We start from the raw sequence: 112797 nt of genomic DNA, 5'->3' as shown, positions 1-112797 counted from the left end.
GCGGCTTTCAAGCACCGCGAGCAGCATGCCCAGCCGACCACTGTCCCAACCGACCACGGAGCGGCGGGATGACCCGCCGGGATTGGGCGACAACAGGGCCTGTATTTCCATCAGCACCGGCCGCGTGCCCTCGAGCCCCGCGAAGACGGCAGAGCCCGCGATATTGCCGCGGCGTTCAGCCAGGAAGAGCGCGGAAGGGTTGGCGACTTCACCCAGGCCCTGCTCGGTCATCTCAAAGACGCCGATTTCATCGGTCGCGCCGAAGCGGTTCTTGACACCGCGCAGGATGCGGAACTGATGCCCGCGCTCACCTTCAAAATAGAGCACGGCATCGACCATGTGCTCCATGACGCGCGGACCCGCGAGCGCGCCGTCTTTGGTGACATGACCGACGAGGACGAGGGCAAAGCCCTCCTGCTTGGCAAGACGGATGAGTTCAAGCGCCGAGGCGCGCACCTGGGACACCGTGCCAGGCGCAGAATCCAGCGCCTCATGCGCCATGGTCTGGATGGAATCGATGACGAGAAGGGCGACCGCCTTGTCCTTGCCACGCCCGGCGCCGCTGAGCGTGGCCGCAATATCCTGAACGCCGGTCGCGGAAGCAAGTTCGACCGGAGCGCTGGAGAGACCCAACCGGCGCGCGCGCATGCGCAGCTGATCGACTGATTCTTCGCCAGAGATATAGACCACGCGGCGCCCGCGATTGGCGAGGCTGGCCGCCGCCTGCAGCATGAGCGTGGATTTGCCGATGCCCGGATCACCGCCGACCAGAATAGCGGAGGCGGGAACAAGCCCACCGCCGAGCACGCGATCAAGCTCGGGCAGGCCAAGCTCCATCCGGGGTGGGGGCGCGGCCTCGCCTTCCAGACCGACCAGGTTGATACGGCGGCCCGCAGCGGCGACCTTCGCCTGGCCCGCAGGCTGCACCTCTTCCTCGATCGTGTTCCAACCGCCACAGGCTTCGCAGCGACCACCCCATTTGGAGTAGACGGCGCCGCAGCTTTGGCAGACGTAGCGGGCAGTGGATTTCGCCATCAGCGAGACATGCCCGAGGATCGGCACCCGACGAAAGCGAAAATCGCTTCCGCCGGGTGCATAGGCCCCTGACTAATGGACGAAGGCCGGCACCATCTCATGCTCAAGGATGGCATCCCAGGCGAGTTCCTGGTTCGGCGCCACCGCCATCGGCGTGCCGTCAGCGGCATGAATGGCAAAGACCGACTCGCCGCCCATCATCACCGGTTTGATATAGGCGAGGCGCGAAACCCCGAGCTGGGCCAGTTGGGCGGTCGTAATCTGACGAATGTCGAGAACCTGGCCGACCACTTGATCCCCATTCTCAACGCTATTCTGGGTGCGCATCGTTTCATTCCTTTCCGACGGATGGCGCTATGGCCCATCCTATAACGCGCGAAACTTACGGCTCCCCTACGATGCGGGAGACTCCGATATGGGTGCCTATCTCATTACGCAGCTCGGTCACCTCTCGGATGTCACGGCGCGGACGTGCTGGCACGGACGCTGCCTTCGACATCGTATCAATCGGGATTGTCCGCACCCGGGTTTCCGGCTGAGGCCTGATAAGATCGATATGCAGCAATCCGTTATGCAGCCAGGCACCCTTGATCTCGATCCCTTCGGCCAGCACGAAGGCGCGCTGGAACTGTCGGGAGGCGATCCCACGGTAGACGAAAACGCGATTCTGGCTGTCCTCGCTTTGCCGTCCCCTGATGACCAGCTGGTTGTCCTCCTGGGTGATCTGGAGTTCTTCCATGCTGAAGCCGGCGACCGCCAGCGTAATACGGAGGCCGGACGGCCCGGTTTGCTCGATATTATAAGGTGGATAACCCTCAGACTGGGTTTTGGATGCCCGTTCCAGCATCTGCTCCAAATGGTCGAAGCCAAGAAAAAGTGGCGAGGTGAAGACACGAGTAGACATAGGCAGGGAGCCTCCTCTGCATAGAGCGAAGCACTGACGAGCCCAAAATTGGCACTCGCGCTCAACATATAGTGGTTAGATCCGCTCGCCCTTGCAAGGCCCGGAATGCAAGGCTCTCCGTTGATCCATGCGGCTCTGACAGGTAAATCCCCGCCATGACCTCCGAACCGTCTGATACCCCCGAACTTCTGCCCATCGTCATGGCCCCGGACCCGCGGCTGAAAGCCAAGACGCGCCTCGTGACCGAGACCGACCGGGAGACGCTGCGCCTGATGGTGCCGCGCATGTTCGCGACCATGTATGCCGCCCCAGGGATCGGACTTGCCGCCCCCCAGGTAGGGCTGGACCTGCGGCTGGCCGTGATTGACCTGCAGCCGGAGGACAAGCCGGCGCCGATCACGCTGATCAATCCGCGGATCGAGACGATGAGCCGCGAAGAAGCAACGCGCGAGGAAGGTTGCCTTTCCATTCCCGGGCAATATGCCGATGTCACGCGCCCGGAGCGCGTCACCGTTGTCTATCAGGATTTGGACGGCAACTCACAGACGATCGAAGCGGACGGCTTGCTGGCGACCTGCCTGCAGCATGAAATCGACCATCTGGAGGGCGTGCTCTTCGTCGATCACCTGTCAGCACTGAAGCGCAATATGATCATGCGTAAGATGGTCAAGGAAAAGCGGCTCAAGAAGAGCGGCTGAGGGAGACCGCCATGCGTCTGGTCTTCATGGGCTCCCCGGATTTCGCGGTGCCGGCGCTACGCGCCCTTGTGCAGGCCGGGCACGAGGTCGTCGCCGTGTACTGCCAGCCGCCCCGGCCGGCGGGGCGTGGCCAACAGCTACAGCCCTGCCCGGTTCATCGCGCCGCCGAGGCGCTTGGCCTGACTGTGCGTTACCCCGCCAAGCTGCGCGGCAATGCCGAGGCGCTCGCGGAGTTTCAGGCGCTGCACGCCGATGCCGCGGTCGTCGCCGCCTATGGGCTGATCCTGCCGCGCGCCTGGCTGGAGGCGCCGGCGCGCGGTTGCATCAATATCCATGCGAGCCTGCTGCCGCGCTGGCGGGGTGCCGCACCGATCCATGCCGCCATTCTGGCCGGCGATGCCGAGACGGGCGTCACCATCATGCAGATGGACGCGGGGCTGGATACCGGCCCGATGCTGCTGGAAGGCCGCGTTGCCATCGGGCCGCAGGCACGTCTGCCCGAAATCCATGACGCGCTCGCGGCGATCGGCGCCGAGCTGATCCTGAAGGTCCTGAGCGAGAATCCGTCGCCGGTGGCCCAGCCTGAGGCTGGATCGACCTATGCTCCGCGTCTGACACGCGCGGATGCGCGGATCGACTGGGGCAGAAGCGCGGCTGAAATCGAGCGGCAGATCCGGGCCTTCGACCCCTGGCCCGGCACCTTCACGACACTGGCAGCAGAACAGCTGAAGGTTCTCGATGCCGAATTGGCTGACGGCGAAGGCGAAGCCGGCACGGTTCTGGATGATGCGCTGACGATCGCCTGCGGGGACGGCGCGCTGCGCATCACCCGACTGCAGCGGGCGGGCCGCGGCCCTGTGGCGGCCGCCGATTTCCTGCGCGGCTTCGGCGTTCCGGCCGGCACCAAGCTCGGCGGATGACCACCACTTTCGCGCTTCTGCTGGAATATGACGGGCGAGGCTTCGTCGGCTGGCAGAGGCAACCCAATGGCCTGTCCATCCAGCAGGTCCTGGAGGAGGCCGCCGCCAAATTAGCGGGCGGCGCGCCGGTTGCCGCCGCCATCGCCGGACGAACCGATGCGGGGGTCCACGCCGAGGCTCAGGTCGCGATGATCACGCTCGAAAAGGACCTGACGCCCGAACGCTTGCGCGAAGCGCTCAATTTCCACATGAAACCTCATGCGGTGGTGGTGCAGGACGCGCGCGTGGCACCGGACGGCTGGCACCCGCGCTTCAATGCGCTGCGCCGGCGCTATCGCTATGTCATTCTCAATCGCCGCGCCCGCCCGGCGCTGGAACTGGGCCGCGTCTGGCATATGCCACATGCGCTGGAGGCCGCGGCCATGGCCGAAGGCGCGCGGTTTCTGCTCGGACGGCACGACTTTACCTCTTTCCGGGCCGCGAGCTGCCAGGCGAAATCGCCGCTGCGCACGCTTGACCGGCTGGATGTGCGGCGTGACGGCGAACACATCATCATCGAAGCTGAAGCGCGTAGCTTTCTGCATCATCAGGTGCGCAACATGGTCGGCACGCTCAAGCTTGTCGGCGAAGGCCTATGGCCGCCCGCCCGCATGGCCGAGGCCTTAGCCGCCTGCAGTCGCGCCGCCGCAGGCCCCACCGCCCCGCCAGACGGCCTGACCTTCATCAGCGTCGATTACGAGCCACCCATCTTTTGATGACCCGGCTTACGGCGCGACCCCGAAATAGCGGGCTTTCAAATGAGCGAGATAGCCATTCTCTTCGTCCGCGACGATTTGCACGCTAACCGGCCGCGTCAGTGCGCTGCCGCGCGGCGTCGCGAAACCGTATTTTGAAGGCCTGAAGATCGCGCCCACTTCGGTCACCGGCAGTTCAGGATGCGTGTTGTCGTAATATTCCAGCACCGAGGCATCATCGACCACGGCGGAAACCTGATCCTTGAGCATGCCCTTCACCGCCTGGGGAAGGGTCGGATAGGCCTGCAAGCTCAGCGCCGCATCCAGGCAGTAGCTTTCGCCCACGCTGCCATTCACGACCCCCACAGTCTTGCCGGGTAGATCAGCCAAACTATTGATCTGATTGGTAATCGTCGACGCCGTCATTACGCTGGTGATCGACGAGGTGATATAGGCGACGACGCCGACACCGCAGACCATCCAGAGCGCTGCCATGACGCGCCCGCCTACCCCGAACAGCGCCTTGTGGGACGAGGTCTTGCCCGAGGTTGCGACGGACATGACGTGATAGAAGCTCTCGGCCAGTCCCTTATGCCAGGCGCGGGGAAACTCCTCGTCATAGCGGCGGTCGATCAGTGTCAGGGCCGCCGTTGCCATTAGGATGATCGCTACCAGCCAGAGATAGACCCGGATATGGCCGCTTACCCATAGCTGATGGAACAGGGAGCGGATGCCGTCATGCCGGTTCTGATTGATCATCACCCGCAGCCCGGTATCGAACCAGGGCTGGGTGAAGTCCATGCGCTGCAGCCGATCCTGGGTAATGGTCAAATCCATCACCGCGATATCCACTTTGCCGGCCGCGACCGCGTCCAACAGCGCCTTGAATGTCGGCAGACGTTCGTATTGATAAGACAGACCAAGCTTGTCGGCGACGTTCTGCCAAAGATCGATCGCCATGCCGCCATAGCCCGTTGCGGTCTGCATGACGAATGGGGGCGCCAGGATGACGCCAACCTTAACCGGTGCCGCAGCCGGGGTGACCACGGCAGATAGTGTCGCATCGGCATTGCCATGCGCGACCGAGGCCAGTGAGAGAACCGCACCCAGCAGCATCAGCCGGATCAGACGAAGCATCCGTTACCACTCCAAAACCGCTTGGCGATTCGTTGTTTGAGTGATGCCGTCCATGTGGCAGATGCACAAGCGACCAAGCTGAAATATCAGCAACCGTGTCAGATGGGATCGGGCTGAGTTGGGTAGGAATACGGATACCATTCGTCCCGTGTCACCGGCAGCGTGCCTGTCGGCACCGGCTCCTGACGCGGGTCGGTCTGGCCATTCGGCTGCAATTGATCGGCTTCGGTGGTGATTGCGCGATTGTAGCCGGGGCCTTCGACGATGTCGGTCATGACCGCGACGATCACTTCACGCTCCATGCCGTTCTTCACGGCTTCCTCGACCAGCGCGTCCAGCCGCGGCTTCACCCAGTCATGAACCGGCGTCGACATGGGCGAAGCTCCTTTGAACAGGATTACGAGGTGACGAAAGCGGAAGCCGGATAGCCTTGCGCAAAAAGAAGAGCGCGGAGATTGCCGTGATCGATACGGGCGCGCGCCTCCCGTGCCACAATGGGCTTGGCATGATATGCGACGCCCAGCCCGGCGACGGCCAGCATGGCGAGATCATTGGCGCCGTCCCCCACCGCCAAGGTTGCGGCGAGTTTGAGACCGCGCTCCTCCGCCAGCCGCAGGAGAGCCTCTTTCTTGGCCGTGCGGTCGAGAATGGGTTCTGCCACCTCGCCTGTCAGCGCTGCACCATCATCGATCAGCACATTGGCATGATGACGGTCGAAACCAACAGCGTCCGCGACTTTGCCCGTGAAGAAGGTGAATCCGCCGGAGACGAGAGCGGTCAGCGCGTTATGCTTGCGCATGGTGGCGACGAGTTCGCGCGCGCCGGGCATCAGCTCAGTCTTGTCCCAGGTCTTCTCCAGGGCATCGAGCGAGAGCCCCCGCAGCATGGCGACCCGTTTACGCAAAGCCTCGGCGAAATCGATCTCTCCGTTCATACTGAGGCGTGTGATCGCCTCGATCTCCGCCTGAACACCGGCATAGGCCGCCAACTCATCAAGCGTTTCGCTGGTGACGATGGTGCTATCCATATCGGCGACCAGCAGCCCTTTGCGGCGGCCACGCGCCTTGGTGACGATCCAGTCCACCGCCGCATTGCCAAGCGCTTCCTGCAGGGCGATCGCGTCCGGCATCTGGTCGACCGGAATATCCGCGGCCTCCCCGTCAGACAGAATAACGGGCTGGTCGCCATTCACGGCTTCCCCTACCCGACGGATCATGGCAGCACTGAGGCTTGTCGATTGACGATCAGCAATGAGCGTAAGGATATGGCGCATAACGCGCGCAAACTGACCGGGCTCCGAAGATCACGCAAGCTCTGTTGCGGGAATGGGAGAATTCTTCTCACATGCCGAGCAGCACGGCGGTGACGTCGCTCGACTACGCTGAGTCTCAGACACCGACTGCGCGGCTTCCCCTTGCCCTGTTTGTGGCGGGACCCACCTGCAGCGGCAAATCCGCTCTGGCGATGATGATGGCCGACCGTCTCGGCGGCGTCGTCATCAACGCCGACTCGATGCAGATCTATCGCGAGCTGCGTGTTCTGACAGCCCGCCCCAGCCTGGACGACGAAGCCCGTGTGCCTCATGCGCTGTATGGCGTGCGCCCGGCGGCCGAGCCGGGCAATGTCGCCTGGTGGCGAGAAGCGGCATTGGGTGAGATGGCGGAAGCCCACCGGCGCGGCCTGCTGCCCATCCTGTGTGGCGGTACCGGGCTGTATTTCTCAGCCCTGCGCAATGGCCTGTCCGAAATTCCGCCGATCGACCCGGATGCACGCGCGGAAGCGCGCGCGGCCTTGGCGATACTCGGGCCGCAGGCCCTTCACAGCGAACTTGCGACGCGGGACGCTGAGACGGCTGCCCAGATCCGGCCGAGCGACAGCCAGCGCATTGCACGCGCCTATGAGGTCCTGCTCAGTACCGGCCGTGGCCTCGCCTCCTGGCGCAGCCATGTGACGCTGCCGCCCCCGCCCTGGCGCTTCCGTGCCATCCATCTGGACCCGCCGCGGGCCGAGTTGCACGCCATTGCCGCCCGCCGCTTCGATGCCATGCTGGCGGCCGGCGCCCAGGACGAGGTGCGCGCACTTTCAGAGCAAGGCCTGGACCCGGCGCTGCCCGCCATGCGTGCCCATGGCGTGCCCGAGCTTGCCGCCCATTCGCGGGGCGAGATGACATTGGACGCCGCCCGCAACCAGGCCGTGACCAACACGCATCACTATATCAAGCGCCAGACGACCTGGTTCCGACACCATGAATTAGCCGATGACGGCCATATGCATACGATCCATGCGCCAATCGCCGATCTTGCGCAACTTTCGGAAAGCGGAATAGCTGATCTGACTCGTTTTATTCGCGAAGTTGGTTGACGCGACGAGGCCCTCAGGTTCATTACCGGCTCCCAGCAATCAGGCTGCAGTCGGGGAACCGCCATGAATGCCGAAATGAACCACGCCGAAACTCCTGCCGCGGGCGCCCAGGTGCTGCTCCGCGCGCTTAAGGAGCAGGGCGTGGAGGTTATTTTCGGCTATCCGGGCGGCGCAGTCTTGCCGATTTACGATGCGCTGTTCCAGCAGAATGCCATTCGCCATATTCTGGTCCGCCATGAGCAGGCAGCCGTGCATGCAGCCGAAGGCTATGCGCGCAGCACCGGCCGCGTCGGCTGCGTGCTGGTGACGAGCGGGCCCGGCGCCACAAATGCCGTGACCGGCCTGGTCGATGCGCTGATGGATTCCATCCCGCTGGTCTGCCTGACCGGCCAGGTGCCGACGCATCTGATCGGCAATGACGCCTTCCAGGAAGCCGATACGGTCGGCATCACGCGGCCTGCGACCAAGCACAACTATCTGGTGAAGCGCTCAGAAGACCTCGCCCGCGTGGTGCATGAGGCCTTCTATGTCGCCCGCAGCGGCCGTCCCGGCCCGGTGGTGATCGACCTGCCCAAGGATATCCTGATCAAGCCGGCGCCCTATGTGGAAGCGACGAAGGCGCCGCATCGCAGCTACCGGCCGAAGACCGAGCCGGATATCGCACAGATCGACAAGGCCGTGGCGCTGATTCAGAACGCGCGGCGTCCGATCCTCTATACCGGCGGCGGCATCATCAATGCGGGGCCGGAAGCCTCTGCCTTGCTGCGCGAGTTGGTGGCGGAAACGGGCATTCCCTGCACCAATACGCTGATGGGCCTGGGCGCGCTGCCGGCCAGCGACCCACATTTCCTCGGCATGCTGGGTATGCACGGCACCTATGAAGCCAATATGGCGATGCATGACTGCGACGTGATGATCAATATCGGTGCGCGCTTCGACGACCGCGTGACCGGGCGGCTGAATGCCTTCAGCCCGAATTCCAAAAAGATCCACGCCGATATCGACGCCTCCAACATCAATAAGGTCGTGACGGTCGATGTGCCGATCCTGGGCGATGCCGGCCTCATCCTGCGCGCCCTGCTGGAGCGCATCCGCAGCCTTGACGCCCAGCCGGATCGCGTCGCCATCACCGCCTGGTGGCGCCAAATCGACAGCTGGCGCGAAAAGCGCAGCCTGGCCTATGTGCAGCCGGAAGCTCCGGGCTCGATCATCAAGCCCCAGCATGCGATCCGTCGCCTGTTTGAGCTGACGCAACAGAGCGGGCGCGATACGTACATCACCACCGAAGTGGGCCAGCATCAGATGTGGGCGGCCCAGCATTTCGGGTTCGAGCGTCCGAACCACTGGATGACCAGCGGCGGACTTGGGACGATGGGCTATGGCCTGCCCGCCGCCATGGGGGTTCAGGTAGCGAAGCCGGACGCCCTGGTCATCGACATCGCGGGCGAAGCCTCCATCCTGATGAATATCCAGGAGATGGGAACGCTGGCGCAGTATCGCTTGCCGGTGAAGGTCTTCATCCTGAACAACCAGTATATGGGCATGGTGCGCCAGTGGCAGGAGTTGCTGCACGGTAGCCGCTATTCGGAAAGCTATAGCGAGGCGCTGCCGGACTTCGTGAAGCTGGCTGAGAGTTTTCATGCCGTGGGCATGCGCGCGACGACGATCGACGACCTCGACCGCGTCATCCTCGACATGCTGAAATGCGACCGCGCGGTGATCGCCGACATTGCGGTCGATCAGGGTGAAAATGTCTATCCGATGATCCCATCCGGCGCCGCACATAACGAGATGCTGTTGGGACCGGACAAGCATCGCGACAATGCGGAAGTGACCAATGCCGGCATGGTGCTTGTGTAATGAGTGACACGACGAACGGTCAGCGCAGCGCGACCATTTCTGTGCTGGTGGACAATGAGGCGGGTGTGCTGGCACGCGTCATCGGTCTTTTTTCAGGCCGGGGCTATAATATCGACAGCCTGACGGTGGCGCCGGTGGACGCGGACCTGTCCCGCAGCCGTATCACGGTGGTAACGCGTGGCACCGATCTGGTGATCGAGCAGATCAAGGCCCAGCTCGGCCGCCTGGTGCCGATCCATCAGATCGCCGATCTGAGCGCGGACGGGCCGCATGTCGCCCGCGAGCTGGGGCTGATCAAGGTCATCGCGCGCGGCGAACCGCGCGTGGAGGCACTGCGGATTGCCGATGCGTTCCGGGCGAAGATCGTCGATACGACGATCGAAAGCTTCGTTTTCGAGCTGACGGGGGCCAGCGAAAAGATCGATGCCTTCATCGATCTGATGCGACCGCTGGGGACGACCGAGATTTCCCGCAGCGGGGTCGCGGCCATCGCGCGCGGCACCCGGACGATTGGCTAAGACGACGACGGTGGCCCGAGGGCCGCGGACGAGACTGTTTTCAATAGGAGACGAGTGAAGATGCGAGTCTATTACGATCGCGACGCCGATGTGAACCTGATCAAGGGCAAGAAGGTCGCGATCATCGGTTTCGGCAGCCAGGGCCATGCCCATGCGCTGAACCTTAAGGATAGCGGCGTGCGCGAGATGGCGATCGGCCTTCGCGCCGGTTCAACCGGCGTCGCCAAGGCCGAAGCCGCGGGCTTCACGGTCATGGACCCAACGGATGCGGCGAAATGGGCCGATGTCGTGATGGTGCTGACCCCGGATGAAGGCCAGGGCGATCTCTATCGTGAGAAGCTGCACGCCAATATGAAGGAGGGCGCCGCCCTCGCCTTCGCCCATGGCCTGAACGTGCATTTCAACCTGCTCGATCCCCGCGCCGATATCGACGTGTTCATGATTGCGCCGAAGGGCCCCGGCCATACCGTGCGCGGCGAATACCAGAAGGGCGGCGGCGTGCCCTGCCTTGTGGCCGTGGCGCAGGACAAGTCCGGCAATGCCATGGATATCGCCCTCTCCTATGCCAGCGCCGTTGGCGGCGGCCGCGCCGGCATCATCGAGACGACCTTTAAGGAAGAATGCGAGACCGATCTCTTCGGTGAGCAGGTCGTACTCTGCGGCGGTCTGGTCGAGCTGATCAAGGCTGGGTTCGAGACGCTGGTCGAAGCCGGCTACGCCCCGGAGATGGCCTATTTCGAGTGCTTGCATGAAGTGAAGCTGATCGTCGACCTCATCTACGAGGGCGGCATCGCCAATATGAACTACTCGATCAGCAACACGGCCGAATATGGCGAATACGTCACCGGCCCGCGCATCATCACTGCCGAGACCAAGGCCGAGATGAAGCGTGTTCTGGCCGATATCCAGTCCGGCCGCTTCGCGCGCGACTGGATGCTGGAGAACAAGGTCAATCAGTCGAGCTTCAAGGCGACCCGTCGCCGTCTGGCCGAACACCAGATCGAGGAAGTGGGCGAGAAGCTGCGCGGCATGATGCCGTGGATCTCCAAGAACCGCCTCGTCGATAAAGCTAAGAACTAAGCCTTCTCATCCGAACGGGTGATATGCAACGGCCACCAGCCCTTTCGGACTGGTGGCCGTTTTCATTTGCCGCCTGATCGTCATTTTTCAGCTTCGATCCAGCAATTATGCTGCCCGCCGTTTGGGGATATTGGCCTCGTTAAGGTGAGAGTGCTGTGAGCATGGATGACGTCGACCACAAGGCTATTCTGGAGAGCGTGCGCGCCGAATTTCTGGACAGCTTCGACGAGGAGCTGGAAATGGAGCTGGACGATGACCGTCTGGACCGCCTGGTGCGCGATGGCGGGGCAGAGAGCAACGGCACCGCCATCAATCGTCCGTTCTATTTCCGGGAGCTGTTCCGCCTGCAATCCGAGCTGGTGAAGCTGCAGGACTGGGTGCAGACCAATAAGCTGAAGGTCGTCGTGCTGTTCGAGGGGCGTGATGCCGCCGGCAAGGGCGGCGCGATCAAGCGCATCACCCAGCGCCTAAACCCGCGCGTTTGCCGCGTCGCCGCCTTGCCCGCGCCCAATGAGCGCGAGCGCACGCAGTGGTATTTCCAGCGCTATGTCTCCCACCTGCCGGCCGGCGGCGAAATCGTGCTGTTTGACCGCAGCTGGTACAATCGCGCCGGCGTCGAGCGGGTGATGGGCTTCTGCGACGATGCCGATGTCGACGCCTTCTTCAGGGACGTGCCAGAATTCGAGCGCATGCTAGTCCGATCGGGCATCGTCCTGATCAAATACTGGTTCTCGATCACCGATGACGAGCAGCACAGGCGCTTCCAGATGCGCATCAACGATCCCATCAAGCAGTGGAAGCTGAGCCCGATGGATCTCGAGTCCCGCCGCCGTTGGGAGCAGTACACCAAAGCCAAGGAAGCGATGCTGGAGCATACGCATATCCCGGAAGCGCCATGGTGGGTGGTGGAGGCCGTGGACAAGAAGCGCGCGCGCCTGAACTGCATCCACCACCTGCTGAGCCAGATCCCCTATGGCGAAGTGGAACATCAACCGATCGTATTGCCTGAGCGTGTCCGCAACCCGGACTATATCCGCGATCCCGTGCCGAGCGAGATGTATGTGCCCAGCGTCTACTGACGGCTAAAGCCGGACGGACTCTGTCTCCACGCTTTTGCTGGCGCGCCATCATCCATTCCTTTATCGTATCGATATGGATGGTGGCGCGGCAGTCTCTGTGAAGCGTGAGTTTGCCATTATCGGCAACGACGGCCTCTCACCCTTTCTGTATGTTACGCTTGGCCTGCTGGCCCTGACCCAGACCTGGGCGGGGCTGTCGCTCCGCGGCCTCTATGCCGATGGCAGCTACTACGCGGCGCAACTGTGGCTGGCCCAAAGCTTCGTCATCGTCGAACCTTCCCGCCTGACCGCCCAGGTCCTGATGCAAGCGCCCGTGGTACTCGCCATGCGATTCGGCATGTCCAGTCCCCGCGCTGTCGCCCTGCTCTTCAGCCTTTCCACCAATCTCATGCCCTTGCTGCTGACAGCATGTTCTCTGTTCATCCTGCCGCCGCCGCAGCAGCGGCACGCCCTTGTCCCGCTATTCGTTTTTCTGACCGGCGGCATGAGTGCGGCCTTCGCCAGCGTCGCTGACGGACCCTGTGCTGCCGCCTACTGCGCCCTGCTCTTCCTGCTCGTGACGGCAGCGCCGCTGTCGCCGGCCCGGCTTGGCCTGATCCTGCTGCTTGCTTTGGGTTGCCTGCGGCTGCACGAGGCGATGGTGTTCCTGGGGCCGCTTGTGGTCTTGGCCTGCCTGCTGCGGATGCGCGAAGCGCGCGGGTGTTGCAGCTGCGTTTTGGTCCTTGCCGCATTGCTCATTACGGTCGGCAGCCTGCAGGCGGGATTTGATCTTCTGCATCCGCGGATGCCCGGCAATCGGGCCAGCTTTGTGACCGACCTTACCGGCCTGCGCTGGCTATGGACCGTGGACGGCGCGAATATGCCGGCGATTGCCGGCCTAGCGGCCCTTCTGATGCTGCCGCTGGGAGGCCTGCCGCCGCGCCGCCAGACCGGGCTGCGCCCCGCCATAGTTATGCTGTTCACACTCCTGGCAATTGCATCATGGATGTTGCCCGCAAACCCCGCCAGCGCCTTTGCCGCTCGCGGCAATGCCTGCCTAATCGCGGCGGCGGCCCTCGGTCTTTTCCTGACGACGCGGCATTTCGGCTGGCCGGCGAACGAGATCGCGCGGCCCGCCACGCTCGTCGCCGGCGGGCTCGCCGTCTCACTTGTGATCGGCAATTGTCGCGCCGATCTGGATTGGATGCGGTATCGGGAGGCTATGCAAGTCGAATTGCGCCAAGCCGATGGCAAGATCGACTTTCCTGTGTCGCCGCCGATCGCCTTGCAACGCTGCACATGGCCTTGGACGTCCCCGCTGATGAGCCTGTGGCTAGCATCTGGCCCGCAAATCCGCAGTCTACTGCTCAACAAGCCAGGGAGCGGCTGGCAGCCTTTTGACCCGGCCGCCCTCGCGGCGGATCTGCCACTGCCCTTGGATGCTGCGCTGGCCACTGCTTTCAGGCACTGAGGGGCACAGGCGCCTGGTGGATCGCCAAAAAGCTCATGCGGCCGGGATCGAAGTTTTCGGGCCGGCGCAAGATCGGCGGCAGACTGCCAGCGTCCACGACGCCTTTGGCGCGACAGAGCTGAAACGCGAAGCGATAGGCCGCATCGAGTTCCGCATACGTCTCCGGCAATATGGGCCGATCCACCGACTGCCGCTCCTGCATCATCTCATCCAGGCGACGGGCCCAGCGCAGGATAGCAGTGAAATCGGACCAATAACGCCTCCAGGCACCGAGCGCCTGATCAATCTCGGAGTAGGCGCGAATCAGCGGATGATCATGGAGCTGCGCGAACAGCCATTGCGACCGCCCCTGGCGGATGGAGCGCATGCAGAATTCATCGAAGCTGACAGCACGGATCATGCGCGTTCGCGCCTGCGGCTCAAATACGACCGCGATGCCGCGGGCCACCTGGAGGCGCCATGCAAGTTCGATGTCCTCGCACCCGAAACGGAACGCCGGATTGAAAACCCCGACTTCGGTCAATAGCGCCCGTTTGCAGGAGGAGCGGCCACCCCAAAATTCACGAAAACTCAGGATCTGTCCGGGGGCCATCCAATCATGGCTGAAAAGCTGCCCCTTCGGCCCGGTCACATGGCGCATCAGGGGTGAAACGGCGATGGCGGGATCAAGCTCGCTCCTGGCCAGGACTGCGACATTGATGTCACGATGACGGAGATGAGCGGCCAGATGGGCCACCAAATAATCGGGGTCCGGCACGTCATCATCATCCGCGAAAACGATGATCGGCGCCCGACTGGCGAAGACGCCTAAATTCTTGGCTGCCGCGAGACCGGATGCGGCCTGGCAGAACACACGGAGCGGCAGCTGGTCACGGTAGCGTTCCAGAACAAGTGGCGTCTGATCTGACGATCCATCATCGACTGCCACAATCTCAAACCGCGTCTGCGCCAGCGTTTGACGTGCGAACCCTGCCAACGCCCGCGCAAGCAGACCCGCGCGGTTATGAGTAGTGAGGATAACCGAGATTTCAGGAGCGTCATACATAGGCTTCAAGGACGCTCAAGGCGCGGTCAGGCGGCAGATGCGGGTGCGAGGCCAGGCAGATACAATAGGCACGGGCGGCCTCCTCATGACTATAGCCGGTCACAGGCGGGCGGAGACGATGCGCGATGGGAGTTGCATCGACAATTCCCATGCGCAGACCAGCTGCTTCCACGGCTACAGGCCAAACGAAGTCTAGTCCCCAGCCCATGCCGGCATCCGGCCCAAAGGGCAGCAGAAGCGGCATTGCATCCCGCCGGATGGCCGTCAGCGGACCGATTTCTACGAAACGCGTGCGCCGCCCGGCCAGACCCGGCATCTGCATGACAATGCCGTGGTCGACATAGCTGTCCACTGTCCGGGCAGGCTGGCACAAGGCCAGATCGTAGCGCTCGGCCAGCGCCAAAAAGCTGTCGAGAAATCCTGGTGGCAGCTCGATGTCATCATCGGTGATGATCAGCCAGTCGAAACTTCCGACATCCGCCAGCAGACGATCGATCAGGATGAATTTCAGGAGCGGCTTGGTCTCGACCATGACCGTACAGGGCACGTCGCAGGCCCCCTCACCCCCGATGGCAAGGGCCGCCCAGCGCAGGGTGACCGTGTGGCGTCTGCTGGTCAGGAGTTCATAGAGAATATGGTTGGCGGAATGGGCCCGGGCGGCAAGATAGACACCGACGACCAGAACCTCAGACATGAAAGAGCGCCGCGACACGGGGGGCGACCGCCGCTTCCGACAAGGTGGCCTCGACCAACGCCCGCGCCTCTGCCTGCATCCGCGTCCAGGCGGCATCGTCGTCCAGCAGCGTCATGACCTGAGCGGCAAAGGCCGCAGGGGTCTCTGCGACGAGAAGATGCTCCCCATCCTCCGCACCCAAACCCTCCGCACCGATCGCTGTCGCCACCACCGGCAGGCCGGACATCATGCTTTGACCGACCTTGCCCTTCATCCCGGCCCCGAACCGCAAGGGCGCGACGAAGACCCGCGCGCGATCGAAAAACGGCGTCAGATCAGGCACAAAACCCAACACTTCGATACCGTCGCGGCCATCAAGCTCGCGTACCGGGTCGCTTGGATTAGAGCCCGCAATGCAGAAACGAAGGCCAGGGTTTTGCCTGCGCAAAATTGGCCATATGTCGCGGACGAACCAGAGCACCGCATCCGTGTTGGGCTTATGCCAAAAGCCACCCACGAACAGCAGACCACTGCGTGCCTCCGGCCCTGGCGGCAAACGGTGCGGGCTGACAAAGATATTAGGCATGATTTCGACGACCGCCTGCGGCATCAGGTCGAGCAGGACGGCACGTTCCGCTTCACTGATGGCAAGGGTCACATCCGCCATGGCAAGGCAGGCAAGCTCCATCTTGCGCAGACGGCTCGCTTCTTCGCGGAGATGAGGATTGCCATGCAGGTCCGCTTCACGACCCACACGGAGAAAATGGAGATCTACCGTATCGAAGACCACCCGCGCCCAAGGACAATAGGTACGGACCAGCGGGATGACGTCTGAAGCCACCGTTGGGAAGCTGACCATGGCAAAGCGAATGGAGCCACCCGACTGTTGCAGGCATGCGCGGATGCCATCCATTCCATAGGCGAAGCTGGTGACACCGACGTCCCGCAGCGCCTGCTCATATTTTGCCCTCCCCTCTGCGGTGGCAAGAACGCCCGGACCGGATTCAGACCAGTGCGAGCCAAAGATAATCGTCCAGCCAAGAGCCGCGACGAGACCGATCAAAGTCCTGAGGCGCAATCCGCCACTCTGCTGATCGAAAAGCGGCAGATGGTCAGCCACGATCAATATGCTGCCCTGGCTGCCCTTCTCAGGAAGGTTACGGGTTATGCGATCGAAGCCAGGAAAGGCGGAGAGATCGGATGATATAGCAAATGGAATACCATCCGTGGCACCCATTGCGGCTGCATCATTGGTCAGCGGCCGGCGCCGCAGCCAGCTGATCATCCATCTGAGAGGCGCAGTCACGCGCCAGGAGGTTGAGCGATAGATATCGCTGATGAGCTTGTCTTTCGCGGCGAGGCGCGCGGCGTAAACTTGCTCATGAAGCGGGGTCACGACCGTTCTGCCGCCGCCCGTCACCAATCCATGGGTTGCGAGGGTCGCGCGCAGACTGCTCCGCTCGGCGCTCAGGCGCGCGACCTCGCGCTGCAAAGACAGTTCACGCAGCGCTGCCGCACCGCCTGCGCCGGATGGCAGGGGGACCGAGAGCGGCACCTCATGGCCCGCCGATAGAAGTCGTACAGAGTCGAGCGCATCGGGCGACATGCCGCCTCCGCAAGGCTTTGTTAACGATCTCGTATCAATACGATTTCGTTTTGATTTAAGCAAGCGGAGAGGAATGCAGGCTGCGTTTCGCCGGCCACACTATCTGGGATAGGTGGGCGGTGGCGGCCGAGAGCCGGAGGCTCCTCACGACCCGAGGACCGACAGGCTCGCAGCGCTCACGCAAAGGTTGGCAAGATGACATCCGGCTGTATTGCCGAGCGCTGTATCGCGCCGCCCAGATCGTCAGCCGTGACGCCGGCCAGAATGCCCGTCGTGACCAGAATAGACCGGCACCCTTGGGCCGCCGCGCCTGCTATGTCATGTTCCAGGCTGTCCCCCACGGCCCAGATTCGGTCTCGTCGGACGTCGCATCCGGCGATGCGGCGCAATTCCGTAAATGCGGCCTCATAGAGTGCCAGATAGGGCTTACCGATCCAGGCGACCGGTCCGCCCATTGCCGCATAGAGTTCCGCGATCTGTCCCGGCGCGGGCGCCACGGCGCCGTCGCCCAGCACCATCAGGCGGTCAGGATTGCCGCAGAGACACAGAACGCAGCGTTCCGCCAATGATTTCAGCCGCGCGCGATAGGCATCCAGGCCGATACGATCGGCCTCGCTCCCCAGTAGGAGGATAAGATCGGCCTGCGACGCATCCTCGGTCCGTTCCAGATCGAGCCCCGCCAAGGCATCCTTGTCGTGGCCACGGGACAGAACGAGCACACGACGGATGCTGTGCAATGCTGGCAGCCGACGTTCAGCCAGCATCTGCCAGACCACCTCACCCGAGGTCAGGAAACCATCGTAGCTATCCCCCGGAAAGCCGAGTTTTTCCAATCTTATCCGGTTGGGCGCCGCACGTTTTCCAGAATTCGACAGGATGAGAACGCGCTTGCCGGCCGCGCGCGCGCGTTTCATGGCCGCAACCGCGCCGGGATATGGCCGCGCCCCATCATGCAGCGTGCCGAATTGATCGAGCAAAAACGCATCGGCTTCCGGGAAGATATCGTCGATCGCGCTGATGAGTGTCGGCAGGGTCATAGGCCTGCTTCTCCGCCAGCGCGCCGCCAATGGCAAGCTGCTCCGGCTACGGCGTCACGCGATCGTGGGCGTAAATCCCGTTGAACTCCCCACACGCCGCCCTCATCTCGGAAATTCCAGAAAATCGACGGTGAGGCAACGATGATCAGAAAACTATCCTTGGCTATTCCTGTGGCGGGTGCGCTGTTTGCGCTGGCGGGCTGTGCGGATATGGGCACAACCGCGAAGGAACCGGCCCCGACCTCTCCGGTCAACTCCCCTGCAACATCGGCACCGACCAACCCGGTGACGGGCACTGTGCCGGGCACGAATAGCACCGGCGCCTCGCCGACCTCCCCCGGTGGCGGCGCGGGCAGCGGTGGCGGCGGAGCTGGCAGCGGCGGCTAGGACACGACGGGCGGATGAGGTACCTTATCCGCCCGCTATCGTTCTGCGGCCTGGAAACTCAGAACTCAAACCGTAGCGCCGGATCATTCTCCGCCGCCTGCGGCGAGCGCAAGCTGTTGAGTATCCAGGACAGCCCGACACTGATCACCAGATTAGCGACCAGCGCGTACAGTGCGGCGTAGCCGGGGGCCAGAAAGCCGCCTGGCAAATGCAATGGGAAGATCGCCGATTTGAAGGCGGTTGAGGCAGCCATGGCAGTGCCGATCACCATGCCGACGGCCCAACCTGACAGCAAGGCGCCAGGCCGCAGTTTCAGCCGTGAAAGGCCGAGAAAGACCGCGGGCAGCGTCTGGATAATCCAGATGCCACCGAGAAGCTGGAACTGGATTGCGGTCGTCGCCGGCAAGACAAGGATAAAGGCCAGGGCGCCGAGCTTCACCAGCAGGGATACAAGCTTGGCGATGCGGGACTCCTGGGCATCCGAGGCCGCAGGCTTGATAAAAGCCTTGTAAATGTCACGCGTAAAGATATTGGCCGTGGCGATCGACATGATCGAGGCCGGGACCAATGCACCGATGGCGATCGCCGCGAAGGCGATACCCGCGAACCAGCCCGGAAAGGCGGTCAGAATCAGCGCAGGGACGGCAAAATTGCCCTTGTACTGTGCGAAGCCCGCGGCATAGGCCGGGTTCTTTGCAACGCCGTAAGCGATCGCCATGAAACCGAGCAGCGCCAAAAAACCGAGCACGAGCGAATAGGCAGGCAGCAGAGCCGCATTCCGCTTGATCACCCGCCCGCTACTGGCCGCAAGAATGCCCGTCATGGAATGCGGATAGAGAAAGAGCGCGAGCGCGGAACCCAAAGCGAGTGTCGCATATGCGCTATAGCTGCCAAGGCTGTTGGGTCCCGGCGCCGGCAGGGTCAGCTTGGCGGCGGGTACCGCTGCAAAGATCTTGCCCCAGCCGCCGAAATGCATCGGAATGATGATCGCCGCGGCAATTACGGTCGCATAGATCAGGAGATCCTTCACGACGGCGATGATCGCGGGCGCGCGAAGACCGCTGGTATAGGTGAAGGCTGCGAGCACGATGAACGCGACGAAGAGGGGCACGTCGGACCAGATGCCCGTCCCCTCGAGGCCGAGAGCTGCAAGCACGACCTGCATGCCCACCAGTTGCAACGCGATATAGGGCATTGTCGCGAGAATGCCCGTCAAAGCCAGGGCCAGTGATAGCGGCCTGCTGTCGAACCGGCCACGGACAAATTCAGGCGCGGTGAGATAGCCGTGGCGTTTGCACACTCGCCAGAGACGGGGGAAAACGACAAACAGGATCGGATAAATGATGATCGTATAAGGGACCGCGAAGAAGCCCACCGCGCCCGCACCGAAGACCAAGGCCGGCACGGCGACAAAGGTATAGGCTGTGTAAAGATCGCCGCCGAGCAAGAACCACGAAATGAGCGTGCCAAAGCGGCGGCCGCCCAAGCCCCATTCATGGAGCGTGTCCAGATCCCCGCGGCGCCATTTGGCACCCAGGAACCCGAGTACGGTGACGGCCAGGAAGAGGGCCAGGAAAACGGCCAGCGCCACCGGCTGTAGAGCGAGCGGCGCCATTACACGTCGTCTCCTGCGTCAGCTGCGCGTCCTTCAACCAGAAAGACGAAAGCGGCGATCACCGAGCACAGAATGACCCAAAGCATCTGATACCAGTAGAAGAACGGAAATCCCCACAGGCTTGGCGCCACCCGGTTGAAACAACCGACCGCGAGCACGGCGATAACGGGCAGGATCAGAAGAACACGCCAGACACTGGCGCGTGGGCGAGTTGGCAGGGGCATAACGTCCTCCGGTTGCGCCACGTATCGGGCGCTAGCCCTTCCCTACCAACCCGTCCTCGTACGGGCAATTGCCTGGCTGATGGGAGGACGCCCACGGCGTCCCCTATCGCCGCATACGTCGTCACTTGGTCGGCGGCACACCGGCAGTGGCCAATGCCTGGGCCTGACGTTCAGCCAGCGCGTCCATGTCGAAATCGGCGGTCACCTCACGGTAGAGGCTGCTCCAGTTCAGTTCGGCCTTTAGGCGCAGGAAGACACTGCCCAAACCGACGGCAGAGCGGTCCATCAGCACGAATTCCCGCGGCGGACGCACGCCGCCGATGCTTTTCAGGCCCGCATGGACCTCTTCGGCGACTGCACGGCCATATTGGCCATCGGCATTCTCCTGAATGCGGCGAACGCGGTCATCGAGCAAAGGCTCATACAGGAAGCGTGCCCAACCGTTCAGCACCGTCACTTTGGTCGGGTTTATGTCTGCGAAACCCCAGTTGCGATAAGCCTGGGCCGCTTTCTCGTCGTCATTGTCGCGCACGGCCTCAAACAGATCGATCACGCCGCGCACGAAACTCGGCGGAAAGACACGAATCGCGCCGAAATCCAGCAGATTGACGGCGCCGTCGGGCCGGACCTGGTAATTGCCCAGATGCGGATCGCCATGGATGACGCCGTAGCGGTAAAATGGCACATACCAGGCTCGGAACAGCGCCTCCGCCACCCGGTTGCGGGCTTCCAGCGGCGGGTCCGTGTCGATCCAGCGTTGCAAGGGTCCGCCGTCGAGCCAGGTCATCGTCAACAGACGCGCGGTCGTCAGCTCCGTGATCGGCGTCGGCACATGAACATCGGCGACATTGTCCAGCATCGCATGATAGAGCCGCATCTGCGCGGCCTCACGCAGATAGTCCAGTTCCTCACGCAACCGCTCGGCGAGTTCCTTGTAGACCTCGTCCTGCTGAATGGCATTGTCCATGCGATGATAGATGGCCATCGCGATTTTGAGCTGACGAAGATCCGCTTCCACCGTGCTTGGCATATCTGGATATTGCAGCTTGCAAGCGACCGTCTGCCCGTCCGGTAGAACAGCCTTGTGGACCTGACCCAGACTGGCCGCAGCCGCGGCCTCCTGGCTGAAACTCGTGAAGCGGGACTGCCAGTCAGGGCCCAATTCACCTGCCATGCGGCGGCGAACGAAGGGCCAGCCCATGGATGGGGCGTTGGCCTGCAGTTCGGATAGCTCGGCCGCATATTCGGGGGGCAAGGCGTCCGGGATCGTCGTCAGGATTTGCGCGACCTTCATCAGCGGGCCCTTCAGACCGCCGAGGATCTGGCGCAGGTCTTCGGCATGGGCGGCCCGATCGGTCTTGAAACCGAAGACGCGTTCCCCCGCAACACGGGCGGCGATGCCACCCACCGCGCCAGAGGTACGGGCGAACCGCCTGACGCTGCCGAAAAATGTGGCTTCGCTACGTTCCTTGTCGGCCATGCGCCTTATGCCCCGTGGCTTGAGGCATCGGGATTGCCCGCCGCCTCTAGCTCATCAATGAAACCCGCAATCACGTCCAGACCACGGGTCCAGAAAGCCGGATCAGCCGCGTTGAGGCCGAAGGGTGCCAGCAACTCCTTGTGCCGCTTGGTGCCGCCGGCACGCAGCATGTCGAGATATTTTTCCTGAAATCGCGGGTGTCCGGCCGCGAACTCAGCATACAGCGCGTTCACCAGGCAATCACCGAAGGCATAGGCATAAACATAAAAGGGCGAGTGAATGAAATGCGGAATATAAGCCCAATAGGCTGCATAGTCCGGGGTGAATTCAAAAGCCGGGCCAAGGCTCTCGGTCTGCACGCTCATCCAGATTTCGCCGAGCCGCTCCGGCAGCAACTCGCCGCTGCGGCGCTCGGCATGGACCTTCGTCTCAAACTGATAGAAGGCAATCTGGCGGACGACAGTGTTCAGCATGTCCTCGACCTTTGCCGCCAGCATGATACGGCGGCGGGCAGGATCGCTTTCCGCGTCCAGAATGGCCCGGAAGGTCAGCATCTCGCCGAACACGCTGGCGGTTTCGGCCAAGGTTAAGGGTGTGCCTGAGCGCAGGTATCCTTGCGCCTGTCCGGCCAGGACCTGATGCACGCCATGGCCGAGTTCGTGTGCCAAGGTCATCACGTCACGGGTGCGGCCGTGATAGTTCAGCAAGATATAGGGATGGGCCGACGGCACGGTCGGATGGGCGAAAGCGCCCCCCGATTTGCCCGGACGCAGCCCCGCATCAATCCAGGGATTGTCGAAGAACCTCTGCCCAACCTCGGCCAAAACCGGGCTGAAGGCACCGTAAGCCGAGAGGACGCGCGACCGGGCGTCGGCCCAGCTGATCTTGTGGTCATTATCCGCGGGCAGTGGCGCATTGCGGTCCCAATGCTGCAGCTTGGGCAGACCCAGCCACTGAGCCTTGAGGCGATAGTAGCGGTGAGAGAGGCGGCCATAATTGCTGACAACCGCCGCGACCAGCGCCTCGACAACCTCATCCTCCACCATATTGGAGCGGTTGCGATAGCTCGCGGGTGCCGGATAACGGCGCCAGCGGTCGATCGTCTCCTTGTCCTTGGCCAAGGTATTGGTGATGAGAGAGAAGAGCCGGATATTGTCGGCGAAGGTCGCGCTGATGCCGCCGGCCGCCGCCTGTCGCGTCTCCCGGTCACGATCGGAAAGCCGGTTCAGCGCATCGCTGACGGTGACAGTCTCGTCATCAATGGTAACCCGCAGCCCTGCCATCGTCTCATCGAACAGGCGACTCCAGGCGCTTGCACCCGTTACCTCCTTCTCATGCAGCAGCTTCTCCATCTCATCGGAGAGCTGATGCGGCTTGAAGATGCGCAGATCATCCAGCCAGGACTTCCAGGGGCTCAGCGCGGGGTCCGCGACTTTGACAGCCAAAGCCGCCTCATCGAGGCAGTTGAGTTCGAGCGTGAAGAAGAGCAGATCGGTCGAAATCTCGGTTACCTTCTCGCTCATCGACTGGTAGAAGCGGCTGATCTGGGCGTCCGAACTGTCACCGCTGAACAGAAGCTGGGCATAGGACATGATGCGGCCCAGCGTTTCCTCGACCGCCTCATATTGCCCAAGAGCCTCGGCCAGACCGGCGGCCGAAAGCTCTTCGAGCTTTCCCGCATAGGCCGCGCGAAAGGCGGCGGCGCGGCTTTGGCTCTCCGCAAGATTGTTGCGGAGAGCGGCGCTATCGACGCCATCGTAGAGGTCCGCCAGGTTCCATGCCGGCAGAGACTCCCGATGACCTGAAACCGCGCCGGAAGATGCGCCATCCGGCATGCAGACTACCTTATTTTGAACCATGGCGACTGATCTCCCGACTATCCTGCAGCAGTGTAGGGCAAGGGCCGGACGGCTCATAGTTTGCCCCGGCCTTAGCAGCTGCACTGCCTTTATGGTGCTGTGCTATCATTCGGCGGCAAGACGCGTCTCTGCGGCACTGCCATGCCGACGTGTCTGCGCCCGCACGAGCCGGGCCATTCTGCGCAGGTCGGCGTCGTCCAGCTTCATCGCAGCCGCGACCCAGAGATCGACCACGTCGGTCAGCTCCGCACGGGTCAGGGCATGGACGCGATGGCGAGCCTGGAGAACAGCCTGATGCGCATTGAAGCGGCGGTCGATACGGCTGAGGTATTCGCGAACCGCCACCTCTCCCTCGCCATCCTCGACCAGCATATCGACCAGCCCCATGTCATAAAGTTCAGCCGCCGAGTAGATCTTGCCGCTCAGAATGATCCGCTCCGCCCTGACCGCATCCAACCGGCGGGACAGCAGCGAGTAAGCGCCCATGCCAGGGAAAAGGTTAAACAGAACCTCTGGCAGGCCGAATGTGGCGCTGCGCTCGGCCACGATATGGTGGCAGGAGAGAGCGGCTTCAAACCCTCCGCCCAGGGCCGTGCCCTGAACCAGTGCGACCGTCGTCACCCGTTGATCATAGCCGACAGCGTTATTGTAGACGATGTCCACGCAGGCATGGGCATAGGCGCGAAGCGCCTCGCGGTCTCCGGCGCGAATTTTTGCTCCGAACAGATCGAGGTCACCGCCGAGATTGAAGGTCCCCGGCACGCGAGACCCCACGACGATATAGCGGAAGGGCTCACCGGCCGCCGTCGCCAGCTTGATGTTGCTTTGAATGCGGCTCATGTCGCGCAGCAGTTCAGGGGTATAACTGGGCCGTCCGGCGGGGCGCATGTAGCAAAACAGAGCTTTGGCTGCGGAATCCAGTTCCAGCTGGATCGTTGGGTAATAGCCGGCGGTGAGCGCCGAGAGGGCCTCGGCAGCAGCGAAAGCCGACATTTCTGACGGGGCTGTGACAAGGCCAAGAGATGGGTTGACATAGGTCATGATGAACTCCTGAGAGTGCACGTGCTGGGCACGCTGCCCGGTTGACCGGGACCATCCCAGCCTGCTCGGGCGATCTATTGTTCGCCGGTTTTGCCAGCGAGGGGCAGCAAGTTTCCTGCAGTTCGATCAAATTGTTCAGAGCTATGCCCAAGGGGGTACTCCCTTCCGGCAGGCAGCTTGGATAATCGACGCGACCTCTATAGGATCACGATCCGTTTCAGCATTCGGCCATCCTGGCCGCGACCAGCGACGGAAATCGGGGATCACATGGCTTTTGTCGTCATCGTCGATGATCGCGCGACCAACCGCAGCATCTTTTCGCGGCTGGCCAGCTTCTTGGACGATGATGTTGAAGTTGAAGCATTTTCGACGCCCGATCCGGCATTGAGAGCCATCGATGGTAAGATGCCCGACCTTGTCATCACCGATTACAAGATGCCGCAGATGACCGGGGCTGCCTTCACCCAGCAGATCCGGTCGCTACCGAACGGTATCGATGTGCCGATCATCGTCATCACGGCCTATGACGATCGTGCGTTTCGTCTGGAAGCTCTGGAAGCGGGTGCCACCGATTTCGTCCAGACGCCGATCGATCATCAGGAATTCATCACGCGCGCCCGCAATCTTTTGAAAATTGGCTCACGCCAGAAGACAATTCGCATTCGAGCCAATGCCTTGGCCGAGGAGCTTGCCGGGGCCGAACAGGAACGGCAGGAACTGCTCCGCAATAGCCGGGACCACTTGGCCCAAGTCATCGACACCGTGCCCGCCATGATCAGCGCCTATGATCGGCGCGGGACCTGTATTTTTGCCAATGCCGAGCATACCGCCATTTTCGGCGATCAAGAGGCCGGCCAAACGAGCCCCACGATTCCTGCCCGTTCACAACATCTCGATGCTCGCGTCTTGTCGACCGGCCGGCCACTGCCTGCATTTGAGGAGGAGATCATCGATCCCGCCGGCCTTCGGCGGGTCTTTCTGACCACCAAAACGCCGCTCAAATCGATCAGCCAGGATATCACCGGGGTGCTGACCACCTCGCTGGACATTACCGAACGCAAGCGCGCCGAGGATTACCTGCACTTTGTTGCCCATCACGATGGACTGACGCGGCTGCCTAATCGCCACGCGATGACGCTCAATCTGGAGGATGCGATCGATCGCAGCAGCGATACGGCGACCTTCGCATTACATTTTTTGAGCCTTGATCGTTTCAAAAGCGTGAGCCATGCCTTTGGGCATGACAATAGCGACACGCTGCTGCAAGCGGTTGCGGAAAGGATGACCGCCAGCCTGGGTACGACTGATGTCCTAGGGCGTCTTGGCGGAGATGAATTTGCGATTTTGCAAACTGGATTAGCGGTCGATGGCGCATCCCAGGCGGCGCAGACATTCGCCGAACTGGTTCTGAAGAGTTTCAGCGCCCCCTTTACTATTGCGGAACATACAATTCATACGAGCGTCAGCATAGGCACAGCTCTGTTTCCGCAGCATGGTTCATCGCCAGGTGTCCTGATGCAGCATGCAGATCTCGCCATGTACAGGGCCAAGTGTCTTGGTCGCAATTACATCTGCCGTTTTGAACCCGCATTGCAATCAGCCGTCCGCAAATCAGCGCAGCTTGAGATCGACCTGCGGGCAGGACTGATGCGCAACGAGCTGGAGATGCATTATCAGCCACAGGTCGATGCGCGCACGCGACGGATCGTGGGGGTAGAAGCGCTTCTGCGCTGGAGACCCGAGGGCCAGGCGCTGATTTACCCGGACAGTTTTCTGCCTGTGGCGGAAGAGGCCGGGTTGATGACAGAAATTAACTTATGGGTTCTCGAAGCGGCCTGCCGGCAGGCAGCCATATGGGAAAGCAAAGGCATGCCGCTTCGTGTCGGCATCAATCTTTCCGCGTCCTTGTTTGAACGTAACGACGTGGCTGCCCTGGTCCGCGCCGCGATCGCACAGGCCGGTGTGTCCCCTCGCCTGATCAACCTCGAACTCACGGAAACGACGCTGTTGGCCGACCATGAGACTGCCCGCCAGCAAATCATGGCGCTCCAGCAGCAGGGCGTGTCCTTCTGCATCGACGATTTCGGAACCGGTTATGCATCCTTCGACTATATCGAGCATCTCCATGTGGACGGACTGAAAATCGACCAGGGCTTCATACACAGCATTCCGTCCCGTCCCGAGGGCCTTGCCATTATTCGCGCCATTATCGGCCTTGGTCAGAGCCTTGGTCTGCGGGTAATCGCCGAGGGCGTTGAAACCTCGGAGCAACTCGCCGCCTTGCAGGACGAGGGCTGCGATGAGCTGCAGGGCTATCTTTTCGCCCATGCCCTGCCGCCATCCGAGCTTGAGGCATTCTATGCCTCTCATTCCAGTCGGCCTGCGGCCGACCCGAACTAGTTTGCTCTGCGACACGAGACTGGCTAGGAAAAAAAACGCGCCAGGGCACCAAACCATGGAAAGCCCGCGCGGTCTGAGTGCCCCGATATGGCCAGATTCTTGAGACGTAACTCCAGGAGCGATCGTTCGTCCGATCCGGCTATCGCACCGGAGGAGCACGACCAGCCACAGCCTGCCGTGCCTGACCGGTCGCCGATGTCGACCGCCGCACTCATTCGTCTGGGCGCGGCGGCCCTCCGACGCCGTCTGATTGCAGGAACCGGGACCGAGCACCAGATCATCAGCAACCGTCTGGTGATCGGCTTCGGCGTCTTTTTCTATCTTGTTGCGCTCCGGCTTTATGGCGTGCTCGACGCTCCCCTCATGCCATTGCTGACAAGCGGCTTCTATGCGGCTGTTGGCGTTATCTTTTTTTTGGACCTGGTGATTCGCAGCCGCCCGTCCAAAGCGCGAATTATCCTGCAACTCGCCGCAGACACAGGCACGCTATCCTTCGGTCTGCATATCGGCGGGCATATCGCCGCGCCACTCTATCCCATCTATCTCTGGGCCGTTCTTGGCTACGGCTTTCGCTTTGGCCTGACCTATTTGCGTGCCGCCATGGTCTGCGCGGCCTTCGGCTTTTCGCTTTGCATTCTGACGACAGCCTATTGGCGCCAAGATCTTTATCTGTCTGCGGGCCTATTGGTAGGGCTCGTCGCCATCCCTCTCTATGCCGGTTCGCTCATCCGCAGCCTGTCGGTCGCCAAACAGCAAGCCGAGCAAGCAAGCCGGGCAAAGAGCCAGTTTCTGGCGAGCGTGAGCCATGAGCTGCGCACGCCGCTCAACGCCGTTATCGGCATGAGCGACCTGTTGTCCGGCACCCGGCTGGACCGCGAACAGACAGAGATGGTGGGGACAACGGGTGCCGCGGCACGGTCACTCCTCAGCCTGATAGACGGAATACTCGATTTTTCCCGGATTGAGGCGGGCCAGCTCCCAGGTCAGGATCAGGCCTTCGATCTTGCGAAGCTTTTGTACGACATCGAGCGCCTCGTCGCTGTTCCGGCAGCGGCCAAGGCCATCACCTTGTCCACCTATATGGACGCCGCGACACCGACCGAGCTTATCGGCGACCCTCGCCAAGTGATGGATATTCTTCGGAATTTGGCGAGCAATGCTGTCAAATTCACGGAATACGGCGGCGTGCTGATCGCGGTCAGCGTCCTGTCCCGCAGCAAGGATACGATCACCCTCGTTTTTGAGGTCATCGATACGGGCATTGGCATCGCGGCCGAAGCCCACGAGCGCATTTTCGACAGTTTCAGCCAGGCAGACGCCACGATCCTTGATCGTTTCGGCGGCAGCGGGCTGGGCCTTGCCATCGCGCGCAGCCTGTCACGGCTGCATGGCGGCGATATCACCGTCGAAAGCGTTCTGGGCCGGGGAAGCACATTTCGCCTGTCATTGCCGCTTCGTCTCGCGGAACCGACGGCACCGTCAATGCCGCCCCTGCGTCTGGGGGTGCTCAGCGCAAGCCGGGGCGCGTCGAGCAATCTGCTGGCAACATTCGAGAGGCGGGGCGCCGCGCTGACCTACCATGCGGTCGCGCCAGATGACGCTCCATCCTTGACCGCGGCTCTGACGCAGAGCCGCGGTTATCACGCGGTGCTGCTGGACACGGCAAGCCTGCCCGGCTGCGGCCGATTCATTCGCGACCTGCCGAAACTCGTCCGGGACCCTATCCCGCCGATCATCCTGCTGAACGCAGACAAGCCTGGACCCGACGATTTTCGCCGCGATCTCCGCCGCTTTTGCCTTTCGACCCTTGGGCCAGAGGCAAACGAGGCCGAGATCGACACCGTTCTTCGCGCGATCGCAGCCCGCATTGACCCGGATACGACAGTCCTGACGGCGGTCAGGCCACGCGGGCAGCCGCAACATATTCTGATCGCCGACGACAACCGCATCAATCAGTCCGTGGTCGCCAAAATTCTCGAGCGCGGCGGCCATAGCTTCGTCATCGTCAACAATGGCGAAGAGGCGCTGGATGCCCTGGAACGGGAGGACTTCGCCCTTGTCCTCATGGACGTGAACATGCCCGTGATGAACGGCCTGGAGGCAACCAAACTGCAGCGCTTCGCCTCCATCGGCGAGCGCCACTTGCCGATTCTGGCTTTGACGGCTGATGCCACGCCGGAAATGGCGACGCGCTGCGCCGAGGCCGGCATGGATCTCTGCATCGTCAAACCGGTCGAGGCCGGGCGCCTGCTCGACATCATCGCCCAGTTTACCGGGGTAGCCGCTCCCTATACGCCCCAGGAGAAGGCGGTCTTTGCGCCCCCGGCCGCTGAGCATGCGCCCCAGACTTTAAGCCGCAGCGTGCTCAAAGAGCTGGAACAGCTGGGCGGCCTGGCCTTCACGACGGAACTCGCCCAGGAATTCATCGCGGATGCCGAGGCGCTGCTGCTTTCGCTGCGGGTCGCGGCCCGTGCCGGCGACAGTGTTCTTTTTCAGGCTGAAGCCCATGCCCTGAGCAGTGCCGCGGCCAATATCGGTGCCGAAGCGGTGTGCGCCATCTGCCGTCAGTTTCGTCGGCTTGGCCTATCCGATCAGACCCAATGCCAGCGTGAACTCCGTCATCTGGCGGATGAAGTCGACCGCGTCGCGCAAGCGCTACGGGCGGAATATGTCCGTCCCCCGGCCTGATCCTCGGATAGCGGCGAATCGCGTTGGGCCCGTCGGGCGGAACGCCACCTAACATCCTGGTGATGAAAGATAATATGTTTGCGGTTGAAACCATGTTGGTTCGGCCGCAAACGAGGCGTGCAAGAAAGCTTGGGCGGATGGTGAAGGAAAAACTGCAGCGAGAGATCCAGGAGCAGATGAAGACGCCCCGTGGCCGGGTGCTGCGGGAGACGACGCTTGCCATGATATCGGACTATATGTCGCTAAATGCAGCCGGCTGCGCCTTCTACGCCACACTCGCTTTGTTCCCGGCGGTCACCATGCTCATCTCCATCTACGGCATGGTCTTCGACCCAGTGACGGTCGAGCCGCAGCTGGCCTACCTGCGGCAAGTCATGCCGAGTGCGGCCTATCAGCTGCTATCGGATCGGGTGCATGAGCTGGTCAGCAATCATAGCGGCACGCTGAGCATCAGCCTCATCATCAGCCTCATGATTGCCTTCTGGTCTGCCACATCCGGCACTAAGTCTCTGATATGGGCGCTTAATTTTGCCTATCGCCGCAAGGAGACGCGGAGCGTATTGCAATTCCAGGCTCTCGCCATGGTCATGACCTTCGGCGCGATCTTGGCCGCCGTTCTTGGCATCGGCGTCTTGGTGGGCCTGCCGACGGCATTTTCCGCCCTCGGCCTATCCCGCTACACGGCCCAGCTGGCGCATCTATCCGGCATTGCGGGTTTGTTCGTCTTTATTCTCGGCATGCTGTCCCTTTTTTATAAAATCGGCCCGGCACCACATCCAGATGGCGTCGGGCCAGTGTTGCCCGGCGCCTTGACGGCCGCCATCCTGTGGTTGCTGATTTCGGTTCTTTTCTCTTTCTACGTCAGCAACATCGCGAGCTACAGCGCGGCGTACGGCGCTTTGGGCGCCGCGGTTGGCGTCATGATGTGGTTCTGGGTGAGCGCCTATGCCGTGCTGTTTGGTGCCGAGCTGAACGCCCAAATCGACCGGGTCCGCAGGCCCCATCGCCACCACGACCGCGATATGCGCTCCGCAGCGACCCATGACGTGCGCGCACCCGAGACCCTTCGCGCCCCGACAGAGACGGCAGAGGCGCTGGATCAAGCCTCAGTCGGCGGTCGCCACGACTTTCTTAGCTGAGCGGCCCTGCCTGACGCGGCCCGTCCCGGCAGGCGCCCGTCCTTGCAAAGTATTGCCGAGGCGCCGCTCTACCAGCCGCGGTGCCTGGGCATGGCAGGGTCCGAGCCGTAGCTTGTGATCTGCGCCATAAAGCTCCAGCAAAGGGCTATAATAGGGGTCTCCCGCGGCCAGAAACTCTTTCCAGTCTCGCCGGAAATGGGAATCGTCCTGCGGATGCTTAAGCTGCGCCTTGGCAATGCGGGTGACGGATTCGTGATGGAAAAGCACGGTGCGCCCATCATACAGCAGCTTGTAGCCGGCGCGGCCAATGCGCAGGCAAAGGTCGGTATCGTTGAAACCGACCAGGTAATGTTCATCAAAGCCGCCGACATCATCGAAGACCGACCGCCGCATCATCATGCATGCCGCCGTCACCGCTGAAAAATCCCGCACAGAGGTCAAGGACGCGTTGTAGCCCAGGGTGCGGCTGCCATCCTGCTGCCACACCGGCTCGAAGCGCAGTGCATGATCGGCCAGACCGTTGATGCCGACGATGACACCGCCATGCTGAATGCGCTTGTCGCTATACATCAGCGCAGTTCCGACCGCGCCGACATCGGCGCGGGCCGCAAGCGACCGCATCCGCTGCAGCCAACCCGGTGCCACGGCCTCGATATCATTGTTCATGAAGAGAACAAACGGTTCGTCCTGCGCACAGGTTCGGACGGCAAGATTATTCATCAGAGCGTAGTTGAAAGGCCCTTTATAGGGCATGACAACGTGGTGTTTCGCCAACTGAGCCAGATATTTCCTGGACTTCGCTTCTTTCGAGTCATGGTCGATCACGACAAGTCTGTATTCGCTGTCGGAGGTCGTCGCCGCGATGGACTGCACGCATTGACGAAGGACATCGATGCCGTCCTTGGTCGGGATGACAATGAGCACGCGCCCACCAGGGTCAGGCCAGGCAATCTCAAACTGGTTGAATTCAGCGGCGGCGGTCGCCTTGGCTCCCGTCCCCATCCGGTCAAGATGACGCTGGATGGCGCCCGTCGTCGCCACCATCACCTGATCCTGCCTGTCATGGCCCGTGCTGCCGGCATGGGTGCGCCAGCGGTAGAGCACGCGCGGCACATGGGCGATGATTCTGCTCTCCTCGATGACACGAAGGATGAAATCGACATCGGCGGAAATGGCAAGCCTGGCGTCGAAACCACCGATTCGTTGAGCAATCTCCGTCCGCACCGCGACCATATGCACGAAATAGGGATGGGACAGGTAGTAGTCGTGGGAGAAAGCCGGTCGCGCCCGCACGTCCAGCACCACGGCGCTGTCCTCCGCGGTTAATGCCTCGTCACTATAGATCAGATCGGCGCCTGACCGACGGGCCGTGGCTATAAGATGGTGTACAGCATCGGGCTCCAGGACATCATCATGATCCATCAATGCAATATAAGGATAACGGGCTGCCTGAATCCCGCGCGACGTCGCTGCGGCTATCCCTTCATTGCCCGGCGACCGGATGACACGGATACGCGCGTCAGTCTGCGCGAACCAGGCGAGCATTCCGGCCACATGCGGCGCGGTAGACGCATCATCGACGCAGATCAGTTCCCAAGCGCCGCACCACTGGGTGCAGACCGACCGCAATGCTTCCGTCAGCCAGTCATGCCGCGTATTGTAGACAGGCATGACGATAGAAATGCCCAGGCCCGCCGCCTGCCTGTTCATCCGCGCGCGCAGCCGATCCAGAACACGCAAGGGAATGCCACGGTCCGGCGTCAGATAGGACTGGATGTTAGGATTGATCTTCGGCTGGTGCGGACCACCATTGAGGATGACGCCCGAATCCTTGATACGAACCCAGATATCGCGGCCGAACAGCTCATGAAGCGGAACATTTAAAACAATCCTGAAGCCACAGCGGTCCGTGCGGAACCCTGCGTCCAGTACATCTCGTCGCAGCCCGTTGGCCAATGCCGTGCCAATGACGCGGCCATCGCAAACCGCTTCCACACTGCACGGCTCGTCCGGCCGGCTGAGGTCAATGACCCAGCCACATGCCTGGTTGCCGTCGATATCATCAAAGAGACCGCGAATATCATCAGCGTCCTGCGCACGCTGCGGGCTGTTGGTGAGATGGGTCTGTGTACCCGCCAGGACGACGGAGATGATGTCGCCGTGTTCCGTCTGTCCAAGAATAGTGCGATCAACCGTAAAACCGCATCGGGTGCCGACGCCGCGCGCAGCAAGATCCGGCCGCGGTTTGTTGGCTCTCACGGTCGCCACCTGACGGTCCCCGATCAGGATGTCGAGGCGGACGGGGCGCTGCGGCTCTGTCAGATCAGCGGCCCAACCATGGATCTCCTCCCCGCCCGCGTAATCAACGCAGCCGACGACCCCCACAACCGCCGCTGACGCCACCACCGGATGGGGCGTCCGACGCCCGCCCAAATAAAGCGACAGAGGCTTTTTCTGTTCGACGGGCAGCAGACGGAGCAGCGGCAGGATGGCCGAATAGCGCTGCCGACCGCCATCAGGCTTGGCCGCGGGCTCCAGCAAGCCACTGGCACAAATGATACCCTGGTCATCGACCAGAAAGGCGGACAGGTGCTCGACCGGATGGCCCACCAAGCTGACCGCCACGATCATCCGCGCCTTTTCGATTTCCGCGCGCTCGATTCGCAACGACAGCAGCGCGTCAAGCGCCAGGGGGCCGTCCAAGGCGCTTCGCCCGGTCGCAGGGTCAACCAGATCGATCGTGGCAGGAAGGCTGTGCGGCGGCAGGGTAAAGGACAGCGTGGCCGACGGCTGGGTGATGGATACCTGCGCGAGCGCCGTTCCGTCCAGCAGCACATTCAGCACACCGGGGCTGAAGGGCACAGGACCGGCTTTATGCAACCGGACCATCTGGCGATCGATGGTGAGCGTAACCGAAGCCGCATGCCCCGCCGACGCGGTTCCGCGGGCTGAACGAGACGTTACGGACTTTCGCACCATGGTATCGACCCCGATCTCCCTCTTTTATTGCGGCGCGGGAGGCGGCGGAGCAACCCTCGTTGCATGCATCTGGGCGCTTTTGATGGCCCCGCTTACCGGACGCCGGGGAGAGATCGCTGCCAGAGCGAACCCCGCGTTTTCGCGCGGGGGCCGGTACTTGTCACAAGATGCGCCTCGGTCGCATTAGCCGATGCGGGTGAGGCGGCCGGAGTGACGGTCCATCGAGAAGCGCGCCACGACCGAGCCATCGGCCGTCACAAAGGCGAAGGTCACTGATCCATCCACCGCGTCGGCGACGTCCGCCACTTTCCAGGTGTGGTTGCCATGGATCAACAGAATGGCTGTCGCCAGGGCCTGGACGTCACTGTCGCTGAGGTTTTTGTCCTTCTGGTCGAAGAGGAGGCCCCAGGTCTGCGCCATCTCGCGCATATGGTCCCCGGGTTCCCAGCCCATGGGGCCCGGACGCATTTTCCCGCCGGGAGCGCCGGGCAGGAAGCCTCCAGGTGGCGGGGGCGGCAGCTGGTCGGCATCAGGTGCCATCGACGGGGCGGGTGGCGGGGGCGCCGAGACATCCGCAAAAAGCGCCTCTGACGGCACCGAAGCTTGCGGCGCGGGCGCTTTCTTGTCGTCGAAGGGCAGACTGCCCGCAAAACTCTGCACAGTGGCCCCCGCCAAAGCGAGGGTAATGATGGTGGCCGTTGCGATGCGTCCCATGGAACGATCCTTTTTTGTCGAGAAGGGCAGGATGGTCACCTTCTGTGACTGGCGTCGGACCGGTTCGCGACAAAGTGCAACAGAGCCAGGAAGTATCTGCACCTTTTGCCCAGAGTCCCTTATGTTTTGATCATGGATATACGCCCTCACCTTCTCGTCATCGACGACGACCACGAGATCCGTGATCTGCTCACGCGGTTCATGGAGAAGAACGGCTTTCGCGTCACGGCCGTGCGCGATGCGCGCGATGCCCGGCGGGCCTGGACCCGAGGTGCGTTCCAGCTCGTGATTCTTGATCTCATGCTGCCGGGTGAAAGCGGTCTCGACCTCGCGCGGTGGCTGCGGGATCAGGAAGACGTGCCCATCGCCATGCTCAGCGCGATGGGCGAGGATACAGATCGGATTATCGGCCTGGAGCTGGGCGCCGACGACTACATCGCGAAGCCTTTCAACCCCCGCGAGCTGCTGGCCCGCATCCGTGCTATCATGCGGCGGGCAAACGACACGCAAGAGACGAACGGCAATAGCGAGAGAACCGCACGCCCCCTGCGTTTTGCCGAATGGACTTTGGAGCCAGCGCGACGGCGTCTGCTCAACCCCGATGGGGTGGAAGTTCCGCTCACGGGCGGCGAATACGATTTGCTTTTTGCGCTTCTGGAGCGCGCTAACCGGGTTTTAACACGCGATATGCTTCTGGATCTTCTACGTGGGCGCCAGGCAGGACCATTTGACCGCGCGATTGATGTCGCCGTTAGCCGCTTGCGGCGGAAATTGGATGACCAGGGCCGCGGCGCTCAACTGATCAAGACGGTACGGGGCGGCGGCTACGTTCTGGCCGCAACCGTCGAGCGCGCGTGAGCGCATACGGCCGCGGCGCCTCTGATGAGCCGCATGCGAAGCAGCCCCGGCTCGGCATCCGGCTATGGCCCAGAAGCCTTGCGGCGCGCACGGCTCTGGTTCTCATTCTGGGTCTGGTCGTGGTTCAGACACTTGGCCTGGGCATTCATACGCTGGACCGCAACGATCTTGTGCGCGTGGCCGCGCTCCGGGTCTTCAGCTACCGGGTTATGAGCATCTACCGGGATCTGGCAGAGGTTCCGGTGGCTCAGCAGGAGAGCCGGCTCAAAAATATCCCGCTTCCCGCGAGTTTTTCGGCCCGCTTGGTTGATCAGGTTGATCCGTTTTTTAACAATCTGCTCCCTGCGCCGCCCTCTATCCGGCATGCCATTCTTCTCAATATGGACGGCTTTCCGATACCGCCGGAATTGCGGCCAGAGCACGTTCGGTTTGGTGCTGATCCCGCAACAAGTCGTGGCTATATGGCGCTTGAACTGCCCAACAATCGCTGGTTGGTGCTTTCAAGTCACCTGCCCCGCCCCGACTCGTTCCAGGGAGCCGAGTTTCTCTTTGCCTTCATCCTGATGACGGCTCTGGCGGCTGCGCTGACCATCTGGGCCGTGCGGCGGCTGACGGCGCCGGTGCGGACCCTGGCGGCAGCTGCGGAGGCTTTGGGCCGAGACGTGAACGCGCCACCGCTGCCGGAAGACGGCCCTTCCGAAACGGCCGCGGCCGCCAAAGCCTTCAATACGATGGCGGCCCGCATCCGTCGCTTCGTCGACGACCGCACTCTACTCCTGACTGCCATTGGGCATGATCTGCGCACGCCGATCACGCGCATGCGTCTACGCGCCGAATTCATGGACGACGACGAGCAGCGCAACAAAATGCTGCAGGACCTGGACGAGATGGAAGCCATGGTCTCTGCCACCATTGCCTTCGGCCGCATCGCCAGTCCCAACGAGCCGGTATCCCCCATTGATCTCGCCGAATTGCTGCGCACGGTGCTGGACGAGGCGAGTGACGCCGCACCCGAAATTTCCGATCAGCTGTGCTACGAGGGCCCCGATCATCTGACGGCGCGCGTTCGCCCGCAGGCCTTTAAGCGGGCACTGACGAACATCATCGGCAATGCAGTGAAATATGGCGGTTCCGCCTATGTGAAGCTGGTGCCGACGCAGCCCGCGGCCCGGCAGATCAAGATCGAGGTCCTGGACAATGGCCCCGGCATCCCGCCCGAACATATGGAGCGGGTCATGCAGCCGTTCCAGCGCCTGGAGACCAGCCGAAACCGGGAGACCGGCGGTGTCGGTCTCGGCCTGCCTATCGCGCGGGACATCACCCGGGCCCATGGCGGCGATCTGACGCTGGCCAACCGCCCCGAAGGCGGCGCCCGCATTATTCTCATCCTGCCGATCTGACGTCATGACCCGCACCCTCCTGGTCTACCGCGACGTCATTCTGCCGCCCTCCGAAACGTCCTTCATGCGACGGCAGTATTGCGGGTTTTCGCAGCTGGCGCCGCTTTGGATCGGGCGGCGGATCACGCCTGTGGCTGCCGAAGCCGGCCTCACTGTCCACCGGCTGGGCGGGGACGGCTGGGCGGGTGGCATCCGTCGCGAGGCGTTCAAGGATTTGGGATTGGTCCCGGATAAGGCCGCGCTGCGCGCCCGCAGCCCTGCTGTTCTTCATGCCCAGTTCGGACGCGGTGGCGCCCTCGCACTTCCCATCGCCCGCAGCCTTGGCCTGCCGCTGGCCGTGACCTTTCATGGCGGCGACGCCCATAAGGACAAGCATTACCGGCGCGGCGTGACCCAAAGCCTCTACGCGCGCCGCCTACCGGCCCTCCTGGCCGAAGCGAAGCTGTTCATTTGCGTCTCGGAAACCGTGCGGCAGAAGCTGCTGCGGCGGGGCTTTCCGGCTGGCAAGCTGATTGTGCATGCCATCGGCACCGATATCCCGGCCGATTCGCCCCCCCCGAGAGCCGACGGGCCGATCCTGTTCGTGGGTCGCTTCGTGCCCAAGAAGGGCCTGCCGATCCTCATCGAAGCGCTGCAGATCCTGCGTCGGCAAGGCCGGGAGCCGGCCGCCAGGATTGTTGGCGATGGGCCGCTTGACCAGGCAATCCGCACCCAGGCGGCAGGCCTCACCCGGCTGACGTTCCTGGGCTGGCAAAGGCCCGATGAGGTCGCCCAGGTGATGCGCCAGGCGTCCATGCTTGTTGTGCCGAGCGTGCGCGCGCAGGACGGCGATGCCGAAGGGTTGCCGAGCGTGGCGATAGAAGCCATGGCGCTGTCGCTGCCCGTGATCGGCACGGATCAGGCCGGGCTGGACGGCGTGGTGCTGCCTGGACGAACCGGAGCGATCGTTGAAGCAGGAGACCCAGGAGCCCTAGCGCAGGCGATGGACGGTCTAATCGCCTCGCCCGATAGCCGGATGGGCATGGGCACAGCGGGCCGCGGTTTTGTGCAGGCTGAGTTCAACGCAGTGAGACAATCCCGCCGGCTGGAATCCCTGCTGCTCTCATTAACGAGCTGAGGCCCCGGCACCCGCGCATGAAAAAGGCCGCCACGTTGCCGGGACGGCCTTTTTCAAAGCGATGAGCTATGCTCAGGCGTTGGCACCGGCGGTTACATCCACCACCGCCTGGGCGACCTGAACCTGTTCCATCAGCGGCACGAGACGGTCGATCTGGCCAGCCTTGTCTGCGTCCGACAGCTCCTTCAACGCATCCTGGAGCTGACGCTCGCCGGCTGCACGATCAAGGGTCGAGGACAACTCGGCCGTGTCCGCGAGCACGGTCACGCGTTCGCCGGTAATCTCGGCGAAGCCGCCGGTCACGAAGTAACGGGCAGTCGCCCGGTCACCCTCATAGAGGATAACCTCGCCGCCACGCAGCAGAGTGATCATCGGGCTATGCTCCGGCAGAACACCGATGTCGCCTTCCGAGCCCGGGATGACAACCATATCCACGGACTGGGAGACGAGAAGCCTTTCGGGGCTGACGATCTCTAAAGAGACGGGCACCTGCTTATCCTTACCTAATAGCCGCTCAAGCCTTCGCGCGCATCGCTTCGGCCTTCTTGATGGCCTCTTCGATGGTGCCGACCATGTAGAAAGCGCCTTCCGGCAGATCGTCATACTTGCCGGCGACGATGTCCTTGAAGCCCTTGATGGTGTCGGCGACCTGCACGAAGACGCCCGGGGAGCCGGTGAAGACTTCCGCGACATGGAAAGGCTGGCTGAGGAAGCGCTGGATCTTGCGGGCACGCGCCACGACCAGTTTGTCGTCCTCAGAAAGCTCATCCATGCCGAGAATGGCGATGATGTCCTGGAGCGACTTGTAGGTCTGCAGGACCTTCTGGACATCACGCGCCACCTGATAGTGCTCCTCGCCCACGATCCGCGGGTCGAGCGAACGCGAGGTGGAGTCGAGCGGATCGACCGCCGGGTAGATGCCCTGTTCCGCGATGGAGCGGGACAGCACGGTCGTCGCGTCCAGATGGGCGAAGGAGGTGGCCGGCGCCGGATCGGTCAAGTCATCGGCCGGCACGTAAATCGCCTGCACCGAGGTGATGGACCCCTTCTTGGTGGAGGTGATGCGTTCCTGCAGCGCGCCCATGTCGGTCGCCAGCGTCGGCTGATAGCCCACGGCCGAGGGGATGCGGCCGAGAAGCGCCGATACTTCGGCGCCTGCCTGGGTGAAGCGGAAGATGTTATCCACGAAGAAGAGGACGTCCTGGCCTTCGTCATCGCGGAAATACTCGGCGACGGTCAGGCCGGACAAAGCGACGCGCATGCGGGCGCCCGGCGGCTCGTTCATCTGGCCATAGACGAGCGCCACCTTGGAGCCCTCGCCTTCGGTCTTGATGACGCCAGCGTCGATCATTTCATAATAAAGGTCGTTACCCTCACGGGTGCGCTCACCGACGCCCGCGAAGACCGAGACGCCGCCATGGGCCTTGGCGATATTGTTGATGAGTTCCTGGATGAGCACGGTCTTGCCTACGCCGGCCCCGCCGAAGAGGCCGATCTTGCCGCCCTTGAGGTAGGGGGCCAGGAGATCAACGACCTTAATGCCGGTGACGAGGATTTCGGCGTTCGCCGCCTGATCCTCAAAACCCGGCGCTTCGCGGTGGATCGGCATGCGGCGGATGGCCGTCACCGGTCCGCGCTCGTCGATCGGGTCACCGATGACGTTGAGAATGCGGCCCAGCGTGCCCGGGCCGACCGGCACGGAGATTGCCACACCCGTATCGGTCACTTCCTGGCCGCGGACGAGACCATCGGTCGTGTCCATGGCGATGGTGCGGACGGTGTGCTCGCCCAGCTCCTGCGCTACTTCCAGCACGAGTTCACGGTCACCGATCTTCGTGGTCAACGCATTATAGATATAGGGCAGTTCGCCTTCGAACTGCACGTCCACGACAGCGCCCAGAACCTGCGTGACGCGACCGACAGAATTGTTTGCCATTTTCGTATCCTGCTCTGTGCGCTGCTTAAACGGCTTCCGCGCCGGAGATGATTTCGACGAGTTCAGACGTGATGTTCGCCTGGCGCGCGCGGTTGTATTTCAAGGTCAGACGCTTGATCATGTCGCCCGCATTCCGGGTGGCGCCATCCATCGCGGTCATCTGCGCCGCGAAGAAGCCGGCCTCGTTATCAAGCATGGCGCGGAAGATCTGGATGCTGAGGGCCCGCGGTAGCAGGCGCGCCAGGATCTCGTCCTCTTCCGGCTCAAATTCATAGGAGGCCCGATCTGCATCCTGCGGCGTGACGTCAGTCTTCTCTGCCATCATCGGGACCAGGCGCAGTTCGGTCGGGACCTGGGACATCACACCACTGAAATGGCTATAGACCATGGTCACGACATCGACCTCACCCCGCGCCAGCATCTCCTGGATCACGGTGGAGACCAGCTCGGCATCGCCGAATTCCGGGCGCTTACGGCCACCCGGCATCGGGTTGTCGATCATCTGGCCAGCGAATTCGCGGCGCAGATAGTCACGCCCCTTACGGCCGATGGCGAGGATCTTGACCTGCTTACCCTCACTCAGCAGACGCCGGACGAGGTTGCGCGCCAAGCGCGCGGAGTTGACGTTAAACCCGCCCGCAAGACCGCGGTCGCCGGTGACCGTCACGACAAGCTGCTTCTGGTCGCGACCGGTACCTGCCAGAAGTGCGGGCGCGCTACCCGCCGGCTGATCCGCCATACTGGCGGCCAGCGCACGGAGCATACGCTCCATGCGGTCGGCATAGGGCTGCGCCGCCTCCGCCTGCGCCTGGGCGCGGCGAAGCTTCGACGCCGCGACCATTTTCATGGCGCTGGTGATCTTCTGCGTCGATTTGACGCTGTTGATCCGGTTACGAAGTGGCTTCAGGCTCGGCATGATCTATGTTTTCCGCCGCCTCAGGCCACGAATTCGTCGACAAGCTTCTTGATGAACGCCGTCAGCTGCTCCTCGACATCCTTCTTGATCTCACGATTGGCGCGGATCGAGTCGAGGATGCCAGGCTCACGGCTTTTCAGATCGTTCACGAAGCGACGCTCGAAATCGACGATCTGGTTCACCGGCACGCGGTCCAGCAGGCCACGCACACCACCGAAAATCACAACCACCTGCTCTTCCACCGCGAGCGGGTGGAACTGCGGCTGCTTCAGAAGCTCGGTCAGACGCGCGCCACGGGCCAGCAGCTGCTGTGTCGAGGGGTCGAGGTCGGAGGCGAACTGGCTGAAAGCCTGCATTTCGCGGAACTGGGCAAGGTCGAGCTTAATTTTGCCCGCAACCTGTTTCATCGCCTTGATCTGCGCGGCGGACCCAACGCGGGAGACGCTGATGCCGACGTTCACGGCCGGGCGGATGCCTTTGAAGAAAAGCTCCGTCTCCAGGAAGATCTGGCCGTCCGTGATCGAGATCACGTTGGTCGGAATATAGGCCGAAACGTCACCCGCCTGGGTTTCGATCACCGGCAGCGCCGTCAGGCTGCCGGCGCCCATGGCGTCGGACATCTTGGCGGCACGTTCCAGAAGGCGGGAATGCAGGTAGAAGACGTCGCCCGGAAAGGCTTCGCGGCCCGGCGGGCGGCGCAGCAGCAGCGACATCTGACGGTACGCCACCGCCTGCTTGGACAGATCGTCATAGGCGATCAGCGCATGCATGCCGTTATCGCGGAAATACTCGCCCATGGCGCAGGCGGTATAGGGCGCGAGGAACTGCATCGGCGCCGGGTCGGACGCGGTCGCGGCGACGACGATGGAATATTCCATCGCGCCGTATTCTTCGAGTGTGCGCACGAGCTGGGCGACGGTCGAGCGCTTCTGGCCGATGGCCACATAGATGCAATAGAGCTTGCGGCTCTCATCGTCACCCGCGTTGGCCGCCTTCTGGTTGAGGAAGGTGTCAATGATGACAGCGGTCTTGCCGGTCTGACGGTCACCGATGATCAGCTCGCGCTGGCCACGGCCGATCGGGATCAGAGCGTCGATCGCCTTGATGCCGGTCTGCATCGGCTCATGCACGGACTTTCGCGGAATGATGCCCGGGGCCTTCACTTCGGCCAGACGACGCTCGGTGGTGCCCAGCGGGCCCTTGCCATCGATCGGGTTGCCGAGACCATCGACCACGCGGCCAAGGAGCTGCTCGCCGACGGGCACGTCCACGATGTCGCCGGTGCGGACAACGGTATCGCCTTCACGAATGCGGCTATCGTCACCGAAGATGACAACGCCGACGCTGTCGGCGGCGAGGTTCAGCGCCATGCCTTTGAGGCCGGCGCCGGGAAACTCGACCAGTTCACCAGCCATGACGTTCTGCAGCCCAAAAATCTGGGCAATGCCGTCACCGACGCTCAATACCTGACCGGTCTCGGTCACATTGGCATCGGAGTCGAAGCTGGCGATCTGCTTCTTCAGGATCTCCGAGATCTCTGCCGGGCGGATCTCCATATCAGGCTGCTCCCTTCATGGCGTATTGCAGTCGCTGGAGGCGCGACTTGAGGCTGGTGTCGTAAAGACGGGCGCCGAGCTTGACGATCAGACCGCCGAGGATGGACGGATCGACCTTCTCCTGGATCTGAACACGGCCGTAGCCGAGTTCCGTCAGGCGCGCACGCAATTGGGTGGATTGCAGATCGGTCAGCGGATGGGCGGACACCACATCCGCGCGGACGAGGCCGCGCTTTTTGTCCACCAAGGCCGCAAAGGCGGTGACGATCGTACGCAGGAAAAACAACCGCCGATTGTGGGAAATGACCCCCGCAAAGTCCTGCACAATGCTGCCGAAGCCCTGAGCTTGCAGCACAGCACGGACAGCTTTGGTGCCTTCAACGACATCGACCAGGGGATTGGCGAGAAAAGCGCGAAAATCAGCGCTTTCGTCGATCAGCCTGCCCAGCGCGTCCATCTCCTCGATGACGCGATCAAGCCAACCCATCCCCTCAGCATAGTCATAAAGCGCGGTTGCATAGCGACCGCCAAGGATCTGATTCGAAGATTGAGTGCCGGCGCCCGAGGCCACGTGTCCTACCCGTCATCTGTTGTCGAGACGTCCCCGCGACGTTTGTCCGAGAAACGGTTCCCGAGACGCCTACGCACAATGTCATCGATGGGGCGGAACTATCATAGGGGTTTGAGCGAAGCAACGGAGGTTGGGGACCTTTCCGTCAAGGATTGCGTCGCAGCGCCGTTATTTTTCGCGGGCCTTGCCCACAGTTTCAAAGGAAGCTGACTGGATCGACATCGACATCAACACGGACATTTCGCGAAATCACAACGTCCGACAGCCATTTTTTTAGGATCGGCTGCACCGCGATATCCTTCCGCGTGCGGAGCAGCAAGCGGCGCCGATGGCGGCCTCTCAGCATCGCGAGCGGTGCCGGTGCCGGACCCAGCACTTCGATCCCTGCAGCATGCGGCGCACAACGGCCGAGTTCGTTCGATACCCGGTCGGTCTCCACCATATCCTCCCCGGAGACAATCAGGGCCGCGAGCCGCCCGAAAGGCGGCCAGTGCCCCGGGCGGCGTCCCTCAGCCTCAGCCTCCATGAAGGCTGCGGTATTGCCGCTGATCAGAGCCTGGATGACCGGATGCTCCGGGGCGTAGCTTTGCAGGAGAACCCGCCCCGGCGCTTCGGCGCGGCCGGCGCGGCCGGCGACCTGATGCAGAAGCTGCAAAGTCCGCTCGCCGGCGCGCAAATCTCCGCCGGCGAGGCCGAGATCAGCATCGACCACCCCGACCAGGGTCAGATGCGGGAAATGCCAGCCTTTGGCGACGATCTGCGTGCCGATGATCAAATCGATGGCCCGATCCGTGATCTGCTGGGCAGCGCGCGCCGCGCCATCCGGCCCCCCGATCGTGTCGCTGGCCATGACCAGCCGGCGGGCATCGGGAAAAAGGAGTGCGATCTCCTCCGTCACGCGTTCCACACCCGGTCCGACGGGCGTCAGGCTGTCGGTCGCGTCGCAGGCGGGGCAGGTCTGGGGCATCACTTCGGAATAGCCGCAGTGGTGGCATTGCAGGATGCGGCGCTGGCGATGCTCGACCAGCCAGGCCGTGCAATGCGGGCAGGCGAAGCGATGGCCGCAATGCCGGCAGAGGGTCAACGGCGCATAGCCGCGACGATTGAGGAAGAGCATCGCCTGCTCCCCCCGCTCCAGCGTATCGGTGATCGCCTGGATCAAGGGCGGGGCGAGGAAGCGCCCCCGTTCGGGCGGCGTCGCGCGCAGGTCGATCGCCACGACCTCCGGCAGGCTCGCACCACCATGACGGGACTCGAGCGACAGACGCCGGTAACGTCCGGCCTCGACATTGGCCAGCGTCTCCAGGCTTGGCGTAGCGGAGACGAGGGCGATGGGCACGGCTTCGATCCGCGCCCGCACCACCGCCATGTCACGGGCGTGGTAGATGACGCCTTCTTCTTGTTTGAAGGCCGATTCGTGCTCTTCATCGACGATGATGAGGCCGAGATCGGCGAAAGGCAGAAATAGCGCCGAGCGGGCGCCGACAACGACCAGCGCCTGACCCTCGGCCACCGCACGCCAGGTGCGCCGCCGCGTGACCGGGGAAAGATCGGAATGCCAGACGGCGGGCGGCACGCCGAAACGGCGGGCGAAACGCTCCAGCCACTGCGCCGAGAGCGCGATTTCCGGCAATAGAATCAGGCTTTGGCGGCCCAGGCGGATGGCCTCGGCCACCGCCTCCAGATAGGTTTCCGTCTTGCCGGAACCGGTGACGCCATCCAGCAAGGTGACCGAGAACACCCGCGCGGTGACGCTCTGGGCCAAGGCCGACGCGGCCTCCTGCTGTTGGCCGGACAGGATTGCCGCACCGGGATGAGCCGGATCGGGCAGAGCAAAAGCCGGTGCCTTGACGCCCTCGATCGCCGTCAGCCAGCCGCGCTCGGCCATGCCACGAATGACGGCCGCACCGACCCCGGCGTCCCGCACCAGATCGGGCAGGCTCTGCTGCTCGCGACGTGCCAGAATGTCCAGTACCCGCTTCCGCGCGGGCGTGAGCTGCGTGCCATCGGGCAGGTTCGGCCCCGTGCTCCAGAGCGTGACAGTCCGGTCGGGCAAGGGTGCCAGAAGCGGCGCCCGTATCGCCATGGCCAGAACCTCGCCGGGCGCGGAGAGGGTGTAGCTGGCGACCCAGTCGATGAAACGGCGGAGTGCGGGGGCCAATTGCGGCAGTCCGGGTACGGCGGCGGCGCGTTTCAGGCGGGACAGCGGAAAACCGGGATCGGGCTCACTATCCCAGACCACGCCATGCAGCGTGCGGCCATGGACGGGGGCCAGAACGATTGTACCCGGCTCGGCGTCTTCGCCCTCCGGCAGCCGGTAATCCAGCGGACGACCAAGCGGCAGGGGCAACAGAACGGAGACGCGCCGTGCGCCCGGTCGCCCCGCCCCGCCGTCCAGATCCAGCTCGATACCATCCATGCTTCGCCCCTCGCACAGCTGGGGCAGGACCGCTAGAGGATAAGCCACGACGGAGCAGACGATCGGGCACGCGATGCTGGCAGAAAACCTCCGACAGGAATGGCTTGTCTGGCTGGGCTCCGAGCGCCGGTCGGCGGCCCTTACGCTTGAGACCTATGGCCGCGACATGGCGAGCTTCCTGGGCTTCCTCACCCGGCATCTGGGCGGCGAGCCGGATCTTGCGGCACTTGCAGCGCTGACAGGGGCCGATTTCCGCGCCTGGCTGGCGGAAGAGGCGGCGGCAGCGCGCGGTAACGCCACGCGGGCCAAGAAATTGTCAGCGGTCCGATCCTTTCTACGCTTCGTCGAACGCGAGAAAGGGGTCGCCAATGCCGCGATCGGCCTGGTCGCGACGCCCCGCGCCAAGAAGCCGCTGCCCCGCGCCTTGACGGTTTTGGATGCGCAAAGCGTCGCCCGAGAGATCGGCGAGGTCTCCGACACCGCCGCCATGCAGGCGCGGGATACCGCCTTGTTCACGCTGCTTTATGGCTGCGGATTGCGGATTTCAGAAGCGTTGAGCCTGAACCGGTCCGACGCCCCCGTACCGGGCAGCGACGCGCCTTTGCGGGTCACCGGCAAAGGCGGTAAGACCCGAATCGTGCCCGTGCTGGGGATTGTCCGAGAGATGACCGCGCGGTGGCTGGCCCTGCATTGGCAAATGGTGCCCGATGCGCCGCTCTTCCTGGGGGCGCGTGGCAAGCGGATGGACCCTGCCATCGCCCAAAAGGCGCTGCGGGATTTCCGACGGCTGAACGGACTGCCCGAACATGCCACACCGCACGCCCTGCGGCATTCCTTTGCCACCCACCTCCTGGCCCAGGGCGCCGATCTGCGGTCCATCCAGGAATTGTTGGGACATGCCAGCCTCTCCACCACCCAACGCTACACGGCCGTCGATACGGCGCAGCTGATGGCGACCTGGCGCCGCGCCCATCCGCGCGCCTGAATCCCCTTCCCGCTTGACAGCACCCCCCGGCTTGGCATCTCGACCCTTATGAGCATTCAGATCATTGACGCCGATAGTCCGATCCCACGTGAAGCCCGCGGGGCGACGGTCGCCTTGGGCAATTTCGATGGGGTTCATCTGGGACATGCCGCCGTCCTACGGACCGCTCATGCGGCGCGCCCCGGCGCGCCCTTGGGCGTTGTGACCTTCGAGCCGCATCCCCGCGAATTCTTCCGACCCGGCGACCCGCCGTTCCGCCTGACCTTGCTCACGGAAAAAGGCGCCGCGCTGGAAGCGCTGCATGTCCAATTCCTGTTCGTGCAGCGCTTCGACCATGCCTTCAGCCAGCAGCCGGCCGAGCATTTCGTGAACCACATCCTGCATGAGCGGATTGGGGCGAGCCATCTCGTCTGCGGGCCCGATTTCGCCTTTGGCCATCGCCGCGGCGGCAATGTGCCCTTCCTGACGGCGCGCGCGGAAACGCTGGGTATCGGGCTCTCGGCGGCGCAGATCCTGAGCGATGCCGAAGGGCCGATTTCTTCCACCCGCATTCGGCGCCTGCTGCAGGACGGCTATCCTGAGCGGGCGAATACACTGCTCGGCCGTGCCTGGACCATCCGTGCCGTAGTGGCGCACGGCGACAAGCGTGGCCGGACCATCGGCTTTCCGACGGCCAATCTGCCGCTCGGCCGCCATCTGGAACCCGCCCGCGGCGTTTATGCCGTGACAGTCTGCCTGCCCGACGGCAAGACGCGCCGGGGCGTCGCCAATATCGGCCTGCGCCCGACGGTCGCCGATGGCATGGAGAGCCGTCTTGAGGTCAATATCTTCGACTTCGACGGGGATCTCTATGGGCAAGAGATCGGGATCGCGCTGCACAGCTATCTGCGGGCGGAGCAGAAATTCGCGAGCTTCGACGCGCTCCGGCAGCAGATTGTAACGGATGCTGCCGAAGCGGAGCGGCTTCTTCTGAGCCGAAACCTGTAGGCGGGCGATCAGGCTTTACTGAACTGTAGCGCTAGAGGGTACCAAAGCCGCACCTCGCCCTGAAAGGCGTCCACCGCGTTGAGCGGTGAGGCCGCGATGTCTTGCAGGAAATAGCGCGTCAGCGGCGAAACAACGGTGGAGAGCGTGGCGGTGGTCAGCTGGTTGTCCATGAGCTTGCTTTTCTCATGAAACTCAAGCGTGCAGACGAAGCGCTCGCCGTGAAATGCCGTCTCAACCGCTTTGAAAATACCCAATTGCTGCTCTGCGGAGGCGTGTTCGAGCACCGAAACGCAGGAGATATGGGTCGGGCGATGGGCCTGCAGGACCTCTGTCAGGGTCGCGAAATCCGCCAATCCGAGAATAAGCGTGACATTGGCCGGAACCTGGGGCGCATCGCCGAAATTCGTATCCAGCACGATAACCCTGACATCGCAGGCGGCCAGAAGACGCGGAAAGAAGCTCAGCCCGGTCGCCGGTGAACCACCGCCGATATCAAGAACCACCGCCCCTTCGTACAATTCCAGATACTCAATAGCCTGGAAATACTCCCACCATCTTTGGCTGATTTTGCCACCACCATAGACCCGACCATCCCATTCGGCGGGATAGTCGGCAGATCCAAATCTTTCCCACAGCAATTTTTTGAGCTTGTTCGTCAGAGACGCCATCGACCGCTCTCGTCCTTCGCCAGCATTTTGTCTGTCAGGCTACGACTAGGATGAAGCCCTATTCAGGCAAAGCGCGTGCAATTGCTCTGCGACCCGCTGCAGTACCGGGGCCCATTCCAGCAGCCGGCCCTGGTTGAAAATCGTCATTGTGGGATACCAGGGGGAGCGCTGCGCCTTTGAGCCCCAGCGCCACTCCCCCGTCGCGCGGTTCAACAGCCAGACAGGTTTGCCCAAAGCGCCGGCCAGATGGGCGAGCGAGGTATCAACGCTGATGACAAGATCAAGATCACGCACGACATGCGCCGTATCGAGATAATCAAACGATGCCAGCAAAGGGGCCGCGACATCGTATTGCTGCAGAAGGGCGCGTTCCTCGGGCGTGTGATCGCCATGCTGAAGGCTGACCCAGCGCAGCTGCGGCAGCGATTTGAACAGAGGCTCCCAAAGTTGAAGTGCGGTTGACCGGATGAAATCGCTGGCGAGGTGAGGCTGACCGCGCCAGACGATGCCGACCTTTGGCAGGTCCGCAGCGCGCCCCGGTTTTTCGACGCCGATATGCAGATAGGGACCTTCACTACCCAAATTGCTGCCATTGGCTTTGAAGCGGAACGGCATGCTGCCGAAGGCGATGACGCAATCGGCGAGGCCAGCCTCGCCCAGGCGATCGATCACGACCCGATCGCCGCCTGGCAGGGCTTGGAGAGACCGAGCAAACAAGCGTTTCAGCCCAGGCCTGACGTCAAGAATGACGCGGTGAGGTCCAAGCGCCAGAATTTTATTAACAAATCGAAAATTTTGGATCTGATCGCCATGTCCGTCCTCACCGAGGATCGCAATCACCTTGCCCGCCAAACTCTCACCCTGCCATTCAGGAATACCCGGCGGCGAAGGCTTCAGATAACCATTGGCAGTCGGCTGGGTGTACCGCTTTTCGTAGACACCCCAGCCTTCCTCCCAATGACCGAATTGAACCAGCGCCAAACCCAGGCAGAAAGCGCTGTATCGGTCATCCGGGTTAAGTTCGACGCTACGGCGCAAATGCCCGATGGCCAGCGGCTCCAGTCCAAGCGCCTGCATCGCTTGGCCGAAGTGGCGATGAGCCAGCGCATTATCCGGGGCGACGGCGATACAGCGATAGCTCCACTGCGCCTGGGCCGCCGGCGTCGACCATTGCGTATTTCTCGCATAAAATTCCGACATCGTAAGCAAGACAGCCGGGTTCGCAGGGGCCAGCGTGACCGCCCTATCAAGCACGGCCTCTGCTTCATTCAGCCGGCGGGCGTCACAGAGTGACTTCGCCGTCTCAAGCAAAAGATCAATGTCAGCCTCTGCGTCGGCGGGCGCCAAGGGAACAGAGACGGCTGCGGTGAACTGAGCCTGTGCCTGATCCATTGCAATCTTCTCACCGGCGATCAGCGGGTTGAGCGCTTACCGAAAAACGGGTTCGTCAAAGGCTCGCAGTTTGCGCGAGTGCAGAGAATGAAGCTGGCCGCGTAGAAGATCAACGGTTTCAAGCCCGATGGCGAGATGCTCCCCCACCGCGCGCTGGTAGAAGGCCGAGGCGGCGCCTGGAAGCTTGATCTCCCCATGCAGGGGCTTGTCCGACACACAGAGAAGAGTACCGTAGGGCACGCGGAGCCGGTAACCTTGGGCCGCGAGCGTGCCGCTTTCCATATCCACCGCAATCGCACGGCTGAGATTGATGCGCAGGCGTTCCTGCGACCAGCGCAGTTCCCAATTGCGATCGTCATAGGTCACGACCGTGCCCGTCCGCAGCCGCCGCTTCAAAGCGTCGCCCCGATCGCCCGTGACGCGCGCCGCCGCTTCCTGAAGCGCCAACTGCACTTCCGCCAGGGCCGGAACCGGCACTTCCGGGGGAAGCAGATCATCGAGAATCCGGTCCCGGCGCAGGTAGCCATGCGCGAGGACATAATCGCCGATTACCTGACTGTGCCGAAGACCGCCGCAATGGCCGATCATCAGCCAGCAATTGGGTCGCAGCACCGCCAAGTGGTCTGTGATGTTCTTTGCGTTGGACGGGCCTACGCCGATATTGACGATCGTCGTGCCGCCCTGCCCGTCACTACGCGCCAGACTATAGGCGGGCATCTGGAAGCTTTGCCAGGGCGCACGCGCGACGATGGCGGCAGCCTCCTCGGCAGTCGTTTCACGTGTGACCGTCGCCCCGCCGGGCAGGTGCAGCGCGACATAGGGTGAGCCGGGCCGCGCCAGCTCCTCTAATCCGTAGCGGATGAAGCCATCGACATAGCGCTGGTAATTGGTGAGAAGAATCCAGGGCTGCAGGGTGCTCCAGTGGGTGCCCGTATAGTGCTGCAAGCGCTTGAGCGAAAAATCCGTGCGGACGGCATCGAACAGCGCCAGCGGGCGGGGCTTGTCTGGATCGAAGATCCACAACCCGTCCGCCACCTCGTCACCCACTGTCGAAAGACGCGGCGTGGGGAAGATGCGGGCGAGTTCCGCCACCTGAACGCCGCCATGGGCGAATTCATCGCCACCTTCGGTCACGTACGGATAGGGAATCTCCAGATCGCTGATGCTAACGGAGAGGCTGGCGCCGAATTCCGCGACCAGCGGCTCCAGCTGCTCCAGCAGATAGGAGCGGAAGAAGGTTGGCTGCGTGATGGTGGTCGAGTAGACGCCCGGGTTTTGCAACTTGGCCCAGGCGCGGCTGGTGTAGCGAATGGCCCCCGTGGGACGCCAGGTGACGTCCAGCCGGGGATAGCGGAAATGCCGCCGCTCTGCGGCGGTCGGCGCCACGCCGGTTCTGACGTAGCGCAGCAAAGCGTCCCGCAGGCTGGAACAAGCGTGGTTATAGGCAAATTCCAGGCGAGCGACGGCCTGCTCGGGCGTCAGTTCCTGCATCGAGGTTACATCATCCATCACCAAAGCCTCCCCCGAACGGATCTCATCATAGGGCGTTAGCGGGTCTTGGGCCGCCATGCCACCCCAGGCCGGTCACGCAGCCCAGGATTGTCTGCGACGATAGAACCAGAAATGCGCATCGACGCGCGCCCACGCTCATGATCTGGTGCCGCGCACTGATATAGAAACGAGGGTCTCGTGATGAAACGCGCTTACGGCTACCCGCAGCGCCTTTACCGGGCGGGGCTTTGGCCGCTCGCCGCTGTGGGACTGCTTACCCTCGCCGGGTGCGCGACCCACGTGCAGAATACCGGCCATTACGCAGCACCGGCCGGCTATGCGGCGGCGATGCGACCCCAGATCGTGCTGGTCTATCCCTTTGCTGTCGACCCTGCTGAGGTTCGGCTTGCATCCGGCGTCCTCGCGAAGCTCAGTTCAAACGGCGAAGATCCAGACACCAAACGGGCCGAGATCGCCAGAGGTGTCCAGGACGAGATTACCAACACGCTGGTCGATGCCTTCTCCCGCATGGGGCTGCCCAGCCGGGCCGCCTATCCGGGTGAGGCACCGCCCCCCGGCGCCATTGTCATCCAGGGGCAGATCCTCAAGATCAATGCCGGCAATGCGGCGCGACGCGCCGTGATCGGCTTCGGCGCCGGGCAAAGCCAGGTAACAGCCAATATCGGCGTTCTGCGTGTGCTGCCGGGTGGCCGTCTGCGGCCTCTGGAGAGCTATCATGCGGAGGCCACCAGCGGCCGGACGCCGGGCCTCGCTTTGGGCGCCGCGGGGGCTGCCGCCGGACATGTGGCGATCGCGGCCGCGGGGGCAGCCGCGGGAACGGTCAAGCGCAGCCATACCGGTCTGGACCAGGAAGCTGAGAATCTGGGCAAGGAAGTCGCCTCAGACGTCGGACAGTTTTTTGCCTCAGAAGGGTGGATTGCGCCGAATTGAGGCCATCTGCAGACAGACCGGGGCATGTGGATGTAAGCGACCATGGATGAGTGGATGGAGTTTCTGACGCGGGTCAAACCCCATGTCGAGCTCTCGATTGGATTTGTGATTGCGGTCGCGGTGACGGTTCATGTCTTGCTGACCAAGCGGGATACGGCAGCTGCCGCGGCCTGGATCGGCCTGGCCTGGTTCTCGCCCTTTTTTGGCGGTGCGACCTATTTCGTGCTCGGCATCAACCGGGTACGGCGGCGCGCTATCCGGCTGCGCGCACCCTCCGGCGCACGCGTGCGCCGCCATCGGACCCAGGGCGACGCATCGAACGAGGACCATCGTCTGGCACCTCTACAACTCGGCATCGGGCGGATTACCGGCCGGCCGATTGAAAACGGCAATCAGGTCGATATCCTCCATGACGGCGATGAAGCCTATCCGGCGATGCTTGCGGCCATTGCAGCGGCGCACCATAGCATCGGCCTTTCTTCCTATATTTTTCGCGCCGATGGCATCGGCCACCGTTTCATCGCGGCCTTGGCGGAAGCGCAGAAACGTGGCGTCGCTGTAAGGGTGATCGTCGATGGTATCGGCAGCGGCTGGCTGCTCTCACCCGCCTATCGCGCCCTTCGCCGTGCCGGGATTCCGGCCGGGCGCTTCATGCATTCCTCGATGCCCTGGCGCATGTCCTTCCTCAACCTGCGCTCTCACAAGAAGATCCTGGTAGTCGACGGGCAGATTGGCTTCACCGGTGGCGTCAATGTCGCCGACCAGAACCTGCTCGCCCAAAATCCGCCCGAACCCATTCAGGACACGCATTTCCGGCTGGAAGGTCCGATTGTCGCGCAGCTTACCTATGCCTTCGTGCGGGACTGGGCCTTCGTCGCCCATGAGGAGCTGGAGGGTGACGCCTGGTATCCAGAACTTCGTCGCCACGGCGAAACTGTTGCCCGCGTGGTGACCGCGGGGCCGGACGAAGACCTGGAAAAGATCGAACAGGCCGTTCTGCAGGCGATCGCCTGCAGCCGCCGCAGCATTGCGGTCATGACACCGTATTTCCTGCCGGATCAGCGCATTATCACGGCGCTCGGCCTTGCCGCTATGCGCGGCGTCGCCGTCGATATCGTCGTTCCGCAGAAGGGGGTCCATCGCCTGCTGGACTGGGCCATGCGCGCCAATGTCGGCCCTCTGCTGGAAAACGGCGTCCGTATCTGGCGCTGCGCACCGCCCTTCCGCCATTCCAAGCTGATGGTGATCGAAGACGAATGGGCGCTGATCGGCAGCAGCAATTGGGATATGCGAAGCTTTCGCTTGAATTTCGAGCTGTGCGTCGAGGCTTATGACAAAACCTTGGCGACGACGCTGGGACAGGTGATGCGGGACAACCACTGTCACGCCCTGACGCTCGACGAACTGCGCGCCCGCTCCTTCCTGATCAAGATGCGTGACGCGGGCGCGAGGCTGCTGCTGCCCTATCTGTGAAGGTTCCGGCATCAGAGCCGGACAGATGATTTCGGGTTTGACCGACGAAATGTAAAAGGCCGCCCGGTTTCCCGTGCGGCCTTTTTTACTGGAATAGGGGTGCTGGCGATCAGGCCGCGCGGCGCGAGAAGGCCACTGGCACGTCCGCGATGGCGTGATCGACGAGCGCCGCGTCCTGCGCGGAGGAGAGACCGGTGCGCAGCGCGTCGACCGTCGCCGCGATGGCCACTTCGATCGCCGTATTACGCACTTCGGCGACCGCAGAGGCCTGCGCGGCTTCAATCCGCTCATGCACCATACGCTCGCGCGCCTTGGCACGCTGTTCGGCCTCAGCCGTCAGCTCTGCCGCCGTACGGGCGGCCTCCTCCTTGGCGCGTTCCAGGATGTCCTTCGCTTCGGCGATAGCTTCCGCACGCTTTTTGCGGGCATCGGCCAGGAGCGCTTCCGCTTCCACCTTGAGGCGAGAGGCTTCCTCGAGCGACTGACGCACTGTCACCGCCCGCTGGTCGAGCGCACCCAGCACGGGCACCAGGATTTTGCGGCCGAACAGAATGGCGAAGATGACGACAGCGATGAAGACCCAGAAAGTCCCGTGGGACCAAGGGATCGACATCAGGGATTCGTATTGCATCCTGCGATTTCCTGGTTAGGCGAGCCCGCGGGCGGCGAGCGCATCCTGAATGCCCTGGTTGAGTTTGCCCTCATCCAGAGCCTGCCCCGTCAGCCGCGCCATGAGCAGCGCCGCCGTCTCGCTTGCGATCGGGCGGATAGCCGTCATGGCCTGGGTGCGGGCCGCCGCTATCTCAGCCTCAGCCTTTTGCAGCTGGACATCGAGCTTGGCGGAAAGCTCGGCCGCCTGCGCGGCCGCTGCGGCTTTCGCTGCTTCGGTGGCCCGGGCGACTTCAGCATTGGCCTCGTCACGGGCAGATTTGATGGCCGCATGCAATTCGGCCACCGCGGCATCCGCCTCGACCTTCGCGGCATGAGCCGCATCCAGATCGCGCTGGATGCGCTGGCTGCGGTCCGCGAGAACCGCGCCGACACCAGGAAGCGCCCAGCGCGACAGGATCAGGTAGAGGACGACCAGGATGATAAGCAGCCACACCACCTGACTGCCGTTCAGCGGATTGCTGAAATCCATCTGGGGCATGTTCGACGCCGCATGTGCGACGCCGGCCTGGGCAAGAAGCCCAAGCGCTACTCCGCTTGTAAGCGAAGTCGTGGTGAAAAGGCGGCTCATGGTCGGTTTCGACGTCCGTCGTATCAGGTGAAGAGGATGACGAGAGCGATAACCAGCGCGTAGAGCGCGACCGCTTCCGTCAGCGCGAAGCCCAGCAGAACGTCGCGGAACATCCGGTCACGCGCAGCCGGGTTACGGCCGACGGCGGAAACGAAGCTGCCGAAGAGATTGCCGATACCGACACCGGCACCCGCAACGCCGATGGTGGCCAAGCCCGCGCCGATGTCCTTGGCGAGAAGCGGAGCAGTGATATCCATAATCCTTTGTCCTTTCAGGATTTTAGTTCAGTGCATATGCACGGCGTCGTGCAGATACAAACAGGTCAGAATGGCGAACACGTAAGCCTGCAGGCACGCCACCAGCAATTCGAGGGCTATGAGCGCGATATTCAGCCCAAGCGGGATGATGGAGGCAACGACGCCAAACACACCCAGGCTCGCCGTCAGCAGGATCATGAAACCCGCAAATACTTCCAGCATCACATGGCCCGCGGTCATATTCGCGAAAAGTCGAACCGACAGGGACACGGGACGAGAGAGGTAGGAGATGATCTCGATCGGCACCAGCATGGGCAGCATCCAGCCTGGCACGCCCGCCGGCACGAAGAACTTCAGAAACCGGAAACCGTGAATGTAGAAGCCGACGGCCGTCGAGAACAGAAATACGAAGAGCGCCATGCTGAGCGTCACGACGATGCCGCTCGTATAGGCGAAGAAATAGGGAAACAGCCCGAGCAGATTGCCGAGCAGGATGAAGATGAACAGCGTGAACACGAGCGGAAAAAATTTCCGACCCTCTTCGCCGATCGTATCGACGCACATCCCGTGAACGAACTCATAGAGCGTCTCAACCAGGGACTGCATGCGGCCGGGAACCAGCGCGCGCGTGCGCAGCGTGATGCCGAAGGCAACGACGATGAGGCCGACCGACAGCAGCATCATCTCGTTGGAATTGGTAAAATTGACAGCGTGCCCGATCGGCCCAAGGCCGGTGGTCAGCCTGAATTGGCCAAGCGCGTCAATCGAAGGACCAGCCATGAACGTTTCCCAGTAGCAAGACTAGCTGTTGCTTCCCGGACCCATGGCCCGAAAAACGTTACGTAACCCCGCCGCCGCGCCGATCGGCACGAAGGCGATCATAATCCACGGTCGCGTATGGAAAAGTCGGTCGAGACCCCAACCGATCACCACAGCGATAACGAGCGCCGACACCATTTCAACCCCGAGACGCATGGCGATCCGTATCGCGTTAACATCGGTTGCTTTCTCAGGCGGTCCTGTGCGGACCGGCCGATCGAGCCCCGCGCTGTCACGCGCTTTCGCCAGACGCTCCTCGAAAGAATTTCTTTCGTGGTCGTCGCTCATTCCCTGCCCCCAAACCATCACTGGGCCCGTGCAAACACTTGCCGCCCCGGGGCAACCGTCTGCTACCGACCCCCCCCTGTGGTGTCAAGAAAGCAACGGCCCATTAACGCGTGTTCTTTTTATTCTTTTACGGCAGGGCTTGGAAATGGCTGCTACCCGCCAGCCCCGATTGCCGCTTTTAGTGGCTGGCTCTGGAGCACGAGACCCCAATTGGTGCCAGCAGCCGCGACCGTACCGACATCACCTCGCCGTCCCGGCCCCTTATCCGCCCCGATAGGTGGAATAGCCGAAGGGCGAGAGAATCAGCGGGATATGATAATGCCCGCCCGCGCTCTGCATGCGGAAGCGGAGGGCGATCCTGTCATAAAAACTGTCCCGCCCGAGAGCGGCCTGGTAGGCGCCAGCCTCGAATATCAGTTCATAGAGGCCCGGGCTGAGCATAGCCGGCTGGTCGAACGACCAGCGGCCACCCTCATTCGTCACGGCATCGGCAAGCGGTATCCGGGCTTCATCCGCCGCGATACAGGTAAGGGTGAAGGCAAGACCTGCTCCGGCAGTCCCAGCAGCCGTATCCAGTACATGAAGGCTGAGGCTGAGCGGTCGCCCGACAGGCTCATCCTCCGCGATCAGGCCATCGAGACGGAAGCCCGCGATCTTGACGACCTCGGCAAGCGCCCGATCACGCTCTGCCTCTGGCGGCGAGTCGAACCGCTGTCGCAAGGTGGCAAGGATCGCCAGACGATCACGCTGACCGCGCACGGCAATGATGAAAGGGTAGCCGAACCGTTCCAGATAGGCCTGATTGAGCTGCGCGAAAGCCTCCTCCTCCTCACCCTGCATCCGGTCGAGGCCAAGACCGGCCTGTTCGGCCTTGGAATGCTCGGTCACCTCCCCGCGTTTGGCGGCTTGGCCGCCAAGAACCGGGTGCGCTTGCAGCAAGGCGAGTTTTTGCGCGGGCTCGGACCCCGCCAATGCGTCCGCCATTGACTGCAAAAGAGCCTGCTTAGAGGCAAAAGGACGCCGCATCACCACGGCCGCCGGTATCCAGGGTGTTTTCTCGAAGACGCCGGAAAAATAGTCGCAAAAAGCGACATTCGGCATCCGATTGACCTCGAACATCCGAATCTTTGCCTCGGCCGGCCCCTTCATCATTTGTCCTCTTTCTATACTTTTGTCGAAATAGCTTGAAGTTCTTAAATTTCGGCTCGAACCGGTCTAATAGACCCTTCGCCATAGGTCTGACCATTGACACTACAAAAGCGCATGTTCCACATAGGCGGGCGCGCATCTGCACGGTGCGAGTGTGCCGCGGACCAAGCCACGACACCACAATAACGATGAACGGACGCCTGGGGTCAGCTTCAGGCGATCTTGTTTGGGGAGCCTTCCATGAGTGAAGAACAGGACCGCCCTGCGGTTACGTCCAACGACATCTCCGCCCCTTCAACCGCCGCCCTCCGGCGCCGCGGCCTGCTGACCGGCGCCACCGCCGGCGCGGCCGCCACGATGCTGGCCGGCCTTGCCTCCAAGGCGAGTGCGGCCTCCTCTGCCTTCCCAGAGCATCCGCGCTGGAAATTCGTCTTTATCAATCATGTCACGACGAACCCCTTCTTCGTGCCGACGCAATACGGCATCGCTGACGCCTGCAAGCTGCTCGGCTGCAGCTATCAGTGGACCGGCTCCGAGACGAGCGACGCCGCGCAGATGGTGAATTCCTTCAATGCCGCGATCGCTTCCAAGGCCGACGGCATCGCCTGCTGCCTCGTCGACCCCAAGGCCTTCGACCAGCCGACCGAGCGCGCCCTCGAGGCCGGCATCCCGGTCTTCGCCTATAATGCGGACGTTCCCCTCGGCAGCCCCAACAAGCGCCTCGCCTATATCGGCCAGGATTTGTACAAGGCCGGCTACCAGATGGGCCTGCGCATTGCCGACGAAGTGGCGTCCGGCCATGTCGCGCTCTTCATCGCGACGCCCGGCCAGCTCAACATCCAGCCGCGCTTCGATGGCGCCAAGGATGCCATCGCCAAATCCGGCAAGCCGATCACGGTCGACGAAGTGGCCAGCGGCCCGACGCTGAACGAGGAAATCGCTAAGGTGCAGGCCTATTACCTGGGGCACCAGGACGTAAAGGGCATGTATGCGGTTGATGGCGGCACCACCATGGGCGTGACCGCGGCCATGAAGCAGTACAACCTGCCGGCCAAGGGCATCCATGGCGGCGGTTTCGATCTGCTGCCCAAGACGCTCGAAAATATCAAAGAAGGCTTCGGCGATTTCACCATCGATCAGCAGCCCTATCTGCAGGGCTTCTACACGGTGCTGGAGATGTTCCTGTTCAAGGCCTCGGGCGGCCTTGTCGGTCCGGCCGATATCAATACCGGCCTGAAATTCGTGACGAAGGAGACGGTCGATCCGTACCTCGCCACGAAGACCCGCTATGAAGGCAATTCCGGCGCGCCGCAGATCGTGCCGTCCAAAGGCTCCATCGGCTAAACAGACTTGTTCCATGGCGGGTGCCCTTGGGGCACCCGCCATTTTCGGCTTAGGCCATCCCTTCAGTGACTGGAACACCAGTGAGCGCACATATTCAGAAGCCAGCGCAGGCCGAAGCAGGTGCAAAAGCGCGCCCGCATATCGGCACGCGCAGCCTGCACGGTTTCCTCCGAATCCGCGAAGCCAGCATCCTCGTCGTCGCGATTCTTCTCATCATCTATTTCGAGAGTTCAAACAGCAACTTCCTCACTCACGCCAATCTGCAGACGCTGTCGCAGTTCATATCAGCGCCCGTGATCATCGCCTGCGGCGAAATCATGCTGCTGATTTGTGGGGAGATCGACCTCTCTGCCGGCATGGTTTTCGCGCTCGCGCCCTTTCTCATGTATTTCGCCCATGACGCTGGCATCCCGCTTTCCATCGCCTTTATCCTGGCTTTGATCGGTTGCGGCGCCATTGGTCTTTTCAATGGTTTTGTCTCTGTCAAGCTGAAGGTGCCGTCTTTCGTCACCACGCTCGGCACGATGTTCCTCATCAATGGCTTCACGCTGACGATCTCGGCCGGTTTCCCGGTTGATACGCCGACGGACAGCTTTTTTACCACCGTCATGGGCAATAGCGGCTTTCAGGAAATCACCTGGGCCATCATCATCGTCCTGGTCATGCATGGCATGCTGCGCAACACGCGCTGGGGCCTGCATACGATCGCAGTAGGCGGAAATCTGATCGGATCGGCCGAATCCGGCATTAACGTCACGCGGATCAAGATCGGCAATTTTGTCATCACCGGCGCCCTGGCGGGCCTGGCGGGCATTCTCGAGGCATCGCGTATCGGATCGACCGACCCGCTCGCCGGCGGGTCCCCCATGATGTTCCTGGCCGTTGCCGCTGCCGTCATCGGCGGCACCTCGCTGATGGGCGGCTCGGGCACCATTATCGGCGGCCTTTTCGGCGGCCTCGTGCTGGGCGTGCTGCAGGATGGGTTTACCATCGACGGCATCAATGCCTTCACCTTCAACATCATCATCGGCGCCGCGATCCTGCTCGCAATGGTCTTCAACATCCACTTCGCGCGGCTGCGCACGACGAGGAAGCGCATATGAGCCAAGTTCAAGCGGCCCCTCTCCCGGCGGCCACGACAGGCGCGCCGGAAGCGATGCGCGCGACCAATATCGTCAAGCGTTTCGGCGCGGTGACGGCCCTGAACGGCGTCTCCCTCCATCTCAACAGGGGCGAGATGCTGGGGATTCTGGGCGATAACGGTGCCGGCAAATCGACGCTGATCAAGATCCTGACCGGCTATCAGGCGCCGACCAGCGGCACGCTTGCGGTGAATGGCCAGGAAGTCGCCCTGAAATCCGTCGATCATGCGCGCGCGCTCGGCATTGAATGCGTCTATCAGGATCTGGCGCTCGTTCCCGGCCTGTCAATTTACCATAATATGTTTCTCAACCGGGAACCGCTGCGGGGAGGTCCTTTCCGCTTGCTCGACAATGGCGCCATGCGCCGTCGGGCCGCTGAAGCGCTGGAAGATATCGGCGTCAACATTCCGAACGTGAACGAGGAAGTGGCGATGCTGTCCGGCGGCCAGCGGCAGGCTGTCGCAATCGCCCGAGCGGTCTATTCCAAGGCGAAAATCCTGCTTCTGGATGAGCCGTTGGCTGCCATGGGTGCCCGTGAATCTGGCCTGATCCTGGATCTGATCGACCGGCTGAAGAAGCGGGCCGATCTCTCCCTCATCATGATCGCGCATAACTACGCCCAAACGCTTGAAGTCTGCGACCGGGTGATGATGTTCCAGCACGGCGAAGTGACCTTTGAGCGTGCCGCTGCCGAAACCTCGGTTCCCGAGTTGCTCGAAATCGTCAAGCAGAACTACCGGGTGGTGCGCGGCGGCGCCTAAGCCGGCCGCCCCTCGCCCTATTTTTTGAGCCTTTGCGCCGTGCTGGCCCCAGAAATGGCCAGCGCGGCTTTTTTTGATTTTTTAGCAGCCTGATGCGAACCGCCACGCCAGACGCAACCCTGGGCTGGATCGCTCGCAAGTTACAGGACTGATTGTGTGCTGTATAAGAGACGGGTATTTACCAAAGCAGGCTCAGGCGCATGTTCATCGAGACCGAAGGCACCCCGAACCCCGCAACCCTGAAATTTCTGCCCGGCCGTGAGGTGATGGGCAGCAATACGGCCGATTTTGCGTCGGCCGAAGCCGCCGGCCGAAGCCCGCTGGCGACCGCGCTTTTCTCCCTTCCCGGGGTATCCCGGGTGTTTCTGGGTAACGATTTCATCACCGTCACCAAGACTGAGGATGAAGCCTGGCAAGGGCTGAAGCCTCAGGTTCTCGGCACGCTGATGGAACATTTCGTTGCCGGCCGTCCGATCATCGAAGCCGCAGGCGATGTGATCGCAGAGGAAGACGTCTCCCCCGAGGACCAGGAAATCGTCGATCAAATCAAAGAGCTGCTGGATACGCGCGTGCGTCCCGCAGTGGCCAGTGATGGCGGCGATATCGTGTTCCATGGCTACCGCGACGGCATCGTGAAGCTGCACATGCAGGGCGCTTGCAGCGGCTGCCCCTCGTCCCGCGCGACGCTCAAGCACGGCATCGAGAATATGCTGCGCCATTATGTTCCTGAAGTCGTTGCCGTCGAGCAGGTCGAGTTCTGATCTTCGGTCTCTGACCAAACAAAAAGGGCGCCCCGGTCAGGGCGCCCTTTTTGTTACTGAAGCGCCAGCATATCGCAGCTTGCTGCGACAGAGGTCTCAACCTTGTGGCCCTTGCTCTTGACATTCACCCGGCAATCTTCGGCCGAGGCGAGCAGCGGCAGATGCGACGGCGCAGGCGGATGATCATAAAGCTTCATGGTGATCAGATCGCCCACCTGGACGGAGGCCACGGCTGAACCAAGGGGCTGGATGATGCGGTGGAAATTCGGGATGGGCGTGCGATCCGCCTGGCCCACCCGCCCGAACATGACCCAGACCCTGCCGCCATTATCCAGATGCTTGGCGGCCTTGAAAACGTCATTCGTCCAGTTTTCAGCCGGGATGACATCGCCATGCCGGCTGAGAAAGAAATTCATCATGTAGACGGGCAGTTCGTCGGAGGCGAGGATGATGTCCCCCGGTTTCATCTCCTTCTTCAGCTCAGCGGCCGCCAGATCCCACCGCGGCTTGGTCTCAACATGATAATAGGGCGCGAGATTGACCGCCGCGAGCAGCACGATGGCCGCCACCGCCGCATTCTGCCACTTGCGCGGCAGCTGGTTGACGCCCAAGCCAACGAAAACCAAAAACGGCACCGAACTCCACAGCAAGTAGCGTGGCATCCAAAGCGGCTTCACGATTGAGATTGCCAGGATCACGAGGGGCGGAATCGCCGCAATGAGCAGCAGCGCAGGGGTCAGACCTTGCGGACCGGCGCTATTCCGCCGACGGCTGAGATAGACGAAGCCCAGCACGGCCAAGGCCACGACCATGAGGCCAAAACCGGGAGCAGCGGCCGGAAATAGGTGAAAATTGATCAGCCGCGACACGCGCATGAGATAGAGGGAACTGAGCACTGACCAGAAACTGTGCAGCGTCATGCGCGGCACCCAGTTGGTGGCATTCGTCATCTGTCCATGGGTGACGACGTCCATTGCACCGAACCAGGGCAATGTTCCCGCAAGGACCACGACCTGCGCGACCAGCCAACGCCAGACAAACCGCCGCTTATCAATCCCCCGCTCGCGCAGCAGGATCGCAAGGACCCCGATATTAGCGGAGATGAACCAGAAAAAGCCCGTGCTGAGCACGTTTAAGGCACCCAGGGTCCCAAGCGTGTAGATTACCCATGGGGCATAAGACGCACCCGGAGAACCGAACGGTCGGCTGGCTGCCTGGGGATCTCGCGCTAGCTGCACAAAGCCCAGCAGCCCAATGGCCATCATGAGGATCGCAAAGGTATAAGAGCGTGCTTCCTGGCCATATTGCACCTGCAGGGGTGACAGCGCGAGAAGCAGGCCGGCGACCAGACCGGCACGCCAACCGCCCAAAGCACGCCCGATCAGAAACAGCACGCCACACGAAACTGCGCCAAAGAACGCCGATGGCAGGCGCAGCACCAATTCGCTGGTTCCATAGTGACCGAACAGCGATGCGAGCGCGAAATAGGATGGCAGATGGTGCGCGGAGAGCGAGTCATGCACCATGTCCCAGAAGGGCAGGCTTGACCGATTGACGGTGGTCACTTCGTCCAGCCAGAAGGGCATATTGTCGATGCGGTAGAAGCGGGCCAGGAAGCCCACCAGACTAATCGCTATGAAGAGAGCGACTGTGACACGCGCTTGCGGCTGCGCGACAAGCCAATCGGCAGCCCTGCGCTGCAGGGTTATGCTAGTCTTAGCAGACCTGGGCGATACGGCAGACATGGTCTCTCCGCAGCATAAATTTCACTACCGTGACATTGATCGCCGATAGCGGCGGATTTGGGGCGCGGTGGTAAGGTAATTGTAATTTTCTGCCTTTTAAGAGACCCAGGAGGGGATACTTTGCCTCCTGGCTCCCTGGGCAAAGGCGAAAGCCTGGACGCAGGCTAGGCTCGCCCGTTCAGATCGCCCAGGAAGCGATCGCGCCAAGCGGACAAGCTATTGCGCCGAAGGACCGCCATCATCTCGGCATGACGCTCGCGTCTTTCGAGCAGTGGCATCGACAGCGCCTGCTCCAGCGCGGCGGCAATCTCATCGGGATCGTGCGGATTGACCAGCAGGGCCGTTTTCAGCTCGCAGGCAGCGCCCGCGAATTGTGACAGCACCAGCACACCGGGATCGATCGGATTCTGGGCGGCGACGAATTCTTTGGCGACCAAGTTCATGCCATCGCGCATAGGAGTCACCAGGCCGATATCCGCGCGTGCGTACATAGGCATCAGCATCTGCCGCGCGAAACCCTTGTTCAAATAGCGTAGTGGCGTCCAGTCCAACTCAGCAAAGCGTCCGTTGATACGCCCAGCCTCACGCTCCAGCTCCTGCCGGATCTCCCGGTAGGTGTCGACATCGCTGCGGGAGGGCGGCGCGATCTGCAGAAAGGTGACACCACCGCGGCGGCTTTCATTCTGCTCAAGGAAGCGTTCATAGGCGAGGAAGCGCTCATTCAGCCCCTTGGAATAATCCAGCCGATCGACGCTGATAATGAGCTTGCTCTCACCGATCGAGCGGTGCAGCCGCGCCATCTGCGGGCAATCACCGGGCGGTTCGGCCTGTGCGCGGATTTCGTCGGTCTGAACACCGATAGGGTAGACGCCAGTGCGCACGACGCGGCCGAAAGCCATGAGGGCGCGACCGGGCAAAAGATGACCGTCCGCCTCGCGCAGCACGTAATCCTCGAAGGCGCGGCGATCTGCCTCGGTCTGGAAACCGATAAGGTCATATTGGCATAGCGCGCGGGCGAGATCGGCATGAACCGGGATGGTCATGAACACCGGCGCGGCCGGAAACGGCGTGTGCAGAAAGATGCCCAGGCGGTTGGTGATGCCTTTTTCGCGCAGAGCGGCGGCGAGGCTGAGGAGATGATAGTCATGCGCCCAGACCACGTCCTGCGGGGCCAAGGCATCGGCGACTGCGCTCGCAAACAGCTCGTTCACCCGCCGGTAGCCGGCGTAGTCGCTGCGGGAAAAGCGGGCCAGCGCGGAGCGGTAGTGCAATACCGGCCATAGCGCCGAGTTCGCAAAGCCGCGGTAATATTGAGCGTAGTCGGCCTCTGCGAGATCCAAAGTCTGCAGACGGATATGGCCCTTCTGCCGCTCCGGCAGGATGCGGCTGCCCTCCGTTGAAATCTCTCCGCTCCAGCCGATCCAGAGGCCACCCATGTCCTGCAGTGCGTCGAGCACACCTGCGGCAAGACCGCCGGCCGTGGGCTGTCCCTCCTCGATCGGAGCGACGCGGTTGGAGACCACGATCAGCCGCCCGGAGTCGGCCGGGGCGACCGTGCCAGCCGCGACATCCCTCAGATCCGTCAGAGCCCGGCCAAAAATGGTCTCATCCATCGCTAACGATTCCTTGGATCAAGCGGTCGGAGCGGAGAAGGCCATCAGGATCAGGCGGCCCGGGGCATCGGGATCACGTTCTGCCGGGTCAGCAGATCGCGATAAGGACCCGGACGGCCCGCGAGTTCGGTCGGTGAACCGTCATCCACAACCTCACCATCCGCCATGACCACGATGCGATCGAAGTTGCGCAGGGTGGACAGACGGTGGGCGATGGCCACGACCGTGCGACCTTCCATCAGCGTATCGAGCGCGCTTTGGATTGCCTGTTCGGATTCGGTATCGAGCGCGGAGGTCGCCTCGTCCAGCAGCAGCAGCGGCGCGTTCTTCAGGATCGCACGGGCGATCGCGATGCGCTGACGCTGGCCGCCCGACAGCTTCGTGCCCCGGTCGCCGACGATCGTATCAAACCCTTCCGGCAGCGCCTCGATGAAGTCACGGCAGCGGGCGAGTTCAGAGGCCTGGAGGACCTCGGCCGTCGTCGCAGAGGGACGCGCGTAGCGGATGTTTTCCAGCACCGAGCGATGGAAGAGAGAGATATCCTGCGGCACCACGGCCATGCCCTGGCGCAGGCTTTCCTGAGTCACCCGGCTGATATCCTGGCCATCGATCAGGATGCGGCCCTCGCTCGGGTCATAGAAGCGCTGCATGAGGCTGAGAATGGTGGACTTGCCGGCGCCTGAGGACCCGACCAGACCGACGCGCTGGCCGGGCTGGATGTTCAGCGCCACGCCTTTCAGGACTTCCGGCCGTCCCGGATAAGAGAATCGGACATCATCGAAGGAAACGCCACCGGCGGTCAGCAGCAGCGGACGGGCCTGCGGCGCGTCCGGCAAGGCATGCGGCAGGAGCAAGGTTGCGGTCGCTTCTTCCAGACGGGCGACATGCTGAGTGAGATCGACCAAGGCCACCGCGAGATCACGGGTGCCGTGCAGGATGGTGAAGCAGAGCGAGCCGACCAGCACGATGTCACCGGGGGAGGCCTGACCGCGGCCCCACAGAACGACCACCCAAGCCATGACGGCCGCGGAAAAGAGGGCCGTCACCACGGCATGAAGAAGACGCAGTTTTTCTAGATATTTCAGGCTGTTGTGCCGGGCGGACATCTCCTCGCCCACCGTCTCGGCAATGCGCTTGCTTTCCCGAAAAGTCGCACCGAACGCACGCACCACCGCGATATTGCCGATGACATCCACCAACTCGCCGTCCACGCGCGCGGCCGAACCGGCATAGGAGCGATGGAGCGGACCGCCCTTGCGCGCGAGGAAGAAGATGATGGCGGCAAGGCCGGCGCTGATGGAGGCCATGGCGAAAGCCATAAGCGGATTGACCGAGGTCACCAGCGCAATGGAGAAGATCACGGCCACGACCGGCGGCAGAATGTTCCAGGCCAGCGTATTCTCAGTGGTGAAGACAGCATTGGAGGTCGCCGTCACACGGCCAGCCAGGGTGCCCGGCAGACGATCAGCGAAATAGCTGGGCGAGTGACCGGCAAGATGGTTGAAGAGGTCGCGACGGACATCGCCCGTCACCTGCACGAAAAGCTTGGCCGCGATCCAGCCGCCGACGCGCCACATCAGATTGTCGGCCGCGATCAGCACGGCAAGCACGCCAAAGGCAATCCAAACGCCATGGACCGCCGCAGCGCTGTGGCCATGGGAGACGGCGTCGACCAGGTTCTTCAAACCATACTGGGTCAGAACCGAGCACAAAACGGCGACGAGCACGGAGGCAAGGACACCTGCATGCGCCAGAGGATGACGCGCGACGAAATGCAGCAGGAAGCGGATCGGCTTCGCGCGCAGCCCCAGGAGCGTGGCCGTCTGGCGCGGCGAGGTTGTGCCCGAGAAGTCAGCATTGCCCTGCGTGGAATGGTCTGAAGAACGCGCGAAACCCTGCATAGCCGTCACCTTCATTTCAGCAGACTGGTCAACTTTCTGAGAAAAGTCGCTGAGCAGTCCGCGTGATCTCGTCAGGAGCCCTTAGCTTGCCCAAATGGGATGCAGCGTACTGAGATGCGCATCACATCGGGTTGAGAGGCAGACTAGACATAGATCGTAGCGGAAATAGGGCGCGTTTCGCGTGATTGCCTATATTTCAAAGCTTTAGCGCCGAGATTTCGCCACATTCGGTGCTGATGCTTCAGGGTGAAGGTCACGGCCTGAACTAGAGTACTAAGTTTTACTGCTATCCCATTAGAAGCTAACGAATGTCGCCGCATCAACCCTTTGAGCCATCGATGATGCCGGCCTTCAGGAGAGTTTGACGATGCGTATTGCCCAGGTCTCCCCTCTCTACGAAGCCGTGCCGCCGCGTCTGTATGGCGGAACGGAACGCGTGGTTTCCTTTCTGACGGAAGAGCTGGTGGCCATGGGCCATGAGGTGACGCTGTTCGCGAGCGGCGACAGCCGGACCGCGGCCAAGCTGGAGCCGATGTGCGAGGAGGCCCTCCGCCTCGACCCGAATATCCGGGACCGGATGGCGCCACATATGAAGATGATGGAAGCTATTCGGGACCGGGTGGACGAATTCGACGTCATCCACTTTCACAATGACTATCTGCCCTTTTCGCTTTTCTCGCGCCAGGCGACACCTTTCGTGACCACCATTCATGGTCGCCTCGATTTGCCTGAATTCGTCGATATCTACGGCGCCTTCCCGAAGGTTCCGCTGGTGTCGATCTCCGACAGCCAGCGTGCGCCCGTGCCGAACCTGAACTGGGTGCGGACGGTGCATCACGGCCTGCCCACGAACATCCTGACGCCGCGCAACGTCCCCCAGGACTATCTGGCGGTCCTGGGACGGGTCTCACCCGAAAAGGGTGTCGACAAGGCTATTCACATCGCGGGCAAGGCCGGGCTGCGCATCAAGATTGCGGCTAAGGTCGATGCCGCGGATCAGGAGTATTTCGAGGCCGTGATCAAGCCGCTGCTGAAGCAGCCGCATGTCGAGTTCATCGGCGAGATCAACGAAATGCAGAAGCCTGACTTCCTGTCGGCCGCCCATGCGCTGATCTTCCCGATCGACTGGCCGGAGCCCTTCGGCCTGGTGATGATCGAAGCCATGGCTTGCGGCACCCCGGTGATCACCTATGAACGCGGTTCCGTGCCGGAAGTGATCGAAGACGGGTTGACCGGCTTCATCACCCGTGACGAAGCGGATGCCGTGAGGGCCGTGCATCGCCTGGGTGAACTGGATCGCGCCCAGGTTCGGGCGCGCTTCGAGGAGCGCTTCTCCGCCCGCCGGATGGCTGAAGACTATGTGTCGGTTTACGAGGAAATGGCTGCTCGCCCGCGTGCGCAACTGCGCGTCGTCAGCTAAGAGAGAATTCCCGGCAGCGCTTTCGCGGCCGACGCGCTAGAAAAAGGGACGCCGGAACCAGCCGGCGTCCCTTTTCATTTGAGACCACATTTTAAAACCGGCATGGCGCGCATCCCCATCACCCCGTCCTTCTCCATCGACGAAGACGATCTTTCCTTCCGTTTCGTCCATGCCTCGGGCCCGGGCGGACAGAATGTGAACAAGGTCGCAACCGCCGTTGAGCTGCGCTTCGACACGACACGGACCGCAGAGCCGTCGCCTGGCTTCAGGCACCGTCTGGAAACTGCGGCGGGACAGCGCATGACGCAGGACGGCGTGATCGTGATTTTCGCGCAGGCGCATCGCAGTCAGATTCGCAACCGGGAAGATGCTCTGGCCCGCCTGGTCACCCTGCTCGCCAAGGCGGCGGAAGTGCAGCGCAAGCGCCGGCCCACGAAACCCACCCGCGGCAGCCAGGAACGACGCCTGGACGGCAAGGCGCTGCGCAGCGGCGTCAAGCGTATGCGCGGGAAACCTGCCGATATGTGACGATCCGTCGGCTGGTTTGGCAAGACCATTGCCTTATCTCCGCCGGCGGCGGAATGTCCTGCCAAAGAGAGCCTGGAGTTCTGTCTATGTCCCCCGCCTTTGCCGTTGGCCTCGCTATCGTCGCGGTCGTTGCGCTGATCGTTCTCATCGCGCGGTTCAAGCTCAATCCTTTCATCGTCATTTTCGTCATCTCCTTGGCCATGGCGCTGATTGCAGGCATGCCGGCTGACAAGGTTGTCAAGTCGTTTGAGACGGGTGTGGGCAACGCACTGGGTCATATCGCGATCATCATCGCGCTGGGCACAATGCTGGGTAAGATGCTGGCGGAATCGGGCGGCGCAGCACAAATCGCGAAGACGCTGATACGCTGGTTCGGGCCCAACAATATCCCCTGGGCGATGCTCGCGATCGGCGTCATCGTAGGCCTGCCCGTGTTCTTTGAAGTCGGCTTCGTGCTGTTGATCCCGATCGCCTTCAACGTCGCGAAAGATACCGGCCGGCCGCTTCTGATCGTCGCCCTTCCCCTTATTACCGGCCTCTCTGTCGTCCATGCTTTGATGCCGCCGCATCCGGCCGCGATGCTGGCGCTGCAAGCCTTTCACGCCGATATCGGCACGACGATCCTGCTGGCGCTGGTGGCCGGTATTCCGGCCGCGATCATCGCCGGTCCGGTCTGGGCCATGATCATTGGTCCGCGCACGCAACTGCCCGCCGAGAACCCGTTGGCAGCCCAGTTTCTCAATGAAATGCCGGCGGAGAAGCTGCCGCCTTTCGGCATCACCGTGCTGACACTGCTGCTGCCCGTGATCCTGATGCTTCTGGGCAGCTTCGCGGACGTATTCACGCCGCGCGGGTCGACCCTCTACCTCGTGCTGGTTTTTATCGGCAACGCCGATATTTCCCTGCTTTTGGCGGTTATTCTGAGCTTCTATACGCTGGGTCTGGCGCGCGGCATGTCCCGCGAGACCATCCTCAAGTTCACCAACGATTGCCTGGCACCGACGGCCATGATCACGCTTCTGATCGGTGCTGGCGGCGGTTTCGGCCGCGTTCTCATCGACAGCGGCGTGTCCCATGCCATCGTCACCGTCGCACTGGGCGCCCATGTCTCGCTTCTGCTTCTCGCCTGGCTGCTGGCTGCCGTGGTGCGGCTAGCCGTCGGCTCCTCGACCGTGGCCATGATCACCTCTGCCGGGATCGTGGCGCCCATCGCTGCCCACACGCCCGGTGCGCAGCTTGCGCTTCTCGTGCTGGCGACGGGCGGTGGCTCGATCATCTTCAGCCACGTCAATGACGGCGGCTTTTGGCTTGTGAAGCAGTATCTCAATATGAGCGTGAGCCAGACACTCAAAAGCTGGTCGGTGCTGGAAACCATACTATCGGTGGGAACGCTGGCGATGGTGATGATCATGTCGGCCGTGCTTCCGGTCTGACAGAAGGGGGCGCGGGCGGGCATTGCCTGCCCGCGCCCGCCTTTTCCGCGGCAGCGCCAGTTCAGGCAGCGGACCAATCACCTTCAAGCCAAGTGCCCAGCGGTTGCAGGCCCGCTGACAACAGCACCAGATCAGCCCGCAGGCCCGGCGCGATCCGTCCACGATCAGTCAAGCGCATCAGATCCGCCGGATAGGTCGCGGCCATACGCAATGCCCGCTCCACCGAACAGCCCAATAGCCCCACCGTATTCCTCACGGCCGCCGCCATATCGAGATCGGCGCCCGCCAAGGTGCCGTCCTCTCGTTCCAGCCGGCCATTGCGGCGGAGAATGCGCTGACCATAGAGGTCGAAGCCGTCGGCATCAGTGCCCAGAACGCTCATTGCATCCGTGACCAGCAGCATCCGGTCGGCCGGACGCGCGGCCAGCGCAGCCGCGAGCGAGACGGGATGGACATGCACGGCATCGACAATCAATTCGCACCAGGCGGACTGATCAATCAAAGCGGCGCCAACAGGGCCTGGCTCGCGCCCGGCGAGCGGCGGCATGGCGTTGAAGAGATGCGTGAAACAACGGAGGCCGAATCCGATCGCCTGCGATATCCGTTCGGCAGAGGCCGCGGTATGTCCGGCACTGAGTATGATACCAGACGATGCAAGCCGCCTGAGTTGATCGTCCGCCACTTCTTCCGGCGCCACGGTGAGGAGCAGCGGCAAGCCCGCTGCCTGGCCTGCCAACCAGTCCGCGTCCGCTGCATCCATAGTCCTGATCAGCGCCGGATCATGAACGCCCGGGCGACGCGGGCTGATGAAGGGGCCTTCCAGATGGATGCCGGCAATGCCGCTTTTGGGGAGGCGCATCGCCGCGCGTGCCGCTGCTGTCCCCGCGCGCATCACCTCCGGCCGATCCGTGATGACGGTTGGCAGCAGCGAGGTCGTACCGAAGCGGCGATGCGCAGCGGCGATAGCCAAAGCGCCAGCGACAGTCGGCGACTCATTGAAAAGCACGCCGCCGCCGCCATTGACCTGAACATCGATGAAGCCTGGGGCGAGGATACTGCCCTCGGGCAATCTGCGGATCGTGGCGTCAGCCGCGGCGGCTTCCGGCAGGATGTCGAGAATCGTGCCGTTTTCGATCAGAACGCTCAGCCCGGAGACCAGTCCGTCTTTCGTCAAGACCTGGCTGCCGGTGAGGCATTGCCGCACGCTCATAGGCCTAATCTATCCTTCATCCGGCCCCAGGCAAGGCGGCCCTGGACCGCGAGCGGCCAAAAGGCGTGGAAGGGGATGGGCTTGAGGTCGGTGAAGGGCATGTCCAGCGCGTCCGCCACTTCCCCACCGATGCGCCGGGCGACGAGGCCGCCCATCGCCGTTGCCATGGCAACGCCGCGGCCGTTGTAGCCAAGGGCGATCAGCACATCAGGCTCTGGTTCGTGCAGATGCGGGTAATGATCGGCCGTCATGCCCAGCTGGCCGTTCCAACCATGACCCCAGCGAATGCCACGCAGGGCGGGCCACAGTTTCTCAGCATAGCGCTGCAGGTAGCCGAAACCGGCCGGTCCGCCCATCTCGCGCAATTTGCTCCGCCCGCCCATGAGCAGCCGGTTCGTGGCATCGACACGGTAGTAGACAGTGATCGAGCCAAGTTCGTACAGCACGCCGCCACCGGGCATGACCTGCCTGAGCTGGGCCTCGGACAAGGGTTCCGTCGCGGTGATGCCCGACCAGACCGGCACAATGGACTGACGTAAACCCGGCCATAGATCATCGGTATAGCCATTGGTGCCGATCACGATGCGATCGGCCACGACAGCGCCCGAGGGCGTCACCACGCGCCAGCCGCCACCTGTTTGGCGCTCCAGCTTTATGGCCGGGCTATTGGCGTGAATACGCGCGCCGGCCGCGATCGCTGCTCTGGCCAGTCCCCGAGAATAACCGAGCGGATTGACCGATCCACCGCTGGGGTCGCGAAGGATACCGTGATACCGCGGCGTGCCTGTGGCTATCACGGATTCTTGGCGATCCAGCAGCCTGGCGGTCAGGCCACGCGATTGATATTGGGCAGAAAGCCTCTGCAGGCCAGCCAGCGTCGCGGCAGTCGTGGCAGCCCGCAAGGTGCCACCTTGCTGCGCTTCGCAACGGATCTGGTGGCGCTCAACGAGACGGAAGAGGGCTTCCGGGGCGGCATAGGAAAACTGCACCATCCGGTGGCCGAGTGCGCCGAAATCGCTCTCGACATCGTCGGGATCAGGCTTGAGGCCGGGATTGACATGCCCGCCATTGCGGCCCGAGGCGCCGAAGCCAGGCTGCTGCGCTTCCAGCAGCAGAACATTGATGCCGCGCTCGGCCAGATGCAGTGCCGAGGAGAGGCCGGTGATGCCGCCGCCGATGACCACGACCGAGGCCCGTGTCTCCTCCTCAAGCCGCGGCAAATCCAGCGGGGGAATGGCCGTTTCCGCGTAGAGACTCGGTGGCAGCGGCTTTTCGGAATGTGCAGACATAAGGCCCATCGGATGCGCGTTAAGGCACTACCCTAACGCCCGATTCGCCAAGGGCGATAGAGGGACATAACGCGTTATGCCAACCCTATGCCTGAAAGATCTCTCCTGCCCCAAAACACAAAACGCCCGCAACGAGGTTGCGGGCGTTTTGGAATAAAGACCGGCCCGGTGAACCGGGCCGGCTGTCGTCGAGATTAGAAGATTTTGTGGTCGACGTTGGTCAGAGTGATGGTGGTGCCATCGTTGAGGGTGATGACATCATTGCCACCTGTGACGGTCTCAGTCGGCACATTGGTGGCAGAGTAGCCGTAGCCACCGAAAGCGAGGGTATCGGTCGACTTGAACCCGATGATGACTTCGCTTCCGCCCGCATGACCCTTGACGAAGCCGAACACGTCGCTGCCGGAGCCCGCCGTGATCGTAGAGGCACCGCCACCGCCGATGACCGAGTCGGCACCGCTGCCGAGCGTCGCGACCAGAGTCGCATTGCCGCCGTTCGGGTTGGTGGCAATCGTATTCGGACCAGTGGACTTGGACATATCAATGGTGGTCGTCCCGGACGATCCAGCCACCGCCAGATTGTTGGAGCCGGTCACGGTCAGGGTGCTGCTGCCAGAACCACCGATCAGCGTGCTGTTGGTGCCGGACACGGTGCCTGTGATCGACCCAGTGCCGCCAACAACCGAAGACCCGCTGCCGCCAAGTGTGAAGGTGGTGGTGCCCGAACCAGCGCCGAACAGGGTCGTGGAACCCGTGGCTGCCGTCACCGTGTCATTCGGCGCCGCGAAGACAGCGGTGTTGCTCGTGGTGGTGATGCTGTTACCGCCGGACGACGTGTCGGCGACCGCAGTTGCACCCGAGACGGTGACCGCAGTGCCGGAGGTACCAACGACGGCTGCACCCGAAGTGGTGGTAGCCCCGCTGGACACGACCGTCACTGAAGTCGAAGAATTGAAGTAGTTGGAAAATGCTGACCCGCTGCCGCCCGTATAGTTATTCGGAACTGAACCGCCGCTGACCGTACTCGTACCGCTCATAGTCGTCATCCCCGCAAAAAATGACCCGACCTGAACCGGGTGGCACTGACCGTGCCTCTATCTCTAAACCAGACATTAACCTTAAGAGAGGTGTAGCCGGGCAAATGGTGCACAGCAACAGGGTTTTGCAGGACTTTTCCCGCAACGCGGAAAACTCTCACATCTGTGATCTTTGCGACACAGACATTGGTGCCGAGGCAGGCAAGCAGAGCTAGACTTTCGCTGCATTGCAAAATTGTGACGCTTGCTCGGGCGCGTGGGGCCGAAATACCGACATGCCCGGAATACGCCTCCCCCACCCGACGCGGTTCTGTTATCGGCTGACCACGTCAAACAAAGCGCCGTTGGGGGAACGCCATGTATCTCGGGATTGATCTCGGCACGTCAGGACTCAAGGTGGTTATCGTCGATGAGACCGATGCGGTCCTGGCAAGCCACACCGAGTCGCTTGAGGTTTCCCGCCCAAGACCCGGATGGAGCGAACAGAATCCAGAAGACTGGTGGCAGGCGGCCCTCCGCGCGCTCGACCGGCTCGCCCAAACCCACCCCACCGAAATGGCGGCGGTCCGCGGCATAGGGCTTTCCGGCCAGATGCATGGCGCTGTGCTGCTAAATGAGGCCAACCAACCGCTGCGTCCGGCCATCCTTTGGAACGACACGCGGTGCGAGGCGGAATGCGTTAAACTGGAGGACGCCTTTCCCGCCCTGCGGCAGGTGACCGGCAATCCGGCGATGCCGGGCTTCACCGCCCCTAAGCTGCTTTGGGTGCGTACGCACGAGCCTGAGATTTTCAGTCAGCTGCACACCGTGCTTTTGCCGAAAGCCTATCTTCGCTATCGCCTGACGGGCGACATGATCGAGGAAATGTCCGACGCCGCCGGGACTCTGTGGCTGGATGTCGGCGCCCGCGCCTGGTCTGAAGCAGCGCTTGCTGCCACGGGACTGTCCCTCTCCGCCATGCCGCGCCTCGTAGAGGGAAGCGCGCCCGCCGGAATTCTGACGGAAGACCTTCGTGCACGCTGGGGCATGAAGACGGCGCCGGTTCTGGCGGGCGGCGCGGGCGACAATGCGGCAGGCGCCGTCGGACTTGGTGCCATTCGCCCTGGCAGCGCGTTTCTGTCGCTCGGAACCTCTGGCGTCCTGTGGGTCACGACCGACCGTTTCCGACCGAATCCAGAAGAGACGGTACATGCTTTTTGCCACGCCTTGCCGGGGCTATGGCACCAGATGGGCGTAACGCTGTCGGCGGCAGCCTGCCTTGCCTGGTGGAGTAGCGTTGCGGAAGAAAAGGAGGCCGTGCTGCTTGAGGCGCTGCCGGAAACGCCCGCGGCACCGTCCGAGGTGACCTTCCTGCCTTATCTGTCGGGAGAGCGGACACCGCATAATGATGGCGGCATCCGTGGCGCTTTCGTCGGTCTGTCGCAGGACACCACGCGCGCCGCTTTGACCCAGGCCGTGCTGGAAGGCGTTGCCTTCTCGTTCCGCGATTGTCTGGACGCTTTACGGGCTGCTGGCACGGTCGTGACGGAGGCCGATGTCATCGGCGGCGGCTCGCGCAGCGTGACCTGGATCAAGATTCTTGCCTCGGTTCTGGGCATCACGCTGCATCGTCTCGCCGATGGTGAGCACGGCGCTGCTTTTGGCGCCGCACGCCTTGGCCGGCTGGCCGCAACGGGTGAGGCACCAGAGGCGCTTTGCACGCCGCCACGCCGACTGGCCGCAATCACCCCCGACCCCAATCTGCAGGCGGCGTATGAAAAACGCCTGCCACTGTATCGTGCGCTCTATCCCGCGATCAAACAGGCGCAGCGCGCACAGCTGTGACATTGGCGCAACTACACGCCTAATCATTAGGTCGCCGATCGAACAAACCGGCTCACTCCCTTGAAGATGAGCCGGTCGCACCCTTTTTGAGGTCGATCGCCAAACCCTTAAACAGGGTTTGGCCCGAAACAGGGGACCACAATGTCAATTATCGGCTGGATCATACTCGGCCTCATCGCCGGCTTTATCGCGAGCAAGATCGTCAATCGCTCCGGTGAAGGCTTCTTTATGGATATCGTCCTGGGCATCGTCGGAGCCCTGGTTGGCGGATTTATTTTCAACGCCTTTGGCGCCGCCGGCGTTACCGGCTTCAACCTCTACAGCATGGTCGTCGCCGTGATCGGCGCTATCGTCCTGCTCGTGCTCTATCATGCCTTGTTTGGCCGCCGCCGCGCTTACTAAAGCCCCTCTCTGAACAGGCCGCGGCTCTGCAAAGGGCCGCGGCTTTTTCATGTACGATCCACACGAGGACGTGACGGCTGGCACGCGGCTCAGACCTTCATTCTCGGAATCCTGGCACTATGTCCCGTAACACAGGGCACAGAATCCAAAGTGCTCGTAAACCGAAAGGGATGTCGCAGATGGATAAGGATCGCACCGCCGGTATCGGCCATCAGATCAAGGGCGGCGTTAAAGAAGCGGCCGGCAAGGTTACTGGTGACAAGAAGCTGGAGGCTGAAGGAAAGGTCGAGAAGACCGCCGGCAAGGTCCAAAACGCCGTCGGTGGCGCCAAAGACAGTGTTCGCGACGCTGTGAAATAAGCCGCCCACAACAAAGTCTGCTATCGCAAGCCGGCCGGGATGACGTCCCGGCCGGCTTTTTTTGCGCAAACTCAGTTCATTCACGCCACGGCAGGCTGATCTTCAGGTAGCCGGCCCTGCACGAGGCGATGGATGAAATCCATCTTCTGGATCACCGCGGCGCTAAGGATGAAGGGATAGAGATCGCTTATCCCCATGCTCCGATTGAGGCTGTTGACCGCGAAGGTGAGTGGCAGCCAGTCATCGATCAGCCCTTCGACAGGTCCCTCGCCATAGGGGTTAAGCGTGATATCGGCGTGCAGATCGGGCGCTTTTGCCTTCATCGGGTGGATCGCAATACCGAAGGCCTTCGCCGTCTCAAGCGTATCCAGGATATGCAGATAATGCGCCCAGGTCTCGGCAAAATCCTCCCAGGCATGGGTCGTCGCGTAATGCGAGATGAAATCGTTTTGCCAGCCGGGAGGTGGACCCTCCTGATAGTGTCGCTGCAAGGCCTGGCCGTAATCCTGCTCGTCGTCGCCGAAGACGGCACGGCATTGTTCCAGCCGATGACCGTCCCGGACCAGCAGATCCCAGTAGAAATGACCAATCTCATGACGAAAATGGCCAAGCAGCGTGCGGTAGGGCTCACCCATCTGCGTGCGTAGCGCCTCTCGGGCGACGTCGTCTGCTTCGGCAAGATTGAGGGTGATAAGCCCGTCGTCGTGGCCGGTGAGTACACGGGGACCACCCGCTGCCGGGGGATCGGCCAGGAAGTCGAAGGCAAGGCCGTGCGCCGGGTCCTCGGCCAGCGTCGGAAGCGGCAGGTTCAGCTTGATCAGCTGATAGAAAAGCCGGTGCTTTGCGGCTTCAAGCTTTTGCCATCGCTGGAGATTGGCCCCCTCGTTGAGAGCCGGGATGGTGCGGTTGTGGCGACAGGCCGCGCAGTAGGTCTCTGGACTATCTGCCGCGATGAGCCAGTTACAGGCACCATACTGGGCATTGTCGCAAAAGCGGTACTGGGTCTCGCCACCAGTGGAAGGCCGCCAGATATCGCCATCTTGCACCACGACCTCGAGCTGGGACGTGCCCGCATCATACCCGAGACTCGACCCGCAGCTTTCGCAGCGCGTATTTTCAAAAAAGAGCAGCTGGCTGCAAACTTGGCATTGAAACAGTTGCACCGCGTCCATCCCCCAATCGTGCGACGACCGAAACGGCCCAGATTTGGGCATGTATCGGGCGCATAAAAGCCTGCACCCAACACAATTTTTCATCTACACGGGGACATGACCCAATAGGGGGGCTTGGTGCGAGAGGGGGGATTCGAACCCCCATGACTTGCGCCGGTCGATTTTGAGTCGACTGCGTCTACCGTTCCGCCACTCTCGCGACACAAGCCCTCTAGCACGGTGCTGTGCAGAGGTGAAGGCAGCATAGATGCGGGAGGGAGGTCTGCTTTTCACACAGAAAAAGCAGCGTCGGCTGGCGTTGCAAGGTCGTGACACCTCCGCTATAGGGTGCCCGCCCGCTGTTCCCGGATAGCTCAGTTGGTAGAGCAAGCGACTGTTAATCGCTCGGTCGTAGGTTCGAGTCCTACTCCGGGAGCCAGGGCACCTTTTTCATTATATCTGACGGCTTGCGCCCCACTAGAAATCCAGGGATTTCCGGTGATACGGTAGGCTACCGTTCTTCTCCGTTTGCCACGCAGCGCCGAAAAGGCCGAGTATGTCACCGGGCATCGGAATTCGGCGACCGGGCGCTCTTTGCCTGCGCCGGGACGTCCTTTTCTCTCAGGAATCTGGTCTCTGGCGAACGTGTGAGCCGCGCTGATCTGCCCGGCGCCGCAAATGCGACCCTTTTGTTGCAATCCCCCCTCTTGCCGCCCTCGCCGTTCCGCCCGACCGCGGCGAGGTGGTAAGCCATTGCGGACAAGTTGCACTGGAGGACGAGACCGTGAAACGCACCCTGCTTCTGAGCGCCGTCGCCTTCGGCCTACTGGCTCCGCTGACGGCGGAGGCACAGTCCGCGGGCAATCTTGCGGTGCTGCGTGGGCTGGCGCCGGTTTCCGCTTTGATGAACACGCCGGAAGGGCGCGCCGCCCTTGCATCCGACTATACGGTGACGGCGGGAATCCAGAGCGGGGCCGTTCGGCAGCAGACGCTTCTGCCCTTCGGCATGCAGCAGCAACTGTCCCTACGCGACGTCTACATAACCGATGGCAATCTGGCACAGCTGGCTGACGGCCTTGGCACGACTCTGGGCGATGCCTATCAGGCGCATGCGCATTACATCGCACGCAAGACCTTCACGAACCTATCGCCCGCCGTCGCGCAACTCATCGCCTATACGAATAGCATCACCGGCTCCGACTCAAATTCCGGCAAGTATTTCTTCGCCAACGGCACGACCGACGGAACGACCCCCGTGTCAGCCGATGCGGCAGCGATTTTCAAAACGATAGACGGCACGACCGATATCTTTGGCAAAGCCTACAATCTTCCGGCCGGAAGCGCGGACGCCGACAAGTACGGCGATTCCCGTCCCTTTCAGACCATCAAAAATATCCGTCCGATCGTAGGACCGGACTACTTCAACGCTCCGGCGGACAACACGGTCTATAATCGTGGCCCGTTGATGAACCTGACCAATAGCCCATCCTTCCCAAGCGGCCACACGACTTACGGCTATATGGGCGCGATTCTCCTCGCCGAGCTGGTGCCGGAACGCTTCCAGCAGATGATCGTGCGTGGGGCGGAATACGGCAACGACCGCATCATCGTCGGCGCGCATTATGCGATGGATGTTCTGGGCGGGCGCACGCTTGCGACCTATGACCTCGCCCATCTTTTGGCAAACGACCCTGCCTATCTCGACCAGGCCGTGAAGCACGGTACCCCGATCAAGGACTATCAGGCCGCGGTGAAGGCGGCCCGCGCCGATATGGTCAAGGCGCTGGAAACGGCCTGTGGCAATAGCTTGGCCGAATGCGCCCAGGAGGATATCGGCCGCTTCAGCGATGCCGGCAATGACGCGGCCTTCTACGCAGGAACTCAGACCTATGGCCTTCCTGCGGTCTTCCCCAAAAATATTGGTGAGGTTGAAGACGTCGCCAAGCTGGCGCCGGAAGCGGGCTATTTGCTGACCGCCGCCTTCCCCAGCCTCAGCCTGCAGGAAGCGGATCAGATTCTGACCGTCACCGAGGGTCCAGGTGGCGGATTTCTGGATAACGGCTCTGCCTTCGGGGTCTATTCCCGGCTGAACCTCTATGCCGCCGGTGGCGAAGCCGCGGCTCTCGCCGCACAGAAAACCGCTGTGTCGCATTGAGATGGAAAGGGAGGGCGGGCTGAATCATTACCGCCCCGCCCGCCCCTGCCGTTTGACGTGGGAAATTTGCCCACCTATCCTGTTCGTATGATGCGTCTCGCCTTCGCACCCTTCTGGTTGACGGTTGTCCTGCTGCTCGCTGCCTGCGCCGAGGGCTCACCCGGCACGCCCGGGACGGCAACCGCCCATATCGATGGGTCTGCGACGTTCTTTGCCGGCGTCGGCGGCAGCCATTGACTATGCCAGATCAGGATAGCGCGGCGCGGAGATCCTGTTTCGGCGGGCCGCGGTGCAGCCAAAGCCCGAAGCCAGTTCATCTCGACTTCACAGCTCGATGACCTGATTGGCCAGGCCCATAAGCAACGCGATATCGGCATGCTGAGCGCCTGAATTCGGCAGTGTGAGGCGCGGCTTCCAGCCGGACCCGGGCAGGTCCGAAGCGGCGGATTCGGCCGGGAATGACCGGACAGCGAAAGTTCCGGGCGAGGGCTGCCAGAGCCGTGGCTGTCACCGATGGGACGAGGCGAGCGGACGTCAAGCCTGCCAACACACCGGCTCACTGCATGCGACCTCTTCGCTTGCATCGGTACGAAGCGGCCATATCTGCGCGGTCATAGAGGACTATGAGGAGGTCATTTCCATGCTGACACGCAGAACGCTGTTTCCGGCAGCCGCCGCCCTGGGGCTACTGGCCTCGGCTGGCATGAGCCTGCCTGCACGCGCCGATAGCGGGCCGCAGGATACTGTCAATCACGCGCTGGGAACCTTGCAGGATCTGCGCGGCGACAAGGAATTCGGCAATGCGCTGCAACTCATGCACCGTGCCCGCGCCGTCCTGATCGCGCCGCGCATCTTCAAGGCCGGCTTCTTTGTCGGTGGCGAAGGCGGCAGAGCTGTTTTGATGGCGCGCGGCATCGATGGCCGCTGGAGCTATCCTGCCTTCTATACCATTGCCTCAGCCAGTTTCGGACTTCAGATCGGCGCTCAGGAATCAGAGATGATCATGTTCGTGATGAGCGAACGCGCTCTGAACGCGCTGCTGCAGAATAAGTTCCAGTTCGGTGCCAATGCCGGCATTGCGGTTGCAACCCTCGGCTCGACGGTCGCCGGTGCGACGACCACCAATGGCGGGCCGGACATTATCGTCTGGGCTTCGTCATCCGGCGCATATGCTGGCATCAGCCTGGACGGCACGCTCGTGCAGCCCCAGAGCGATGCCGATGCGAGCTATTATGGCCGCCCACTCACCAGCCAGGAGATTATCCTGAGCCATGTCGGCAGCAACCCCAGTGCGACACCGCTGGTGCGGACGATGAACCACTTCTAAGCGACCAGGCGGAGCGCGGTCGCACGACCGCTCTCCGCTGCTTTCAAAGCAGCCAATGTCGCCGCATTGAGCATGCCGTCGGGTGCCAGCCCATGGCGTGTCTGGAAGGCCGTGAGGGCTGCGACTGTCATCGGTCCCCAGGCGCCATCGACGGTCAACGGCGGTTCCTGACCGAGATCGTTGAGCAAGGCCTGAACCCAAATTGTGCCGCCTTCGGCGCCCGCCTCTGTCGCCAGGGCTGATTTCCAGCGCGCGAGCCAGGCGACGCGGCCGGCCAAGCCGATGAACCCTCCGTTGAGGTGGTAGGTGACGCCGCGCACGTCGTCATGGGCCGCGAAGGGCAGGCAGCCGCAAAGCACAAAATCTGCTACGGCGCAGGCCAGAAAATGCTCCGCGCTATTGACCAGTGCTGGATGGTTCGTGAGATCGAGCCCCGTCTTCAGTCCCAGTTTCTGGTAATTCGCTCGGCCCGTCACCTGTGCGCCACCGCGACCGCGGAAATTCCATCCGTCATTGCTGCCTGGCTGGTTGCCGAGCCGGCCGTCATAGACCTCATTCGCGATCCTTTCCGGCTGATGCGCAAAGACGGCTGCCTTCACCGCGTCAAAGCGGGAGGGCCAGGTCGTGATTAAAGCCTGAGCGGCGTAGTTCAGATTCTCCTCGATCTCTGTTCCGGCGGCGCATTCGTGACTGAACTGCGCCATGGCGTGGGCGATCAGCAGATCGCTGGTCAGGCCATAGGCGGCGAAGACAGCAGGCGCGGCGGTGACGATCGCCGCCCGCAGACCGGGGATTTTGCTGTCGCCCAGGGGCCAAAGGGCATTCAAAACCGCCGCGCTCAGCATAAAATCCCCTCCCGTCAATCCTTATTATTTCGATAACAAAATATTAAGGCATTTGCCAGGGATTTTAGCGCGGCAGCCCGGGTTACCCTTGCCAGCAAGACGGGCTAACCTGCCTTCTCGCATGTCGTGAAGCGATGATGACCTTGTCTGCCGCCCCTGTTCTGTCCCTCTTCCCCGGCCCAATCCATGGGCGCTGACACCGTTTTCACGGGTGGCCGCATCGTGCTGGCCGATGAAGTGCTACGCGGCAGCCTGTCAATCGTGGGATCAGAGATCGCAGCGGTCGATATGGCTCCAAGCCGCTTGGCCGGTGCGGTAGACCTTGAAGGCGACTTGCTGATCCCGGGCCTGATCGATTTGCATACCGACAATCTGGAGCGCCAGGTGCTGCCGCGGGCCACCGCGCGCTGGCCCTCCCGCTCCGCCATGATCGCGCATGACGCGCAATGTGCCGTGGCCGGCGTCACCACGGTGTTCGATTCCTTCTGCGTCGGCGACCTGGGCTTTCAGGAGGAGCGGACTCGCACCTTCGTCGACGGTGTCGCCGATATGGACGAATTGAGCGAGGCCGGATTGCTTAAATCCGAGCACCGTCTGCATCTGCGCTGCGAACTGCCTGCGCCGGATATGGAGGCGCTGTTTCTGCCCTATGCGAATCATCCCCGTCTCACTCTCGTGAGTCTGATGGATCATTCCCCCGGCGTCGGCCAATGGGGCGATGTCGAGAAATATCGCGACCTGCTCCGCCGCGACGGCCTGACAGAGGAAGAGATCGAGACGAAACTGGCCCAGCAGCGCGACTCGCGCACCCGCTGGCGGAACCATAATCGGCATGTCGTTCTCAGCACAATGCAGGGCCGGGCCGTCACCCTTGCCAGCCATGACGATCGCACGCTGGAAGACGTGGCCGAGAATGCCGCCGATGGCATTCGCATCGCGGAATTTCCCGTGACCATGGCGGCGGCTCAGGCCGCCCAAAGCTATGGCATGCAGACCATCGCTGGCGCCCCCAATGTCGTGCGCGGCGGCTCCCATTCCGGCAATGTTGCGGCGGCCGACCTGTTACGGGCCGGTGCGGTTGATGCGTTCGCCTCCGACTATGTGCCGGCCGCCATGCTCGAAGCGGCCATCATGGCGACCAGAATCGCTGAGCTACCACTCCCCACGGCGATTGGCCTGGTAACAGACCATCCGGCGCGGATGGCGGGCCTGTCCGATCGCGGACGCATCGCCCCCGGACGGCGCGCAGATCTGGTGCGCGTGAGGATTTTTGACGGGGTGCCGATCGTTCGGGGCGTGTGGCGACAGGGCGTGCGCGTCGCATGAGTATCGCATCTGGATTTCGCGTTGCCGTCTATTATGCGCCGGATGGCGACGATCCGCTTTGGCGTGCAGGCTGCCGCTGGCTTGGGCGAGACCCCGAAACGGGTGAGCGTTTTGATCTGCCCGCGGCGGTGACGCAGCCCGATCTGATCAGCGATCCTTCGGGCTACGGCTTTCATGGCACCCTGAAACCACCCATGCGCCTAGCCGAGGGAATGACCTATGAGGCGTTCGTGGCTGCGGTGGAAGAATTAGCCCAGGGATTGAAACCCTTCGCGATGCCGCGACTGACCGTCCAGAATCTGCACGGCTTTCTGGCCGTGCGCGAAGCCGAACCAAGCCCTGAATTGCACGCAACCGCAGACGTCGCGGTCGCCAGCCTCGATCATTGCCGTGCCTTGCCGAGCGAAGCGGAACTCGTGAAGCGCCGGAAAGCGGGACTGTCAGTCGCGGAGGAGGCGATGCTAACGCGCTGGGGCTACCCGTATGTCTTCCAGCTTTGGCGCTTCCACCTCACCCTGTCCCGGCGGTTGGAAGCATCGGAGATGGCGCGGCTATTGCCCCAAGCCGAAGCCTGGTTCGCCGAAGCTTTGGAAAGACCCCGTATTTTCAATAGTCTGGCTATCTACACGCAAGCAGAAAGCGGTGCGCCCTTCGCGCTTTCCACGCGCGTCCCGCTTGGCAGCAGGTAGCTCGTCGCTAACCCGCCTGTGCCACCAGCTTCTGGAGATCGTCCAGGCTGATCGCGCCTGGCACCAGCTGGGTGCCGACGACAATGGCCGGCGTACCGGTAATGCCAAGCTGCTGCGCGAGGGTTGTATTCGCGGCCAAACGCTGCGCGATCACGGGATCGCCCATGTCGTGAATTAGCTTGTTGCCGTCCAGGCCAAGCTGAGATGCCAGGCTGCGCAGGCGGCTTTCGGTCGGGGGCGCCGGCTCCGTCATCAGAGCGGCCTGCATCTTCTCGTAGCCACCCTGACGCTGCGCAGCGAGGAGCGCGCGCGCTTCCGTGACACTGTTCTGCCCCAGGATGGGAATATCTTTAAAAACCACGCGCACATTGGGGTTCTGCTGCACCAGGCTGGCAAATTCCGGCCGCATCACGCGGCAATATGGGCAGCGCGTGTCATAGAATTCCACGACGGTCACCGGCGCTGCAGGATTGCCGATCGCGGGGTCGGCTGCATCATGCGCCAGTTCCGCCTGTGCCGCAGCGATTGCCTTGCCCTGAGCCGCTGCCTGTGACGCCTGGTCCTGAGCCTGCAAGGCGCCGATCGCTTCCCGCAGAATGGACGGGTCCTGGACCAGTTCCTGCCGGATGAGCGCCATCACCTCTGCACGCTGAGCAGGGCTCAGCGCCGTACTATCAGCGGCTGACGTGCTTTGCTGAGCGAAAACAGGGCCAGCCCAGGACGCCATGGTCAGAAGCAGCCCTACGGCCGTAAAAATCGAGCGATAAGACATGCGGGTCACTTCCACAGCATCACGAGCTTAGATAAGCACGCCCAAAGCGCGCCCTTGCGGTTGCCGCCGCATATGAAGCCGTTTATGGCACCGTTCCATAGCTTGGGCCAACCCGGCCCCCGACCCCAACTGGAGTGGCGCGCCTATCGCGCGAAGATGATGATGGCAACTTCCCTCGCCTCGCCCATGCAGTTTTCAAAGAAGACATCCCTCTTCCGGTCTACCGCGGCATTGGCATCGCTCGCCGTCACCCTCAGCGGGTGCGGCATGTTCCACCATCGCTTGCCGGGCGCCGGGCCGAATCCAAACGAAGCGCCAGTGCCGGGCGTTGTGAAGTCCGACTGGTCCGGCGTCGTCATCGCCGACGAGCCTGTGGCTGCTGAAGCCGGACGCGCGGTGCTGGCGACTGGCGGCACGGCCGCCGACGCCGCGACCGCCGTCGCCCTGACGCTGATGGTAACCTTGCCCTCGCGCGCCTCGCTGGGCGGCGGCGGCGGTTGTGTCGCCTATTCCCCCTTCGTGAAGACGAACGGAGTCGCAACGCCGCAGGCCTTTGTCTTCACCTCGCCATCTGGCTCGACAGCGGGCAGCCGCCCGGCTGCCGTGCCGATGACGGCGCGTGGCCTGCTGCTGATGCAGGCGATTTATGGCTATACGCCGATCCAGCAGCTCATGGGACCGGCGCAGCGCATGGCCGCCCTTGGCGTGCCGGTGTCCAAGGCGCTCGCCAATGATCTCTCGGTCGTAGCGGGACCGCTTCTGGCAGACCCAGCCGCGCGTGCCGTCTTTGCCAATGCCCAAGGACAGCCCTTGCAGGCCGGACAGACGATGGTGCAGCCGGATCTGGCCAATACGCTGGATGTTCTGCGCACACGGGGCATTGCCAACCTGTATCAGGGCGATCTCGCCCAAGCCTTCTCCCAGGCATCGGCCCAGGCCGGCGGCCCGATTTCCATGGCCGATCTCGACCATGCGATACCGCTGGAGGAGACGCCTTTGGCACTGCACGACGGCGGCAATGTGCTGAATTTCCTACCGACTGACGGCGGCTTGGCGGCCGCAGCCGCTTTCCAGCAGCTGCGCAAAGACCCCGCCAATGTCGCCGGCGCCAATGATGCGGCCCTCGCGGTCGCCACGGCCTATCGCAATGGAACTGATCAGGCTGATCCGCAGGCGCTGCTGAAAGACGCCAATCTCCCGGCCGGACATCTGCCGCCGCTGGCGGCTTCGACCAGCTTTGTCACTCTGGACGGATCGGGGGCGGCCGTCGCCTGCAGCCTGACCATGAACAACCTCTTCGGCACCGGCCGCATCGCGCCTGGTACGGGTATCCTGCTTGCGGCCGCACCCGACCATGGCCGCGCGCCGCTGCTCGCCCCCGTCGTGATCTGGAATAGGCCGACAAACTCCTTCCGTGCCGCCATCGGCGGAACCGGTCAGGAGGGGGCGCCCCTGGCGGCAGGTATCGCCGCCCATGAAGCATTGTCCGACCGTGGACGCGCCTTTGGCACGACCGTGCCCGAGCCCGGACGCCTGAACGGCGTGAACTGCCCGGACCGAGTGCCGGGTAGCTTCAAGAGCTGCGTGTGGGTCACCGATCCGCGTGGCGAGGGTTTGGCGATTGGTCATATCGGTGCCAAGTCGAACTGACGGGCAATCGCTGCCATGGGCCTGAAAGTTGGGCGGGGCAGCGCTATCCCGCCCTTCCGGGTGATGGAGGTCATTGCCGCCGCTAATGCGCATGCGGCACGGCGCGGTCCCCATGACCCACGCGTCATTCGCATGGAGGTCGGCCAGCCTGCCCTTGGCGCGCCGCAGCAGGCGGTGGAGGTCGCGATCGCAACCCTCCGTCGGGGTCATGCGCTCGGCTATACGGAAGCCTTCGGGCTGAGCAGCCTGCGGCATCGTATCGCCCGGCACTATCAGGACTGGTACGATACCCGGGTCGATCCGTCGCGGGTCGCAGTGACGACGGGTGCATCCGGCGCCTTTCCGCTCGCCTTTCTCTCCGCCTTCGACGCTGGCGACAGCATCGCACTCGCCGCCCCCTACTACCCGCCTTATGTGAATATCCTGACGGCGCTCGGCATGACGCCCGTGATCCTGGAGACAGGCGCCGATACCCGGTTTCAGCCGACGGTCGCGATGCTGGATCGGCTAGACCCCCTACCGGCTGGGCTGATCCTGGCGAGCCCCTGCAACCCGGCCGGGACGATGCTGCACCGGGACGAACTGTCGGCAATCGCCCAGTGGTGCCATGCGCATGGCGTGCGACTCGTGAGTGACGAAATCTATCACGGCTTGCATTACGACAGCCCGATTGCGACCGCTGCTGCCTTCAGCCCCTCTGCTATCGTCATCAACAGCTTCTCGAAATACTTCTCCATGACCGGCTGGCGCGTCGGCTGGATGGTTCTGCCGGAGGATCTGTGCCGCCCGGTGGAAAGACTGGCCCAAAACATGTTCATTAGCGCGCCCCATATCGCGCAGCTCACAGCCGAGGCTGCGTTTGACTGCGGCGCGGAATTGGATGCGCGCCGCGCCGGCTACCGGCGGTCGCGCGACCTGCTGCTGGACGCCCTGCCGCGTGCCGGCTACCCGAAGTTGAGCGCGGCCGAAGGTGCTTTCTACCTCTACGCCGACATCAGCGACCGCGGCGAGGCCAGCACAGATTTCTGTGCCCGGATGCTGGAAGACATCAGCATCGCCGCGACGCCCGGCATCGATTTCGATGCGAGACAGGGCGAGCATTTCGTCCGCTTCAGCTACTGCGGCGGCGAGGCCGAGATGGCGGAAGCCGCAGAGCGGCTGCTGCGCTGGTAACTGCCGACAGGGACCAAACAAAAAGGGCGGCCCTCAGGAGCCGCCCTTTTTCATCCCAGCACGGTCCCAGCAATCAGGCCGCGCGGACACGCAGGATGGCGCGGGCTGCGAGGTTGATGGCGAGAACGGTCATCATCACCAGCAATGCCGCTGCAAAAGCCAGCGCATGGGCCGAGGCGAAGGGCTGGTTGATGAAGCTCCAGATCACATAAGTCAGATAGCCGATGGGCTGATGCACGATCTGCCCGTTCCACAGGTAGTTGGACCAACCGGCTGTGTAGATCAGCGGGGCCGTCTCTCCGACGGAAATGGCGAGCGACAGCAGTACGGCGGTCAGGATACCCGGAAGCGCGACCGGCAGCAGCACGCGGAGGACGACCTTGCCGTCATTCGCACCCAGCGCATAGGCGGCTTCGCGCATGGGAATGGGGATCTGACGAAGAACAAGCTCCGTCATCTTGGCCATATAGGGCAGGATCATGATGGCAAGTGTGATGGAGGCGGCCAGGACAGAGAACTGCCATCCCAGCCAATTCACCATGGTGACGTAGGAGAAGTAGCCGAGCACAATCGATGGCACGCCCGTCAATACATCCGCGAGAAAGCGAACGGTTGAACCAAATCGGCCATTGCCGAATTCCGCGAGATAGATACCAGCACCGACCCCGATGGGAACGCCGAAGAGCAGCGCCCCGATCGAGAGGACGACGGTGCCTTCGATCGCGTTGAGCAGACCGCCGCTGACCCCCTGCGTGACCTGAGTCAGAAGCTGGATGGATAGGGCAGAGAAGCCGCGCACCAGAACCAGCAGGATGATGTCGATTAGCGGTGCGGCGACCAGTAGGAAGCAAATAGCGCAGAAAGCCCAGCCGAGGCCGCTGCGCAGCTTGCGGCCGCCAACGGCGCGCAGCCTGGAGGTGCTGCGATGAAAGCTGGGGGCTATGGCCGCGTCACTCATTGTGTCTGTCCCAGAATTCCAAAGACCAAGCACGACCGATCGCTGCCGCAGGCTCTGCCCGCATCGAGGCCCGTCATCTGACGCTCAGCGTGTGGCACTGGCGCCGCTCCTGACGAGAAGCCGGGCGACGATATTCACCAGCACTGTGATCACGAAGAGCACGATGGCGATCTCGGCAAGCGACTGCACGGCAAGACCGGACTGGTCCTGCTCCGCGCTGTCGAGCTGTGACAGGATGAAGGACGCCATGGTGCTGATGGGACTCATCAGCGTCGTCGGCATGTAGTTCAGCGCACCGCCGGAGACCATGAGAACGGCCATCGTCTCACCAAGCGCGCGGCCTAGACCCAGAATGATCGCACCGATAATGGCGGGCCGAATCATCGGCAGCATGGTGAAGAAGACCATCTCGAACTTAGTCGTGCCCAGAGCGTAGGCGGCCTCTTTTGCTTCCTTCGGAATGCGGCTGAGCGCGTCATAGACGGTGATGGTGATGACGGGAATGACCATCAGTGCCAGCACAAGGGAGGAAGACAGGAGGCCGAAACCGCTGCCGCCGGCCTGGGCGAGAAAGGGAATGAAGGGGAAGATCGTGGCCAGGACCGGCGCGATGATATGAGCCGCGATCGGCACCAGGACGATGATCCCCCAGAGGCCGTAGACGACGCTGGGCACCACCGCCAGCAGCTCGACAACAATGGCGAAGGGTGTTCGGAGCTGACGCTTGACGCCTTCGGCGAGGAACACAGAGATGCCCAGGCTGACGGGAACTGCCACCAGGAGTGCCAGAAAGGAACTCGCTAGCGTTCCGGCGACGAACACCAAACACCCGTAGGTCGCGCCGATCGGCGCCAGAACGCCATGATGCTCGACCGGATCGGCATAGAGATTGCCGAGATCCCAGGTCTTGGTCAGTAGAAAGTCAATCCCATTGAACTGGATAGCGGGCCAGGCATAGACGACGAGGAAAAGCATAACAGCTGCGATCACGACCGGGATGACCCCGGCCAGACCGATCAGCGTCAAGCGGAAGGGGCCAGTTGGCCGCCGCCGCCTTTTTGCCTTCGCAGGCGGACGGGCAAGCCCGCCCGCTGCGCTATCCATCTGTGCCTGGCTCATGCGATCAGGAAGCGATCGTCGCGATGCGGGTATGGCTCTGCAGACGGATCTTGTCCGGGAGGGCCACGAAATGCACTTTGGAGAGATAGTCGCCAGAGCTGCCGCCGTTGGGATCGATCGCCCAGGTCAGCAGACCCTTGATGGCCTTGGCGAGCGCCGCGTTCGGCTGCTTCGAGTTCACGATGGCATATTCATAGTTGATGATCGGGTAGGCCATCTCGCCATCCGCAAAGATCAGGCTGATGCGCTGATCCGGCGGGGTTGAGTCGATAAGGCCGGAAGCGGCGGCGACAATGGTCTGCGGATTGGGCAGGACAAACTTGCCGGCCTTGTTCTGCAGGAGGGCGACGCCGAGACCAGCGGCCTGAACCTGCGCCAGGAAGCTGACGCCGACATAGGCGATCGAATAGGGGTTCTGACCCGTCGTCTGCACCATGCCAGGATTGCCGATAGCGCCGATGCCACCCGGAACTGCCGGCCAGCTGACCGTGGTGCCGTAAGCGACGCTGCTCGCCCACGCCGGGGTCGATTTCGTCAGATACTGCGTGAAGATGAAGGTATCGCCGCTGCCATCGGTGCGGTGGATCGGGAGAATTGTATGCTTCGGAAGCGGCACGCCAGGGTTGATCGCGGCGATCGCGGCGTCATCCCAGGACGTGATCTTGCCGCTGTAGATTCCGGCGAGAACCGGGCCGCTCAGGTTGAGCTGGCTGCCGTTCAGGCCGGGCAGATTGTAGATGACGTTCTGCGCGGAGATCGCCAGGGGGATGTTGAGCATGTCGGGGTGCTTCTTGACCTGCGGACCCGCCATATAGGCGTCGGACGCGCCGATCTGCGCGATACCGGCGATCGCCTGGGCGATACCGGTGCCGCTGCCCGTGCTCTGCGTCGTAACGCGAAGGCTCGGGTCGATCTTATTGTAGCCCTGCACCCACAGGTTGAAGAGCGGATAGAGCAGGCTGGAGCCGGTCTCGAGGATCGTCACGTCGGCGGCCTGCGCTGCGCCAACGACGCCGGGAAGCGCGAGGCCGACAGCCGCCAGGCTCACGGATTTAAGAAATTGAGCGCGCGTTAAGCGCGGGACCAGATTGCCGTCCGACATGATTCTCTCCAAAGCCTGATTAACTGCGATCCGATCGACCGCGGTGCGAGGCGTTTACGAGGGGATAGCCGGGAGTGAGATGACAGTCCCGTTGCAGTTTTGTGACATCGCCTTCGAGCGGTCATCGGCAGTTTTCCGTCCACTCCGCGACCGTAGGAAGAAACGCGTGGCCTTATCGCCATCAGCAGGATAATCTTGCGTCGAGTGTCATGTGGACAGTGTCTATGTCATCCTTCGGATGCACGACCTTTCCTCAAGGCAGCAGCGAAGAGTGTCTATTGCCGGGACGGCACGACGTCGGCTGGGGGCGCGGATGCGCAACAAAGCCGTGCCGTCGCATGAATCCGACCCGAGCCACAGGATAGGGGGAGCTTTGATGCAGCCCGATGTTATGCCGCTTGCGATCACCGAGCTTTTGCATCAGCCCGAACTAAGAATTCTCTTCTCCGATCTAGATATCCGCGTCGATGATTCGTTGGCTCAGCCGTTTCTGCTGCTGGACCAAAGCCAGATCCTGATCGGCAGCCCCCTGCTCGCGGCATCGGCGGAAAGCCTGTTTCATATGCGCCACGCGATGGAGCTGGCCTGGCTGAGCAAGATGGCGGACCCCGCGCTTTCCGGGCTTGCCGCTGCCCGCTGCGCGGCTTTGGCCGTGGCGCTGGAGACCTACGGCTCGGCCGGGGCCACTTTGCCCGGATGGATTGCGCCACTGACGGGCTATGCGGCACCCGACCTGAGCACGGCCAGGCGGCTATGGGCAAAGCTTGCCGTCTATCAAGAGAGAGGCGTCGGCCAGGACCTCAGCGCCGCGTCCCATGCCAAACTCGTCGATTGCTGGTCGATCCTCGCTCCGAGCGAGTGGCTGATGGAACAGGGCGGCGATGCCAGGCTGGGCGTTGATCCGTTTACCGGCCTGAACGGGTATGGGTGCAGCCATAGGCCGCGCCCTTGGGCTGTGACCTTCGCTTCCTCCACCGCCTCCTCCGTCTCAGAACGCGGCTATCTGGGTGCGGAAGCCGCACGGCGGCGCATGATCGCCTCGGGCTTCGCCGGGTCGGCTGCCGCGGCAGTTTTTGAGGAAGCGGACCGTGTGCGGGCGGCGCTGGCCTACCACTTCAACCTGAGCCGTGGGACGGGGGTGATTCTGGCGCCGTCCGGGACGGATGCGGAGCTTATCTCTCTCGCTCTGGCCAGCGCTGCGGAGGACCGCCCCATCACCAATATTCTTCTGGCCCCGGAAGAGACCGGAAGCGGCGTACCCTTGGCTGCCCGCGGCCAGCATTTCGCGATCGATACCGCGCTTGGCGTCGCTGTGACGAAGGGCGATGCTGTGGACGGATTCCGCCGTGATACCGCCCTGATCTCCATCGCCGTGCGAGACGAGCAGGGCCATGTCCGCCCGCCGAGCGCGATCGAGGCCGATTGCGTTCAAGCCGTCACACAAGCCATCGCCGCCGGCCGGAGGCCTGTGCTCCATATACTGGACGTCTCCAAAACCGGCTTGCGGGCACCGGGCATCGATTGCGTCATGAGCCTTTGGCAGAGCCATGGGCAGGCTATGGATGTCATCGTCGATGCTTGCCAGACGCGACTTCATCCCGGCACGATTCGCGACTATCTGGCTCGCGGCTGGATGGTGTTGATCACAGGGTCGAAATTCTTTACCGGCCCCCCCTTTTCTGGCGCGCTGCTGGCGCCGGCTGCTGTCACCAGCCGGCTTGCCGAGAGCGCTTTGCCCGGCGGATTGGCGCTCTATACAGGCCGCGCTGAATGGCCGCGGGAACAGACCGGTGTGGACTGCCTGGAACACGGGCCGAGTCCACTCGGTGGCAATTATGGACTGGTGATGCGCTGGCAGGCGGCCCTTGCTGAAATGCAGGCTTTTGCTGAAGTGCCCGGAGAGCGGCGACGCGAGATACTGCATCGCTTCGTAGGTCACGTAGAGCGCTGTATCGCCGCGACGCCGGGCCTGACCTCCGTCAACGAGAATCCGGCCGGGGAAAGTGCCGCGGACTGGGATTTGACCGAGACCATTCGCTGCTTCGTCCTCAGCCTGCCTACAGGCCGCGGAGCAGAAGGGATGACGAGCGCCGTCGCGGGGCAGCAGACCCGCTTCCTGGATCTCGCCGCCGCCCGCAAAGCCTATATCTGGCTCAATGCCGATTTGACCAGCACGCTGACCGATTTCGTCTCAGCTTCCGACCAGGCTATTTTGCGGCGTCGCTGCCATATTGGCCAACCGGTTGCAGTCACCTTTAATGGAGACGCGGCGGCCGCGTTGCGGGTGTCGGCTGGGGCACGGCTTATCTCGGGTGAGCCGTCATTGTCGCATCTCGCACCCGATGAGCGTTTGGAGCGGGAGTTGGCTGACGTCACCATCCTTTTCCGCAAAATCGCGCTCATCCTCGAGCATTTTGACCGGCTATCGGCGTGCAACCCCGCGCCGAGCTACGATTGATAGAGCCACAAAATCGGCAAGGCCAAAAACTGCATTCCAAAGTTTTTGGCCTTGCGCTGACATATTCAGAAGAGCTTGTGGTCGAAGCCGGCGAGCGTGATGGTGGTGCCGTCACTCAGCGTTATGACGTCACCTATAGGGCCCACATGCTCAGCTGGTAGATTGGCGGCCGTATAACCATAGCCGGCAAAGCCAAAGTTGTCGGATGCCGTGAAGCCGATGATGACCTCGGAGCCCCCGGCATGGCCCTTGACGAACAAGAAGGCATCATGACCCGAACCCGCGGTGATGGTCGAGGCACCCCCGCCGCCAATGACGCTGTCAGCGCCGCTGCCGAGAATGGCAACGAGCGTGCCGGAATTACCCAGCGGATTTGTCGCGATGGTTTCCGCACCAGTACTTTTTGACTCATCGATGCCTGTAATGCCGGCAGAACCGGCAACAGCCAGCGAATTGGTACCCGTGACATGATAGATACTGGTCCCTGTGCCGCCAACGAGCGTGCTGTTCGCGCCTGATGCCGTCCCGACGAAGCCGCCACTACCACCTGTAACGGAGCTGCCGGAACCGGTCAGAGAAAAACTCGTCACGCCACTATTTGCGCCCAACAGAGTCGTCGCGGCGGCCGAGGATACCGTATCGTTCGGCGCGGCGTAGACGGAGGTGGCGGTTTGCGTTGTGATGGCATTACCGCCAGCGCTCGTATCGGCGACAGCACTGGCCCCGGACAGCGTGACGGCCGTGTTTGCCGAAGCCAAAACGACAGGACCGGTTACCGTCGTCACCCCGCTACCCGAGAAGACGGTATAAGTCGTCGACCCATTCAAAAAATTGGTGAAACTCGCCTGAGATCCCCCTCCGCTGAATTGTGAGGGAGTCGATCCGCCACTTGTCGTTACCGACTGGCTCATACTCGTCATATCTCCTGTCTGAAGCTATGCCCGCCGCATGATGCCGCAGTGGCGAGCCCCGCCAGCCAATTACGCCAAGAAAATCAACGAGAGCCTAACGGCGTGAGCTAAACTGCTTACTTTGCGCAAGATTTTTCAAGCCGCACACGCGATAGCGACCATCGATTCATTATTGCAATACAACGTCCACTTTCCCTGGCGGGCAGATCAGAATAGCCACTCTTGTTTCTTATGAGAAACATGTTGATCGATAAGGGTATCACTTTTACGTGATAAAACCGCGAGGATCGACATTAACCCCGCAGGATCATCGCAGCACGGTCATCGATCGGACAGATCGATCAGATTCCAGATCTAGCGAACCGCCAGACCATGCGCCAAGCGCAAGAGTTCCGCGCGCTGATCTTCCCTCAAGGAACGATAAAGATTGAGAAGCGCCCGCTCATCCGCGCCCTCTGCCGTCAAAAATGCCTGATTTTGGTCCCCTGCAAGGAGATAGCCGGCGGAAACACCCAGGACAGCCGCGACGCGGGTGAGGTTGGCTCGTACTTGCCCCGTCCGATCCGTTTCCCACTGCGCAACCGCGCTCCGTGAGACCCCTATACGCCGCGCAAGCTCCTCCTGCGTAAGCCCTAAAGCCTGACGGCTTTGGCGGATGCGCGATGCGACACTGACATCTTCTCCCGCCGCATCAGTCTGCCCAAGCCCGGCATGCTCGGCACTCGGACGGTCCTCCACTTTTCGTTTCAATTTACTCTTGCCCAAAATTGTTAGTTAATCTAACGTTATGATTATGAAACCAGTATTCTAGGCCATATTGCTCGATGCTCTTACCGCAGCAACCCTGGCCGAGCCTCGGCCGCCCCCTCAGACCTGCAGTGTCACCGAAAGCAAATTTTATGCCAGCCCTCCACCATCGCCATAGAGCGTTTGCGGCCAGGCTTCCCCCATGCAAGGACCCGTACATGCAGACACGCCAGCAGATGTCCCAACGCCGCATTGCAGATCGCCGGATTTCCCGCCCGCAACCAAGCGACTCGCCCGAATTTCAAGGTTTGGTCGCGTGCTTGGAAGAAGCAGGTTCCACGCTTCTCGCCATGCCGCCGGCCGGCTTCTCCCCACGGCTGCGGACCACAACCCTGCCTGTCCTTAGAGAGGCAGCCGAGGCCTATGGCTGGTCCATGGCCGAGCTTCGGGCGCCCTTGCCTTCCGCAAGCCGGATCAGCCGTATGGACAAGGCCATGGGCTATCTCGCGCTCATCCCGCAGGACCGATATCTTCTGCGCCGAATCGTCGGATGCCGCGCTCTTGTCCACCCGGTCAGCGGACGCCATCTTTTTTCCTGGCGACGCCTCGGCGAACTGATGAACGCCGATCATAAGGCGGTTCAACGCTGGCATGGCGACGGCATCCGCATCATTCTGGATGCTTTGCGGCGCCAAGCTGCAGATATCGGCCAAAATCAAATGACTGTACGGACCAGAGAATGACCGCCATGCCAGGGCGGACACCACCTGCGCTTGACCGCCTATGAGCGGACCGCTACCCCGCGCAGGTGCGTAAGGAAAACTCTCGACCGTGACAATCGCCTCCTCAGCCTTGTCTTTCGCTGATCGTATGTCACGGGTGACCGGGCTTGGACGCCGCCCCCTCAGCGCGGAGGCCATGATAGAGGCAGCTCTGGCCGGTGCTCCCGCAACTGCCTTTGGGCCGGAATTCGGCTTGAGCCAGTTTGCCGAAGGCCTGGCCGTGCTGGTGAGCGCTCTCGAGCAAGAGGCCAATCTGTCGGTTTTCGGACGCTTCGCCGTGCGCTGGGATACGATCCGCTGCCTGCAAAACCTGATGCGCATGTGGCAAGAGGAAAGCACGGCACCTTCGATCGCCGAGACGCCGATCCACCACCCTATGATCATCACCGGACTGCCTCGCAGCGGCACGACCTTCATGCACCGTCTGCTGGATTGCGATCCCATGACCCGCAGCCCGAGCTGTTGGCAAACCATGGCACCCTATCCCCCTGCCAAGGGCCCCGACAAACGGATTGCACAGACGGATCGCGACCTCCGCTATTTTTCCTATATCGCGCCAGGCTTTCGGGACGTGCATCCGCTGACGGCCCGCATGCCCCAGGAATGCACCGAAATCACAGCACAGGTCTTTCAGTCGCTGCGATTCGATACGACCTTTCGTATTCCAAGTTATCTCGACTGGCTGGATGGACAGGGGCATCATCTGGCCTATCGCTTTCACAAGCGCTTCCTCCAACATCTTCAGCACCAAAGCAGCGACCTGCCTGACGCCGTACAATGGGTCCTGAAATGCCCAGACCATGTCTTCGCTCTGGATGCCTTGCGCAGTGTCTATCCAGACGCCCGCGTGGTCTTTGTCCATCGTGATCCGCTGAAGGTCCTGCCCTCCGTCGCTAAACTGACCGAGATTTTGCGCCAGCCTTTTACAGGGGCCCCGAACAAGACGGAGATCGGCGATCAGGTGACTGGACGCTGGCACCAGGGCGTGGAGGCGATGATGCGCGCCGCTGACAGTCATGACTCGGCTCACAGTAACGAGCCTGGCATCTGCCATGTGCAGTATCGCGAGTTGACGGCCGATCCCATCAACACCATCGGCCGCCTCTATGGTCATTTTGGCATGGTGCTCAGTCCCGAGGCTCGGGCTTCGATGGAAATCGAGATGAACCGCGAAAAACGGGGCGGCTATGGCCGCAATGTCTACCAATTTTCAGAACATGGTCTTGATGCCAAGCGGGAGCGGGGTTTCTTCGGCGGCTACATGCAACGCTTTGGAATTGCCGAAGAGGTTCTGGTCTAGATTTTTTATTTTGTTACCGTAAATTTTTTCTGGACAAACACCCCAGAATTCCTTATATAAATACTCATGATGGTTTCTTGCGTCGTTGACGTCAGCATGTCTTTCGGAAATTGATTTAACGACCAATTTCAACTCCAGCCATTCAAATCATAGTCTTGATCAGAAAGGCCCCGCTTCCCGGATGGATTTGGGGCTACCGGCTTGGGCTGAACATGTTCTGGCACCGTGGGATCAGAGCCCGGCGCGTCATCATCGCCTCCTCATGGACGCGTTGGAAGCGGTCGGCCGCGGCGAGACCGACCGGCTCATGGTCTTGATGCCGCCGGGATCAGCCAAATCAACCTATGTCTCGATCCTGTTTCCTGCCTGGTACCTTTCCTGCCATCCACGCGCCGCATTGATCACTTGCTGTCATACGGACAGTCTTGCCAGCCATTTCGGCCGTCGCACACGAAGCCTGGTGCAAGAGCAGGCAGGCATTCTTGGCTACGGCATTGCCGGCGACGAGCGCGCCGCGCATCGCTGGCGCACCAGCTGCGGCGGAGAATATTTCGCAACCGGCTTGCGCGGCCCTATCACAGGTCGGCGCGCCGATCTTGTTATCATCGATGACCCCGTCAAATCCTGGGCAGAAGCGGATTCGCCGCTTGCGCGCGAATATACCTGGAACTGGTACAGATCCGATTTGGTACCGCGCCTGAAGCCGCGCGGCCGCATCATTCTTGTCATGACACGCTGGCACCAGGACGACCTGGGAGGCCGCATCCAGGAGATGGAGACCGGCTGGAGCGTCCTCAGATTGCCAGCCCTGGCGGTGCCGCCCGATCCGCTTGGACGCAGCCCGGGCGAGGCACTATGGCCGGACTGGGAAGATGCCGAGGCGCTGCTGCGCAAGAAGACGGCCATGGGCGAGCGCGCCTTTGCGGCGCTGTTCCAGCAAGACCCGCGGCCGCCTGCAGGCGGGCTGTTCCTTACCGAAAGACTGAGAGTGACCGACGCTGGCCAATTTGACAGCATGGCCGCTGTCCGCGCCTGGGATCTGGCCGCTGCCGTGCCCGCGCCGGGACGCGATCCAGATTGGACAGTCGGGCTGAGGCTGGAACGCGACCAGCATGACGGCTTCATCGTGCAGGATATTCGACGCCTGCGGGGCACCCCGGGCGAGGTGGAGGCCGCCATCATCTCGGCCGCCAGCCAGGACGGTGCGGCCGTCGTGATCGCTTTGCCACAAGACCCCGGCCAGGCCGGCCAGGCTCAGATTGCCTATCTGACCCGAAAATTGGCTGGATATATTGTCCGGTCATCGCCCGAGACCGGGTCCAAGCTCACCCGCGCCAGCCCCGTTGCGGCACAGATTGAGGCCGGTAATGTCAGTCTCATACAAGCGCCCTGGAATCGGACTTTTGTCGAAGAGCTGCGTGACTTCCCTCATGGCGCCAAAGACGACCAGGTCGATGCCCTATCTCGTGCTTTCATGACGCTGGTGGCACCCGCCAAGCCCGCGCGCCGTATGCATATTTCGCTGCTGGCGCGCTGAGGACGTCAATCGCTTCCTACGACACGGACACCCATGTTCGACACACTGCGTGCCCTGCTGCCGCGCGATACGGATTATCCGGCGCGCGTCGCGGAGCTTAACCTGCTGCAACGCGTCCTGAACGGCACGCTGTATGATGTCTTGCCCTATCAGTTCCATGAGGAGCGCGGCGCCGGCGGCGAGTATATTCCCATTCGCCAGCGGCGTCCGTCCATCCGCTATGCCCTGTGCCGCACGGTGGTCGAGGATAGCGTCGCACTCCTGTTCAGCGAAGGGCATTTTCCCCGCGTTCTCTGCGATGATCCTGAACTACGCGCCTTTTTAGCCGATCTGGTCCAGGATTGCGGCCTGAATGCTGTCATGACGGACGCGGCCTTGCGCGGTTCTGTAGGGTCGGTCGCTCTGCTGCTGTGCATTCTGAAGGGCCGCGTCTATCTCTCAGCGCTCGACAGCATCTTTTTGACCCCCGTCTGGCGGAAGGATGCCCCCGGCACGCTGCAAAAAGTGACCGAGCAATACAAGGTTCGTGGCACTGCGCTGCAGGCGCAAGGCTACGACGTATCCGACGCATACACCGATTATTGGTTCTGCCGTGAGTGGGATAGCGAAAGCGAGACCTGGTATCAGCCGTGGCCCGTCGGTGTCCCTCCGCCGGGTGGCCCCATCGTCGATGAAGACCGCTCGATCCATCATCGGCTCGGATTCGTACCGCTGGTCTGGGTCCGCAATCTTCCCGGCGGCGACAGCACCGATGGCGGCTGCACGTTCCGCGCTGCGATCGAGACCAGCATCGAAATCGATTACCAGCTCTCTCAGGCAGGCCGCGGCCTGACCTATAGTTCCGACCCCACCCTGCTGATCAAGGAACCGGCCACGACAGACCGGGACATCATCAAAGGTGCCGGCAACGCCCTGCTGGTAAGCAAGGATGGTGACGCGAAGCTTCTTGAAATCGGCGGTACCGCGGCCAATGCGGTCATCGACTATGTCCGCGTGTTGCGGGAACTGGCGCTTGAGAGCGTGCACGGCAATCGGTCGTCTGCGGATCGTATCGCGGCCGCACAATCGGGGCGTGCCCTTGAATTGATGAACCAAGGACTGATCTGGCTCGCCGATAATCTGCGCATCTCCTACGGGACGAACGGTATTCTGCCGCTGCTGCGGATGATTTTACGGGCCGCGGACCGCTATCCGATCACGGTTCTTGGACGACACGCGCCGAAAGCTGCGGCCGACACCCGTCTCACGCTGGACTGGCCGCGCTGGTATCCGCCTTCGGCTACCGATCAGCTGGCCGAAGCTCAAACCCTCTCGACCCTCGCGGCATCAGGACAGATCAGCCGCGAAACCGCGGTCCGCACCATCGCGGATGCCTATGGCATCACCGATGTCGCGGCGGAACTGGACCGGATTGCAAAGGACAACCCGCATGACGACAGCTGACGTGCCCTCGCCGGCAGAAGAACCCGAAAGCATAGAAGCCCTGCGGGCACATGCTGCATCCCTGGAAGAGAAGATACGATCACTGTCCGAACAGGCGCGGACCAGCCAGCTGATGGCAGAGCTGAAAGCTGAAGCCATCCGCGCCGGAATGGTCGATCTGGACGGGCTCAAACTGCTCGATACCACCTCGCTGACGATCAGCGATCAGGGCGAAGTCGCCGGCACTGCCACGCTGATGGACCGTTTCCGGCGCCAGAAGCCTTGGCTGTTCGGTCATACCTCAACCAGCACGACCACTGTGCCGCCGCCGCAGCAGCCACCCCGCGCCAAACAGGCGACCGACATGACGCCAGACGAATACCGCACGGCCCGCGCCGCGATTCTGCGTCGCATCTGACCTTTATTTCTGACAATCAGCATTGAGAGGATCGCCATGGGCATCCAGAATTTTCCGGCAGCCTTGCAGCCGATCATCCAGCAGGGCTTCCTGGAGCGGGAGTTTCAGCAGGCTCTGCGGTCACGGCTGGGCTACCGCGCCGTCGCGGACCGGGAGGAGATCGCGGTCGGCATCGGCGAAACCCTCACCAAAACGCGGACTGGGTTGAAGCCGAGCGTGACCATCCCGCTATCCCCTGCCCTGAATACCAACCTCGACAATGGGCTCACCCCAGGCAGCTGGGGCATTGAGCAATATACGCTGACGCTGAATTTTTATGCCGCGACCGCCGACCTCAATATGGTCACAAGCCGGGTCGGCATTGCCAGCCAGTTTCTGCAGAATGCCTATACAAACGGCGAACAGGCCGCACGCAGCCTGGATGAATTGGCAAGGAACGCATTGTTCAGTGCCTATTTCGGCGGCAACACCCGCGTATCCGAGACACTCACCAGCGCCGGTCCGACGATCTCGGTCGACGATATTCGCGGCTTTCAAAACGCTTTCGTCAACGGGGTTCAAGCCAGCGTCTCCGCTTCCAATCCGCTGACCGTGACCGTGGGCAGCGATATCTACACGCTGATCGGCACCGTGGCCGACGCTACGAATATATCGACCACGCCTTACGGCATCTCTGGCGAGCTGACCTTCGGCAGCAATGTCACGGTAGCAGATGGCACGACCGGCAATTCGGTGCGAGCGGCGACGGCCAGCGCCATTCTACGGCCAGGCGGACGCACCAATACCACGCAGCTGCAGGCAACTGACACTTTGGCAATGGGTAATCTGCTCGATGCCGTGGCGACTTTGCGCAAAAATGCCGTGCCTGAGATTGACGGCGTCTACAACTGCTATCTGGACCCCGTCTCATCCCGACAGCTGTTTGCGGACCCCGATTTCAAGACCTTGTTCACGGGTGCGACTTCCAGCAACGCTGTCTTTCAGGATGGGCTGGTGAACGACTTCCTCGGGCTGCGCTTCATCCCGACCACGGAGGCTTTCGTGCAGCCGCATCCGACGCTCACGAATCTCTATGTCCGCCGGCCGATCATCTGTGGCCAGGGTGCGTTGATCGAAGGCGACTTTGCCGGCATTGGCGCCGACGATGTGGCACCGAAGGACTCAATCGTCACGATCGTGGACAACGTCGCCATGGTCACGCGGGAGCCGATCGACAGGCTGCAGCAGATCATCGCGCAAAGCTGGTATTGGATCGGCGGCTTCTGCGCGCCATCGGACACCACGACGACGCCTCTGACCGTTCCAACCGCGACCAATGCCGCCTTCAAGCGCGCGGTGATGGTCGAGCATGTGGGGTAAGGGCCATGGCCAGCGGCAGCATCGCCGCCTTCAGCCCGGAAGCCACCGTCAGCGTCGCCGCCGGCACCAGTAGCAATGCCGTGGCGCTGGGCGGCAGCGGCCCCTCCCTGCTTGTCTTCAACACCACAAGCAGCATCGCCTTCCTCAACCTCGGTGCCAGCACAAGCGTGATCGCCACGACCAGCAGTCTGCCGGTGCCCGCAGGCGCGCAGCTTCTGCTGACCGTGGGCGCCACGGTGGCAGCGGCGGCCGTCATTCTCGCGAGCGGCAGCGGCACCGTCTATCTCACCCGCGGGTCCGGCTCCGCATATTGAGCGAGCAACGATATGGCCTTCACCGACGCTGAGAAGACCGATATACGGCGCTTTTGCGGCTATCCTGCCTATGGTGCCGGGGCCAGCGGCTTTCAGGGTTGGCGCTTCTTTCAGGCCTATGGCCTGCTCGAATTCAGGCTGAACAACCTCTCCAGTGCCGAGGAAACGGTCTGCCGCACCTATCTCGGCACGCTGCGCGGGCTGGAAGCGGCGGTGCCGCAATCCGGCCAGGGGCTTGATACGGACCAGGCTGCGGTCTGGACCCGCAACAAGGATGAATTGCGCGATCGCCTGTCCCTGCTGGACGAATGGCGCCGGCGCTTGTGCAGTTTTCTGGGCTTGCCGCCGGGCCCAAGCTTTGCCGATCCTGGCGTAACACTGGTGGTATGATGGATCCCAAACGGATGCAGGACCGGGTCGCGCGCGGCCTGGGACAGGCCGCACAGCGCATTGGGGACGCCTATGATGTCTTCCGCCCCAAAGGCGCCATGGCGCCGCTTGCACCACGCAATCGCCTGCTGCGGCTGCCAGTCGCGATCCACGGCGAAGACAAGGACTGGCATCGCAGCGCGCGCTATGGGCAGCCCTTGTGGTTTGCGGTTCATGACACAGGCTATACTGAGCCGGGCGATTATCTGGTTGGCGCGGGCGGCACCTTTTTCATCGCCGCCCAGCCGCCCTTGCTGCCGTCCGTCTGTGTGCGAACCAACTCCACGATCTCCATCAGCCGTGCCTCTGGCGCCAATTCTGTTGGGATCAATGCCTATGGCGGTGTTGAACCGCCGCGCCAGGTGCCGGTTCTGGATACATGGCCGGCAAGCATGCTGGTGCAGTCGGGCGGCAGCCGCAGCGCAGGCGCTTTGCCCGGGGAGCCCGGGCCGGCCAGCTGGACCATTCTGCTGCCAGCCTTGCCCAGGTCAAACGTGACCGATCTGCGTGCCAACGATCTCATGCGCGATGAGACCGGGTTGACCGCGGTCATCACCGCCGTTGAACGCAGCGACCTTGGCTGGCGCCTGACGGCCGCCCAGGCGGTGACTTGACATGGCCGATCAAGCCGATGTCGAGACCGCCCTTGTCGCCGCGATTGCGGCCGCGATCTATCCGAATGGCGCGACGGCGGCATCCGTTCTCGGCCAGAGCGCTGCCACCTGCCGCATCTATCGCGGCTGGCCGGCCACGGCCTCGCTCAACGCCGATCTGGCTGACGGAATAGTCAACGTCAGCGTCTTCCCGTCGGGACCGCCGCGCAATACCACGCGCTACCCCGCGCAATGGACTGTGACAGCCGCAGTCGCACCTACACTGAGCATTGTCGTGCGGCACAATATAGTGACCTTCACCGGAACTCCGGCCGCCGGACAGATGGCGGGCGTCGCGGTTGACGGCACGACTTTTGTCTATCTCGTGCAACCTGGCGATACGGCCGCTTTGATTGCGGCCTCGCTCGCGGCGCAGATAACGGCCGCCGGTTACTTCGTGCAGAATTCCAATGCAATTTTGGCAGTCCCGGGGGCTGCATCGCTGCTTGCGCGGATTGAGCAGGCGCAATCCGCCTTTCGTGAAACGCGGCGCCAGATGCAACCCTTTAGAGTTAGCTGCTGGTGCCCTGACCCCTATCTGCGTGATCTGACGGCCCGCACGATCGACGGTGCCATGGCCAATACCAGTTTCCTGAGTCTGGCCGACGGGACATCCGCCCGCATCACCCTCGAAGGCGGCGCGACGATCGACCAGATGGAAAATGCCCATCTTTACCGCCGCGACCTGATCTACAGCGCGGATTACGCCACCATCCTCACCGCCGCGCAGCCGGCGATGGTTTTCGGCACAGGAACATTGGCCACGCCTGCCGGCACCATCGCGCCGCTTCTCGGCTAGTTCCAAGGAAGTCCCATGCCCATCGTGCAACAGGGCGCCATCAATACGACGGCGCTGGTGGTGCCTGATCTTTACGTGCAGATCGTGCCGCCACAGACGCTGCTCCTGAACGGCGTGCCCACGGATGTTCTCGGCCTTGTCGGCAGCGCCAGCTGGGGGCCGGTGGGCCAGCCGGTCACGATCGGCAGCATGGCGCAATATGCCGCGGCCTTCGGTCCCGTCATGCCCAGGCTGTTCGACATGGGCACGCAGCTTGCGACCGCTGTGCAGCAGGGTGCGCAGAATTTTCGCTGCGTGCGTGTCACCGACGGCACCGACACCGCGGCAACGCTGACCCTGCAGAACGCGATCACGCTGACGGCCATCAACACCGGCAGTTACGGCAACGGGATCAGCGTATCACTCTCCGCCGGGTCTCAGGCCGGAAGCACGCGCATCACCATCGCTTTGCCGGCCAACACACCCGAGGTCTTCGACAATATCACGGGTACCGGCGCCGCCCTGTGGCAGGCGATGGTGCTGGCCATCAATACAGGCAATGGCCCTTTGCGTGGCGCCTCTCAGGTTGTGACCGCCGCCTATGCCGGCGGCACGGCAGCGCCGGTTGCGGGCACTTTCAGCTTCTCAGCCGGCACGCCAGGAACCGATGGCGCAGCCAATGTGACCGCCAGCAGTCTCGTCGGCAGCGATGCCGTGCCGCGGAGGGGCATGTATGCGCTCCGCGGCCAGGGCTGTTCCGTGGCCCTGCTGGCGGATGCCAGCGACAGTACCCAATATACGACGCAGGCGGCTTTCGGTCTGTCCGAAGGGATCTACATGATCCTGACCGGCCCTTCAGACGACACGACCGCCAATGCCGTCAGCACCAAGGCGGCAGCCGGATTGGATAGCTATGCCGCCAAGCTGATGTTTGGCGACTGGATCTACTGGAACGATCAGGTGAATGCGCAGCTTCGCCTGGTCTCTCCCCAGGGCTTCGCCGCGGGCAGGCTGGTAAACCTCTCGCCCGAGCAGTCCAGTCTCAACAAGCCGCTGTTCAGCATCGCCGGCAGCCAACGCAGCGGCACTATCAGTTCCGGGCAGACCAGCACTTATTCCACAGCCGAACTGCAGCTTCTGTTCCAGAACGGCATCGACGTCATCTGCAACCCACAGCCGGGTGGCAGCTACTGGGGTGTGCGCTGCGGCCACAACTCCTCCTCGAATGCTGCGGTTAACGGAGACAATTACACGCGGCTGACGAATTATATTGCCGCGACCCTCTCCGCCGGGATGGGGCTGTATGTCGGCCAGGTCATCAACAGCACGCTGTTCCAGAATATCCGTGCGACGCTGCTGTCCTATCTGCAGGCCATGCTGACGGAAGGATTGCTCGGCAGCACGAACGGCACGCAACCCTTCTCCGTCATCTGCGACATTTCAAACAATCCCGGCAGCCGGACCGCACTGGGCTATGTGCAGGCAGACGTTCAAGTCCAATACCAGGGCATCAACGAGAAGTTCATCGTCAATGTCGAAGGCGGACAGACGGTGCAAATTACCAGTCAGACCCTGGCCAGCAGCCCCCATTCGTAGTGGAGCATAAGCACCATGGCGTTCAATAGCTTCTCCACCGGCAAGGATTGCCAAGTTGTCGTGCTCGGTCCTTTCGGCCGCGTCGACCTCGAGCATGTTACAGGCTTTGAAAGCCGGCAGATGACGGCCTCCGTCCGCGTCGATCGCATGGACGGCACCATGCTGGGCGCCGAGCTGCCAAAGGGATGGGAGGGCGCGTTCGACCTTGAACGCGGCTCCTCGGCCGCCGACGACATGCTGGCACAGATCGAGCAGGCATACATGGCCGGCACGACGCCGGCGGCCGGCACGCTCTATCAATATATCGATGAAGTGGATGGCTCTACATCCACGTATCAATTCAGCAGTGTTGTCTTCAAGCTTGCCTCGTCTGGCCTTTACAAGGGTGACGCAAGCGTCAAGCAGCGCTTGGAATTCTATGCGACGAGCCGGAGCCGGGTATCGTGACCGGACCTGCGGCTTCTCTGCTGCAGGGAACCGAGGCCGTCGAAACGATCGACAATGCCGGCCGCGTGCTGACGGTGCGCCCGCCGCATGCCCTAGACCAGTTACGGCTTTTCAAGGCCGTGGGGCCAGTTCTGGCGCAGAACCAGCCCTATCTCGGCATGGCTATGGTCGCGTGTTCCGTCACTGCGATCGACGGTGTGCCTGTACCGCTGCCCGGCAACGAGCATCAGATCGAGGCCCTTGTGCAGCGCCTGGGCGATGCCGGTCTGCAAGCTGCCAGTGCCGTTCTGGAACCCCCATCGAGCGAGGATGAGGTTCGAGACCAAGCGGGAAACTCAGCCGGCACCCCGATCTGATCGAGTGTCTTTTTCTTGTGAAGAACGGGGTGCCATTCGATACCGCCTTTGCGCTGCCGCTGGTCGAGCGGCGCGCCTTCGCCGTCGCGCTCGGGGAGATGGACGGCGCCCATTATGACTGGGACAGGCTGAGCTGGGAGGCTTGAATGATGAAAGACCTTCAGCGCCTTCTTCGGCTCGACTGGGACGAGATCGGCCACACGCTTTTGCAGTCAGCCGCAGAGCAAATGGCGGAGATTGCGCATCTGCGGGCAGATCAACCGCCCGAGGCCATTGCCATCGAGGCGATCGCGGCCGGGCATATACGCCTGTCAGTCAGATCGCCCGACCTGGTGCGACGTGAGCAGGGCGATAGCAAGACCGCGCCCCAGGCCTTTCTGGCGCCAGGGGGACAGGAGCGGGCGGCTATCCGCGACAGCCTGATCACGCAGCTCAGAAAGGTCATAGCGTGAGCGATATCGAGAGCATTGGCATTTCTTTAGTGCTGGAGAACGGTGTCGCGGAAGGGCTACGCCGGCTGGAGCGCGATCTTGCCCTATTCGATCGTGAGACCGAGCAACGGGCAGCAAAAATGCAATCCCTCGCGCAGGCTCATCTGCCGCGTTTTGCGGCCGCGCCCACAACCCAGATCCATTCGACGGCGGCCATGGCCTCCCCGCGTGTTGTGATTGCAAAACCGATCGAGGCGTCTGCAGCCGAAAAGCCGGTAGCCTGGCTACCACAAGCGATCCCGCGCATCCAGCAAGCCCCGCTGCCGCGTCTCACGCCATCCGTTCAGCGTCCTGGCCAATTGCAGCTGAGAGAACGCGGGCGTGACAAAAAGCCAGCGCCAGCAGTGTCGGTTCCTGCGCCACCGACTCCCAAGGCGAACCTGGGGCAGGCAAGACTAGCTCCGAAAGCCGTTGCCGTTACCCCACCGGCTAAAGCGAATACGCCGCCGACACTGGCGATAGGGGCGGTAGACAAGGCGGCCAAGCCCAGAATTGCGATTACGACTTCCCCACGCCCCACACCGCCCAAGATGCCGCCTGCCGATCACCCGCCTCGCATACCAGCTGTAGCGAGACGGGTGACGGCTGCGCCGCCGCCGCCGCCGCAGTCGCAGGCACGTGCGGCTCTGAAGTGTCCTGAGACCCCCATCAAACCGCGTCCATCGGGCGCACCGTCCGTAACGGTCAGCCTCTCGTCGAACGAGGCCGATCGGCCCATACCGCCGGCCCCGTCCCGCCTCGCTATCGCAAGCCCGGCCATGCCACGGCCGGAGCGGCCCAGGCCGGCGGCACCGACGCAAGCTGTGACAACACCCACGCCAAAGCCGCTGGCTACGCCGGTCGTATCCACCGCGTCACTGCCGCCGGCAACGGCGCCTGGTTCCGTTTCGCCGGCACATCCCGTCTTGCCACAGGTTTTAAACCGCACCGGGCCGCCGCCACCAGCGCCTTACTCGGCCAACCCGATCCCGGCCTCCCGCGACATGGCGCCGTCAGCACCATCTCCAGCCCCAGACAATAGTCCGCTGCAGGGCGAGCTTTCCATCGACGGCGCACAAATCGGCCGCTGGCTGGCTGAGACGGTGGCACGACAGGCCGCGCGACCGCCGACAGCGGCCAGACGCTTCAATAGCCGCATGATGCCGAACTGGCCGGGCTTTACCAACTGAGTGACCGAGAAAGTTGGCCATGACAACCACCGTTTCACTCGGTCCCTATACATTGGAATCCTTCGAGATCCCGACGGCAATCCGCTATGGCGGCCGTCAGCGCCTGGCCGTGCATGACTTGCCAGGTGGTGGACGGGTCACCGATGTGCTCGGCGGTTCTGACGCCGACATCGTCTTTGGCGGCATCATCTCAGGTAATGATGCTGATTCCAAAGCGCAGTTGCTGGATGCGCTCCGTATCTCCGGCCTGACGGTACCCCTGTTCTGGTCTGAGCAATATTTCATCGTCATTCTGGCCGAAGCGCAGTTCGACTATCGCAAACCCTGGTGGATTCCCTATCAGCTGCGATGCAGCGTGCAGAGCAACCTGGTTTACGGAACCGCGGCGACAGTACTTTCGGCCGCCACCAGTATCGCAACCGATCTTGCGAGCGCGGCCGGCTTGCTTACTGCAGTGCCTGCCGGTCTGAGTTCTGCCCAAACTGCCATATCCGCAATCGGTGGCACCACACTCGGCACCAGCGCCTACAGACAGAGCATTGCTGCAATGACGACTGCACAAACCGACCTTGGCAGCCAAGTGACTAGCACCGGTGCAGGCTTGCCCGCCATGGATTTGAGCCTGCAATCCGCTGAGCCCGCGGGCGCTGCCGCTGCCCTTACGTCCGTCACCACTGCCGCCGGGCAATTGGCATCCTTGAGCGCGGCACAAGGCTTTGTCGGCCGCAGCCTGACCATGCTCAAGACGATGGAAAGTTGAGAATCATGGCGACGATCACGGTTGTCGGCGGCGATCTCTTTCATATCGCAGCGGCTCGGTTGGGCGATGCAACCCAGTGGGTGCGCATCGCCCAGTTGAATGGACTTAAGGACCCGGTGCTGAGCGGCGTCACTACCTTGATACTGCCGCCGATCGACCCTTCTGCTGGAGGTGGCATTGCCATTCAGTAGCCTTGGTCAATCACGCAACGTCTACCTGCAACTGATCGTGGATGGTGAGGACGTTTCAGGCGCGCTGGAAGCTGACGTTTGTACCAGCAACCACCAGATTGCCGGCTGGTTCCGACTGCTTCTGGCCCTGGGGGGTGACCAGCGCTTTTCGGCCGCGGCCCTCAGTATGCTGACGGATGCGACGGCCGAGATCCGCGTCGGCATTTCACTTGCGGGCCTTCCCCGCGCAGCGGCGACGTGGCAAAGCCTGATCACAGGGCCCATCGATGAAATTACGATCGATATGGTGGCCGGCACCGTGCAAATCACGGGCCGTGATTTCTCTGCCCTTTTGATCGATTCCCTGACAGCAGAGAGCTTTCCCAACCAGACCGCCAGCGAGATCGCGCAGACCCTGGCTATTCGGCACGGACTGACACCCGCCATAACACCGACCTCGACGCCTGCCGGCCGCTATTACCAGGACGGACATACCGTTTTTTCCCTCTACCAATCGAGCGGCACGATCACGGAATGGGATCTTCTCTGCGCGCTGGCCGAAGCCGAGAGCTATGACCTCTTTGTTCAGGACCGAAGCCTGATCTTCGCGCCACCGCTGTCAGACGCGCAGCCCGCCACTTGGCAATGGATGCCCGGCGGATTAGGGGTTACGACGATGACCAGCCTGCGGCTGGAACGGAGCCTGGCACTCGCGCGCGACATTGCGGTGACCGTGCAGAGCTGGAATAGCCGGCAGCAGACGATGATCACGCAGACTGTTCACGCGTCTGCAGCTGGCACCGTCAGCAATGACACAGCCCGCAGGAAAACAGCGACATCAAACTATGTTTTGCTGCGGCCGAACTTGACAGGCGAGCAGGCCATGGCCCTTGCCACCCAGACTCTGGCCGATCTCAGCCGCCATGAGAGGGTGATCATCGCCTCCATGCCCGGCGAGTTTTTGCTCGCCCCGCGCAGCCCCGTGTCCTTGCAGGGCACGCAGACGGATTTCGACCAGACCTATGTGGTGGATGAAATCCTGCGCCGTGTCTCACCCCAGGACGGCTTTGTGCAGACGGTGCGCGCCGTGAATACACCTTTGGTTGCAACATCATGATGGAGGCCTGGACCAATGCGATCCGCGCGCAGGCGAATGCCATCAGCGGGGCAGCCGGGCAATTACGCTGCGGCCTTGTCCAATCGGTCGACCCGGCCAGCTACTGCGTCAAAGTTACGCTGCAGCCGGAGGGCGTTCTCAGCGGCTGGCTGCCAGTTGCCAGCCTTTGGACCGGGAGCGGCTGGGGTCTGGTTGCCCTCCCATCGCCCGGGCAGCAGGTTATCGTCCTGGCACAGGAAGGACGTGCCGAGCACGGCATTATTCTTGGCAGCCTTTATTCGCTGCAGGCTGCGCCGCCGAGTGCGCCGGTAGGCGAGCTGTGGCTGGTTCATGCCTCCGGCGCCTGCCTGAAGCTGCATAATGACGGCAGCATCGAGGGGAAGGCGACGGTCTGGAATTTGTCTGGTACGATCGCGCTTGAGGGTAATCTCATCGTTAGCGGTGACATCACCGACCAAGGTGGCACCCATGGGTCACTGCAGCAACTTCGCCAAATTTATGACGAGCATGTCCATCCGGGCGTGCAGACCGGCAGCGGCGATACCGGCCTGCCGATTCCCCAGGCATAAATCTCGCAGGCATCATCATGTCGGACCTCAATCATGTCTTCGGGAGCGATCTCACGGTCGCAGCGCATGGTGATCTCGCGGTGCTTGCCGGCAGCGCCTTGGGTCAACAACGCGTACTTCGCAGGCTTCTGACCAACGCTGGCGACTATATCTGGCAACTGAACTATGGCGCGGGTCTGCCGGCGATGATCGGCACGCCGGCTCAGGGCGCCAGTATTGCCGGCCTCGTCAAAAGCCAGATCTTTCTCGAAAGCAACGTCGCGCGCAGCCCTGCCCCGGCTGTTACGGTGAATGCAGCCGGCAGCATCGTGTCCCTCTCCATCAGCTATAGCGACGCTGCAGACACGACCATGCAGGCGATCGGCATCACGATATCGACCTGAAGGCTTTGTCGCCTCCTGTTCTGCGAAAGACGCAATCATGCAGATGTCGCTTCAGAATTTCACGACGCTTGTCGCTCAGGCGGCAGCGTCCGTACAGGCCAGTGCCTCCGAGCTTCTGGATTTCACGGCGGGCTCCGTCCTGCGGGCTCTGTTGGAGGCGAACGCATCCCTGGCTCTCTGGCTGCAGTGGCTCATTCTTCTGACCCTGCAGACAACACGGCTGGCGACGAGCAATGGTGCCGACGCCGACAGTTTCGGCGCCGACTTCGGCTTTAGCCGCCTTGCCGCGGTGCCAGCCCAGGGCAGTGTCACGTTCAGCCGCTATAGCGCTGGCATCACCGCTCTTATTCCGGCTGGGTTGATCGTTACAACCACAGACGGAACCTCTCAGTTTGCGGTTGTGGGTGATACAACCAACAGCGCTTGGTCAACGGCCCAGTCCGGCTATGGCTTGGGTGCCGGCGTCACCTCGGTAACTGTGCCTGTGGCTGCAACCGTCGCGGGTGCGGCCGGCAATATTCTGCCCGGCACAATCGCGCTGATTGCAAGTGCACTACCAGGCGTGGACACCGTGACCAACCCCAATGGGTTGACGGGTGGTTTGGATGCCGAAACCGACGCCGCCTTCCGCCAGCGCTTTCAAAGCTTCATCGACAGCCGCACGCGCGCCACCATCCAGGCCGTGACCTATGCCGCATACAGTGTAAAGCAAGGACTTTCCTGCACCGTTCGTGAGAACGCAGATATCAATGGCAACTATCTGCCGGGGCATTTCGTCGTCACCGTGGACGACGGTTCAGGCAACCCGTCAACCCCGCTGCTGAGTGCTGTCCAGACCGCTGTGGACGCCGTCCGCCCCCTCGGCTCGACCTTTGCCATTCAGCCGCCCAGCGTCATATCCGCCAATATCGCCCTAACCTTGACGATAGCCAGTGGCGCGGACAATGCGGCCGTTATAGCGGCGGTCAATGCGACGATCGCAAGCTATGTCAACACACTTGCGGTCGGCGGTACGCTTCCTTACACGCGTCTCGCGCAGCTTGCCTATGATGCAAGCCCGAATGTGGTCAATGTTAGCGGATTGACCCTGCAAAGCAGTAATGCCGACCTGACGGCGACACCCAGCTCCGTCATCAAACTTGGCACGCTTGCCGTCGGCTGAAAGCACAGACAATGACGGGTGATCAGGCTGATATGGTAGCGCGGCTACGGGCGGCGCTACCCCAAGGCTGGTTTGCCGATGACGCGCCCGTTCTGTCCGCAGTACTTTCTGGCTTCGCCAGCGTGTGGGCCTGGCTGTTCACACTGCTGACTTATGTTCAGCAACAGACACGCATCACGACCGCATCCGGTGGGTGGCTTGATTTGATTGCGCGTGATTACGGCGGCACGAGTTGGGCACGCGAAAGCGGCGAGACCGATACTGCATTCAGAGCGCGCATTACCCATAATCTACAGCGGCTGCGCGGCACGAGAAGTGCTTTGATCGCGAACGTGACCGCATTGACCGGCCGTCCTCCGCTTGTCTTTGAGCCTGCGAATCCCCGCGATACCGGCGGCTTCAGCACGCCCACCCTCGGCTGGAACAGCCTGGGCGGCTGGGGCTCCCTCACCCTGCCTTATCAGTGCTTCACGGTCGCCTATCGGCCAAAGGGCGGCGGGATCGCGAATGTCGGCGGTTGGGGCTCGGCCCCTGTCACTTTCGCTTTGGGCGGCTGGAACAGCGCTGCTCTGGCATGGGGCGACACCAGTCTCATCAGCGGCTCGGTCACGGACGCACAGATCCTGGCAGCCGTCGCAGAGTCCATGCCGGCTGCGACCATCGCCTGGACAGCACTTTCCAATTAAGGACCGCATATGGACCGGCAAATCGTCTATCCCGCGTCGATTCCGCTGGATACGGATTTTCTGTCGCTCAACCGGAATACAATGACAGCGATCGGCAGCGCATTGCAGGCCGCGCTGGGCACGAGCACCATCGTGGATGGCCTGGCCTGTCAGCCGACAGTGCCAGCCTCCCTGTCGGTCTCGGTGGGGGCGGGATCGATCACCCAATTCGGCATTCTGGACACGTTGAGCTATGGCTCGCTTGCAGCCGATACGACAGACCAGATTGTCAAAATGGGAATCAATCTCGCGGCAACGAGCTTTGCCATTACCCCGCCCGCCACATCCGGCCAGAGCATCATTTATTTGATCGAGGCCAGCTTCTCAGAAAGCGACACAACACCCGTCGTATTGCCTTATGTGAATGCTGCCAATCCGTCACAGCCCTATTCCGGGCCAGCCAACTCCGGTACAGCCCAAAATACGCAGCGCATTCAACGCGTGCAGCTGCAGTTGAAGGCCGGAGTTGCCGCGAATACGGGGACGCAAACGGCGCCGGCAGTCGATGCCGGATGGTCCGGCCTCTATCTGATCACAGTCAATAACGGGCAGAGCACGATCACCGCCGCCAA

At 62.3% G+C, this 112797-nt stretch carries 107 protein-coding genes and 2 tRNA genes (2 of these 109 running past the window's edge); 62 read left to right on the top strand and 47 right to left on the bottom strand.

Annotated elements, in window-relative coordinates:
* From radA to AC3G7M_RS08200, 3 genes are all read right to left on the bottom strand, one after another.
* On the bottom strand, positions 1-1035 hold the 5' portion of the coding sequence (gene radA, locus AC3G7M_RS08210; RefSeq protein ID WP_489215511.1) for a DNA repair protein RadA. Its footprint begins 426 nt before the window's first position; 1035 of the gene's 1461 nt are visible here — the first part of the coding sequence; it begins with the start codon at positions 1033-1035; its stop codon lies off the left edge, out of view.
* Between the two features lie 72 nt (positions 1036-1107).
* Positions 1108-1362 (bottom strand): DUF1150 family protein, encoded by a 255-nt coding sequence (locus AC3G7M_RS08205; RefSeq protein ID WP_489215509.1) that lies wholly within the window; start codon positions 1360-1362, stop codon positions 1108-1110.
* A gap of 55 nt (positions 1363-1417) precedes the next feature.
* Positions 1418-1939: an Hsp20 family protein gene (locus AC3G7M_RS08200; protein ID WP_489215507.1), complete on the bottom strand. Its 522-nt coding sequence runs from the start codon at positions 1937-1939 to the stop codon at positions 1418-1420.
* 155 nt (positions 1940-2094) lie between these two features.
* Between AC3G7M_RS08200 and def the strand changes: the two genes are divergently transcribed.
* Genes def through truA form a run of 3 tightly spaced genes read left to right on the top strand, consistent with a single transcriptional unit; the run spans position 2095 to position 4312 of the window.
* Entirely contained in the window at positions 2095-2637 is a 543-nt protein-coding gene (def, locus tag AC3G7M_RS08195; protein ID WP_489215506.1) for a peptide deformylase, read from the top strand.
* 11 nt (positions 2638-2648) lie between these two features.
* A complete protein-coding gene (gene fmt, locus AC3G7M_RS08190) occupies positions 2649-3557 on the top strand; it encodes a methionyl-tRNA formyltransferase (protein ID WP_489215504.1) in 909 nt (302 codons plus the stop codon).
* Entirely contained in the window at positions 3554-4312 is a 759-nt protein-coding gene (gene truA, locus AC3G7M_RS08185) for a tRNA pseudouridine(38-40) synthase TruA (RefSeq protein WP_489215503.1), read from the top strand. The genes fmt and truA overlap by 4 nt, the downstream gene beginning before the upstream one ends.
* Before the next feature lie 9 nt (positions 4313-4321).
* Here the strand turns inward: truA and AC3G7M_RS08180 are convergent, their stop codons facing one another.
* The 3 genes from AC3G7M_RS08180 to serB all read right to left on the bottom strand — a co-directional run bounded on the left by AC3G7M_RS08180 (position 4322) and on the right by serB (position 6701).
* Positions 4322-5428, bottom strand: coding sequence for a transporter substrate-binding domain-containing protein (locus AC3G7M_RS08180; protein WP_489215501.1), 1107 nt, complete (start codon positions 5426-5428; stop codon positions 4322-4324).
* Between the two features lie 98 nt (positions 5429-5526).
* On the bottom strand, positions 5527-5802 hold the full coding sequence (locus AC3G7M_RS08175) for a hypothetical protein (protein WP_489215499.1): 276 nt from the start codon (positions 5800-5802) through the stop codon (positions 5527-5529).
* Positions 5803-5825: 23 nt separating this feature from the next.
* A complete protein-coding gene (gene serB / locus AC3G7M_RS08170; RefSeq protein ID WP_489215497.1) occupies positions 5826-6701 on the bottom strand; it encodes a phosphoserine phosphatase SerB in 876 nt (291 codons plus the stop codon).
* Between the two features lie 71 nt (positions 6702-6772).
* On the opposite strand from serB, the gene miaA reads away from it, so the two are divergent.
* From miaA to AC3G7M_RS08140, 6 genes are all read left to right on the top strand, one after another.
* Entirely contained in the window at positions 6773-7789 is a 1017-nt protein-coding gene (miaA, locus tag AC3G7M_RS08165; protein WP_489215496.1) for a tRNA (adenosine(37)-N6)-dimethylallyltransferase MiaA, read from the top strand.
* Positions 7790-7852: 63 nt separating this feature from the next.
* Positions 7853-9649 carry an acetolactate synthase 3 large subunit gene (locus AC3G7M_RS08160; RefSeq protein WP_489215494.1) on the top strand — a complete coding sequence of 599 codons (1797 nt, stop codon included), beginning with the start codon at positions 7853-7855 and terminating at the stop codon, positions 9647-9649.
* The gene (ilvN, locus tag AC3G7M_RS08155) at positions 9649-10167 is read left to right on the top strand and encodes an acetolactate synthase small subunit (RefSeq protein WP_489215492.1); all 519 of its coding nucleotides are present in this window, start codon (positions 9649-9651) and stop codon (positions 10165-10167) included. The genes AC3G7M_RS08160 and ilvN overlap by 1 nt, the downstream gene beginning before the upstream one ends.
* 60 nt (positions 10168-10227) lie before the next feature.
* Positions 10228-11247, top strand: coding sequence for a ketol-acid reductoisomerase (ilvC, locus tag AC3G7M_RS08150; protein ID WP_489216007.1), 1020 nt, complete (start codon positions 10228-10230; stop codon positions 11245-11247).
* 161 nt (positions 11248-11408) lie between these two features.
* A complete protein-coding gene (gene ppk2, locus AC3G7M_RS08145) occupies positions 11409-12326 on the top strand; it encodes a polyphosphate kinase 2 (protein WP_489216005.1) in 918 nt (305 codons plus the stop codon).
* A gap of 97 nt (positions 12327-12423) precedes the next feature.
* The gene (locus AC3G7M_RS08140; protein ID WP_489215491.1) at positions 12424-13776 is read left to right on the top strand and encodes a hypothetical protein; all 1353 of its coding nucleotides are present in this window, start codon (positions 12424-12426) and stop codon (positions 13774-13776) included.
* Here the strand turns inward: AC3G7M_RS08140 and AC3G7M_RS08135 are convergent.
* The 4 genes from AC3G7M_RS08135 to AC3G7M_RS08120 form a co-directional block, all read right to left on the bottom strand.
* Entirely contained in the window at positions 13766-14821 is a 1056-nt protein-coding gene (locus AC3G7M_RS08135; protein WP_489215489.1) for a glycosyltransferase family 2 protein, read from the bottom strand. The genes AC3G7M_RS08140 and AC3G7M_RS08135 overlap by 11 nt on opposite strands.
* Positions 14814-15515 carry a hypothetical protein gene (locus AC3G7M_RS08130; RefSeq protein ID WP_489215487.1) on the bottom strand — a complete coding sequence of 234 codons (702 nt, stop codon included), beginning with the start codon at positions 15513-15515 and terminating at the stop codon, positions 14814-14816. The genes AC3G7M_RS08135 and AC3G7M_RS08130 overlap by 8 nt, the downstream gene beginning before the upstream one ends.
* The gene (locus AC3G7M_RS08125; protein ID WP_489215486.1) at positions 15508-17100 is read right to left on the bottom strand and encodes a glycosyltransferase; all 1593 of its coding nucleotides are present in this window, start codon (positions 17098-17100) and stop codon (positions 15508-15510) included. Before AC3G7M_RS08125 ends, AC3G7M_RS08130 begins: the two co-directional genes overlap by 8 nt.
* A 176-nt stretch (positions 17101-17276) precedes the next feature.
* The gene (locus AC3G7M_RS08120) at positions 17277-18137 is read right to left on the bottom strand and encodes a TIGR01459 family HAD-type hydrolase (RefSeq protein WP_489215484.1); all 861 of its coding nucleotides are present in this window, start codon (positions 18135-18137) and stop codon (positions 17277-17279) included.
* A gap of 141 nt (positions 18138-18278) precedes the next feature.
* Here AC3G7M_RS08120 and AC3G7M_RS08115 point away from each other — a divergent pair, with 141 nt between their 5' ends.
* Positions 18279-18524, top strand: coding sequence for a hypothetical protein (locus AC3G7M_RS08115; protein WP_489215482.1), 246 nt, complete (start codon positions 18279-18281; stop codon positions 18522-18524).
* Positions 18525-18582: 58 nt separating this feature from the next.
* Here the strand turns inward: AC3G7M_RS08115 and mctP are convergent, their stop codons facing one another.
* The 5 genes from mctP to AC3G7M_RS08090 form a co-directional block, all read right to left on the bottom strand.
* A complete protein-coding gene (gene mctP, locus AC3G7M_RS08110) occupies positions 18583-20139 on the bottom strand; it encodes a monocarboxylate uptake permease MctP (RefSeq protein WP_489215481.1) in 1557 nt (518 codons plus the stop codon).
* Entirely contained in the window at positions 20139-20363 is a 225-nt protein-coding gene (locus tag AC3G7M_RS08105; RefSeq protein ID WP_489215479.1) for a DUF3311 domain-containing protein, read from the bottom strand. Before AC3G7M_RS08105 ends, mctP begins: the two co-directional genes overlap by 1 nt.
* A 121-nt stretch (positions 20364-20484) precedes the next feature.
* Positions 20485-21843 (bottom strand): ABC1 kinase family protein, encoded by a 1359-nt coding sequence (locus AC3G7M_RS08100; protein ID WP_489215477.1) that lies wholly within the window; start codon positions 21841-21843, stop codon positions 20485-20487.
* Between the two features lie 5 nt (positions 21844-21848).
* Positions 21849-23678: a M3 family oligoendopeptidase gene (locus AC3G7M_RS08095; RefSeq protein ID WP_489215475.1), complete on the bottom strand. Its 1830-nt coding sequence runs from the start codon at positions 23676-23678 to the stop codon at positions 21849-21851.
* 129 nt (positions 23679-23807) lie between these two features.
* On the bottom strand, positions 23808-24743 hold the full coding sequence (locus AC3G7M_RS08090) for a crotonase/enoyl-CoA hydratase family protein (RefSeq protein ID WP_489215473.1): 936 nt from the start codon (positions 24741-24743) through the stop codon (positions 23808-23810).
* Between the two features lie 267 nt (positions 24744-25010).
* Here AC3G7M_RS08090 and AC3G7M_RS08085 point away from each other — a divergent pair, with 267 nt between their 5' ends.
* The 3 genes from AC3G7M_RS08085 to AC3G7M_RS08075 all read left to right on the top strand — a co-directional run bounded on the left by AC3G7M_RS08085 (position 25011) and on the right by AC3G7M_RS08075 (position 30970).
* Positions 25011-27143, top strand: coding sequence for a GGDEF/EAL domain-containing response regulator (locus AC3G7M_RS08085; RefSeq protein WP_489215471.1), 2133 nt, complete (start codon positions 25011-25013; stop codon positions 27141-27143).
* Between the two features lie 195 nt (positions 27144-27338).
* Positions 27339-29831, top strand: a complete 2493-nt coding sequence (locus AC3G7M_RS08080) for a sensor histidine kinase (RefSeq protein WP_489215469.1) — start codon at positions 27339-27341, stop codon at positions 29829-29831.
* Positions 29832-30007: 176 nt separating this feature from the next.
* Entirely contained in the window at positions 30008-30970 is a 963-nt protein-coding gene (locus AC3G7M_RS08075) for a YihY/virulence factor BrkB family protein (protein WP_489215467.1), read from the top strand.
* Here AC3G7M_RS08075 and AC3G7M_RS08070 read toward each other — a convergent pair.
* Both AC3G7M_RS08070 and AC3G7M_RS08065 read right to left on the bottom strand, forming a co-directional pair.
* Complete coding sequence (locus tag AC3G7M_RS08070; protein WP_489215465.1) at positions 30938-33859, bottom strand: glycosyltransferase family 2 protein; 2922 nt, start codon at positions 33857-33859, stop codon at positions 30938-30940. The genes AC3G7M_RS08075 and AC3G7M_RS08070 overlap by 33 nt on opposite strands.
* Before the next feature lie 273 nt (positions 33860-34132).
* Entirely contained in the window at positions 34133-34663 is a 531-nt protein-coding gene (locus AC3G7M_RS08065; protein ID WP_489215463.1) for a hypothetical protein, read from the bottom strand.
* Between the two features lie 132 nt (positions 34664-34795).
* On the opposite strand from AC3G7M_RS08065, the gene AC3G7M_RS08060 reads away from it, so the two are divergent.
* From AC3G7M_RS08060 to AC3G7M_RS08050, 3 genes are read left to right on the top strand one after another with little or no spacing between them, the layout of a single operon-like run.
* A complete protein-coding gene (locus tag AC3G7M_RS08060) occupies positions 34796-35521 on the top strand; it encodes a response regulator (protein WP_489216003.1) in 726 nt (241 codons plus the stop codon).
* Entirely contained in the window at positions 35518-36921 is a 1404-nt protein-coding gene (locus AC3G7M_RS08055) for an ATP-binding protein (protein ID WP_489215462.1), read from the top strand. Before AC3G7M_RS08060 ends, AC3G7M_RS08055 begins: the two co-directional genes overlap by 4 nt.
* Before the next feature lie 4 nt (positions 36922-36925).
* The gene (locus tag AC3G7M_RS08050) at positions 36926-38038 is read left to right on the top strand and encodes a glycosyltransferase (protein ID WP_489215460.1); all 1113 of its coding nucleotides are present in this window, start codon (positions 36926-36928) and stop codon (positions 38036-38038) included.
* Between the two features lie 72 nt (positions 38039-38110).
* Here AC3G7M_RS08050 and atpC read toward each other — a convergent pair whose 3' ends face one another.
* The 6 genes from atpC to AC3G7M_RS08020 form a co-directional block, all read right to left on the bottom strand.
* Complete coding sequence (gene atpC, locus AC3G7M_RS08045; protein ID WP_489215458.1) at positions 38111-38527, bottom strand: ATP synthase F1 subunit epsilon; 417 nt, start codon at positions 38525-38527, stop codon at positions 38111-38113.
* Positions 38528-38552: 25 nt separating this feature from the next.
* On the bottom strand, positions 38553-39974 hold the full coding sequence (atpD, locus tag AC3G7M_RS08040; RefSeq protein ID WP_489215456.1) for a F0F1 ATP synthase subunit beta: 1422 nt from the start codon (positions 39972-39974) through the stop codon (positions 38553-38555).
* 25 nt (positions 39975-39999) lie between these two features.
* On the bottom strand, positions 40000-40890 hold the full coding sequence (locus AC3G7M_RS08035) for a F0F1 ATP synthase subunit gamma (RefSeq protein ID WP_489215455.1): 891 nt from the start codon (positions 40888-40890) through the stop codon (positions 40000-40002).
* A gap of 20 nt (positions 40891-40910) precedes the next feature.
* Positions 40911-42446, bottom strand: coding sequence for a F0F1 ATP synthase subunit alpha (atpA, locus tag AC3G7M_RS08030; protein WP_489215453.1), 1536 nt, complete (start codon positions 42444-42446; stop codon positions 40911-40913).
* A 1-nt stretch (position 42447) separates the two neighbouring features.
* Entirely contained in the window at positions 42448-42933 is a 486-nt protein-coding gene (gene atpH, locus AC3G7M_RS08025) for an ATP synthase F1 subunit delta (RefSeq protein ID WP_489215451.1), read from the bottom strand.
* A gap of 280 nt (positions 42934-43213) precedes the next feature.
* The gene (locus AC3G7M_RS08020) at positions 43214-45436 is read right to left on the bottom strand and encodes a primosomal protein N' (protein ID WP_489215449.1); all 2223 of its coding nucleotides are present in this window, start codon (positions 45434-45436) and stop codon (positions 43214-43216) included.
* Positions 45437-45509: 73 nt separating this feature from the next.
* Here AC3G7M_RS08020 and AC3G7M_RS08015 point away from each other — a divergent pair, with 73 nt between their 5' ends.
* Positions 45510-46421, top strand: a complete 912-nt coding sequence (locus AC3G7M_RS08015; protein WP_489215447.1) for a tyrosine recombinase XerC — start codon at positions 45510-45512, stop codon at positions 46419-46421.
* 48 nt (positions 46422-46469) lie between these two features.
* Complete coding sequence (locus AC3G7M_RS08010; RefSeq protein ID WP_489215446.1) at positions 46470-47408, top strand: bifunctional riboflavin kinase/FAD synthetase; 939 nt, start codon at positions 46470-46472, stop codon at positions 47406-47408.
* Between the two features lie 8 nt (positions 47409-47416).
* Here the strand turns inward: AC3G7M_RS08010 and AC3G7M_RS08005 are convergent, their stop codons facing one another.
* Genes AC3G7M_RS08005 through AC3G7M_RS07995 form a run of 3 tightly spaced genes read right to left on the bottom strand, consistent with a single transcriptional unit; the run spans position 47417 to position 50977 of the window.
* Positions 47417-48076 carry a class I SAM-dependent methyltransferase gene (locus tag AC3G7M_RS08005; RefSeq protein WP_489215444.1) on the bottom strand — a complete coding sequence of 220 codons (660 nt, stop codon included), beginning with the start codon at positions 48074-48076 and terminating at the stop codon, positions 47417-47419.
* Between the two features lie 45 nt (positions 48077-48121).
* Positions 48122-49468 carry a glycosyltransferase family 9 protein gene (locus tag AC3G7M_RS08000; protein ID WP_489215442.1) on the bottom strand — a complete coding sequence of 449 codons (1347 nt, stop codon included), beginning with the start codon at positions 49466-49468 and terminating at the stop codon, positions 48122-48124.
* Between the two features lie 36 nt (positions 49469-49504).
* On the bottom strand, positions 49505-50977 hold the full coding sequence (locus AC3G7M_RS07995) for an AMP nucleosidase (RefSeq protein WP_489215440.1): 1473 nt from the start codon (positions 50975-50977) through the stop codon (positions 49505-49507).
* A gap of 183 nt (positions 50978-51160) precedes the next feature.
* Between AC3G7M_RS07995 and AC3G7M_RS07990 the strand changes: the two genes are divergently transcribed.
* Both AC3G7M_RS07990 and cls read left to right on the top strand, forming a co-directional pair.
* Positions 51161-51910: a DUF4410 domain-containing protein gene (locus AC3G7M_RS07990; protein ID WP_489215439.1), complete on the top strand. Its 750-nt coding sequence runs from the start codon at positions 51161-51163 to the stop codon at positions 51908-51910.
* Positions 51911-51964: 54 nt separating this feature from the next.
* On the top strand, positions 51965-53383 hold the full coding sequence (cls, locus tag AC3G7M_RS07985) for a cardiolipin synthase (RefSeq protein WP_489215437.1): 1419 nt from the start codon (positions 51965-51967) through the stop codon (positions 53381-53383).
* 109 nt (positions 53384-53492) lie between these two features.
* On the opposite strand, the gene AC3G7M_RS07980 is transcribed toward cls, so the two are convergent.
* The 6 genes from AC3G7M_RS07980 to uraD all read right to left on the bottom strand — a co-directional run bounded on the left by AC3G7M_RS07980 (position 53493) and on the right by uraD (position 57139).
* A complete protein-coding gene (locus AC3G7M_RS07980; protein ID WP_489215435.1) occupies positions 53493-54014 on the bottom strand; it encodes a F0F1 ATP synthase subunit B in 522 nt (173 codons plus the stop codon).
* Positions 54015-54029: 15 nt separating this feature from the next.
* The gene (locus AC3G7M_RS07975) at positions 54030-54623 is read right to left on the bottom strand and encodes a F0F1 ATP synthase subunit B (RefSeq protein WP_489215433.1); all 594 of its coding nucleotides are present in this window, start codon (positions 54621-54623) and stop codon (positions 54030-54032) included.
* Positions 54624-54646: 23 nt separating this feature from the next.
* Entirely contained in the window at positions 54647-54880 is a 234-nt protein-coding gene (locus tag AC3G7M_RS07970; RefSeq protein WP_325354058.1) for an ATP synthase subunit C family protein, read from the bottom strand.
* Positions 54881-54907: 27 nt separating this feature from the next.
* The gene (locus tag AC3G7M_RS07965; RefSeq protein WP_489215431.1) at positions 54908-55660 is read right to left on the bottom strand and encodes a F0F1 ATP synthase subunit A; all 753 of its coding nucleotides are present in this window, start codon (positions 55658-55660) and stop codon (positions 54908-54910) included.
* A 21-nt stretch (positions 55661-55681) separates the two neighbouring features.
* Complete coding sequence (locus tag AC3G7M_RS07960) at positions 55682-55987, bottom strand: AtpZ/AtpI family protein (RefSeq protein WP_489215429.1); 306 nt, start codon at positions 55985-55987, stop codon at positions 55682-55684.
* A gap of 261 nt (positions 55988-56248) precedes the next feature.
* Positions 56249-57139 (bottom strand): 2-oxo-4-hydroxy-4-carboxy-5-ureidoimidazoline decarboxylase, encoded by an 891-nt coding sequence (uraD, locus tag AC3G7M_RS07955; RefSeq protein WP_489215427.1) that lies wholly within the window; start codon positions 57137-57139, stop codon positions 56249-56251.
* Positions 57140-57376: 237 nt separating this feature from the next.
* On the opposite strand from uraD, the gene AC3G7M_RS07950 reads away from it, so the two are divergent.
* The 4 genes from AC3G7M_RS07950 to AC3G7M_RS07935 all read left to right on the top strand — a co-directional run bounded on the left by AC3G7M_RS07950 (position 57377) and on the right by AC3G7M_RS07935 (position 61144).
* Positions 57377-58480, top strand: coding sequence for a sugar ABC transporter substrate-binding protein (locus tag AC3G7M_RS07950; RefSeq protein WP_489215425.1), 1104 nt, complete (start codon positions 57377-57379; stop codon positions 58478-58480).
* An 80-nt stretch (positions 58481-58560) separates the two neighbouring features.
* Positions 58561-59583 carry an ABC transporter permease gene (locus AC3G7M_RS07945; RefSeq protein WP_489215423.1) on the top strand — a complete coding sequence of 341 codons (1023 nt, stop codon included), beginning with the start codon at positions 58561-58563 and terminating at the stop codon, positions 59581-59583.
* On the top strand, positions 59580-60383 hold the full coding sequence (locus tag AC3G7M_RS07940; protein ID WP_489215421.1) for an ATP-binding cassette domain-containing protein: 804 nt from the start codon (positions 59580-59582) through the stop codon (positions 60381-60383). Before AC3G7M_RS07945 ends, AC3G7M_RS07940 begins: the two co-directional genes overlap by 4 nt.
* A gap of 200 nt (positions 60384-60583) precedes the next feature.
* Positions 60584-61144, top strand: a complete 561-nt coding sequence (locus AC3G7M_RS07935) for a NifU family protein (RefSeq protein WP_489215419.1) — start codon at positions 60584-60586, stop codon at positions 61142-61144.
* Between the two features lie 53 nt (positions 61145-61197).
* On the opposite strand, the gene AC3G7M_RS07930 is transcribed toward AC3G7M_RS07935, so the two are convergent.
* From AC3G7M_RS07930 to AC3G7M_RS07920, 3 genes are all read right to left on the bottom strand, one after another.
* A complete protein-coding gene (locus tag AC3G7M_RS07930; protein WP_489215417.1) occupies positions 61198-62766 on the bottom strand; it encodes a glycosyltransferase family 39 protein in 1569 nt (522 codons plus the stop codon).
* Between the two features lie 287 nt (positions 62767-63053).
* Positions 63054-64502 carry an alpha,alpha-trehalose-phosphate synthase (UDP-forming) gene (locus AC3G7M_RS07925; protein ID WP_489215415.1) on the bottom strand — a complete coding sequence of 483 codons (1449 nt, stop codon included), beginning with the start codon at positions 64500-64502 and terminating at the stop codon, positions 63054-63056.
* A gap of 50 nt (positions 64503-64552) precedes the next feature.
* Positions 64553-66403 carry an ABC transporter ATP-binding protein gene (locus tag AC3G7M_RS07920; RefSeq protein WP_489215413.1) on the bottom strand — a complete coding sequence of 617 codons (1851 nt, stop codon included), beginning with the start codon at positions 66401-66403 and terminating at the stop codon, positions 64553-64555.
* Between the two features lie 367 nt (positions 66404-66770).
* Between AC3G7M_RS07920 and AC3G7M_RS07915 the strand changes: the two genes are divergently transcribed.
* From AC3G7M_RS07915 to AC3G7M_RS07905, 3 genes are all read left to right on the top strand, one after another.
* Positions 66771-67823: a glycosyltransferase family 4 protein gene (locus AC3G7M_RS07915; protein WP_489215411.1), complete on the top strand. Its 1053-nt coding sequence runs from the start codon at positions 66771-66773 to the stop codon at positions 67821-67823.
* 102 nt (positions 67824-67925) lie between these two features.
* Positions 67926-68351, top strand: coding sequence for an alternative ribosome rescue aminoacyl-tRNA hydrolase ArfB (arfB, locus tag AC3G7M_RS07910; protein ID WP_489215409.1), 426 nt, complete (start codon positions 67926-67928; stop codon positions 68349-68351).
* A gap of 86 nt (positions 68352-68437) precedes the next feature.
* Positions 68438-69784, top strand: a complete 1347-nt coding sequence (locus tag AC3G7M_RS07905) for a GntT/GntP/DsdX family permease (RefSeq protein ID WP_489215407.1) — start codon at positions 68438-68440, stop codon at positions 69782-69784.
* 61 nt (positions 69785-69845) lie between these two features.
* Here the strand turns inward: AC3G7M_RS07905 and nagA are convergent, their stop codons facing one another.
* From nagA to AC3G7M_RS07890, 3 genes are all read right to left on the bottom strand, one after another.
* Entirely contained in the window at positions 69846-70994 is a 1149-nt protein-coding gene (gene nagA, locus AC3G7M_RS07900) for an N-acetylglucosamine-6-phosphate deacetylase (RefSeq protein WP_489215405.1), read from the bottom strand.
* Complete coding sequence (locus AC3G7M_RS07895) at positions 70991-72283, bottom strand: NAD(P)/FAD-dependent oxidoreductase (RefSeq protein WP_489215404.1); 1293 nt, start codon at positions 72281-72283, stop codon at positions 70991-70993. Before AC3G7M_RS07895 ends, nagA begins: the two co-directional genes overlap by 4 nt.
* A gap of 194 nt (positions 72284-72477) precedes the next feature.
* Positions 72478-73320, bottom strand: coding sequence for a hypothetical protein (locus AC3G7M_RS07890; protein WP_489215402.1), 843 nt, complete (start codon positions 73318-73320; stop codon positions 72478-72480).
* Between the two features lie 357 nt (positions 73321-73677).
* Here AC3G7M_RS07890 and xylB point away from each other — a divergent pair, with 357 nt between their 5' ends.
* The 3 genes from xylB (at position 73678) to AC3G7M_RS07875 (ending at position 75905) form a co-directional block, all read left to right on the top strand.
* Positions 73678-75144 (top strand): xylulokinase, encoded by a 1467-nt coding sequence (xylB, locus tag AC3G7M_RS07885; RefSeq protein ID WP_489215400.1) that lies wholly within the window; start codon positions 73678-73680, stop codon positions 75142-75144.
* 141 nt (positions 75145-75285) lie between these two features.
* Positions 75286-75546, top strand: coding sequence for a GlsB/YeaQ/YmgE family stress response membrane protein (locus AC3G7M_RS07880; RefSeq protein ID WP_489215398.1), 261 nt, complete (start codon positions 75286-75288; stop codon positions 75544-75546).
* Between the two features lie 179 nt (positions 75547-75725).
* Positions 75726-75905 carry a CsbD family protein gene (locus AC3G7M_RS07875; RefSeq protein WP_489215396.1) on the top strand — a complete coding sequence of 60 codons (180 nt, stop codon included), beginning with the start codon at positions 75726-75728 and terminating at the stop codon, positions 75903-75905.
* 80 nt (positions 75906-75985) lie between these two features.
* Here the strand turns inward: AC3G7M_RS07875 and AC3G7M_RS07870 are convergent, their stop codons facing one another.
* Together AC3G7M_RS07870 and AC3G7M_RS07865 are read right to left on the bottom strand one after the other, a co-directional pair.
* On the bottom strand, positions 75986-77068 hold the full coding sequence (locus tag AC3G7M_RS07870) for a zinc-binding metallopeptidase family protein (RefSeq protein ID WP_489216001.1): 1083 nt from the start codon (positions 77066-77068) through the stop codon (positions 75986-75988).
* 124 nt (positions 77069-77192) lie between these two features.
* Positions 77193-77276 (bottom strand) — tRNA-Leu (locus tag AC3G7M_RS07865).
* Positions 77277-77419: 143 nt separating this feature from the next.
* Between AC3G7M_RS07865 and AC3G7M_RS07860 the strand changes: the two genes are divergently transcribed.
* From AC3G7M_RS07860 to AC3G7M_RS07845, 4 genes are all read left to right on the top strand, one after another.
* A tRNA-Asn gene (locus AC3G7M_RS07860) sits at positions 77420-77495 on the top strand.
* A gap of 345 nt (positions 77496-77840) precedes the next feature.
* A complete protein-coding gene (locus tag AC3G7M_RS07855; RefSeq protein WP_489215395.1) occupies positions 77841-79211 on the top strand; it encodes a phosphatase PAP2 family protein in 1371 nt (456 codons plus the stop codon).
* Between the two features lie 87 nt (positions 79212-79298).
* A complete protein-coding gene (locus AC3G7M_RS07850) occupies positions 79299-79448 on the top strand; it encodes a hypothetical protein (RefSeq protein WP_489215393.1) in 150 nt (49 codons plus the stop codon).
* A gap of 403 nt (positions 79449-79851) precedes the next feature.
* Positions 79852-80538 carry a lipid-binding SYLF domain-containing protein gene (locus AC3G7M_RS07845; RefSeq protein WP_489215392.1) on the top strand — a complete coding sequence of 229 codons (687 nt, stop codon included), beginning with the start codon at positions 79852-79854 and terminating at the stop codon, positions 80536-80538.
* Here the strand turns inward: AC3G7M_RS07845 and AC3G7M_RS07840 are convergent.
* On the bottom strand, positions 80535-81383 hold the full coding sequence (locus AC3G7M_RS07840) for a peptidoglycan-binding protein (protein ID WP_489215390.1): 849 nt from the start codon (positions 81381-81383) through the stop codon (positions 80535-80537). The genes AC3G7M_RS07845 and AC3G7M_RS07840 overlap by 4 nt on opposite strands.
* A gap of 186 nt (positions 81384-81569) precedes the next feature.
* Between AC3G7M_RS07840 and AC3G7M_RS07835 the strand changes: the two genes are divergently transcribed.
* Positions 81570-82709 carry an alpha-D-ribose 1-methylphosphonate 5-triphosphate diphosphatase gene (locus AC3G7M_RS07835; RefSeq protein ID WP_489215389.1) on the top strand — a complete coding sequence of 380 codons (1140 nt, stop codon included), beginning with the start codon at positions 81570-81572 and terminating at the stop codon, positions 82707-82709.
* Positions 82706-83398: a DUF1045 domain-containing protein gene (locus AC3G7M_RS07830; RefSeq protein ID WP_489215388.1), complete on the top strand. Its 693-nt coding sequence runs from the start codon at positions 82706-82708 to the stop codon at positions 83396-83398. The genes AC3G7M_RS07835 and AC3G7M_RS07830 overlap by 4 nt, the downstream gene beginning before the upstream one ends.
* A 7-nt stretch (positions 83399-83405) precedes the next feature.
* Here AC3G7M_RS07830 and AC3G7M_RS07825 read toward each other — a convergent pair whose 3' ends face one another.
* Positions 83406-84170: a DsbA family protein gene (locus tag AC3G7M_RS07825; RefSeq protein ID WP_489215387.1), complete on the bottom strand. Its 765-nt coding sequence runs from the start codon at positions 84168-84170 to the stop codon at positions 83406-83408.
* Between the two features lie 156 nt (positions 84171-84326).
* Between AC3G7M_RS07825 and AC3G7M_RS07820 the strand changes: the two genes are divergently transcribed.
* Both AC3G7M_RS07820 and AC3G7M_RS07815 read left to right on the top strand, forming a co-directional pair.
* Positions 84327-85820, top strand: a complete 1494-nt coding sequence (locus tag AC3G7M_RS07820; RefSeq protein WP_489215385.1) for a gamma-glutamyltransferase — start codon at positions 84327-84329, stop codon at positions 85818-85820.
* Positions 85821-85835: 15 nt separating this feature from the next.
* A complete protein-coding gene (locus AC3G7M_RS07815) occupies positions 85836-86993 on the top strand; it encodes a pyridoxal phosphate-dependent aminotransferase (RefSeq protein ID WP_489215384.1) in 1158 nt (385 codons plus the stop codon).
* A 73-nt stretch (positions 86994-87066) separates the two neighbouring features.
* On the opposite strand, the gene pstA is transcribed toward AC3G7M_RS07815, so the two are convergent.
* The 3 genes from pstA to pstS all read right to left on the bottom strand — a co-directional run bounded on the left by pstA (position 87067) and on the right by pstS (position 90172).
* Positions 87067-87951, bottom strand: a complete 885-nt coding sequence (gene pstA / locus AC3G7M_RS07810; protein WP_489215382.1) for a phosphate ABC transporter permease PstA — start codon at positions 87949-87951, stop codon at positions 87067-87069.
* Positions 87952-88035: 84 nt separating this feature from the next.
* Positions 88036-89055 carry a phosphate ABC transporter permease subunit PstC gene (gene pstC / locus AC3G7M_RS07805; protein ID WP_489215380.1) on the bottom strand — a complete coding sequence of 340 codons (1020 nt, stop codon included), beginning with the start codon at positions 89053-89055 and terminating at the stop codon, positions 88036-88038.
* 19 nt (positions 89056-89074) lie between these two features.
* On the bottom strand, positions 89075-90172 hold the full coding sequence (gene pstS / locus AC3G7M_RS07800; protein WP_489215378.1) for a phosphate ABC transporter substrate-binding protein PstS: 1098 nt from the start codon (positions 90170-90172) through the stop codon (positions 89075-89077).
* A 376-nt stretch (positions 90173-90548) separates the two neighbouring features.
* Here pstS and AC3G7M_RS07795 point away from each other — a divergent pair, with 376 nt between their 5' ends.
* Positions 90549-92630, top strand: a complete 2082-nt coding sequence (locus tag AC3G7M_RS07795; protein ID WP_489215376.1) for a hypothetical protein — start codon at positions 90549-90551, stop codon at positions 92628-92630.
* Between the two features lie 65 nt (positions 92631-92695).
* Here the strand turns inward: AC3G7M_RS07795 and AC3G7M_RS07790 are convergent, their stop codons facing one another.
* On the bottom strand, positions 92696-93541 hold the full coding sequence (locus AC3G7M_RS07790; protein ID WP_489215374.1) for a hypothetical protein: 846 nt from the start codon (positions 93539-93541) through the stop codon (positions 92696-92698).
* A 354-nt stretch (positions 93542-93895) separates the two neighbouring features.
* Positions 93896-94279 carry a helix-turn-helix domain-containing protein gene (locus AC3G7M_RS07785; protein WP_489215999.1) on the bottom strand — a complete coding sequence of 128 codons (384 nt, stop codon included), beginning with the start codon at positions 94277-94279 and terminating at the stop codon, positions 93896-93898.
* A 227-nt stretch (positions 94280-94506) separates the two neighbouring features.
* Here AC3G7M_RS07785 and AC3G7M_RS07780 point away from each other — a divergent pair, with 227 nt between their 5' ends.
* The 23 genes from AC3G7M_RS07780 to AC3G7M_RS07670 form a co-directional block, all read left to right on the top strand.
* Positions 94507-95031, top strand: coding sequence for a DUF6362 family protein (locus tag AC3G7M_RS07780; RefSeq protein ID WP_489215372.1), 525 nt, complete (start codon positions 94507-94509; stop codon positions 95029-95031).
* A 232-nt stretch (positions 95032-95263) separates the two neighbouring features.
* Complete coding sequence (locus tag AC3G7M_RS07775) at positions 95264-96370, top strand: sulfotransferase family protein (RefSeq protein WP_489215370.1); 1107 nt, start codon at positions 95264-95266, stop codon at positions 96368-96370.
* Positions 96371-96632: 262 nt separating this feature from the next.
* Positions 96633-97907, top strand: coding sequence for a phage terminase large subunit (gene terL, locus AC3G7M_RS07770; protein ID WP_489215368.1), 1275 nt, complete (start codon positions 96633-96635; stop codon positions 97905-97907).
* Positions 97908-97940: 33 nt separating this feature from the next.
* Positions 97941-99350 (top strand): phage portal protein, encoded by a 1410-nt coding sequence (locus AC3G7M_RS07765; RefSeq protein WP_489215366.1) that lies wholly within the window; start codon positions 97941-97943, stop codon positions 99348-99350.
* On the top strand, positions 99337-99747 hold the full coding sequence (locus AC3G7M_RS07760) for a phage scaffolding protein (RefSeq protein ID WP_489215365.1): 411 nt from the start codon (positions 99337-99339) through the stop codon (positions 99745-99747). The genes AC3G7M_RS07765 and AC3G7M_RS07760 overlap by 14 nt, the downstream gene beginning before the upstream one ends.
* A 36-nt stretch (positions 99748-99783) precedes the next feature.
* Complete coding sequence (locus AC3G7M_RS07755; RefSeq protein ID WP_489215363.1) at positions 99784-101106, top strand: DUF4043 domain-containing protein; 1323 nt, start codon at positions 99784-99786, stop codon at positions 101104-101106.
* Between the two features lie 5 nt (positions 101107-101111).
* Entirely contained in the window at positions 101112-101420 is a 309-nt protein-coding gene (locus tag AC3G7M_RS07750; RefSeq protein WP_489215361.1) for a hypothetical protein, read from the top strand.
* 12 nt (positions 101421-101432) lie between these two features.
* A complete protein-coding gene (locus AC3G7M_RS07745) occupies positions 101433-101810 on the top strand; it encodes a hypothetical protein (protein ID WP_489215359.1) in 378 nt (125 codons plus the stop codon).
* A gap of 14 nt (positions 101811-101824) precedes the next feature.
* A complete protein-coding gene (locus AC3G7M_RS07740; RefSeq protein WP_489215357.1) occupies positions 101825-102463 on the top strand; it encodes a hypothetical protein in 639 nt (212 codons plus the stop codon).
* Between the two features lies 1 nt (position 102464).
* Positions 102465-103301 carry a hypothetical protein gene (locus AC3G7M_RS07735; protein WP_489215355.1) on the top strand — a complete coding sequence of 279 codons (837 nt, stop codon included), beginning with the start codon at positions 102465-102467 and terminating at the stop codon, positions 103299-103301.
* A 15-nt stretch (positions 103302-103316) separates the two neighbouring features.
* Positions 103317-104876, top strand: coding sequence for a phage tail protein (locus AC3G7M_RS07730; RefSeq protein WP_489215353.1), 1560 nt, complete (start codon positions 103317-103319; stop codon positions 104874-104876).
* A 15-nt stretch (positions 104877-104891) separates the two neighbouring features.
* The gene (locus tag AC3G7M_RS07725) at positions 104892-105323 is read left to right on the top strand and encodes a hypothetical protein (RefSeq protein WP_489215351.1); all 432 of its coding nucleotides are present in this window, start codon (positions 104892-104894) and stop codon (positions 105321-105323) included.
* Positions 105320-105679 (top strand): hypothetical protein, encoded by a 360-nt coding sequence (locus AC3G7M_RS07720; protein ID WP_489215349.1) that lies wholly within the window; start codon positions 105320-105322, stop codon positions 105677-105679. The genes AC3G7M_RS07725 and AC3G7M_RS07720 overlap by 4 nt, the downstream gene beginning before the upstream one ends.
* Before the next feature lie 146 nt (positions 105680-105825).
* On the top strand, positions 105826-106131 hold the full coding sequence (locus AC3G7M_RS07715; RefSeq protein ID WP_489215347.1) for a hypothetical protein: 306 nt from the start codon (positions 105826-105828) through the stop codon (positions 106129-106131).
* Positions 106132-107075: 944 nt separating this feature from the next.
* Positions 107076-107339, top strand: coding sequence for a hypothetical protein (locus AC3G7M_RS07710; RefSeq protein WP_489215345.1), 264 nt, complete (start codon positions 107076-107078; stop codon positions 107337-107339).
* A gap of 13 nt (positions 107340-107352) precedes the next feature.
* The gene (locus AC3G7M_RS07705) at positions 107353-108099 is read left to right on the top strand and encodes a hypothetical protein (RefSeq protein ID WP_489215344.1); all 747 of its coding nucleotides are present in this window, start codon (positions 107353-107355) and stop codon (positions 108097-108099) included.
* Positions 108100-108104: 5 nt separating this feature from the next.
* On the top strand, positions 108105-108290 hold the full coding sequence (locus AC3G7M_RS07700) for a hypothetical protein (RefSeq protein ID WP_489215342.1): 186 nt from the start codon (positions 108105-108107) through the stop codon (positions 108288-108290).
* Positions 108277-109386 (top strand): hypothetical protein, encoded by a 1110-nt coding sequence (locus AC3G7M_RS07695; protein WP_489215340.1) that lies wholly within the window; start codon positions 108277-108279, stop codon positions 109384-109386. Before AC3G7M_RS07700 ends, AC3G7M_RS07695 begins: the two co-directional genes overlap by 14 nt.
* On the top strand, positions 109383-109955 hold the full coding sequence (locus AC3G7M_RS07690; RefSeq protein WP_489215339.1) for a phage baseplate assembly protein V: 573 nt from the start codon (positions 109383-109385) through the stop codon (positions 109953-109955). Before AC3G7M_RS07695 ends, AC3G7M_RS07690 begins: the two co-directional genes overlap by 4 nt.
* 17 nt (positions 109956-109972) lie before the next feature.
* Positions 109973-110338, top strand: coding sequence for a hypothetical protein (locus tag AC3G7M_RS07685; RefSeq protein WP_489215337.1), 366 nt, complete (start codon positions 109973-109975; stop codon positions 110336-110338).
* Positions 110339-110375: 37 nt separating this feature from the next.
* On the top strand, positions 110376-111500 hold the full coding sequence (locus AC3G7M_RS07680; RefSeq protein ID WP_489215335.1) for a baseplate J/gp47 family protein: 1125 nt from the start codon (positions 110376-110378) through the stop codon (positions 111498-111500).
* Positions 111501-111511: 11 nt separating this feature from the next.
* Positions 111512-112186 carry a hypothetical protein gene (locus tag AC3G7M_RS07675; RefSeq protein WP_489215333.1) on the top strand — a complete coding sequence of 225 codons (675 nt, stop codon included), beginning with the start codon at positions 111512-111514 and terminating at the stop codon, positions 112184-112186.
* Positions 112187-112195: 9 nt separating this feature from the next.
* A protein-coding gene (locus AC3G7M_RS07670; protein ID WP_489215332.1) for a glycine-rich domain-containing protein crosses the window boundary here: on the top strand, positions 112196-112797 show its start. 640 nt of this gene lie beyond the right edge of the window; only the first 602 of its 1242 coding nucleotides appear in the window; the start codon lies at positions 112196-112198; its stop codon lies off the right edge, out of view.

The organism is Acidisoma sibiricum (assembly GCF_057837225.1).
Note: the sequence above shows the minus strand (reverse complement) of the source record. Positions and strands in the feature narration are given on the sequence as shown.

What these genes read in the sequence shown, in the direction of transcription:
- pstA (WP_489215382.1), bottom strand. Translation starts at nt 87,951, where the DNA reads ATGAGTGACGCGGCCATAGCCCCCAGCTTTCATCGCAGCACCTCCAGG.
- AC3G7M_RS07715 (WP_489215347.1), top strand. Translation starts at nt 105,826, where the DNA reads ATGATGAAAGACCTTCAGCGCCTTCTTCGGCTCGACTGGGACGAGATC.
- AC3G7M_RS07700 (WP_489215342.1), top strand. Translation starts at nt 108,105, where the DNA reads ATGGCGACGATCACGGTTGTCGGCGGCGATCTCTTTCATATCGCAGCG.
- AC3G7M_RS08095 (WP_489215475.1), bottom strand. Translation starts at nt 23,678, where the DNA reads ATGCCGGATGGCGCATCTTCCGGCGCGGTTTCAGGTCATCGGGAGTCT.
- AC3G7M_RS08130 (WP_489215487.1), bottom strand. Translation starts at nt 15,515, where the DNA reads ATGTCTGAGGTTCTGGTCGTCGGTGTCTATCTTGCCGCCCGGGCCCAT.
- AC3G7M_RS07790 (WP_489215374.1), bottom strand. Translation starts at nt 93,541, where the DNA reads ATGAGCCAGTCGGTAACGACAAGTGGCGGATCGACTCCCTCACAATTC.
- AC3G7M_RS07970 (WP_325354058.1), bottom strand. Translation starts at nt 54,880, where the DNA reads ATGGATATCACTGCTCCGCTTCTCGCCAAGGACATCGGCGCGGGCTTG.
- ilvN (WP_489215492.1), top strand. Translation starts at nt 9,649, where the DNA reads ATGAGTGACACGACGAACGGTCAGCGCAGCGCGACCATTTCTGTGCTG.
- miaA (WP_489215496.1), top strand. Translation starts at nt 6,773, where the DNA reads ATGCCGAGCAGCACGGCGGTGACGTCGCTCGACTACGCTGAGTCTCAG.
- AC3G7M_RS08135 (WP_489215489.1), bottom strand. Translation starts at nt 14,821, where the DNA reads ATGTATGACGCTCCTGAAATCTCGGTTATCCTCACTACTCATAACCGC.
- AC3G7M_RS07880 (WP_489215398.1), top strand. Translation starts at nt 75,286, where the DNA reads ATGTCAATTATCGGCTGGATCATACTCGGCCTCATCGCCGGCTTTATC.
- AC3G7M_RS07820 (WP_489215385.1), top strand. Translation starts at nt 84,327, where the DNA reads ATGATGATGGCAACTTCCCTCGCCTCGCCCATGCAGTTTTCAAAGAAG.
- cls (WP_489215437.1), top strand. Translation starts at nt 51,965, where the DNA reads ATGGAGTTTCTGACGCGGGTCAAACCCCATGTCGAGCTCTCGATTGGA.
- mctP (WP_489215481.1), bottom strand. Translation starts at nt 20,139, where the DNA reads ATGGCGCCGCTCGCTCTACAGCCGGTGGCGCTGGCCGTTTTCCTGGCC.
- AC3G7M_RS08105 (WP_489215479.1), bottom strand. Translation starts at nt 20,363, where the DNA reads ATGCCCCTGCCAACTCGCCCACGCGCCAGTGTCTGGCGTGTTCTTCTG.
- xylB (WP_489215400.1), top strand. Translation starts at nt 73,678, where the DNA reads ATGTATCTCGGGATTGATCTCGGCACGTCAGGACTCAAGGTGGTTATC.
- AC3G7M_RS07680 (WP_489215335.1), top strand. Translation starts at nt 110,376, where the DNA reads ATGCAGATGTCGCTTCAGAATTTCACGACGCTTGTCGCTCAGGCGGCA.
- AC3G7M_RS07685 (WP_489215337.1), top strand. Translation starts at nt 109,973, where the DNA reads ATGTCGGACCTCAATCATGTCTTCGGGAGCGATCTCACGGTCGCAGCG.
- AC3G7M_RS07675 (WP_489215333.1), top strand. Translation starts at nt 111,512, where the DNA reads ATGACGGGTGATCAGGCTGATATGGTAGCGCGGCTACGGGCGGCGCTA.
- AC3G7M_RS08205 (WP_489215509.1), bottom strand. Translation starts at nt 1,362, where the DNA reads ATGCGCACCCAGAATAGCGTTGAGAATGGGGATCAAGTGGTCGGCCAG.
- AC3G7M_RS07925 (WP_489215415.1), bottom strand. Translation starts at nt 64,502, where the DNA reads ATGGATGAGACCATTTTTGGCCGGGCTCTGACGGATCTGAGGGATGTC.
- AC3G7M_RS07845 (WP_489215392.1), top strand. Translation starts at nt 79,852, where the DNA reads ATGCTGACACGCAGAACGCTGTTTCCGGCAGCCGCCGCCCTGGGGCTA.
- AC3G7M_RS08010 (WP_489215446.1), top strand. Translation starts at nt 46,470, where the DNA reads ATGAGCATTCAGATCATTGACGCCGATAGTCCGATCCCACGTGAAGCC.
- atpD (WP_489215456.1), bottom strand. Translation starts at nt 39,974, where the DNA reads ATGGCAAACAATTCTGTCGGTCGCGTCACGCAGGTTCTGGGCGCTGTC.
- AC3G7M_RS07935 (WP_489215419.1), top strand. Translation starts at nt 60,584, where the DNA reads ATGTTCATCGAGACCGAAGGCACCCCGAACCCCGCAACCCTGAAATTT.
- AC3G7M_RS08120 (WP_489215484.1), bottom strand. Translation starts at nt 18,137, where the DNA reads ATGACCCTGCCGACACTCATCAGCGCGATCGACGATATCTTCCCGGAA.
- AC3G7M_RS07740 (WP_489215357.1), top strand. Translation starts at nt 101,825, where the DNA reads ATGCAGGACCGGGTCGCGCGCGGCCTGGGACAGGCCGCACAGCGCATT.
- AC3G7M_RS08075 (WP_489215467.1), top strand. Translation starts at nt 30,008, where the DNA reads ATGAAGACGCCCCGTGGCCGGGTGCTGCGGGAGACGACGCTTGCCATG.
- AC3G7M_RS07980 (WP_489215435.1), bottom strand. Translation starts at nt 54,014, where the DNA reads ATGCAATACGAATCCCTGATGTCGATCCCTTGGTCCCACGGGACTTTC.
- def (WP_489215506.1), top strand. Translation starts at nt 2,095, where the DNA reads ATGACCTCCGAACCGTCTGATACCCCCGAACTTCTGCCCATCGTCATG.
- serB (WP_489215497.1), bottom strand. Translation starts at nt 6,701, where the DNA reads ATGCGCCATATCCTTACGCTCATTGCTGATCGTCAATCGACAAGCCTC.
- arfB (WP_489215409.1), top strand. Translation starts at nt 67,926, where the DNA reads ATGGCGCGCATCCCCATCACCCCGTCCTTCTCCATCGACGAAGACGAT.
- AC3G7M_RS07975 (WP_489215433.1), bottom strand. Translation starts at nt 54,623, where the DNA reads ATGAGCCGCCTTTTCACCACGACTTCGCTTACAAGCGGAGTAGCGCTT.
- AC3G7M_RS07960 (WP_489215429.1), bottom strand. Translation starts at nt 55,987, where the DNA reads ATGAGCGACGACCACGAAAGAAATTCTTTCGAGGAGCGTCTGGCGAAA.
- AC3G7M_RS08015 (WP_489215447.1), top strand. Translation starts at nt 45,510, where the DNA reads ATGCTGGCAGAAAACCTCCGACAGGAATGGCTTGTCTGGCTGGGCTCC.
- AC3G7M_RS08070 (WP_489215465.1), bottom strand. Translation starts at nt 33,859, where the DNA reads ATGGTCCGGTTGCATAAAGCCGGTCCTGTGCCCTTCAGCCCCGGTGTG.
- AC3G7M_RS08125 (WP_489215486.1), bottom strand. Translation starts at nt 17,100, where the DNA reads ATGTCGCCCGATGCGCTCGACTCTGTACGACTTCTATCGGCGGGCCAT.
- AC3G7M_RS08005 (WP_489215444.1), bottom strand. Translation starts at nt 48,076, where the DNA reads ATGGCGTCTCTGACGAACAAGCTCAAAAAATTGCTGTGGGAAAGATTT.
- AC3G7M_RS08200 (WP_489215507.1), bottom strand. Translation starts at nt 1,939, where the DNA reads ATGTCTACTCGTGTCTTCACCTCGCCACTTTTTCTTGGCTTCGACCAT.
- AC3G7M_RS07835 (WP_489215389.1), top strand. Translation starts at nt 81,570, where the DNA reads ATGGGCGCTGACACCGTTTTCACGGGTGGCCGCATCGTGCTGGCCGAT.
- AC3G7M_RS07950 (WP_489215425.1), top strand. Translation starts at nt 57,377, where the DNA reads ATGAGTGAAGAACAGGACCGCCCTGCGGTTACGTCCAACGACATCTCC.
- AC3G7M_RS07875 (WP_489215396.1), top strand. Translation starts at nt 75,726, where the DNA reads ATGGATAAGGATCGCACCGCCGGTATCGGCCATCAGATCAAGGGCGGC.
- AC3G7M_RS07920 (WP_489215413.1), bottom strand. Translation starts at nt 66,403, where the DNA reads ATGCAGGGTTTCGCGCGTTCTTCAGACCATTCCACGCAGGGCAATGCT.
- uraD (WP_489215427.1), bottom strand. Translation starts at nt 57,139, where the DNA reads ATGATGAAGGGGCCGGCCGAGGCAAAGATTCGGATGTTCGAGGTCAAT.
- AC3G7M_RS08090 (WP_489215473.1), bottom strand. Translation starts at nt 24,743, where the DNA reads ATGACCTATGTCAACCCATCTCTTGGCCTTGTCACAGCCCCGTCAGAA.
- AC3G7M_RS07895 (WP_489215404.1), bottom strand. Translation starts at nt 72,283, where the DNA reads ATGTCTGCACATTCCGAAAAGCCGCTGCCACCGAGTCTCTACGCGGAA.
- AC3G7M_RS07890 (WP_489215402.1), bottom strand. Translation starts at nt 73,320, where the DNA reads ATGAGCGGTACGAGTACGGTCAGCGGCGGTTCAGTTCCGAATAACTAT.
- AC3G7M_RS07905 (WP_489215407.1), top strand. Translation starts at nt 68,438, where the DNA reads ATGTCCCCCGCCTTTGCCGTTGGCCTCGCTATCGTCGCGGTCGTTGCG.
- AC3G7M_RS07755 (WP_489215363.1), top strand. Translation starts at nt 99,784, where the DNA reads ATGGGCATCCAGAATTTTCCGGCAGCCTTGCAGCCGATCATCCAGCAG.
- AC3G7M_RS08060 (WP_489216003.1), top strand. Translation starts at nt 34,796, where the DNA reads ATGGATATACGCCCTCACCTTCTCGTCATCGACGACGACCACGAGATC.
- AC3G7M_RS07825 (WP_489215387.1), bottom strand. Translation starts at nt 84,170, where the DNA reads ATGTCTTATCGCTCGATTTTTACGGCCGTAGGGCTGCTTCTGACCATG.
- AC3G7M_RS07735 (WP_489215355.1), top strand. Translation starts at nt 102,465, where the DNA reads ATGGCCGATCAAGCCGATGTCGAGACCGCCCTTGTCGCCGCGATTGCG.
- AC3G7M_RS07940 (WP_489215421.1), top strand. Translation starts at nt 59,580, where the DNA reads ATGAGCCAAGTTCAAGCGGCCCCTCTCCCGGCGGCCACGACAGGCGCG.
- terL (WP_489215368.1), top strand. Translation starts at nt 96,633, where the DNA reads ATGGACGCGTTGGAAGCGGTCGGCCGCGGCGAGACCGACCGGCTCATG.
- AC3G7M_RS07760 (WP_489215365.1), top strand. Translation starts at nt 99,337, where the DNA reads ATGACGACAGCTGACGTGCCCTCGCCGGCAGAAGAACCCGAAAGCATA.
- pstC (WP_489215380.1), bottom strand. Translation starts at nt 89,055, where the DNA reads ATGGATAGCGCAGCGGGCGGGCTTGCCCGTCCGCCTGCGAAGGCAAAA.
- AC3G7M_RS08100 (WP_489215477.1), bottom strand. Translation starts at nt 21,843, where the DNA reads ATGGCCGACAAGGAACGTAGCGAAGCCACATTTTTCGGCAGCGTCAGG.
- AC3G7M_RS08115 (WP_489215482.1), top strand. Translation starts at nt 18,279, where the DNA reads ATGATCAGAAAACTATCCTTGGCTATTCCTGTGGCGGGTGCGCTGTTT.
- atpA (WP_489215453.1), bottom strand. Translation starts at nt 42,446, where the DNA reads ATGGAGATCCGCCCGGCAGAGATCTCGGAGATCCTGAAGAAGCAGATC.
- AC3G7M_RS08000 (WP_489215442.1), bottom strand. Translation starts at nt 49,468, where the DNA reads ATGGATCAGGCACAGGCTCAGTTCACCGCAGCCGTCTCTGTTCCCTTG.
- AC3G7M_RS08020 (WP_489215449.1), bottom strand. Translation starts at nt 45,436, where the DNA reads ATGGATGGTATCGAGCTGGATCTGGACGGCGGGGCGGGGCGACCGGGC.
- AC3G7M_RS08035 (WP_489215455.1), bottom strand. Translation starts at nt 40,890, where the DNA reads ATGCCGAGCCTGAAGCCACTTCGTAACCGGATCAACAGCGTCAAATCG.
- AC3G7M_RS07780 (WP_489215372.1), top strand. Translation starts at nt 94,507, where the DNA reads ATGCAGACACGCCAGCAGATGTCCCAACGCCGCATTGCAGATCGCCGG.
- AC3G7M_RS08180 (WP_489215501.1), bottom strand. Translation starts at nt 5,428, where the DNA reads ATGCTTCGTCTGATCCGGCTGATGCTGCTGGGTGCGGTTCTCTCACTG.
- AC3G7M_RS08050 (WP_489215460.1), top strand. Translation starts at nt 36,926, where the DNA reads ATGACCCGCACCCTCCTGGTCTACCGCGACGTCATTCTGCCGCCCTCC.
- fmt (WP_489215504.1), top strand. Translation starts at nt 2,649, where the DNA reads ATGCGTCTGGTCTTCATGGGCTCCCCGGATTTCGCGGTGCCGGCGCTA.
- AC3G7M_RS07830 (WP_489215388.1), top strand. Translation starts at nt 82,706, where the DNA reads ATGAGTATCGCATCTGGATTTCGCGTTGCCGTCTATTATGCGCCGGAT.
- AC3G7M_RS07730 (WP_489215353.1), top strand. Translation starts at nt 103,317, where the DNA reads ATGCCCATCGTGCAACAGGGCGCCATCAATACGACGGCGCTGGTGGTG.
- AC3G7M_RS08160 (WP_489215494.1), top strand. Translation starts at nt 7,853, where the DNA reads ATGAATGCCGAAATGAACCACGCCGAAACTCCTGCCGCGGGCGCCCAG.
- AC3G7M_RS08175 (WP_489215499.1), bottom strand. Translation starts at nt 5,802, where the DNA reads ATGTCGACGCCGGTTCATGACTGGGTGAAGCCGCGGCTGGACGCGCTG.
- AC3G7M_RS07745 (WP_489215359.1), top strand. Translation starts at nt 101,433, where the DNA reads ATGGCCTTCACCGACGCTGAGAAGACCGATATACGGCGCTTTTGCGGC.
- ilvC (WP_489216007.1), top strand. Translation starts at nt 10,228, where the DNA reads ATGCGAGTCTATTACGATCGCGACGCCGATGTGAACCTGATCAAGGGC.
- ppk2 (WP_489216005.1), top strand. Translation starts at nt 11,409, where the DNA reads ATGGATGACGTCGACCACAAGGCTATTCTGGAGAGCGTGCGCGCCGAA.
- truA (WP_489215503.1), top strand. Translation starts at nt 3,554, where the DNA reads ATGACCACCACTTTCGCGCTTCTGCTGGAATATGACGGGCGAGGCTTC.
- AC3G7M_RS07795 (WP_489215376.1), top strand. Translation starts at nt 90,549, where the DNA reads ATGCAGCCCGATGTTATGCCGCTTGCGATCACCGAGCTTTTGCATCAG.
- AC3G7M_RS07840 (WP_489215390.1), bottom strand. Translation starts at nt 81,383, where the DNA reads ATGCTGAGCGCGGCGGTTTTGAATGCCCTTTGGCCCCTGGGCGACAGC.
- AC3G7M_RS08065 (WP_489215463.1), bottom strand. Translation starts at nt 34,663, where the DNA reads ATGGGACGCATCGCAACGGCCACCATCATTACCCTCGCTTTGGCGGGG.
- AC3G7M_RS07725 (WP_489215351.1), top strand. Translation starts at nt 104,892, where the DNA reads ATGGCGTTCAATAGCTTCTCCACCGGCAAGGATTGCCAAGTTGTCGTG.
- AC3G7M_RS07765 (WP_489215366.1), top strand. Translation starts at nt 97,941, where the DNA reads ATGTTCGACACACTGCGTGCCCTGCTGCCGCGCGATACGGATTATCCG.
- AC3G7M_RS07850 (WP_489215393.1), top strand. Translation starts at nt 79,299, where the DNA reads ATGATGCGTCTCGCCTTCGCACCCTTCTGGTTGACGGTTGTCCTGCTG.
- pstS (WP_489215378.1), bottom strand. Translation starts at nt 90,172, where the DNA reads ATGTCGGACGGCAATCTGGTCCCGCGCTTAACGCGCGCTCAATTTCTT.
- atpH (WP_489215451.1), bottom strand. Translation starts at nt 42,933, where the DNA reads ATGGGTTGGCTTGATCGCGTCATCGAGGAGATGGACGCGCTGGGCAGG.
- AC3G7M_RS07915 (WP_489215411.1), top strand. Translation starts at nt 66,771, where the DNA reads ATGCGTATTGCCCAGGTCTCCCCTCTCTACGAAGCCGTGCCGCCGCGT.
- AC3G7M_RS08080 (WP_489215469.1), top strand. Translation starts at nt 27,339, where the DNA reads ATGTCGACCGCCGCACTCATTCGTCTGGGCGCGGCGGCCCTCCGACGC.
- AC3G7M_RS07995 (WP_489215440.1), bottom strand. Translation starts at nt 50,977, where the DNA reads ATGGATGATGTAACCTCGATGCAGGAACTGACGCCCGAGCAGGCCGTC.
- AC3G7M_RS08085 (WP_489215471.1), top strand. Translation starts at nt 25,011, where the DNA reads ATGGCTTTTGTCGTCATCGTCGATGATCGCGCGACCAACCGCAGCATC.
- AC3G7M_RS07750 (WP_489215361.1), top strand. Translation starts at nt 101,112, where the DNA reads ATGGCCAGCGGCAGCATCGCCGCCTTCAGCCCGGAAGCCACCGTCAGC.
- AC3G7M_RS07965 (WP_489215431.1), bottom strand. Translation starts at nt 55,660, where the DNA reads ATGGCTGGTCCTTCGATTGACGCGCTTGGCCAATTCAGGCTGACCACC.
- AC3G7M_RS07990 (WP_489215439.1), top strand. Translation starts at nt 51,161, where the DNA reads ATGAAACGCGCTTACGGCTACCCGCAGCGCCTTTACCGGGCGGGGCTT.
- AC3G7M_RS07815 (WP_489215384.1), top strand. Translation starts at nt 85,836, where the DNA reads ATGGGCCTGAAAGTTGGGCGGGGCAGCGCTATCCCGCCCTTCCGGGTG.
- nagA (WP_489215405.1), bottom strand. Translation starts at nt 70,994, where the DNA reads ATGAGCGTGCGGCAATGCCTCACCGGCAGCCAGGTCTTGACGAAAGAC.
- AC3G7M_RS07690 (WP_489215339.1), top strand. Translation starts at nt 109,383, where the DNA reads ATGATGGAGGCCTGGACCAATGCGATCCGCGCGCAGGCGAATGCCATC.